Source organism: Pseudomonas umsongensis, assembly GCF_012647205.1.
Lineage (GTDB): Bacteria > Pseudomonadota > Gammaproteobacteria > Pseudomonadales > Pseudomonadaceae > Aquipseudomonas > Aquipseudomonas umsongensis.
Genome location: NZ_CP051487.1, coordinates 242,501 through 357,843, shown reverse-complemented (window position 1 = coordinate 357,843; position 115,343 = coordinate 242,501). Strand labels below are relative to the sequence as shown.

Here is a 115,343-nt window from a genome sequence, read left to right as displayed (position 1 = left end):
GTGGCGCGGTGTCGATTGCCCGCCGCCTGCAGGATCCGCTGGCCGAGCTGGTGAAGATCGATCCGAAATCCATCGGAGTCGGCCAATACCAGCATGACGTGTCGCAGTTGAAACTGGCGCGGGGCCTGGATGCCGTGGTCGAAGACTGCGTGAACGCCGTGGGCGTCGACGTCAACACCGCCTCCGTGGCATTGCTGGCGCGGATCTCCGGCCTCAACGCGACCCTGGCGCAGAATATCGTCAGCCATCGCGACGAACACGGTGCGTTCAAGACTCGCGCTGCGCTGAAGAAAGTCGCGCGCCTTGGCGAAAAAACCTTCGAGCAGGCAGCAGGTTTCCTGCGCGTCATGAACGGCGAGAACCCACTGGATTCGTCGGCAGTGCACCCGGAAGCCTATCCGCTGGTACAGCGAATTGCCGCCGAGACCGACCGCGATATCCGTTCGCTGATTGGCGATGCCGCGTTCCTCAAGCGCCTCGACCCGAAGAAGTTCACCGACGAAACTTTCGGTCTGCCAACGGTCACCGACATCCTGCAAGAGCTTGAAAAACCCGGCCGCGACCCGCGCCCCGAATTCAAGACCGCAGAGTTCCAGGAAGGTGTCGAAGACCTCAAGGACTTGGAATTGGGCATGATCCTCGAAGGCGTCGTGACCAACGTGACCAACTTCGGAGCATTCGTCGATATCGGCGTGCATCAGGATGGTTTGGTGCACATCTCCGCACTTTCGGAGAAATTCATCAAGGATCCACGGGAAGCGGTGAAGGCCGGTGACGTGGTGAAAGTGAAGGTCATGGAAGTCGACATCCCGCGTAAGCGCGTGGGCCTGTCGATGCGCATGAGCGACACCCCGGGCGAGAAAGTCGACGGTGCTCGTGGTGCGCGTCCGGGTTCGGCGCCACGCCAATCCCAGAACACCGCACCGCGCAAGGAAACCACCGCTGCAGCGCCGAGCAACAACGCCATGGCGTCACTGTTTGCCAACGCCAAACAGCTGAAGAAGCGCTGATGGACATCCCTGCCGGGTACACCGAAAGCGCATTTTTCAAGCTGTTGGGTTGCCGTTTGCACAGCCTGGAAACCGGGGTGGCGCAAGTCGCCCTGGCGCTTGAGCCACAACTGCGCAATCGCGCCAACAAGCTGCACGGCGGGGCCTTGTTCAGCCTGGTGGACATTGCCATGGGGCTGGCCTGCTCCAGCACCCACGGCTTTGACCAGCAAAGCGCGACCATCGAGTGCAAGATCAACTACATCCGCGCCGTCGCCGACGGCGAGGTGATGTGCACGGCGCGGGTTATCCACCCGGGCCGCCGCACGCTGGTGGTCGAAGCCGACGTGATGCAAGGCGACAAACTGGTCGCAAAAGCACAAGGCACGTTCGCTGTCCTGTAGCTAGATGTCATCGATTTGAGTTAATTTCGACGCTGTGACCGCAGCGCCGGAGTTTCCTGTGGGAGCGAGCCTGCTCGCGAAGGTGGTGTATCAGGCGACTTCAATGTCGATTGACACTCCCTCTTCGCGAGCAGGCTCGCTCCCACAGGGGATTGCGACGATCAGAACGTGCACGGCGACAAAAACCAGGCGAAAACGCCAGTTTTAACTTCACCCTTGTAGACCGTCTTGCCCACCCCCATATTGGGGCGACTGACGCGTGAAGGAATCCAACTTGAGCGAACTTCTCAACCGCCGCCTGGCCCTGCTCGGCGAGCGCGCTAACCTCTCTCTGCTCGAACAGTGCCTTCACGGCATCGAACGTGAATGCCTGCGCGTGACCGATGAAGGTCGCCTTGCGCAAACGCCGCACCCGGAAGAATTGGGTTCCGCGCTGACCAACGAACAGATCACCACCGACTATTCCGAGTCGCTGCTGGAGTTCATCACCCCAGCCCTGCCCGACCCGGCGGATACGCTGGCGAGCCTGGACAGCATTCACCGTTTTGCCTACAGCAAGCTCGGCAACGAGTACCTGTGGAGCCCCTCGATGCCGTGTCCGTTGCCGGCCGAGGAAGACATCCCGATTGCCTACTACGGTACGTCCAATATCGGGCAGCTCAAGTACGTCTACCGCAAAGGCCTCGCCCTGCGCTACGGCAAGACCATGCAATGCATTGCCGGCATTCACTACAACTTTTCCCTGCCGGAAAAACTCTGGCCGCTGCTCAAGCAGGCCGAAGGCTTTGTCGGCACCGACCGCGATTTCCAGTCGTCGTCCTATATCGCACTGATCCGCAACTTCCGGCGCTACAGCTGGCTGCTGATGTACCTGTTCGGTGCTTCACCAGCACTGGACGCTGGCTTCTTGCGTGGTCGTTCGCACCAGCTGGAACAGCTGGACCCGGACACCCTCTATTTGCCGTACGCCACCAGCCTGCGCATGAGTGACCTGGGTTACCAGAGCAACGCCCAAGCGGGCCTGACACCGTGCTACAACGATCTGAACAGCTATACCGATAGCCTGCGCAAAGCGGTGGCGACACCCTATGCGCCGTATGTCGAAGTCGGTACCCACCAGGACGGTGAGTGGGTCCAGCTCAATACCAACATCCTGCAGATCGAAAACGAGTACTACTCCAACATCCGCCCCAAACGCGTAACCTATACCGGCGAGCGGCCGATCCAGGCGCTGATGGCCCGCGGCATCCAGTACGTCGAAGTGCGCTGCCTGGATATCAACCCGTTCCTGCCAATGGGCATCGATCTCACCGAATCGCGCTTCCTCGACGCCTTCCTGCTGTACTGCGCGCTGAACGACAGCCCGTTGTTGACCAACACCAGTTGCTCGAATGCGACCTCCAACTTCCTCAGTGTGGTCAAGGAAGGTCGTCGCCCAGGCCTGCAATTGCAGCGCAACGGGCAACCGGTCGACCTGAAAGAGTGGGCGGGCCAATTGCTGGAGCAGATTGCCCCACTGGCCGCACTGCTTGACCAGAGCCATGGCGGCGACGCCCATAGCAAAGCACTGGACGCGCAGATGGCCAAGGTCCAGAACCCTTCCCTGACGCCATCGGCCCAGGTGCTGGCGGCAATGGCCGAGCACAAGGAAAGCTTTGCTCAATTTTCCCTGCGTCAGAGCCGGGCACACGCCGAGTTTTTCCGCAGCGAGCCGTTGCCGGCAGAGCAACAGGCCAGGTTTGAAGAGCTGGCGCGTTCATCGCTGGCCCAACAAGCCGAGCTTGAGCAGAACGAAGTGGGTGATTTCGATGTGTTCGTTGGTGCGTACCAGGCGAGTATTCTGGCGATCAGCAACTAGCGCACTGATCGTTCCCACGCTCTGCGTGGGAATGCAGCCCGGGACGCTCTGCGTCCCAAAGCCGAACGCGCAGCGTCCATGGAGGCGATCTTTCGCTGCGCGTGGGAACGATCAGCTACGCTCCGGCTTAGAATTTTCCGCTCATAAGCTCATTCGAAAAAGTTATTTATTTTCGAATTCTTATATCATTTAGTCTCCTTTCACGCCGACTCTCAGTCGCCTGACAAGGAGCTTCCCGATGAAACTGAATTTCCCCCTTCGCCTCCTGGCGGCCGCCTCTCTGGCGGCGGCGAGCTTTCTGGCCCAGGCAGCCGACGTGACTGTCGCTTACCAGACCACCGTCGACCCGGCAAAAGTCGCACAGGCCGACGGCGCGTATGAAAAAGCCACCAAGGCCGACATCAACTGGCGCAAATTCGATAACGGTGCCGACATCATCGCCGCGATCGCCTCGGGTGACGTGCAGATCGGTTACCTCGGTTCCAGTCCGCTGACAGCAGCGATCACCCGCAAAGTACCAGTGGAAACCTTCCTCATCGCGACCCAGATCGGCGCCGCCGAAGCGCTGGTGGCCCGCGAAGGTTCCGGGATCAAGACTCCCCAAGACCTGATCGGAAAGAAAATCGCCGTACCCTTCGTTTCCACCGGCCACTACAGCCTGCTGGCTGCGCTCAAGCACTGGAACATCGACCCATCGAAAGTCACGGTGCTGAACCTGGCGCCGCCAGCGATCATTGCCGCCTGGAAACGCGGTGACATAGACGCCACCTACGTGTGGGACCCGGCCCTGGGTGTGGCCAAGGAAAACGGCAAAGTCCTGATCACCTCCGGTGAACTGGCCAAGTTCGGTGCGCCTACCTTCGATGCCTGGATCGTGCGCAAGGACTTCGCCGAGAAGCACCCGGAAATCGTCACCGCGTTTGCCAAAGTGACCCTGGATGCCTACGCCGATTACCGCAAAGACCCGCAAGCCTGGCTCGCCAATCAAGGCAACGTCGACAAGCTGGTAAAACTGTCCGGCGCCAAGGCCAGCGACATTCCGCTGCTGCTGCAAGGCAACGTTTACCCGCTGGCGGCTGATCAAGTGGTCACCCTCGGCGCGCCGACCACCAAGGCGATCACCGACACCGCCGTGTTCCTCAAGGAACAAGGCAAGGTTGATGCTGTATTGCCGGACTACGCGCCGTACGTCAGCGCCAAGTTCATCACGGATTGATCAGGAGTTAATGGCGATGGCTTTGCTACAGCTGGAGCGCATCAGCGCACAGTACCCCGGCAGCCCGGAACCTGTGCTGGCGGATATTTCCCTGACCCTCGGGCCCCAGCAGTTGCTGGTTGCCCTCGGCCCGTCCGGCAGTGGCAAGACCTCGCTGTTGAACCTGATTGCCGGTTTCGTCGAGCCCAGTGCCGGGCGTATTACCCTCGATGGCGTACCGGTCAAAGGCCCGAGTGCCGAGCGCGGCGTGGTGTTCCAGGATGACGCCCTGCTGCCCTGGCAGGACGTGCTGGCCAACGTAGGCTTCGGCCTGGAACTGGCCGGCATTGCTCGGGGCAAACGCGAAATCCGCGCAAGGGAAATGCTGGCGCTGGTGGACCTCGCCGGTTTTGAAAGCCGCCGGATCTGGCAACTCTCTGGCGGCCAGAAACAGCGTGTCGGCCTGGCCCGCGCGCTCGCTGCCGATCCGCGTGTATTGCTGATGGACGAACCCTTCGGGGCCCTGGATGCCTTCACCCGCGAACAGATGCAAGAGCTGCTGCTGCAAGTCTGGCGGCGCACCGCCAAACCTGTCTTCCTGATTACCCACGACATCGAAGAAGCGGTGTTTCTCGCCACGGATCTGATTCTACTGGCACCCAATCCCGGGCAGATCGTCGAGCGCCTGCATCTGGATTTCGGTCAACGTTACGCCGCGGGTGAATCGGCACGGTCGATCAAGTCCGATCCGCGCTTTATCGAAACCCGCGAGCACGTGCTTGCCAAAGTGTTCTCCCAACGCAGCGCCGCCCAGCGGCAGGAGCGCGCATGAGCAGCTACGAAATTCCCGCCTCAGCGGTTAAACCAGGTACTACAGCCATTGCGCTGCGCCGTAGCTTGAGTACTCGCTGGATCAGTGTGCTGACATTGATCGCGCTGATATTCATTTGGTGGGCTGTCACCGCCACAGGAATGATCGAGCCACTGTTTCTGCCGCCACCGTCCGCCGTGCTGCAAAAAGGCTGGCTGCTGGTCACCAGTGGCTACATGGATTCGACGTTATGGCAGCACTTGGGCGCGAGCCTCAGCCGCATCGGCCTGGGCCTTGGCTTTGCGGTGCTGACGGCCGTGCCAGTCGGTATCGCTATCGGACATAACCGCATTGCACGCGGCATTCTCGATCCAGTGATCGAGTTCTACCGCCCTATTCCACCGCTGGCTTACCTGCCGCTGATCGTGATCTGGTGCGGTATTGGCGAATTGTCGAAAGTGCTGCTGATCTACCTGGCCATTTTCGCCCCGATTGCCATCGCTACCGCCACTGGCGTGCGCACCGTCGACCCGGCCAAATTGCGCGCCGCGCAGTCACTGGGCGCGACCCGTGCACAATTGATCCGCCATGTGATCCTGCCGAGCGCCTTGCCGGACATATTGACCGGGGTGCGCATTGGCTTGGGCGTGGGGTGGTCGACGCTGGTGGCCGCCGAACTGATTGCCGCCACCAGCGGCCTGGGTTTCATGGTGCAGTCCGCTGCGCAGTTCCTGGTCACCGATGTGGTGGTGCTGGGGATTCTGGTGATCGCGCTGATTGCCTTCGCGATGGAGATGGGCCTGCGTGCCCTGCAACGCAAGCTGGTGCCATGGCACGGCCAGGCTCACTAATGCCTCCTGTTTTTGTTCGATACCCGGATTGAAGAGAACCACCATGAGCAACCTGACCATCGTCCCTCTAAGCTCGGCCCTCGGCGCACAGATCAGCGGCGTCGACGTCAGCCAGCCGCTGAACCTGGAACAACGCGACGCCATCGAGCAGGCGCTGCTCAAGCACCAGGTGCTGTTCTTCCGTGACCAACCGATCACCCCGCAGCAGCAGGCACGATTCGCCGCCAATTTCGGCGACCTGCACATCCATCCGATCTACCCGAACGTGCCGGAGCAACCGGAGGTGCTGGTCCTCGACACCGCCGTCACCGACGTGCGTGACAACGCGATCTGGCACACCGACGTGACCTTCCTCCCGACCCCGGCCATGGGCGCGGTCCTCAGCGCCAAGCTGCTGCCGGAGTTTGGCGGCGATACCCTGTGGGCCAGCGGCATTGCGGCGTATGAAGCCTTATCGGCGCCCATGAAAAACCTGCTCGAAGGGCTGACCGCCACCCACGATTTCACCCGTTCGTTTCCACTGGAGCGCTATGGCAACACACCTGAAGCACTGGCCCAATGGGAAGAGACTCGGCGCAAGAATCCGCCGCTGTCTCACCCGGTGATCCGCACGCATCCGGTGAGCGGGCGCCGTTCATTGTTCGTCAACGAGGGCTTCACCTCGAAAATCAACGAATTATCGGAAACCGAGAGCGAGGCGATCTTGAAGTTCCTGTTCGCTCATACCACCCGCCCGGAATTCACCATTCGCTGGCGCTGGCAGAAAGACGACATCGCGTTCTGGGACAACCGCGTGACTCAGCATTACGCCGTGGATGATTACCGCCCAGCGCGCCGGGTGATGCAGCGGGCGACGGTGCTGGGGGATGTGCCGTTCTTTCGCTGATCCGCCAGTTTTGTACTGACTCTGATGGCCCCATCGCGGGCAAGCCCGCTCCCACAGGTTCAATAGTGTCCACAGACTTTGTGTACGACTCGGACACTGTGGGAGCGGGCTTGCCCGCGAAGAGGTCGGAACAGGCACCAGAAATCCAGTGCCGATCACTTACTCCGCGGTCGACGGCTTCTCCCAAAGATTGATCCCACCCTCCTGGGCAAATCGATCAATCTGCGCCAACTCTTCAACACTGAAGCTCAAATTCTTCAACGCCCCGACGTTCTCGATGATCTGCTCCGGTCGGCTCGCGCCAATCAACGCCGAAGTCACCCGCGGATCGCGCAGGGTCCAGGCTAGCGCCAGCTGCGCCAGGCTTTGACCGCGACGCTTGGCGATCTCATTGAGCGCACGCACATGGGCAATGTTGGCCTCGGACAAGTGCGAAGCCTGCAACGAATCACCGCCCGGACGGTTGACTCGCGCATCCGCCGGCACGCCGTTGAGGTATTTGTCCGTCAGCAGCCCCTGAGCCAGCGGCGTGAACGCAATCACCCCCGTACCGAGCTCATCGGTGGTGTCCAGCAAGTCCTTTTCGACCCAGCGATTGAGCAAGTTGTAGGCCGGTTGGTGAATCAACAGCGGGACTTTCCATTCTTTGAGCAGCGCCGCCATTTCGCGGGTTTTCACCCCGGAATAAGACGAGATACCGATGTACAACGCTTTACCTTGTTGTACGGCAGTAGCCAAGGCGCTGGCGGTTTCTTCCAGCGGGGTATCCGGATCGAAACGGTGGGAATAGAAAATGTCCACATAGTCGAGGCCCAGGCGTTGCAGGCTCTGGTCAAGGCTGGCGAGCACGTACTTGCGCGAACCGCCGCCCTGACCGTAAGGACCGGGCCACATGTCCCAACCGGCCTTGCTCGAAATGATCAACTCGTCACGGTACTGCTTGAAGTCTTCACGCAGCAAACGCCCGAAGTTGATCTCGGCACTGCCGTACGGCGGACCGTAGTTATTGGCCAGGTCGAAATGGTTGATGCCCAGGTCGAACGCCGTGCGCAACAACGCACGCTGGGTGTCGATCGGCGTGCTGTCGCCAAAGTTGTGCCACAGGCCCAGGGACAGCGCCGGCAGTACCAGCCCGCTACGGCCCACGCGGCGGTAAGGGATGGAGTCGTAGCGGTTTTCGGCAGCGGTGTAAGTCATCGAATCCTCTCTTGTCTGTCTTGAATCTGGTTGCCCAGCATACGCCCGGACAAACGTCAGAAAACCCTGGATTCGAAAAAAGCTGAAACGTTTCATGGCCGATAGTTCCCACGCTCTGCGTGGGAACGATCTTCAACCGGCATCCGCAAACACCTCCCCCAACCAATCCACAAACACCCGAACTCGTGGCGACATGTGCCGGTTGTGTGGATAAAGCACTGAAACCGGCATCGGTGGCGGCGGTGTTTCAATAAGGACTTCCTTTATCAGCCCTTGGGCGATCTGCGTTTCCATCCGGTAATGCGGGCACTGGATCAGGCCCAATCCGGCGATCGCCGAGGCCGCGTAGATCTCCGCGCCGAATACCGAAACGGCACCGTCGATGGGCACTTCCTTGAGCTCGCCATCGACCATGAATTCGAACGGGAACAACTTGGCCGTCGTGCGTGAGACGTAATTCACCGCGCGGTGATTTTTCAGGTCGTCGAGGCTTTTCGGTTCGCCGTATTTGCGCAGATAAGCGGGACTGGCGCAGGTGATCTGGCGCAGGCTGGCAACACGTTTGCCGATCAGAGCGGAGTCGCTCAACGTGCCGGCGCGCAGCACGCAGTCGACCCCTTCGGCGATCAAGTCAACCAGGCGGTCGGCCTCGCTGATGGAAAGTTCGATGTCCGGGTAGCGCACCATGAATTGCGGCAAGGCCGGGATCACGAAATGTTTGGCCAGGGTTCCGTGCAAGTCGACCCGCAGCCGTCCTTTTGGCGCCACGCCGCGAAACGCCAATTCGGCCTCTTCCAGCTCTGCCAGCAGTTGCACACAACGCAGGTAGTACGCCTCGCCGTCCAGCGTGGGGCGCACCTTGCGCGTGCTGCGCTCGAGCAAGCGTGTGCCCAGCCAGGCTTCGAATTGATTCAGCGTGTGGGTCAGGGTTGCGCGCGGCAAATTCAGGTCATTCGCAGCCAACGTAAAGCTGCTGCGCTCATAGATCCGCACGAACACCTTCATCGCTTTGACCTGATCCACGGCGATCCCCTTGATTGTTGGCGATTATTGAACAGTCAAGGCAACTCTGCTGCATTTATCGGCTTGGGTAAACATGTGAAATTGGCCCCCACACCCCATCAACAGGAGCATCGCATGATTACTCAAACTTCCAGGGTGGCCCTCGTGACTGGCGCCTCCCGCGGCATCGGTGCGGTCATTGCCAGGCAACTGGCCAGCGAAGGATTCGCGGTCGCCATCAACTACGCCAGCAGCGCCAGCGAAGCTTCAAGACTGGTTGTAGAGTTGCGTCAGGCCGGACATCAAGCCATAGCGATCAAGGCCGACGTGGCCAGTGCGGATGACGTGCGCCGGATGTTCGACGAGACCGAAGCCCAGTTGGGCAAGGTCGACGTATTGGTGAATAACGCCGGTATCCTCAAGGTCATGCCCCTGGCGCAGCACAGCGACGAATTGTTCGAACAGAACTTCAACATCCATGCGCGCGGCACCTTCAACACCCTGCGCGAAGCGGCCACACGCTTGAATAGCGGCGGGAAGATCATCAATTTTTCCAGCAGTACCGTCGGCCTGAATCTGCCGGGCTACGCCGTGTACATCGCCAGCAAGGCCGCGGTGGAATCTTTGACCCAGGTATTTTCCAAGGAGATGCGCGGGCGCAATATCACGGTCAATGCCGTGGCACCGGGGCCGGTGGCGACCGATTTGTTCCTGCATGGAAAGAGCGAAGAGCAGATCCAGAATTTCGCCAAAATGGCGCCGCTGGAGCGCCTAGGGCAACCAGAGGATATTGCCCGTGTCGTGACGTTCCTGGTCGGGCCGGAGGCGGCGTGGGTCAATGGGCAGATTCTGCGGGTGAATGGCGGGCTGGTTTAACTATGCTCACACTAAAACCGCAGCGACACCATTCGCGAGCAGGCTCGCTCCCACAGGGATCGCGGTGAATCTTGTGGCAGCACACACCTGAAGGGGGGCAAACACCATGCACACCACCATCATCATCACGTTCGGGCTGATCCTGCTTGCCTTGATGTTGTACATCGGCGAAAAAATCGGCTTCCCCCGCCAAGTGCTCGCCTACAGCTTTATCGTGCTGTGGCTGGCCCTGACGCTGATCAATGGCGCGGTGGGCATCGTGCATGCCCGCCAGCCATTAGGCACGGAGGTGATGGTTGGCAGCGCCGTGTTCGGTATCCCGGTGGCGGCGCTGGTGTTGTTCATGGTGTTGACCACCGAGACCTGAAGAGCCGCTCAACGCACCAGGTGCAAGAACTGCATGTGCCGCTCGTACTGATCGAGGATGTCGTTGATGATCTGCTCCTTGGTGTAGCCCACCAGATCGTAATTCTGGCTACCCTCGCTCAGATGCACTTCAGCCCGGTAATAGCGACGATTGTTGAGCTGCTTGGAGCCCATGCCGCCCCGGGCAAACGACGGCGTAAAGTAGCCGCGCATTTGTACCTGGTAGATGAACGGGTGTTCGTCGCCGTGACCGATTTCCAGGCTGACGCTGTCGTTGACCGGTTCGGGATGAGTCACGACGCTCAGGCCCTTTTCGATAAACACCGCCGACACCTCTTCGATGGCCGGGCGCACCGTCGAATCGAGGAAGCGATAGACCTCATCCCGCGACGGGAAATGCACCGCCTGGCTCAAGCGCTGCCGCCAGCCACCACGCCGCGAGCCGGACACCGGCGCCAGGGAATGCATTTGTGCAATCTGCTTCTGCGACTCCAGGTAAAACGCTTTATGCAGCCCCCACATCATCAACAGCAAAATCAGCGAGAACGGCAATGAAGTCAGGACCACGGCTGACTTCAATGCATCTATGCTGCCGGAGAACAGCAACGCGCTGGTCACCAGCGCGGTCATCGCGCCCCAGAACACCCGCAGCCATTTCGGTCCGTCTTCATCGGGGTTGCCGCCCTTGGCGGACAGCGTCGACAACACCACGGTGCCGGAATCGGCGGAGGTGACGAAGAACACGAAGCTGATGAACACCGTGACCGCAATCACGGTTTTGCTCCACGGGTAGGTTTCCAGCAGCAGGTAGAGGGTCATCGACGGGTTGTCGATGGCCGACATGCCCAACGCCGACATGCCGTGGTTGAGCACTTGGTCGATGGCACTGTTGCCGAAGATCGACATCCACGCCAGGGTGAAACCCAGCGGAATCAGCAATACACCGAAGACAAACTCACGGATGGTCCGGCCACGGGAGATCCGCGCAATGAACAGGCCCACGAACGGCGACCACGCGATCCACCAAGCCCAGTAGAACACCGTCCAGCCACCCAACCAGTCGCTGGGCTTGTCGTAGGCGTAGAGATCAAAACTCTTCATCGGCAAGGCGCCAAGGTAATCGCCAATGTTCTGGATCAGGGTATTGAGCAAGTGCTGGGTCGGCCCGGCGAACAACACGAACAGCAGCAGCGCGCAGGCCAGCAGCATGTTGATGTCGGACATCACTCGCACACCCTTGTCGACACCGGACACCGCCACGATGATCGCCGCGCCCATCATCAGCGTGATCAGCCCGACCTGAATCCACTGCGTGTGAGCGATGCCAAACAGGTAGTCCAGACCCGAATTGAGGTGCAACACGCCAAAGCCCATGTCGGCGCCGAGACCGAAGACTGTGGCGATAATGCCGAAGCCGTCCACCGCGTAGCCAATGGGGCCATTGATGCGCTTGCCGATCAGCGGGTACAGCGCCGAGCGCAAGGCCAGCGGCAGGTTATGTCGGTAGGCGAAGTAGGCCAGCGCCATGCCGACAAAGGCGAACACGCCCCAGCCATGCAGGCCCCAGTGCAGAAACAGGATCTGCATCGCCTGCCGCGCCGCATCCGCGGTGCCCGCCTCGCCCTGAGGCGGTTGCAGCATATGGGTCAGGGGCTCGGACACGCAGAAGAAAAACAGCGTGATGCTGATTCCGGCAGCGAACAGCATGCCGGCCCAGGACAGATAACTGAATTCGGGCTCGTCGTGGTCGGCACCGAGTTTGATCTTGCCGTAGCCCGATAACGCGGTGACCACCACGAAGACCAGATACAGGGTCATCGCCAGCATGTAGTACCAGCCAACGGTGTTGGCTGCCCAGTTTTGCGCCGCCAGCAACCAGGCGCCGGCCTGTTCGGGCATGGCCATGACCACGACACCGAACAACAGAATGAAGGTCGCCGCGAAGTAGAAAACCGGCGGATTCATGCGGACCAGGCCGCTTGGGGGAATGGACGATGCACTCATTGAAGGTGCACCTCGAAGGGGTTGGACGTGGCTGTAGAAATCGGACTCAGCAAAGGCAAGCCTCCTGTTGTGAGCGGGCAGCGAACCACCGGTTTAACTTGAATGAACGTTCAAGTTAAACATGAATAGGGTGCTAAGGACTAATCGCAAGGTTCGGCGGTCGTGGTTGAACACTAGCTCAAGGAGGTGTATTACGCGGATTTTGGAGGATTGGCCCACCGCAAAATTGCTGGACGCCATTACCAGGGTTCGCCTTGAAACCATTCGCGAGCAAGCCCGCTCCCACATTAGACCGAGTTGCCAGGCAGGTACGCATCTAATGTGGAAGCGGGCTTGCTCGCGAAGGCGGCATATCGAGCAGCGGAGGTCTCAGGACTTACTTCTGCGCCCCGTCATCAAGCTGCAAATTCGCCTGGGTCAGGTTACTGCCTGCCGGTACGCTGCGGGTCAGCCAGACATTACCGCCAATGGTCGAGCCCTTGCCGATGGTGATCCGCCCCAGAATCGTCGCGCCGGCGTAAATCACCACGTCATCCTCGACGATCGGATGCCGTGCCTGGCCCTTCTGCAACTGGCCGTCTTCGTCCGCGGGAAAACGCTTGGCCCCCAAGGTCACCGCCTGATAGATCCGCACCCGCTCGCCGATGATCGCGGTCTCGCCGATCACCACGCCGGTTCCATGGTCGATAAAGAAACTGCGGCCGATCTGCGCGCCCGGGTGAATGTCGATGCCGGTGGCCGAGTGGGCGATTTCCGCGCTGATCCGTGCCAGCAACGGCAGCCCGGCGCGATACAGATGGTGCGCGAGGCGATGGTGAATCACCGCCAGAATACCGGGATAGCACAGCAACACTTCGTCGACGCTACGCGCCGCCGGGTCGCCGTGATAGGCCGCCAGGACGTCGGTGTCCAACAGACTGCGCAGCCCCGGCAACGCGAGGGCGAAGTCCTGGATGATCTGGATGGTTTTAGCCTCGACCTCAGTGTCGACCTTGGCGCTGTGCCGTGCGGCGTAGCGCAATTCAAGCCGCGCCTGGGCCAGCAACGCATTTAACGCCACATCAAGGGTGTGGCCGACGTAGAAATCTTCACTCTCTTCGCGCAAGTCCACCGGCCCCAGGCGCATCGGGAACAGCGCACCGCAGAGCGCTTCGAGAATATCCGCCATGGCCGCCCGTGACGGCAATTCGCGACCACCCTGCTCACCGCTGGCGCGGCCGTTTTGTGCACGCCACTGCTCACGTGCCGTGCGCAGTTGGCTGACGATGGTTTGCAATTGCCAATGGCTGGAACGTTCACTCACGGTAAAAACTCCTCACGGGCGGCCGGACTGTCTGGCCGCACTAACGGCGATTACTTTACGGCAAGGCCCGCAAGCCAAATTAAGAACCAATTGTGCTGTGATAAGCACAAACGGCTATAAGCGATTGGCGGTTGCCCCGACAAAGTGGCGTGCCTATAGTCCAGAGACCTTCCACCGCCAGTACGGACCCATGATCAAACAACAGCTTGCCCGCTTTAATCGTCTCGACCTGCTCGGTCAGCCCACCGCCCTGGAAAAACTCGAACGCCTGTCGGCCTGGCTGGGTCGCGACATCTATGTCAAACGCGATGACCTGACGCCACTGGCGATGGGCGGCAACAAGTTGCGCAAACTTGAATTCCTGGCAGCCGACGCCTTGGCCCAAGGCGCCGATACATTGATCACTGCCGGGGCTCTGCAGTCCAACCATGTGCGCCAGACCGCGGCCATTGCCGCCAAGCTGGGCCTGGGTTGCGTGGCCCTGTTGGAAAACCCGCTGGGCACCGACGACGCCAACTACGTCGGCAACGGCAATCGGCTGTTGCTGGACCTGTTCGATGCCAAGGTTGAGTTGGTAGAGAACCTGGATAACGCCGATGAGCAACTGCAAGCCTTGGCCAACCGTCTGCGCAGCAACGGCAAGAAGCCGTACCTGGTGCCGATCGGTGGCTCGAATGCGCTGGGTGCCTTGGGGTATGTACGAGCCGGGCTGGAACTGGCCGAGCAGATCAAGGACACCGGGTTGAATTTCGCCGCCGTCGTCCTGGCCTCGGGCAGTGCCGGGACACACAGTGGCCTGGCACTGGCGTTGAGTGAAGCGTTGCCGGATTTGCCAGTCATCGGCGTCACCGTTTCTCGCAGCGATGAAGATCAGCGGCCAAAAGTCCAGGGCCTGGCCGAGCGTACCGCCGAGTTGCTGGAGATGCCATTGCCGGCGAGCTTCAAGGTTGAGTTGTGGGATGAATACTTCGCACCGCGCTATGGCGAGCCCAATGCCGGGACGTTGGCAGCGGTGAAGCTGGTGGCTGGTCAGGAAGGCCTGCTGCTGGACCCGGTCTACACGGGCAAGGCCATGGCGGGGTTGTTGGACGGGATCGGGCACCAGCGTTTCAATGAAGGGCCGATCATCTTCCTGCACACTGGTGGAGCGCCAGCGTTGTTCGCCTATACAAGCTTTCTGTAAAGAGCCAAGATCAAAGATCGCAGCCTCTGTAGGTGCTGCCGAAGGCTGCGATCTTCCCGGGCAACACATATTCCCTTAAGAAATAATAAAAATAGAATTTATTATTTTCTAATCTAAAAGCGCCATCATATAGTCACGCCCCAGGCGAATTTGTAACGAGACGCGTGCGCTGCTTTAAGGCAGGATATCGCAGTCGTCCAAATCCCGATTTTGCCAACTTTCCTTAAGCGTCTTCCATAAGAAAACACAGGGGCTTGTCATGAATTTTTCCGCACTACGTCGAAATCTGCTGGTGGGTTCGCTAGGTCTGGCGCTGAGCGCCGGCCTGATCGGCCAGGCATGGGCCGGTGAGCAACTGAAACAGATCAAGGATAAAGGCGTGATCAACGTCGGCCTGGAAGGTACTTATCCTCCGTTCAGCTTCGTCGATGAAAACGGCAAGCTTTCGGGTTTCGAGGTCGAGCTCTCCGAAGCCCTGGCCCAGAAGCTGGGCGTCAAGGCCAAGATTCAGCCAACCAAGTGGGACGGCATTCTCGCCGCTCTCGAATCCAAGCGCTTGGACATAGTGGTCAACCAGGTGACCATCTCCGACGAACGCAAGAAGAAGTATGACTTCTCCGAGCCATACACCGTTTCCGGTATCCAGGCGTTGGTGCTGAAGGACAAGGAAGCCGCGCTGAACATCAAGAGCGCCGCTGACCTGTCCGGCAAGAAAGTCGGCGTGGGCCTTGGCACCAACTACGAACAGTGGGTAAGAGCCAACGTACCAGGCGCCGACGTGCGCACCTACGACGATGATCCGACCAAGTTCGCCGACCTCAACAACGGTCGTACAGACGCCATCCTGATTGACCGCCTCGCCGCGCTTGAATACGCCAAGAAAGCACCGAAAACCGTCGCTGCCGGCCAGGCGTTCTCCCGCCAGGAAGCCGGTATTGCCCTGCGCAAAGGCGAGCCGGAACTGCTGGCTGCCGTGAACAAGGCTCTCGACGAGTTGCGTGCCGACGGTACCCTGGCCAAGATCTCGGAAAAGTACTTCCAAGCTGACGTCACCAAATAATGGAAGCTGCTTTCCAACTCGCACTGGATTCCGCGCCCTTTCTGCTCAAGGGCGCGTATTACACGGTCATCCTCAGCCTGGGCGGAATGTTCTTCGGCCTGGTGATGGGGTTCGGTCTGGCGTTAATGCGCCTGTCGCGCTTCAAATCGGTCAACTGGCTGGCCCGCATCTACGTGTCGTTCTTTCGCGGCACGCCGTTGCTGGTGCAACTGTTCGTGATCTATTACGGCTTGCCGCAATTGGGCATGGAGCTCGATCCACTGCCCGCGGCCCTGATCGGCTTCTCGCTGAACATGGCGGCCTACGCCTGCGAAATCCTGCGCGCCGCGATCGGTTCGATTGAACGCGGGCAGTGGGAAGCCGCTGCCAGTATCGGCATGACCCGTGCGCAAACATTGCGCCGGGCCATCCTGCCGCAAGCGATGCGTACCGCATTGCCGCCACTGGGCAACAGCTTTATCTCGCTGGTCAAGGACACCGCGCTGGCCGCTACCATCCAAGTGCCGGAGCTGTTCCGCCAGGCGCAGCTGATTACCGCACGCACCTTCGAAGTGTTCACCATGTACCTTGCCGCCGCGCTGATCTACTGGGTCCTGGCCACGGTGCTATCGCACCTGCAGAACCAGTTGGAAGCACGGGTCAATCGGCACGACCAGGAGTCCTGACCCCATGATTGTCGTGGAAAAACTGACAAAGCAGTTCAAGGGTCAAGTCGTGCTCAACGGCATCGATCTGCAAGTGAAGGAAGGTGAGGTGGTGGCAATCATCGGGCCAAGCGGCTCGGGCAAGACCACCTTCCTGCGTTGCCTGAACTTCCTCGAAGCACCCACCAGCGGCCGGATCAAGGTCGGCGACATCGAAGTCGATACCAGCCGCCCATTGAACCAGCAACAGAGCCTGGTGCGCCGTTTGCGCCAGCACGTGGGCTTCGTGTTTCAGAACTTCAACCTGTTCCCCCACCGCACAGCCCTGGAAAACGTTATCGAAGGCCCGATCATCGTCAAGAAGATCCCGCACGCCGACGCCGTTGCCCTGGGTAAAAAGCTGTTGGCCAAGGTCGGCCTGGCAGGCAAGGAGGACGCCTACCCGCGCCGCCTTTCCGGTGGTCAGCAACAGCGCGTGGCGATTGCCCGCGCGCTGGCGATGGAACCGGAAGTGATTCTGTTCGACGAACCGACCTCGGCACTCGACCCGGAGCTTGTGGGTGAAGTGCTGGCGACCATCCGCGGCCTGGCCGACGAGAACCGCACCATGGTCATCGTCACCCACGAAATGGCTTTCGCCCGTGACGTGGCCAATCGCGTGGTGTTTTTTGACAAGGGTGTGATCGTCGAACAAGGCGAGGCCAAGGCATTGTTTGCCAACCCCAAGGAAGAGCGCACGAAACAGTTTCTCAGCAAGTTCCTGAACAACGCACACCATTAAATCCCTCGTAACACTTGTCAACTTCCATGGATGGAAGTTACACCTTCCTGCCACAAAACCCAATCCTTAGAATATTTATATACCTGTGCGCGACAAGCATATTTTGTCAGTGCACTCGATACATATATGTATAGCGCAACAGTTTAATGACTGATTCTCGACCACCGCCCAAGCAACACCAACCCTCAAAAGATGGCGCCCTTGGCAAGTATATTCGACGTATCTGGACAGTTTATTAACTTCAAAGCGTAGGATAATTCTGAATAACGCCAGACATCCCTTTTAACCAACCCACTCTATTGACACTTACTCTAGCTAACTCTTATCTAGTCTCTTTCCAGCGGCACCGCTCGCGCCCAGTCATTATTTAAACTCAAAGTAATGAACGGTTTTGCTGTTCGAATTCACGTTTTGTTTTCCCCAAACGGACTTCATTGCAAAACATCAAGGAGACTTCCATGAAAAGCACCTCAACTAAAACCGGACTTGCCGCCCCGACTCTCGCGCAATCGCACAAGGTAGGGATCAACCTCGCCTCGGCGACGCACTTGCTGATCGAGGTGCCGCCCTACCCCGCGATGGACGAAGGCGACCTGATCGAACTGTTCTGGGACAACTGCTTCGTCGCTTCCAGGGTCCTGACGGCCAACGAGATTGGCCAACCCGTCCAGCTACGGGTACCCGAGAGTTTTATCGCTAGCGGCTCTTCATACGTCCACTATCGAATCATGCAGATAGGACAAGCACCGATCGTATCCCCCGCCCAGCGCGTGCAGTCCAAACTCGAGTGTCCGGGCGGGCAGGTATCTGCGTTCAGTGGTGACGAAAATCAGAGCCTGGCCCCGGTAAACATTCCCGGGACAATTCGACGCCAGGGAGTGAACCCTAACCAGATCAAGCGTGGCGTGCCGGTGACCATCGAGCCCTATGTGAACATGGCCGCCGATGACGAAATTACCTTGCGATGGGGCGATGCCCGCATGGATTTGCCCCCACTCAAGGAACGCGATGTGGGCCAGCCGGTTCAGGTCTGGGTGCCTCCGGCGATCATTCTGGAAGCCGGCGAAGACCTGCGACTTGAAGTGACTTACTGCATCCTCGATCGCGTAGGCAACAATTCTCGCTGGGCACCCGCACGGACATTGAAGATTGGTTGTGCCAATCCCTACCTCAAGGAGCCGAAGAGCGATCACCTCCAGGCCGCGGAACATCGCTAGCGATGGCTGCGATCTTGGGACCTTCTATGCATATTCCTAAAAGTTAGTTTTAAAAATATTTATACAAGATTAGGGTATATACACCGGACCACCGGACATTCTTGTTTTCGTTCGCCGCACCCCGCGGCGTTTTCATGAGATGTGAGGTAGGTATGGTCCGGAACACAATCACCCCAGTGCAGATCGCCAGGGCATTGCGTGTAGCCAAGGAGTGGCACTGATGTCCAGTCTGGCTGATGCAATCGTCCAGAGTGACCTGGACATCGCCCCATTGTTGTTGCCCGCGCAAGTGCTGCGCAACGACGCCCAAGCCATCAAGGCCGCCCATGAACTGGCGCAAGTCGCTCTCTTGCAGGCGGCCAGGCGCGACCAGCAACGCAAGTTGCCGTGGTCGGAAATCGAACAATTCACTCGAAGCGGCCTGGGCAGCATTGCCATTCCCCGCGAGTACGGTGGTCCAGAGGTTTCCTTCGTCACCCTCGCCGAGGTGTTCGCGATCATTTCCGCGGCGGACCCGGCCTTGGGGCAGATTCCGCAGAACCAGTTCGGCATCCTGAACCTGATACTCGGCAGCGCTACCGAAGCGCAGAAAAAACAGCTGTTCAAAAGCGTGCTCGAAGGCTGGCGCATTGGTAATGCCGGACCGGAACGTGGCGCTAAAAACACCCTTGAACTCAAGGCGCGCATCACTGCCGATGGCGACGGTTTTGTCCTCAACGGCCAGAAGTTTTATTCCACCGGCGCGCTGTTCGCGCACTGGGTCGCGGTCAAGGCGCTCAATGACGACGGCAAGCAAGTGCTGGCCTTCGTTCGTCGCGGTACGCCGGGGTTGCGCATCGTCGATGACTGGTCCGGTTTTGGCCAGCGCACCACCGCCAGCGGCACCATTTTGCTCAACAACGTGCGAGTCGACGCCGAGCTGGTGGTGGATAACTGGAAGATCAATGAAAAGCCCAATACTCAGGGCGCGGTTTCGCAACTGATCCAGGCGGCCATCGATGCCGGCATCGCCCGGGGCGCGATTGATGACGCCATCAAGTTCGTGAAAACCCGCGCCCGGCCATGGGTTGACGCCAACGTTGAACGGGCCTGCGATGACCTGTACGTCATCGCCGATATCGGCAAGCTGAAAATCGAACTGCACGCCGCCGAAGCGCTGCTGCGCAAGGCCGGGCAGGTGCTCGACCAGGTGAGCGCCGCACCGCTCACCGCTGAGTCCGCTGCCCGCGCTTCGATTGCCGTCGCCGAAGCCAAAGTGTTGACCACCGAAATCTCGTTGCTGGCCAGTGAAAAGCTGTTCGAGCTGGCCGGCAGCCGCGCCACCCTTGCCGAGTTCAACCTCGACCGCCATTGGCGCAACGCCCGGGTGCACACCCTGCATGACCCGGTGCGCTGGAAATACCACGCGGTTGGCGCCTATTACCTGAACGGCACGTTGCCGGCTCGGCATTCCTGGATTTGACGGCCAGACACTTTTTTACCAGAGCTCTGGAGAAACACATGACCCTTTCTCAACACGTCGCAGTCATCACCAGCGATGAGCAAGCCCTGATCGTCGCCAGCGATCTGGCCGAAGATTTCAAACGCGACAGCGCCCTGCGCGACCGTGAACGTCGCTTGCCACACCCCGAGCTGGAGGTGTTCTCCCGCTCGGGCCTGTGGGGCATCAGCGTGCCGAAGGCGTATGGCGGCGCGGGCGTTTCCAACGTCAGCCTGGCCAAGGTCATCGCACTGATCGCCCAAGCGGATGGTTCCCTCGGGCAAATCCCGCAGAACCACTTCTATGCGCTGGAAGTGCTACGCGTGAATGGCAGCGAAGCGCAGAAAAAGCGCCTGTACGCCGAAGTACTGGCCGGCCAGCGCTTTGGTAATGCACTGGCAGAGCTGGGGACAAAAACCGCCCATGATCGCGTCACCCGTCTGACACGCGATGGCGATGGCTATCGCATCAACGGTCGAAAGTTCTACGCCACCGGCGCGATCTACGCCCAGCGCATCCCGACCTCGGTGATCGATGAAAACGGCGTGCAGCAACTGGCTTTTGTCCCGCGCAACAGCAAGGGCCTGACGGTGATCGACGACTGGAGCGGCTTCGGCCAGCGCACCACCGGTAGCGGCTCGGTGGTGTTCGAAGAGGTCTTTGTGGCCGCCGAAGACGTGATCCCGTTCCAGACCGCCTTCGAGCGGCCGACACCGGTCGGCCCGCTGGCGCAGATTCTCCATGCCGCCATCGACACAGGCATCGCCCGCGCGGCCTATGAAGACGCGCTGCATTTCGTGCGCACCAAAACCCGGCCATGGATCGACGCCACCCATGAAAAAGCCAGCGACGACCCACTGACCCTCAAGAGTTTCGGCCATTTGAGCATTCGTCTGCACGCTGCCGAAGCCTTGCTTGAGCGCGCTGGTGAATTGCTCGACAAGGCCCAGGCCGATACTCATGCCGAGAGCGTCGCTGCCGCGTCGATTGCGGTCGCCGAGGCTCGCGCCATCAGCACTGAAATTTCCCTCGCCGCCGGCACCACCTTGTTCGAATTGGCCGGCAGCCAGGCCACCCTGATCGAGCACGGTCTGGATCGCCATTGGCGCAACGCCCGGGTGCATACCCTGCACGACCCGGTGCGCTGGAAATATCACGCAGTCGGCAACTACTACCTCAACGATGAAAACCCGCCACTGCGGGGGACCATCTGATGGCCGAGGCGAAAAAGAAGATCCTGCTCAACGCGTTCAACATGAACTGCATCGGGCACATCAACCATGGCTTGTGGACGCATCCACGGGACACCTCGACCCAGTACAAGACGATCGAATACTGGACCGAACTGGCACAGGTGCTGGAACGCGGGTTGTTCGACGGCTTATTCATCGCGGATATCGTCGGCGTCTATGACGTGTACCAGAACTCGGTGGACGTGCCGCTCAAAGAGTCGATCCAGCTGCCGGTCAACGACCCGTTGCTGCTGGTTTCGGCGATGGCTGCGGTGACGAAAAACCTTGGCTTCGGCCTCACCGCCAACCTCACCTACGAACCGCCGTACCTGTTCGCCCGGCGCATGTCGACGCTGGATCATCTGAGTCGCGGTCGAGTCGGTTGGAACATCGTCACCGGTTACCTCGACAGCGCGGCCAAGGCCATGGGCCTGAACGAACAAGTCGAGCATGACCGCCGCTACGACCAGGCCGATGAATACCTGGAGGTGCTCTACAAACTCTGGGAAGGCAGTTGGGAAAACGGCGCGGTACTCAACGATCCGCAGCAGCGCATCTACGCTGCGCCTGAAAAAGTACACAAGGTCGAACACAAGGGCGAGTTCTATCAGGTGGAGGGTTATCACCTGTGCGAGCCGTCACCGCAGCGCACCCCGGTGCTATTCCAGGCGGGTAGTTCCGATCGCGGTTTGCTGTTCGCCGGGCGCCACGCCGAGTGCGTGTTCATCAGCGGCCAGAACAAACCGTCGACCAAGGTCCAGGTGGACAAGGTTCGCGCCAGCGCCGTCGAGGCCGGGCGCAACCCTGAGGACATCAAAGTGTTCATGGGCTTGAACGTGATCGTCGGCGCAACTGAAGAACTCGCTTGGGCCAAGCACGCCGAATACCTGAGCTACGCCAGCGCCGAGGCCGGCGTGGCGCATTTTTCGGCCTCCACCGGCATCGATTTTTCCGAGTATGGCATCGACGAACCGATCCAGTACGTCAAGAGCAACGCGATCCAGTCGGCGACCAAAAACCTGCAGAACAACGACTGGACCCGGCGCAAATTGCTGGAGCAACACGCCCTGGGTGGCCGCTACATCACCGTGGTCGGCTCGCCCGGGCAAGTGGCCGATGAGCTGGAATCGTGGATCGCCGAAACCGGCCTGGACGGCTTCAACCTGACGCGCATCGTCACACCGGAAAGCTATGTGGATTTCATTGAGCTGGTGATCCCGGAGTTGCAACGGCGTGGGTCGTACAAGACCGCCTATGACGGTGGCTCGTTGCGCGAAAAGCTGTTTCACGAAGGGGCGCATTTGCCTGAGCAACACACCGGATCTCACTACCGACACTAACCCTTGTAACTGATCGTTCCCACGCTCTGCGTGGGAATGCAGCCAGTGACGCTCCGCGTCACAGCCGCAGGGACGCGGAGCGTCCCGAGAGGCGTTCCCACGCAGAGCGTGGGAACGATCGGCCAAATTTATGTACTGACTGGAATAACCAACATGACCAAGAAACTCCTGACCCACCCAGTCAAAGCACTGGCCCTGGCCCTCGGCCTGTTCAGCTCCGCGGTTTTCGCCGCCGATGCGCCGCTGAAAATCGGCACCACCGCCGCCTTCGCCATTCCTCTGGAAGCGGCCGTAGAAGAGGCCGGCAAACAAGGCCTGAAAGTTGAACTGGTGGAATTCACCGACTGGATCGCGCCCAACGTCAGCCTCGCCGCCGGCGACATCGACGTGAACTACTTCCAACACATCCCGTTCCTGGAAAACGCCAAGAATGCCTCAGGGTTTGACCTGGTGCCCTTTGCACCGGGGATCATCAACAATGTCGGTCTCTACTCGAAGAAGTACAAAAGCTTCGACGAGCTACCGCAAGGCGCCAGCGTGGCCATCGCCAACGACCCGATCAACAGCGGGCGTGGCTTGCAGCTGTTGGCCAAGGCCGGCTTGATCACGCTTAAACCGGGGGTCGGCTACAAGGCCACCGAAGAAGACATCATCGCCAACCCGAAGAACATCAAGATCCTGCAAGTCGAAGCCGTGCAACTGGTACGTGCCTACGACGACGCCGATCTCGTCCAGGGCTACCCGGCCTATATTCGCCTGGCTAAAACCTTCGACGCCGGTTCTGCCCTGCTGTTCGACGGCCTCGACCACAAGGAATACGTGATCCAGTTCGTGATCCAGCCGAAGAGCAAAACCGACCCGCGCCTGATCAAGTTCGTCGACATCTACCAGCACTCGCCAGCCGTTCGCGCAGCCTTGGATAAAGCCCACGGCAAGCTCTACCAAGCCGGTTGGGAGAGCTGAGCATGACAGCTGCGATCCAACGGCGACTGGATATTCCAGAGCCCCAGAAAGCTGAACAGACCGAACTGCACCCGGACCTGAACCGCGCTCACGTGCGCTTCATCGGCCTGGGTAAAACCTATGACGGCAAGCAAGGTCCGGTGGCCGCGTTGCAGGGCATCGACCTGGCGATCCAGCACGGTGAAGTGTTCGGCATCATCGGTCGTAGCGGCGCCGGCAAGTCGTCGCTGATCCGCACCATCAACCGCCTCGAACAACCGACGTCGGGGCGCGTGCTGATCGATCAAGTGGACATCGGCGAGTTCGATGAAGACCATCTGGTGGCGTTGCGTCGGCGCATCGGCATGATCTTCCAGCACTTCAACCTGATGTCCGCCAAGACGGTTTGGCAGAACGTCGAGCTGCCGCTGAAAGTCGCCGGCGTACCCAAGGAAAAGCGCGAGCAGAAGGTTCGTGAACTGCTGGAACTGGTGGGCTTGCAAGCCAAGCACAAGGCTTACCCGGCGCAACTGTCCGGCGGCCAGAAACAGCGCGTCGGCATCGCCCGCGCCCTGGTTCACGACCCGGCGATTCTGCTGTGCGACGAAGCCACTTCGGCACTGGACCCGGAGACCACGCAATCGATCCTCGGCCTGCTGCGCGAGATCAATCAGCGCCTGGGCCTGACGATCATTCTGATCACCCATGAAATGGCGGTGATCCGCGAGATCTGTGATCGCGTCGTGGTGCTGGAACACGGGCGCATCGTCGAACAAGGCCCGGTGTGGGAGGTCTTCGGCAACCCGCAGCATGAGGTCAGCAAGACCCTGCTCGCACCGTTGCAACACGCCCTGCCGCCAGAGCTGCAAAGCCGCTTGCATCCGCAACCGCAGTCCGCGGAAGACGCGGTGGTACTGCGCCTGCAGTTCACCGGAACGGCCCAGGCCGAACCGGACCTTGCCGCACTGTTCAGTGCACTCGGTGGCCGCGTGCGTTTGCTGCAGGGTGGCGTGGAACGGATTCAGGGGCATGCGCTCGGGCAACTGCTGCTGGCGGTGACAGGTTCGCCCCTCGGCGCCGAAGAACTGCGCGAACGCGCCGGCCATTGGGCGCAACAGGTAGAGGTATTGGGTTATGTGGTTTGATCGCTTGCTGCAGGGTTTCATCGACACGTTTCTGATGGTCGGCGTGTCGTCGTTGATTGCACTGATGGCGGGCATTCCGCTGGCAGTGATCCTGGTCACCAGTTCCAAGGGCGGCATCTACGAAGCCCCGGCGCTTAACCGCGCACTGGGTGCCTTCGTAAACCTGTTCCGCTCGATTCCGTTCCTGATCCTGATGGTGGCGTTGATTCCGTTCACTCGCTTGATCGTCGGTACCACGTACGGCGTTTGGGCAGCCGTGGTGCCATTGACCATCGCCGCTACGCCGTTCTTTGCGCGCATCGCTGAAGTCAGCTTGCGCGAAGTCGATCACGGCTTGATCGAAGCCGCACAGGCCATGGGCTGCCGACGTGAGCACATCGTCTGGCATGTGCTGTTGCCTGAGGCGCTGCCGGGGATTGTCGGGGGCTTCACCATCACCCTGGTGACGATGATCAACTCATCTGCCATGGCGGGGGCGATTGGTGCCGGTGGGTTGGGGGACATTGCCTATCGGTATGGGTATCAGCGCTTCGATAGCCAGATCATGCTGACGGTGATCGTGTTGCTGGTGGCGTTGGTGGCGGTGATTCAGTTGGGTGGGGATCGGTTGGCTCGGGGATTGAACAAACGTTAGATCAAGATCAAAAGATCGCAGCCTTCGGCAGCTCCTACAGGGTGGCGCCACAGGGAATGTGTACACCCTGTAGGAGCTGCCGAAGGCTGCGATCTTGGCGATATTTCGTACAAGAAAATCGGCAATTCTGAAGGCTCAATCCCTTTCCTTTGCAGGACGTTTCCTAGATTATTCCGCTCGCTTGCGCCTGCCAAACTCCGTGGTTAGTCTCGGTCCGTCACTGCTCATCAGTGATCGGGTTTAGTAGCCCGGAACAATAGGCGCATAGCAATTCCATGCTCATGTCCGGCACTTTGCCGCATGCAGAAAATGGTGGCTGTGCGTGGGGTACCTTCGGGTGCACCGGTTTCTCCTATTGACCGGCCTACTAACCTGCGTACAGCCGCCACCCAATCGTTTAGTAGGCGAAAAGTGTCGGCTCCCATGCAGCAATAGGAGCAACACATGGAAAGATCAGTACCCGACCCACCCCCCGAAAAAGACCCGCTCAGGGATCGATCAGCGCTCTACCGCGCCATTGATTTCTACCTCACCGGCGATCAACCCTCCCCGCCCGACGAACTGCGGTTCTACAACGTCAGCAAAGACGTGAGCTTCGAAGACACCCAACTCTACATCGCCGATCTGCTGCGCTGCGCCTCGGTCACAGCCTATCAATGTGGCGACCATCTAAAGGGCGCCGACCGTGCAATGGTGTTCTCGGTCTGGCATTTGCTGGAGATTGCCAAGGCGATGGTGGATCATTCCATTGAGTGCCTGGGGATGAAGAAGAGCTGAATCAAGATCAAAAGATCGCAGCCTTCGGCAGCTCCTACAGGGAGCTCCTCTGTAGGAGCTGCCGAAGGCTGCGATCTTTAAAGCGCGAAAGCGCTTATAGTTTGCGCATCTCCCTTTACCTGCGCAGCCGACCATGAAACAGACTCCCGCCGACCTCGAGCAGATCACGTCCACGACTCTGGGCCATTACAACTCGGTGGCCGAAAGTTTCCGCGAAGGCACCCGCGATCACGATGTCAGCCAGAACATCGACGCGCTGTTGCGGCATATTCAGGGCGAGCCGCCGTTCGACATTCTCGATTTTGGCTGTGGTCCCGGTCGCGACCTGCAGACCTTTACGCGCATGGGCCACACGGCGGTAGGCCTTGATGGCTCGCAGAAGTTTGCGCAAATGGCCCGGGAGGACAGCGGTTGCGAGGTCTGGCAGCAGGACTTCCTGAAGCTGGATTTGCCTCAGGAACGCTTCGATGGGATTTTTGCCAATGCGGTGTTGTTTCACATCCCGCGCCAGGAGCTGCCCCGGGTATTGAAAGAGCTGCGCACGGCATTGAAGGCAGGTGGTGTGTTGTTCAGTTCCAATCCCCGTGGCGACAACCAGGAAGGCTGGAACGGGCCACGCTATGGGTCGTATCACGACCTGAAGGCATGGCAGCAATTGCTGACCGAAGCGGGCTTTGTGGAGCTGGAGCATTACTACCGGCCAGCGGGGCTGCCGCGCGAGCAGCAGCCTTGGTTGGCGAGTGTATGGCGCAAGTCTTCGTAGTCAGTACTGACGCCATCGCGGGCTTGCCCGCGATGAGCGCGCAGCGCTCGTCTTAGCGCACTTCTTTCTTCGGCTCGCGAATCTTGTACCAGGCCACATACAAGGCCGGCAAAAACAGCAGCGTCAGCAAGGTGGCGACGATGATCCCGCCAATCATCGCGTAGGCCATCGGCCCCCAGAACACTTCCCGGGCAATCGGGATCATGCCCAGGCTCGCCGCCGCCGCGGTCAGCAGGATCGGTCGACGACGATGCTCGGTAGCTTCCACCACCGCATCCCAGGGTGACGAACCTTGTGCCACGAACTCATCGATCTGGGTCACCAGGATCACCGAGTTGCGGATGATGATACCGATCAGCGCCAGGATGCCGAGGATCGCCACGAAGCCCATCGGCGTTCCGGTCGGCACCAGCGCCAGCACCACGCCAATCAGCCCCAGCGGCGCGACGCTGGCCACCAGGAACATCTTCTGCACGCTGTGCAGCTGAATCATCAGGAAGGTGGCCATCAGGAACACCATCAACGGCACCACCTTGTTGATCGGCCCCTGGGCCTTGGCGCTTTCCTCCACCGTACCGCCCGTGGCGACCTTGTAGCCAGCCGGCAACGAGGCGGCGAATTTTTCGATATCCGGCTTGAGCTGTGTCACCAGATCGGTTGGCTGGATATCACCGATGACCGCCGTCTTGATGGTGATTGTCGGTTTGCGGTCGCGACGCCACACCAGCGGTTGCTCGAGTTCGTAGCGCACGGAGGCAAACGCCAGCAGTGGAATGGAGGTGCCGCCCGGTGTGAGGATCTGCAGGTTCTGCAGGGTATCCGGTGAGCCCCGCTCGGCGTCCACGGCGCGACCGACCACGTTGATCAGATAGATATCGTCGTCGACCTGGGTCACCGTCGAGCCGCTGACGATGCTGTTCATCAGGTTCGCCACGTCTTCGGACGACAAGCCGAGCTGGCGCGCCTTGTCCTGGGCGATGTCGATGCGCAGTACCTTGCCTGGCTCGTTCCAGTCGAAAATGATTTCACCGATGTGCGGGTTCTTGTCCAGTTGGCTGGCCAGATCGATGGCGTGCTTGCGCACCTGGTCAATGTCCGGGCCGCTGACGCGGTACTGGATCGGCCGCCCCACGGGTGGGCCCATTTCCAGGGCCTGGACGAAACTGCCGATGCCGACGAAGTCTTTGCGCAGGCGTTCGCGCAGGCGGTCACTGAGGGCTGCGCGCGTCTCGAAGTCTTTACTCACAATCACCAGCTGAGCGTAGTAAGGGTTCTGCAGTTGCTGGTCGAGGGGCAGGTAGAAACGAATCGCGCCCTGGCCGATGTAGGTACTCCAGCGCACGATGTCGGGGTCGCCCTTGAGGGTCGCTTCAAGTTTATCCACGGCTTTGCGGGTTTCATCAATCGAGGCATTTTGCGGCAGGTTCAGATCCACCAGGATTTCCGGGCGATCCGAGGCCGGGAAGAACTGGTTCTGCACAAAGCGCATGCCGACCACCGACAACCCGAACAGCAGCACCGTTATGCCGATCGCCCACCAGCGGTTACGCATGCTCCACAGCAGGCCGCCATTGAACGCCCGCCCGAGGCGCCCGGGCTCTGCCGAGTGCGGCTTCACATTGGTACTGAGGATGTGCACGCCAATCACCGGGGCGAACAACACCGCGACAACCCACGAGACCAACATGGCCACTGCAATGACCGCAAACAGGGTGAAGGTGTATTCACCGGCTGAGCTGCCATTGAGACCAATGGGGACGAAACCCGCCACTGTTACCAGCGTACCGGTGAGCATCGGGAAGGCGGTCGAAGTGTAGGCAAAGGTCGCGGCCTGTTCCTTGGTTTCGCCCAGTTCCAAACGCGAGACCATCATCTCGACGGTGATCATCGCGTCATCCACCAAAAGTCCGAGGGCGATAATCAATGCGCCGAGGGAAATCCGCTGCATGGTGATGCCGCTGTATTCCATGAACACGAAGACCATCGCCAGCACCAGCGGGATCGAGCACGCCACCACCAGCCCCGCGCGTACGCCGAGGCTGATGAAGCTGACCACCAACACGATCACCACGGCTTCGAACAACGCACTGGTGAACCCGCCTACGGCCGCTTCCACGACGACAGACTGATCGGACACGTTGTGCACACCGACGCCCACCGGCAGATTGGCCGTCAGCTCATTGATGCGCTGGTGCAGGGCCTTACCGAAGTCCTGGATGTTGCCGCCCGTTTGCATCGCAATGGCCAAACCGATGGCGGGTTGGCCATTGAAGCGAAATTCCGGGGTCGACGGGTCGACGTAACCACGGCGAATATCGGCGATATCGGCCAGGCGATAGAAACGGTCATTGAGCCGCAAGTTGACGTTGGCCAGATCCTTCTCGGAAATGAACTGCCCGGACGTGCGCACGGAAATCCGCTCCGGACCGGCTTCGATCACCCCGGACGGCGTCACGGCGTTCTGGGTCTGCAGGGCTTGTACGACTTGCTGCTCGTCGATGCCCAGCGCCGCCAGTTTGCGTGTCGAGAAATTCAGGTAGAGCACTTCGTCCTGCTGGCCGACCATCTCGATCTTGCCCAGCCCCGGCACACCGCGGATATCGGCGCGCGCCTGCTCGACGTAATCGCGCAACTGGCGCAACGACAGGCCATCGGCGGTGAAGGCGTAGATCGAACCAAACACGTCACCGAACTCGTCGTTGAACGACGGCCCCTGAATGCCCTGGGGAAACGAGTAGCGGATGTCGCCGATTTTCTTGCGCACCTGGTACCAGATTTCCGGGATGTCCTTGGCCTTGGTGGTATCGCGCAAGTACACGTAGACCGTGGATTCGCCAGGGCGGGTATAGCTTTTCACGTAGTCGAGGGAATCAAGCTCTTCGAGCTTTTTCTCGATACGGTCGGTGATCTGCTTGAGGGTTTCTTCCTGGGTTGCACCGGGCCAGCGGGTCTGGATCACCATGGTCTTGATGGTGAACGACGGGTCTTCCTCGCGACCCAGGTTCAGGTACGAGAAGACGCCCATCAGCAGAGAAACAAACATCAAATACCAGACGAACGACTGATGCTTGAGGGCCCATTCGGATAAGTTGAAACTCCCTTTCATTGTGGGTTGCCCTCATCGACTTTCACTTTCTGCCCCGGCTTGAGGCTGTTCACACCGGCACTGACGACTCGCTCGCCAGCCTTGATATCGTTGGCCAGCACCACCGTAGTTTGCGTACGGCTGACGATGCTGACATCCCTTGGAGAAACCGTTTGCGTCTGCGCATCAATGATCCAGACGCGGTTTTTGCCGTCGACCTCCTGCAAGGCACTCAGGGGGAGCTCGATGCGCGGCTTGATCGCGCTACTCAAGGTCACGCTGATCGCCGTGCCGAGGCGAAACGCCGGCGGTGTTTCGGTCAGCGTCAGGCGTGCGCGCCGGGTTCGGGTCGCACTTTCGGCCTGGGGTTCGATTTCACGCACAATGGCCGTGGTGGCAATGTTCGGGTTCAGTTGCGAGGCAACCTGGAACACCACGTCGGCGGGCAACTGGTCGATCAAGGTGTCGGGCAGGTCGATCACCGCTTCCTTGATGTCCGGCTGCGCCAAAGTGACCACCTGCTGGCCCGCGGTGACGACCTGCCCGGCTTCGGCACTCCACGCCGTGACCACGGCCTTGTGATCGGCGCGCAACTCGACATAGTTGAGCTGGTCCCTGGCTTGGCTGACCGCGGCCTTGGCCTGGTCGAGCGAGGCCTGGGTGGTTTTCAGGTCGGTGAGTGCGCTGTCGAGCTGCGCCTGGGAGCCCACCCCGCGATCAAACAATTGCTGCTGTCGCCGGGCGCTGGCCTGGGCGTTGATGAGTTGCGCCTGGACACTCGCCAGGTCGCCCTCGGCCGAACGCAACTGGTTCTGCTGGTCGGTGGGATCAAGCGTGGCGAGCAAGGCCCCTTTGTCGACTTCGGCACCGACATCGACGCTGCGACTGGCAATGCGCCCCGGTACTCGGAAACCGATATTGCTTTCATAACGGGCCTGGATGCTGCCCGCGAAACGCCCGAGATTCTGCTCATCCAGGGCCTGGACCGTGATCGACAACACTGGACGCACCATTTCCGGGGCGGGTTCTTCTTTCGAGCAGGCCAGCAGCATCATACCGGCGAGCACCACTAACAGACGCTTCATTGCGCAGTCCCCACAGACAAATCCTTGTAGGTGTCTTCGGCGATTTCCACCGTCACACCGGGGTGCAGTAACTGACCGCCCGCGACGACGACTTTTTCACCGCCGGTCAGTCCGGCGCTGATGATGACTTTACCGGTCAGGTAGCGGCCAACCTTGACGTTGTGCAATTGCGCCTTGCCCTCCCCATCCACCAGCCACACCGCCGGCTCGCTGACATTTTTGGTCAGCGCCGACCACGGAAGCTCCACGGCGGACTTGCCCCGGGTATTGGCGGTGGCACTCACCACCGAGCCCAATTGCATCCCTGGCGGCAAGCTGTCGAGGGTGACTTTGACCTGCACCGTACCCGTTTGCTCGGAGACGGCCGGAGTGACTTCCCGCACGGTCCCGGTGGTCTTGACCGCCGGATTATCCAGCAGACTGACCACCACCGCCCTGTCCGACGGTGGCTCGGCCAGTAGCGACTCGTAGACGTTGAACACCGCATCCCGATCCCCGTCCCGGGCCAGGCTGAAAATCGGCACCGTGGCCTGCACCACCTGGCCGACCTCGGCCTGCCGCGCCGTGATCACGCCCGGTGCGTCGGCGATCAACGCGGTGTAGCTCAATTGTTCACGGGCGTTGGCCAGTTGCGCCTCGGCAGCCGCCAGCGAACTTTGGGTGCTGCGCAAGGCCGCCTGGGCGGAATCGTATTCGCTCTGGCTCGTATAGCCCTTGGGCAACAACTTCTGCTGGCGTACGAAGGCCGCGGCGTTCTGCTTGACCTTGGCCTGCTCGGCGACAACCTGGGCCTGGGCCGAATCGACGTTGGTCTGCAGGTCCTTGGGATCGAGCCGGGCGAGCACTTGCCTGGCCGAGACCCGGTCACCGACATCCACCATACGCTGGATGATCTTGCCCCCGACGCGGAACGACAACTCGGTCTGCACCCGGGCCTGGACATCACCGGTCAACGTGATGTTGACGGCGTAGTCGGCCAGCTTGACCTCTTGCACGAAAACCCGGGGCCGGTTCTTTTCGACCGGTGCCTCTTCACTGCAGGCGCTCAGCAAGGCCAACAGGCTCAGGCCAAGCGCTATTTTCATTCCGGGACCAACCATGCAGACTCCTTTGCGTTTAACGGGCGCGATTCGCATGTGAGCTTAGAACAGGGATTAACCTTCGCCTACGCAATAATCGTCATTTCCTACACAGGAGCTGCGAAAGGCTGAGATCTTTTGCATTTAAATGATAAGAATCAAAAAAGATCGCAGTCTCCGGCAGCGCCTACAGAGAACGTCCTTCATGCTCAAGACCCTCGCGGTGGCCAATTACCGCTCGATCAACAAACTGGTCATTCCGCTGGGTCGGTTGAACCTGATTACTGGCCCCAACGGCAGTGGTAAATCCAATCTCTACCGCGCGCTGCGCCTATTGGCGGAAACGGCTCAGGGTGGCGTGGTCAATGCGTTGGCTCGCGAGGGTGGACTTCATTCGACCTTCTGGGCCGGCCCAGAAACCATCACCCGGCGCATGCGCAATGGCGAAGTGCCGGTAGAGACGACGGTGCGACAGGGCGTGAAGCGTTTGCGATTGGGATTTACCGGAGAAGAATTCGGATACTCGATCAGCCTGGGGCTGCCCGATTCGAATGGTCATTTCATGCTCCCTGGAAACCCTTTACCCATTCCGTCACGTTTCAGCCTCGACCCGCAAATCAAGCGCGAATGTCTGTGGGCCGGGACGTTCTATCGCCCAGCAAGCGTTTTGGTAGATCGTGACGGCCCGCTGATTCGCAGTCGGTCCAACCGCAGCTGGGACGTGCTGGCGCAACACACGCCGAATTTCGACAGCCTGTTCGATCAGGTCGGCAGCCTGCGTACTTCGCCGGAAGTCCTGGAGACCCGTGAGTTCATCCGCCGCTGGCGCTTCTACGATCACTTTCGCAGCGATGCCGACGCTCTGGTGCGTCAGCCACAACTGGGCACCCGCACCCCGGTATTGCACCACGACGGTCGGGACCTGGCGGCAGCATTGCAGACCATTATCGAAATCGGCGACCCCGAGGCATTGCGCAACGCGATCAGTGACGCATTTCCCGGTGCACGACTGCACATCGAACCGCTTCCCGGCGGACGCTTTGCTATCGAGTTCTATCAGGAAGGTTTGCTGCGGCCGTTGTCGGCGGCTGAGTTGTCGGACGGGACGTTGCGTTACTTGCTATTGGTGGCGGCACTGCTGACGCCCCGGCCGCCGACATTGATGGTGCTGAACGAACCGGAAACCAGTCTGCATCCGGATCTGCTGCCAGCGCTGGCGAGGCTGATTATCCGGGCGTCGGAGCAATGCCAGGTGTGGGTGGTGTCCCATGCGCGACGCCTGATTTCGGCACTGCAAGAGGACCCGCAGTGCAATTGCATCGTGCTGGAGAAAAACCTCGGGCAAACCGGGATTGTCGGGCAGCGGATGCTGGATGAGCCGGCGTGGTATTGGCCGGATTGAGGCACATGGATTGTTCCCACGCTCTGCGTGGGAACGATCACGCCGACGCTGTCTCAGCTGTCGGCGTTGGCAACCTGGAACGGGTTTACCTCGTGAATCAGAACGCTGGCAAAACCGCGCCGCTGTACTTCTTCTCGATGAAAGCTTTCACTTCCGGGCTGGTCAGGGCCTTGGCCAGTTTCTGGATGGCGACGCTGTCCTTGTTATCAGGACGAGCAACCAGGAAGTTGACGTAAGGCGAATCGGCACCTTCGATCACCAGTGCATCCTTGGCCGGGTTCAGGCCCGCTTCCAGCGCGTAGTTGGTGTTGATCATGTCCAGGTCAACCTGGTCCAGCACACGCGGCAGCATGGCGGACTCAAGCTCCTTGAACTTGAAGTTGTGCGGGTTCTTGGCGATGTCTTTCGGGGTGGCCAGGGCGTTCTTCGGGTCTTTCAACTCGATCAGGCCAGCCTTCTGCAACAGGATCAGGGCACGGCCGCTGTTGCTGCCTTCGTTAGGGATGGCAATGGTCGCGCCGTCTTTCAGCTCGGCCAGGGTTTTGACTTTCTTCGAGTAGCCACCGAACGGTTCGACGTGAACGCCGATCACGGTTTCCAGGTGAGTGCCTTTGCCTTCGTTGAAGCTCTTCAGGTACGGCAGGGTCTGGAAGTAGTTGGCGTCCAGACGCTTCTGGTCGACCTGCACGTTTGGCTGAACGTAGTCGGTGAAAACCTTGATTTCCAGGTCCACGCCTTCTTTGGCGAGGGTTGGCTTTATCAGTTCGAGAATCTCGGCGTGTGGAACCGGGGTCGCCGCAACCACCAGTTTCTCGCCAGCCTGTGCCAGGCCCGCAGTCAGGGCAGCCGCCAGTGCGGTGAACAACAGAACCTTTTTCATGCAGTGTCCTTATCGAAAATCACGGTCGCTTGTGGCGACGGCTAGATATTTAGGTGCCAGTGAAGTGCTATCGCTGGCGTGACGCGGACAATACCGGGATTTTTTATTCCCGAACAATATCTTTTATTCACTTTCATATTCCATTTTGTTCATACATCGCCACAACCCATGTAGGAGCTGCCGCAGGCTGCGATCTTTTGATTTTGCTCCTTTGTGACCTCAAGGCAGCTGAAAATCAAAAGATCGCAGCCTGCGGCAGCTCCTACAGGAGGCCGGCGTTTTGTAGAAGGCGTCTCAAGGCTTCTTTCTCAGTGGTGGAGCCGCTTCCGAGTATCCGCTTGAGCTGCTGTTCGATCTGCTTCAGCCCTTCATCAGGCAAATTCAAATGCTCCGGCAAAATCTCGTCGCCGGTACTCACCAACAGCGCAAAGTGAATGACGTTTTCCAGCTCACGGGTATTGCCCGGCCAGCTATGTCGCTCCAGCACCGCTTGCGCGGCCTCGCTGATCAACGGCACTGGCAGGTCCAGGCGCTGGCTGTAGATGCCGAGGAAGTATTCGGCCAACGACAGGATGTCGCCCACACGTTCGCGCAGTGCTGGTAGTTCGAGTTGACCTTCGCTGAGGTAATGGTAGAGCCGCTCGTGGAATTTCCCGGCGGCGACAGCCTGGGCCAGGTCGATACTGGTAGCGGCGACCAGGCGCACGTCCACCGGGCTCGGTTGATGCGCACCGACGCGGGTCACTTCGTGGTTTTCCAGGGCGGCGAGCAATTTGATTTGTATCGGCAGCGGCAGGTCGCCGATTTCATCCAGGTACAACGTGCCACCGTTGGCCGAACCGAACCAACCGGCGCGGCTGCTGGCAGAACCGCTGTAGCTGCCGGCGGCATAGCCGAACAATTCGGCGTCGGCATAGGTTGGGCTGATTGCTCCGCAATTGACCGAGACGAACAAACCGCCGCGATCACTGGCGCGGTGGATGTGCCGGGCCAGCAGTTCCTTGCCGCTGCCGGTTTCACCACGAATCAGTACCGAGATCGAGCGCGGTGCCAGCTGTTCCAGCTCCTGGCGTAATTGCCGCGAGCGCGGGTCGACGAATACCAGCGCCTTGGCGCGGATGCTCAGGGGACTTTTTTCAGCATCGGGAAAGGTCAGCAGTGGCTGACCAAAGGTTTCAAAGCTCATGGCAGACTCCCGCCCAAAACCGCCAGGGGACGGGGGCGTTGAAAAAAACAAAAGGTTCAGGCGCGGCGCAGGGCGTGGTGTTCCATGCGGTTTTGCAGACGATAGAGATAGGCAAAACCCTGCTCCCAACGCTGATGACCCGACTTCACATTGATGTGCCCGGCACCCGCCAGGATCCCCGCCTCCGCGCCCCAGTTACGCGCCAGCTCCAGAGCCCGCGGCGCGCTGACGGCGCTGTCGTTGTCAGAGCTGACAACCTGGCTGGGAAACGGCAAAAGATCGGTTGGAATCGGTGCAAAATTGCGCAGCGCCGGCGCGCAAGCCGGGCGTTCGACGTCCGCTGGCGCGACCAGCAAGGCACCACGTACCTGACGCAGAAACTGCACTGGCGCCGTAGCCGCCCAGTGCGCGACGGTGATGCAGCCAAGGCTGTGGGCGATCAGGATGACGGGAGTGCTGTCGGCTGCAATCGCCTCGGCCAGCGCCGCCACCCAGTCTTCACGACGCGGCGTCAGCCAGTCCGCCTGCTCCACCCGTGCGCTGTTCGGCAAACTGTTTTGCCAGTGGCTTTGCCAATGATCTTCTGGCGATCCTTGCCAGCCCGGCACAATCAGGTAGCGAATTGATTCGTTGCGCATGGGGCAAGCTCTCCTGCTGCGTGTCTGTTCCTGATCGAGTATAGGGATGGGATTTATATTCGTTAAGGAATAAGAAGCTATTTATTAAGTCCTTAATCGAATATAAGAACTGTGGGAGCTGGCTTGCCAGCGAAGGCGTCCCTCCAGTCAAAGAGCTACCGCCTGACAAACCGCTTTCGCTGGCAAGCCAGAGCCTACAGGTAAAAAAAGGGGCCGCACCCTGCCAAGGAGACGGCCCCAGGAAACTTGAAAAATTGTCAGCGCGTAGTGATCACCGACAACTTGATCAATAACGTCATGGTGAATTCCTCCTATAAACGTTTCGCGCTAAATAGGTGTCGGTTTAATGAATCTTGAAGTCGATGGGGATGCCCGAGGTCGAGCAAATTGCTACCCGATGGCTTAATCATCAAGCCAGACGCTTATCTCTTAAAGTAATTTTTAACGTTATAGATAGACCAAAAACGAATATTAACAATGTGTGATTTACTGCGGCCTTGCTCTGTAAGGGCTGCAGAGACCAGACATTGAGTGAGCCGCCATTTCAGCCGGATTGAGGTTGTCTGAAAAATCGCTATCGCTGGCAAGTCAGCGATGAGGCCATCAGACGCGCACGCCCTCTACGGTTTCACCCTGAGCTTCGTCCTTGCGCACAAACCGGTTCGCCCGCGCAAACGTCCCGAAATCATTGAACCGCACCCCCATCTCACGCATCACTTTATGCGCCACCGGCACGGTCATCTGGCGGATGTAGAACGGTTCCTTCACCACAAAGTGATGAATCCCGTGGCTGCTGCCGAAGTTGAAGCAGAACGCCTGCAACGGCCACAGCCACCAGGCGTTCAGCACCTGGCACTGCTGCATCACGTTCCCCGGCTCGATGTCGCCGTAGTAGTGCATGTTCGAACTGATGAAGTGCAGGCAAAAGGTGCGCAGCACATTCGGGCCGATGATCACCACCGCGGCGATATCAATCACGCTCATCACCGACACCATGGTCGCCGACCACTCGATCGGCGTGCCCATCAGGTAGGCGATGCCGTTCGCGGTGTGGAAACCGAGAAACACATACCACGCGCCCCAATGTATTAGCGCCAGCGGTGCATAGACCTTCAGGGTGCGCTGGATGATGCTGAGCTTCATCGCCCAGGTCTTGGCCCGCAGCATGCGGATGAACGACGACATGATGTTGTCGCCAATCATCAACAACCGCGCGAAACCCCAAGGCTCGCCGTTGGTGATGGCACGCTCTTCCATGTCGGTTTCGGAGCCGGATACCTTGTGGTGATTGAGGTGCAGGTGACGACGAATCCACGGATTGATCGTGCTCGGACGCGCCAACCAGACCAGGCCCATCATCACGTTGTGCGGCACCCGCTGTTTGCGAAAGTACATGCTGTGAATCAGGTCGTGCTCGAGTTCGTGGGTCAGGGACGCAAAAAAAGCATTGAGCAGCAAGCACACCCACCAAGCCATGTGACCCTGGATGTAGAGCGCCGCCGAGCCGATCATCCCGGCCAGCGCGAAGGCCAGGATGCCCGCGCCCAAGGCGTCCTGGTGCTTGAGAATCGGGTAGCGCTGGCGCAGTTCTACGCCCTTGGCCAGCACCACTTCACGAATATGTGCCGATCGCGCAGCTGCATTCAATCGCTGGGGACTTGCAGAAGTACCTTGCATGCTTCCATCCTCTGGTTATTGATGTTCGCATCCTGCCCGCTTCACACACCTGGAGCGGTAGCCGAGAACGCCAACCTGTTGACCGGAAGCGCCAATCAGCATGACTGAACCGACCTCCCTCGCCAGCTGGACCCGCGCCCTGCGCAAGCAACTCGACGCCCTGGGCCTCGACAGCACCGCCCTGTGCCAGCAGGCCGGGCTCGACCCGCAACTGATGGACGACCCGAATGCGCGCTATCCGTTGTCCGGCACCACGCGCCTGTGGGAAATCGCGGTACAGGTCAGCGGCGACCCGGCGATTGGCCTGCGCGTCTCGCGCTTCGTCAGCCCCACGACCTTCCACGCGCTAGGTTATGCACTGGTGGCCAGCGGCAGCTTGCGCGAAGTCTTCGAGCGCATCGTGCGCTATCACCAGGTGGTCAGCGACGCCCTGGAACTGGAGCTGACCCGCTGCGATGACCGCTACTGTTTCCATCTGAAAATCCCGCCAGGCAATCCAGCCCCGGCCTTCGAAGCCATCGACGCCTTCGTGGCGATTTATGTGCGCACTTGCCGCAATCGCCTGGGCCGCGACTATGCACCGCTGGCGGTGTACTTGCGTCGCCCTGAACCGGCGGACCCGCACCAATGGCACAAGGTATTTCGCTCACCGGTGTATTTCGCCACCGGCGAGGATCGGCTGGAATTCGCGCTGTCTGATTTCGACAGTCACCTGGACGATGCCAACCCGGAACTGGCCGAACACAACGAAACCGTGCTCAACCGTACCCTGGCGCAGCTCAAACCGCTGACGTGGGAACGCAAGGTCCGCGACGCCATTGAAGAGCAATTGCCGGAAGGCGAACCCAGCGCCGAACACATCGCCAAGGCTCTGCACCTGAGTCTGCGCAGCCTGCAACGGCACCTGGCGGATGAGGGTTGCCGGTTCGATACGCTGCTCAACGAAAGCCGCGAAAACCTGGCGTTGCTGCACCTGCGTGATCCGCAATGCTCATTGAGTGAGATCAGCTATTTGCTGGGATTTGCCGATACCAGCAGCTTCAGCCGTGCGTTCAAGCGCTGGACGGGGATGACACCGGGGCAGTTTCGGGATGGGTTGCGGTGATTGATCCAGGAGGTTGGTTGTCTCGTCTGGCCTCTTCGCGAGCGGGCTCGCTCCCACAGTTGAACGAGTTGTTCAGACTGACCCGGTCTAATGTGGGAGCGAGCCTGCTCGCGAAGAGGCCCGGACAGGCACCACAGAAACCACTCAGCGCCCCCGATCCCGCCGCAACAACTTGCGCACCCGCGCCACCAGCTCACTCACGGAAAACGGCTTGATCAGGTAATCATCCTCGTGCAACTCCAACCCACGCAGGCGATCCTCGATGCCGTCCTTGGTGGTGAGGAACAGCACAGGGGTTTCGCCGAGCTTGCGGATCTGTTGCAGCAACTGCCAACCGTTGAGCCCTGGCAGCATGACGTCGAGGATAATCAGCTCATATTCGCCATTCTCGATAAAGCGCCGGCCGTCCATACCATTGACCGCTACATCCACCACAAAGCTTGCCTCACTCAAGCCATTGGCCAGAAGTTTGGCGAGTCCTGGTTTGTCTTCTACTAGCAGTACACGCATGGCACACCTCGACTGTCGTTCTGACAGGCTAAGCGCGTTCACGGACAAAGCCCACCATTAAACAACAACCAACGCCCGCAACCGTTGCACATCGAGGATTTCGATTTCGCCATAACCGAGACGCAATATCCCCTGCCCCTGCAGATCCTTGAGGATCTGGTTGGTGGTCTGGCGTGACAGCGACAACATGGCAGCAAGCTGTTCTTGCGGCAGTTGCAGGACGCGACGCGGTTCGTCGAGCTGGCCGTAGCCTTCGGCGATCATCAGCAAGCGATGCGCCAGCCGGGCCGGGGCCGGCAACAGGCTCAACTGTTCGAGATTGATGAAGGTCATGCGCAGTTTCTGGCTCATCAGCAATGCCAGTTGCCGCCAATGCCCTGGCTGTTCGTCGAGCATCTTGAGCAGCACGGTTTGCGGGAGGTGCAGCAGCGTGCTCTGCCCCACGCCGAACGCATCATGGGTACGTGGCTGACCGTCGAACAGGCAGATCTCGCCGAACCAGTTAGGCGATTCCACCAGGCCCAGCAATGCCTCCTTGCCCTGCTCGTTGACGGCGCCGACGCGAACCGCACCTTCAAGCACCGCGTACAGCCCACAGGGCGGATCGCCACGCTGGAACAGGCGCTGACCCGCTGACAGGTGCCGCACCCGCGCAGCACCCAGCAGACTATCCTGTAGGGACACAGGCAGATGGCTGAACCACTGACCACGCATCAGGCGCGCACGCCAGACCTGCTTATCCATCAAAACTCCTAGAGATTGTCGTCTGGCTGACAGAGCGCGAAATGGCCCCAAGGCATGATCAGTCACCCTACAGGAGGAATAACAATGAAAAAAAGCCTCGTTGACCATATCAGTCAATACGCCGCCTACCACCGCGACCCGCGCAACATCGCCACCCACTTCGTCGGCATTCCATTGATCGTCGTGGCAGTGGCGGTCTTGTTGTCCCGCCCGCAATGGGCCGGGGGCTGGCTTTCGCCTGCGGTGCTGGTGTCACTGGCGTCGGCGTGGTTCTACCTGCGCCTGGAGTTGCGCCTCGGCGTGCTGATGACGGTGTTGCTGGGGCTGTGCGTTTGGGCCGGCCAGGCACTCGCGCAGCAAAGCACGCTGATCTGGTTGAGCAGTGGTGCGGCAATGTTTGTGATTGGCTGGGCGATTCAGTTTGTCGGGCATCACTACGAAGGTCGCAAGCCGGCGTTTGTCGATGATGTGACGGGGTTGATTGTCGGGCCGTTATTTGTGGTGGTTGAGTTGGCGTTCATGCTGGGGATGCGCCATGAACTCAAAGAGCAGATCGAGGCGCGGGCGGGGGGTGTGCGGGTTAATCCAAAGCGTGCTGCTATCTAGATCGCAATCGCGAGCAGGCTCGCTCCCACAGTGGATCTCGGTTGTTCACAGATTTTGTGTTCACTGATGATCAAAATGTGGGAGCGAGCCTGCTCGCGAAGCTTTTAGAGGTTGGCGACTTTCTGCCAGACCTTCGGCTTGAAGAACAGCGTCTCACCCTTCGCCAGGCCGATCAGGCTGTCGTGATCCTTCACCACTTCGGCCTCGATCAAATCACTCTGCCCTTCGACCTTCAGCGTCACGCGAGTGGTCGCGCCCAGCGGACGGATATCCCGCACTTCGGCCGCATGGTGATCTTCCAGTTCATGCCGCGACAGCGACACTTCGTGCGGACGGAACAGCACGTGATTGTCTTCTCCCAGATGCAGGCGGTTCGAATCGCCGAGGAAGTGATAGACGAAATCGCTGGCCGGATTTTCGTAGACATCACCCGGCGAGCCGATCTGTTCGATCACGCCCTTGTTCATCACTACGATGCGATCAGCGACTTCCATCGCCTCTTCCTGGTCGTGGGTCACGAAAACGGACGTCAGGTTGATGTCTTCATGCAGGCGCGCCAACCAACGCCGCAGCTCCTTGCGGACCTTGGCGTCGAGAGCGCCGAAGGGTTCGTCGAGCAGCAGCACTTTCGGCTCCACCGCCAAGGCGCGGGCAAGGGCGATACGCTGACGCTGACCGCCGGAGAGTTGTTCCGGGTAGCGATCAGCCAACCAATCCAACTGCACCATGTTCAGCAGTTCGTGAACCTTGGTTGCGATCTGGCTTTCGCTCGGGCGCTGGTTTTTCGGCTTCATGCGCAGGCCAAACGCGACGTTGTCGAACACCGTCATGTGGCGGAACAAGGCGTAGTGCTGGAACACGAAACCGACGTTGCGATCACGCACGTCGTGGCCGGAGACGTCTTCGCCGTGGAACACGATATTGCCCTGGTCCGGGGTTTCCAGGCCGGCGATGATCCGCAGCAACGTGGTCTTGCCGCAGCCGGACGGGCCAAGCAACGCCACCAGCTCACCGCTCTGGATGTCCAGGCTGATGTCATTCAGCGCCTTGAACGCATTGAAATTCTTGCTGACATTACGCACTTCGATCGACATGAAATCATTCCTCCGCGGCGCTGGCGCGCAGGCGGTTAATACGGTTTTCGCTCCACTGCTTGAGCAGCAGGATGAAGAGCGCCAGGATCAGCAACAGGCTCGCCACGGCGAACGCGGCCACGTGGTTGTATTCGTTGTAGAGGATCTCGACGTGCAGCGGCAAGGTGTTGGTCACCCCGCGAATGTGCCCGGAAACCACCGACACCGCACCGAATTCACCCATGGCCCGCGCGGTACAGAGCACCACGCCGTAGATCAGGCCCCATTTGATGTTGGGCACGGTGACGTGCCAGAACATCTGCCAGCCATTGGCCCCGAGCAAACGCGCGGCCTCCTCTTCCTGAGTGCCTTGTTCCTGCATCAGCGGGATCAGCTCACGGGCCACGAACGGCACTGTGACGAAAATCGTCGCCAGCACGATGCCCGGCAAGGCGAAGACGATCTGGATGTCGTGATCCTGCAGCCACGGGCCGAATAGCCCCTGGGCGCCGAACATCAGCACATAGACCAGACCGGCGATAACGGGCGATACCGAGAATGGCAGGTCGATCAGGGTCACCAGCATGCTTTTGCCGCGGAACGAGTACTTGCTCACGCACCATGCGGCGCTGACGCCGAACACCAGGTTCAACGGCACCGATATCAATACGGCAATCACCGTGAGTTTCAGCGCCGACAGTGCGTCGGGTTCGAAGATCGCGGTGAAGAACGCACCCAGGCCATTTTTCAAACCCTGGGACACCACGATAAACAGCGGCAGTAACAGGAACAGCGCAAAAATCAGCCAGCCAAGGCCGATCAGGATTCGCCGCGACGTTGCACTGCCACGGCGGGCAGCGTTGGCCGAAGAGGCGGCAGCAATAGACGATTGGGACATTGTTCGCGCCTCCTTATGGGGTTTCGATACGCCGCTGCAGCAAGTTGATCAGCAGCAACAGAATGAAGGAAACCACCAACATCAGTACACCAATGGAGGTAGCGCCGGTGTAATCGTATTGGTCGAGCTTGACCATGATCAGCAGCGGCAGGATCTCGGTTTTCATCGGCATGTTGCCGGCGATGAAAATCACCGAACCGTACTCGCCAACCCCACGGGCAAAGGCCAAGGCGAAACCGGTTAGCCAGGCCGGCAGCAATGCGGGCAGCAGGATATGACGGGCAACCTGCCAGGGTTTGGCACCCAGGCACGCCGCCGCTTCTTCCACTTCGCGGGGAATATCGGCCAACACCGGCTGTACCGTACGTACTACGAATGGAAGTGTCACAAAAGTGAGGGCCAGGGTGATGCCCAGGGGGGTGTAGGCAATCTTGAAACCCAGATCCGCTGCAAATTGACCTACCAGACCGGTGGGGGTGTACAGCGCGGTCAGTGCAATACCGGCCACGGCGGTAGGCAATGCGAAAGGCAAGTCGATCATTGCATCGATGACTTTGCGCCCAGGGAAGGTATAGCGCACCAGCACCCAGGCCAGCAGTGTGCCAATGATGCCGTTGATGATGGCGGCATAAAGGGCGGTGCCGAAACTCAGTTTCAACGCCGCCAATACCCGTGGCGCCGAGATAATTGCCCAGAACTGATCCCAGGTGAGTTGAGCGGCGTGCACGAACATCGCCGCCAGTGGTATGAGCACAATCAGGCTGAGGTACACCAAGGTGTAGCCCAGCGTCAGCCCGAAGCCGGGTATGACGGGGGAGATACGACGCGACATAAGAGTCCTTGGTTGAGAATGCACAAAGCCTCGAATCGCGATTCGAGGCTCCTTGATGGCTATTTAAGATTACTGCGCCTGGTAAATCTGGTCGAATACGCCGCCGTCGTTGAAGAATTTCGGCTGCGCGGTTTTCCAGCCGCCGAAGTCTTTGTCGATGGTCACCAGGTCCAGTTTCGGGAACTGCTGGACGTATTTGGCGGCCACATCCTTGTCACGTGGACGATAGAAGTTTTTCGCGGCAATTTCCTGGCCGGCAGGGCTGTACAGATGCTTGAGGTAGGCTTCGGCGATCTGCTCGTTGCCCTTTTTCTCGGCGTTCTTGTCGATCACGGCCACTGGCGGCTCGGCAAGGATCGATAGCGAAGGCACGACGATCTCGAACTTGTCGGCGCCGCCATCTTCTTTCAAGGCCAGGAAGGCTTCGTTTTCCCAGGCCAGCAACACGTCACCCTGACCGTTGTTGACGAAGGTAATGGTCGAACCGCGAGCACCGGTGTCCAGCACCGGCACGTGTTTGAACAGGGTTTGCACATATTCCTTGGCCTTGGCTTCGTCACCGCCGTTGGCTTTCAGGCCATAGGCCCAGGCAGCGAGGAAGTTCCAGCGTGCTCCACCGGAGGTTTTCGGGTTCGGGGTGATCACCGAGACGTCGTTCTTGACCAGGTCGCCCCAGTCCTTGATGCCTTTAGGGTTGCCCTTGCGCACCAGGAACACGATGGTCGAAGTGTACGGCGTGCTGGCTTCCGGCAGACGCTTCTGCCAGTCAACCGGCAGGGTCTTGCCGAGCTTGGCGATTTCGTCGATGTCACCGGCCAGGGCCAAGGTCACCACATCAGCGCGCAGGCCGTCGATCACCGCCCGGCCCTGCTTGCCCGAGCCACCGTGAGACTGCTGGATTTTAACGCTGTCACCGGGATTACTTTTCTTCCAGAAGCTGACGAATTCAGCGTTGTAATCCTGGTACAGCTCACGGGTCGGGTCGTATGACACGTTAAGCAGTTCGTAATCCTTGGCAACGGCGGAACCGGCAAACAAGGCGCTGGCCAGGGCGGCCAAGGCGAAATGGCGAATCGACGACATGGTGAAAGCTCCTGGAATTCTTAAATGTGTTGGCTTTTCTTATGATCTGGAATCGGGTTGCCTGCTCAAAGATCGCAGCCTTCGGCAGCTCCTACAGGGAATTGCGTGCCCCTGTAGGAGCTGCCGCAGGCTGCGATCTTTTGATCTTTCGCTTCAGCCCGGTTTATTGCCCGGTTGCTGCAAGCGGAATTTTTCCTTGCGTTCGATCTGGACCACCTGGGCGTTGTGCACGGTGATTTCCACCGCACCAAACCGCAGGTCGCGCAGGGCGCTCTGGATTTCGCGCAGGATGGTTGCTTCGTCCTGGCCGTCAACGCTACGTAGAGATGCGCTCATGGTGCTGCTCCTTCGACTGAGAGGTTGCCTGGCAGTGGCGGCACTGCTTACGGCGTGAGACCAATAGTAGAGAGGCGCTGATATTCTTAAAAAGACTATTTAAGAATGTTTATATAACCAGAAGAGATTATTCGACGGGACAACGGTTTGCAGCGCTGAAGATCAAAAGATCGTCCGAAGGCTCGGGCCGCGATCGGACGATCTTTAACGATCAACGAATGACTGGGATTCGAGTCCAATCCAATTGCCCGGCCGGCACTGGCCGCCCAAACCAGTACCCCTGCCCCAGATGACTGCCGTGTTCCAACAGGAACGCCGCTTGTTCGACCTGCTCGATGCCTTCGGCTTGCACCTGCATGCCCATGCTCTGCGCCAGGGCGATGATGACCCGCACAATGGCCGCGTCATCTTCATCGCATGGCAAACCGGCGACAAAGCCCTGATCGATCTTGAGTTTCTGCACCGGCAGGCGCTTGAGCCGCAGCAGCGACGAATAACCGGTGCCGAAATCATCGATGGCCAGTTGCACACCCAATTCCCGTAGGCGGTGCATTTGCTCAAGCGCAACTTCTGGATCTTCCATCACCGCACTCTCGGTGACTTCCAACTCCAGGCAGGCCGGGTCCAGGCCGGTTTCGCGCAGTACCTGCGCAACCTGTTGGTACAACTCACGGCCGGCGAACAGACGCGATGAAACATTCACCGCGACAAACGACAACGCCACGCCCGCCCGCAGCCACTGGCACATCTGCTCACAAGCCTGGCGCATCACCCAGGCGTCGATCCGGGCGATCAGGCCGGTGCGCTCGGCAATCGGAATGAATTGCGCAGGCGACACCAGGCCGCGTTGTGGATGCTCCCAGCGCACCAGTGCCTCGACGCCGATCAGGCGACAAGTCTTGAGATCGTGAACAGGCTGGTAATACACACGCAGTTCATTTTGCTCAAGGGCCCTGCGCAGCTCGGAGGCCGTCTCGACCCGCTGCTGGGCATGGGCGGTCAACTCTTCGGTGTACAGGGCATAGCCATCTCGCCCGCCACTCTTGGCCTTGAACAGCGCCGAGTCGGCATTGCGCAACAACTGTTCGGCACTCAAGGCGTCGCTGGGGAAGAGGCTGATACCGATGCTGACGTTGATGAACAATCGATGCCCGTGAATGTCGAATGGCTCCTTGAGACCCTCGATGATCCGCTCGGCCAGCGCTGCCGCCTGCATCAGTTGCGGGCAGCTTTCGGCCAGCACGGCGAACTCATCGCCACCCAGGCGCGCCAACGTGATTCCAGGGTCGAACATGGCACTCAAGCGATTGGCCACCGCCTTGAGCAATTGGTCACCCATCGTGTGCCCAAGGCTATCGTTGATCATCACGAAGTGATCCAGGTCGATCATCAGCAATGCACAGCCACGTTTGTGGATTTGCGCCGATGCCAGGGCTTGCGTGGCGCGGTCGGTGAACAGCAGGCGATTGGGCAGGCCGGTGAGCGGATCGTGATGAGCCAGGTGCCTCAACTCATGTTCCGAGTCCTTGATCGCGCTGATATCGGAAAACACCGCCACGAAATGACTGCAGCGCCCATGATCATCGTGAATGAGGCGGATGGTCTGCCATTGCGGATAGATTTCGCCGCTTTTGCGGCGGTTCCAGATTTCCCCGCTCCATTCTCCGACGCTGTTGAGCGTGGCGAACATCGCCTGATAGAACGCGGGGGGATGATGCCCCGACTTGAACAGACTGGGCTGGCGCCCCAGCACTTCTTCACGCTGATAGCCGGTGATAGCCATAAAGGCGCGGTTCACATGCACGATCAGCCCTTGATGATCGGTGACCAACACGCCTTCTCGGGTGCAATCGAACACGGCGGCCGCCTGGCGCAGGCGCTCGCGGTCTTCGCTTCGTCCCTGCCATGTCGCGCCGCCGCCCAGGCAACGCATCAGCCGCGACCGGGCGAGGAAGATCACGCCTGCGCTCAACACCACCCAAACGTGACCGTTGATCAGTTGCCAGCGAAGACGCTCGGCCGAGTTATCGAATAAGCTGCTCAATAAATAGCCACTGAGCTGCATCCAGATCACCGAAATCAGCAGGTAGAGCAGTGCTGCACGCACGGCATCGCGATAGCTGGCAGACATAAGGCTGTCCATGTCCCTACGGAAAAGTCGGGATTATAGATTAAAGACACATCCTGCCACTCATATCTGAAAGGGCGACTGGTTTTATCTGTCCGCTTAGTGATAATGCATCGGCTGTTTTTTTCTTTTTCGAGGGCCCTATAGCCTATGTGGTACGAAGGTTTTCTCGGCTTGTCGCCCTGGTCACTGGTGGCAGTCACCCTGCTGATGACCCATGTCACAATCATCGGCGTCACGGTCTATCTGCACCGCTACTCGGCCCATCGCTCGCTTGAGTTGAATGCTGGCCTGAAACATTTCTTCCGTTTCTGGCTGTGGTTGACCACGGCGCAGAACACCCGCGAGTGGACCGCTATCCATCGCAAGCATCACGCCAAGTGCGAAACCGTCGATGACCCGCACAGCCCGGTGATCAAGGGCCTCTCCACCGTTCTGCGCAAAGGCGCCGAACTGTATCGCGCCGAAGCGGAAAACCCCGAGACCTTGCGCATCTATGGCAAGAACTGCCCCGATGACTGGATCGAACGTAACGTCTACACCCGTTTCCCACTGTTGGGCGTGGCGATCATGGCCGTTATCGACCTGCTGCTGTTCGGCACCATCGGCATCACCATCTGGGCCGTCCAGATGATGTGGATCCCGGTGTGGGCCGCCGGCGTGGTCAATGGCCTTGGCCATGCCGTTGGTTACCGCAACTTCGAGTGCCGCGATGCGGCGACCAACCTGGTGCCTTGGGGCATTCTCATCGGTGGTGAAGAACTGCATAACAACCATCACACCTACCCTAACTCGGCAAAACTGTCGGTGAAGAAGTGGGAGTTCGATCTGGGTTGGGCCTGGATTCAAGTGTTCAGCTTCCTGCGCCTGGCCAAGGTCCAGCGGGTCGCGCCCATTGCCCACCGCGTCGAAGGCAAGGGCAACCTGGACATGGACACCGCCATGGCGATCCTCAACAACCGCTTCCAGATCATGGCCCAGTACCGCAAGCTGGTGATCGGGCCGCTGGTCAAGCAAGAGCTGGAAAAGGTCGATCACTCGGTCCGCCACCAGTTCCACCGCGCCAAGCGTCTGCTCTCGCGGGAAACCAGCTTGCTCGACGACAAGCACCACGTACGCATCCAGAACATGCTCGAACACAGCCAGGCGCTGAAGGTAATCTACGAGAAACGCCTGGCCTTGCAGCAGATCTGGGTCAAGACCAGCTCAAATGGTCACGACATGCTGGCTGCCATCAAGGACTGGGTACACGAAGCCGAAGCCAGCGGGATTCAATCGCTGCGTGACTTCGCCGATCAGTTGAAAACCTACTCCCTGCGCCCAAGCGCTGCCTGACGCCGTTGATCGGTGCGCCCATTGCCGGGGCGCACCCTTCGGAACTTCGCTGCAAATCCCTTATCTCAAAGACACTTCGCCATCCAGGCGGGCTTCGCTGTGGTCGCCTAGAACCTTGAGCGGTGCACGCCCCTTGAGATTTGTGACGATGGTCAATAACCAACAAGACTCATCCCTTGCGCAATGGCCCGAGGCCGCGCAAACCCTTATGGCGCTGATGCACGCCCAAGGCGAGGTGGCGCGCCTGAGCGAACGTGAACAGCTGCTGAGCACCTTGCTGGTGAGCGTCAACGCGGTGCTGTGGGCATTCAATTGGGAAACCCGCCAGGTGCTGTATGTCAGCCCCGCCTATGAACGGATTTTCGGCCGCAGCGCCGACCTGCTGCTGGCCGACTACAACCAGTGGCGCGACAGCATTTACCCTGACGATCTGGAGTACGCCGAGCGCAGCCTGGCAGACGTGCTGGTCAAAGGTGCCGTTGAAGACCGCGAGTACCGAATCATCACCGCTGACGGCCAACTGCGCTGGCTCAGCGACAAGTGCTTCATCAACCGGCAGGCCGAGCCTGGGCAGCCGGTGATCATTGTCGGCATCGCCGAAGACATCACCGACAAAAAGCAACTGGAGTCCGAACTGCAACGACTGGCGACCACCGACGCCCTGACCAGCAGCAGCAACCGCCGGCATTTCTTCGAAGGCGCTGAGCACGAATTCGAACAGGCGCGACAACAGGGCACGCCGCTATCGTTTCTCATGCTGGATATCGATGATTTCAAGGCCATCAACGACACCTACGGCCACCAGGAGGGCGATAACGTGCTGCAACGTATCGCCGACTGTGGCCGAGCCGCATTGCGTCGCGGTGACCTGTTCGGACGCATTGGTGGCGAGGAATTTGCCGCCGTCTTCCCCGGCTGCACGCCGGACATGGCCCTGCAAGTAGCCGAGCGCGTGCAACGGGAAATTCAGGCCTTGACCTTCAACCACGACGGCCAGACTTTCGGTATCACCGTCAGCCAGGGGCTGACCAGCCTTACTGCCGAGGATGAAAGCGTGGAAAGCCTGTTTGCCCGCGCGGATGCGGCGATGTACGAGGCCAAGCGCCAGGGCAAGAACCGGATCATCACGGCCTGACCCGTCCAACACATAACTCCTGTAGGAGCCGGCTTGCTGGCGAATCCAGACGACTCGGTGGGCCAGATACACCGCCATCGCTGGCAAGCCAGCTCCTACAGGGATCTGCGACAGCCTTATTTCTTGCGGATCCGCACCAACTCCGGCAAGCCGATCTTCAGTAATCGCGCCGCTCGACTATTGGCCAACACCTCAATGCCCTCATGCTCGTTCAGGCGCGCCAGTTGCGCCGCCATATTCATCACCAGCGCCTCACGGGAGTAAACCCCGCCACCAAGCTGGTAAGCCGCCGCAATCAGCTGCCGCAGCTCCAGTGGCAAACGCCAGCGGGTGCGCAACGCCGAACCGTAGGCGGCACCGAATTCGGCCAACGCCTCGCCCACTTGCTCCTGCTCGTCCAGTTCGCCACCGGCCTGTTTCCATTCCTGCAGACAACGCAGCAACGCCAGGTCGCCCAGGCGATGCAGCATGCCGGCGCAGTAACAACGGGCCTGATCCAGATCCAGCAAGCGCGCCAGCGTTCGCGCGTATTCGGCCGTGTGTAGCGATAAATCCCAGTAACGCTCGGCATAGTCCGCCAGCTGCGGATCGCTGAGCCGCGCACTGCGCTTGAGTGTTAGGCCCAGGATCAGGTTCATGCTCTGTCCGGTGCCCAATCGTTGCAGCGCCTGGGACAGCGTCTGCACGGCGGTGCCGTGGTGCTGGGCGGCGCTGTTGGCGGCGGCAATCAGCACGGCGGTGACCTGTGGATCGGTGCGGATCTCACCTTCCAGCACCGCCAAATCCAGACCATCAGGATTGAGGCTTCGCTTGACCGCCACTTGCACGTCAGTCATCAGCGGCGCGCCTTCCGCCAGTTCGCGACGGCGCTCAAGAAACACGGACAGCGTCATGCCCGGCGCCAGCGCTGGCACCTCGCACGATATCTCTTCCCCAGCGTTCAGCAGCAAAGCCTGCAGGCGCTGGGTCAGGCTTGCCATGTTCAGGGGCTTGGTCAGGTAGGCGGCGGGGGCCAGCGGCAGGGCCTCACGTACGCTCGCACTGTCGTTACGGCTGCTCATGAGAATGAAGGGCAACGGTGGGTTGCGCTTGCGCTGACGCACGCTGCGCAACACATTCAGACCATCGACGCCTGGCAACTCCCAGTCGGCGATGACCAGGTCGTACGGGTTAGACGCCAGCAACTCCAACGCCTGCTGGCCATCGGCACATAAATCCAGTCGCGCATCGCAGCGAACGTTCAACAATACTTCCTTGAGCAGATCGCGGGCCCACGGGTCGGCCTCGGCAATCAATACTCTCGGAATCGCGGGTAAAATGACAACTGTCATACAGCTCTCCCTGGCAATGCGTGAACCTTAGCCAAAGCCGGTCATCGGTTACAGCGCTAATACGCGGTTTTGCGGTTTAGAGGTCATGAAAAAACCCGCCGAAGCGGGTTTTTTGTGAAACAGGTCACACTCGCAGATCAGAGCTCGGAGAAGCACTCTTCGATGATCGCCAGGCCTTTGTCCAGTTGCTCGTCCGGCGAAGTCAGCGGTACCAGGACGCGCAGAACGTTACCGTAGGTGCCGCAGGACAGCAGGATCAGACCCTTGTCGCGAGCCTTGGCCACAACAGCTGCCACGGCGGTCGGGTTCGGCTTGTGGCTGTCGCCACCTTCGAACAGTTCGACCGCGATCATTGCGCCCAGGGCACGAACTTCGCCGATCACCGGATACTTGGCCTGGATAGCTTTCAGGCCAGTCACCAGACGCTCGCCAACAGCCTTGCAACGATCCAGCAGGTGCTCTTCTTCGAAGACTTCCATCACGGCCAGGGCCGCGGCGCAAGCGATCGGGCTACCGGCGTAGGTGCCGCCCAGGCCGCCTGGAGCGATGGCGTCCATGTATTCGGCCTTGCCACACACACCGGCCAACGGGAAGCCGCCAGCGATGGATTTGGCGAAGGTGGTCAGGTCGGCAGCAACGCCCATCTGTTCCATGGCGAAGAAAGTACCGGTACGGCCTGCGCCGGTTTGTACTTCGTCAGCGATCAGCAGGATGCCGTGCTGGTCGCACAAGGCACGCAGACGCTTCATGAACTCTTTAGGAGCGACGTAGAAACCACCTTCGCCCTGAACCGGCTCGATGATGATGGCTGCGATGTCACGCGGCTCAGCGTCGTTCTTGAAAATGCGCTCGATGGAAGCGATCGAATCGTCGATGCTCACGCCGTGCAGTTCGTTCGGGTACAGCGCGCGGAAGATGCCGCCTGGCATCAGGCCCATGCCGGCCGAGTAAGGCACGACTTTACCGGTCAGGCCCAGGGTCATCATGGTGCGACCGTGGTAAGCGCCGGTGAACGCGATCACGCCGGCACGGCCAGTGGCGGCACGGGCGATCTTGATGGAGTTTTCAACGGCTTCGGAACCGGTGGTCACCAGCAGGGTTTTCTTGGCGAAATCACCTGGCACCTTGGCGTTGATTTTTTCGCACACTTCTACGTACGGCTCGTAGGCCAGTACCTGGAAGCAGGTGTGGGTCAGCTTGTTCAGCTGTTCGGTCACGGCGGCGATGATTTTCGGGTGCACGTGGCCGGTGTTCAGCACGGCGATACCACCAGCGAAGTCGATGAACTCGCGACCTTCAACGTCGGTCACGGTCGCGTTCTTCGCGGACTCGGCGAAGATCGGGTGAATCTGGCCAACACCACGTGGAACTGCATTGGTACGGCGGGCCATCAAATCAGCGTTAGTCTTGCTCATTACATTCCTCATTCGCCGCTCATCGGTCGGCGTGGTTCAAGGATTAAGCGGCGGGGAACAACTGCGACAGCATGCGATGATCGACTGCCACAGCGTTCCCGGCCACCGAGAAAATTCCGTTTATTGCACGCAAAGGGGCAGCGCTCTCGTGCCCTTTGCGTTTGAAGCGATGCCTGTTCCCGGGATTAGATGCCCAGGCAGAGGTATTTGATTTCCAGGTAATCTTCGATGCCGTACTTGGAGCCTTCACGGCCCAGGCCGGAAGCCTTGATGCCGCCGAACGGCGCGACTTCGTTAGAGATCAGACCGGTGTTGACGCCGACCATGCCGTACTCCAGGGCTTCAGCCACACGGAACACACGACCCAGGTCGCGAGCATAGAAGTACGAGGCCAGTCCGAACTCGGTGTCGTTGGACATCGCGATCACGTCGGCTTCGTCTTTGAAGCGGAACAGCGGAGCCAATGGACCGAAGGTTTCTTCCTTGGCCACTGCAGCGTTGTTCGGAACGTTGGTCAGGATGGTTGGCTCGAAGAAGTTGCCTTCCATCGGCTTGCCACCGGCCAGTACGGTCGCGCCTTTGCTCAGTGCGTCGGCGATGTGCTCTTGCACCTTGGCCACGGCTTTTTCGTCGATCAGCGGGCCAGTGGTGGTGCCTGCTTCCAGACCGTTACCGATCTTCAGCTTGGCCACGGCCACTTTCAGCTTCTCGGCGAAGGCGTCGTAGACACCGTCTTGAATGTACAGGCGGTTGGCACAGACGCAGGTCTGGCCGTTGTTGCGGTATTTGGAAATGATCGCGCCTTCGACGGCCTTATCCAGGTCCGCGTCGTCGAACACGATGAACGGCGCGTTGCCGCCCAGTTCCAGGGACACTTTCTTGATGTCCTTGGCGCATTCCGACATCAGTTGACGACCGATTTCGGTCGAACCGGTGAAGGACAATTTGCGCACGATCGGGTTGCTGGTCAGCTCGCTGCCGATGTCGCCGGCGCTGCCGGAAACAACGCTGAACACACCGTTAGGGATACCGGCACGCTGGGCCAATTCAGCCAGGGCGAAGGCGGAGAACGGAGTTTGCGAAGCAGGCTTGAGCACCATGGTGCAACCGGCGGCCAGGGCCGGGCCGGCTTTACGGGTGATCATTGCCGCAGGGAAGTTCCACGGGGTGATGGCCGCGGTCACGCCGATTGGCTGCTTGATCACGATCAGGCGCTTGTCTGGCTGGTGGCCCGGAATCACGTCACCGTAGATGCGCTTGGCTTCTTCGGCGAACCACTCGATGAAGGAAGCGGCATAAACGATTTCACCCTTGGCTTCGGCCAGTGGCTTGCCTTGTTCCAGGGTCATCAGGCGAGCCAGGTCGTCCTGGTTCTCGATGATCAGCTCGAACCAGCGACGCAGTTTGTTCGCACGTTCTTTGGCGGTCAGTGCACGCCAGGCCGGCAGCGCTTTGTCAGCGGCTTCGATGGCACGGCGGGTTTCGGCAGCGCCCATTTTTGGCACGGTGCCCAGAATTTCGCCCGTTGCCGGGTTGTTGACCTTGATCGTCTGACCATTGTCCGCGTCTACCCAAGCGCCATCGATGAAGGCTTGCTGGCGGAACAACTGGGTGTCTTTAAGCTGCATGTCGGCTTTCCTTAACAGCACCGCGCACGCGCGGAGCAAATTATGATTGTAGAAAGGCGCCTCAGTAGGCTGCCGTCAGGGAAATCATTCACCGGGCTGAAGCACATAAATAGCGCACTGATTCAGATCGTGCGGTTCAGCACCCAGACAAGAGCGTTTGAAATCTCAAACGAATCCTAGGATCAAAGGGGGTAAAGGACAATAGCCTGTTCGAAAAAAAGAACGAAAACACCGCATTTGCTGCTATTTTCTGATCAACGTAGCAATCGCAGGTTACGCTTTGAAAAAACGCATGCGATTCAGCAGCATGGACGCCCGCATTGCATATGAGTATCATGGCGCCCGCTGCACCAGTAGCTCAGCTGGATAGAGTACTGCCCTCCGAAGGCAGGGGTCGTGGGTTCGAATCCCGCCTGGTGCACCATACGTAGAAACGAGAAAGCCTCAGGCCGTTGGGTCTGGGGCTTTTTTGTGGGTTAAAGAAACCGCCTAAGCAGTTTTTTCATTCCGTCGTCCAGTCAAACTCGTCGTACTCATCGTCCTAATCGTCCTCGAATGCTCCCTCTTCAAGAACGTCTTCCTCCTCAGCATCACCCTCTTCCTGCTGGTTCAGCAGAAAATCCTTACGACTCTCGGTAATTGCCCGTCGTAATTCCTCGCCCTTTTCCGGGCAGTTGAGCATTTGGGCGATGCGGTCGATTTTTTTTGTCACGGCATCCTCCAACGCATCGACTATGGCCCGATAGTGCGCGCTTTCGGGCCTTGATGCCAAATCGACGAGCGCTGTGCCGGTCAGTTTTTCTGCAGATCCTTGAGTCGGGCGCTGAGGTTTTCGTCGGGGAAGCGTGCGTGCAAATCGGCTAGCAGTTTATCGGCGGCTTGCTTGTGCCCGGCTTTTTGCAAGCGAAGCACTTCGCGAAGTTGCTCATCCAGGGATTTAACCGGGGCTGCGGTGCGTTTGCTGGTTTTGGCTTCGTCTGCCATGCCGGCACTGAAGGATTCTTCTTGCGCCGGGGCTGCCGATTCCGCCATGGGTGCGGCGGGTGCAGGTGCGGAGAGCGCACCAACCGGGGCCTTCAGGGAACGGGCCAGAGCTGGCGGCGCTGCTTCGCTTTCCTGTTTGGCAACCGGTGCCGAGGCTTTGGGTGCAGGCGCGAAGTCGTAACCAGGCACTTGCTCAGGCGTGCGCTGCACCAGCGAGAGCATCAGCGCGATGCCGACGAGGCTGGCGAATGCCACTTGCCAACGGGGTTGCTGGCAGGCGCGAATCCAGCGCTGCCACAGGCCTGGCTTTGGCGCGGGCACGGCGTTGCGCGCGGCGGCCAGGATCAACGCGTCGAGATGCGCCGGGGGTTCGCCAGTGGCCTGCTCGCGGTAATGTTCGAGCGCCTGGTGATCCGTGGTGTGCTTGGCGTCAGTCATGTCAGTACCTCCTCGGCCAGCAGCCGACGCAGTTTTTGCTGGGCGTAACGCAAGCGGCTCTTGACGGTTTCCAGCGGTGTTTCGGTGAGGGTGGCGATCTGTGGCAAATCGAGATCGCTGTAGGCGCGCAGCAGGAACACTTCGCGCTGGTCGGCGGGCAAGGCTTGCAGGGCGGCGTCAAGGCGCTGGCTGTCGCGGCTCAGGCTCAGCAACTGCTCAGGATCAGCCGTCTCATCGGCCAGCGCATGGGCCTGCTCGTCGTAGCTGTCGTGCAGCGGTTGATGGACGCCGTGCTTGCGCCAGTGATCGATCAAGCGGTTGCGGGCAATCTGGTAGAGCCAGGTACGAAAAGTCGCCCGACCTTGTGGCTGGCTGCCGCTGCGGATCAGGCTCAACCAGGTTTCCTGATAGACCTCCTCGGCGAGTTCAGCCCTGCCGCTCAACCCCAGCAGAAACCGGTACAAGCCCTGGCGATGGCGCGCGTACAGAATCTCGAACGCCGCTCCATCGCCCTCGCGATAACGGGCCAGCAGCGCTTCGTCACTGCTGGCATCCAGGCTGCTTGCGGGTGCAAACAACTGGCTGATGAACCCCTTCAATCGGCTCACTATTCAATCCGTCGTTCAGTGGCAGTTGGATTGGACGCCGTGGTGGTGCGCAAGCTCTGCGCCAGTTCCACTAATTGTACGAACTCACTGCGCAGGCCGAAGCGGTCATCGCCCCGGGCGCCACGGGCCAGCGCTTCGGTGTCCTTGAGGCTGAACTCGCCGGTGTAGCGTCCGTCCTTGAGCTGTTGGGAAAACGCCGCCACCGCCGCTGCAAAACGCAAGTCATCGCTGGGCTTGCCGGCCGGTTCGTTAGCGATCGGGCGTTCGATCAAGCGACTGTTCCCGCCTTCCGGTAACTGATAACGCACACGCAGCATCGCCAATTCGCCATTCTTTTCGGAAGCAGCGGCGGCCGTTTGAGCGTAGCGCAGCGGCTCCAACCAGCCCTTCTCGCCTTTGGGGACAATTTCGTACAACGCCGTCACCGTGTGTCCTGCACCGATTTCACCGGCATCGACCTTGTCATTGCTGAAATCCTCACGTTTCAACCCACGGTTTTCATAACCCAGCAGGCGATATTCGCTGACTTGCGCGGGGTTGAACTCCACTTGCAGCTTGACGTTTTTTGCCACGACGGCAAGGGTCGAGCCGAGTTGATCCACCAGCACCTTGCGCGCTTCACGCAGGTTGTCGATGTAGGCGTAATTGCCGTCGCCAGCATCGGCCAGTTGTTCCATCAGGTGTTCATTGTAGTTATCCACACCGAAACCCAGGGTGGTCAGGGATACGCCTGTCTTGCGTTTATCCACAGCCATTTGCTTGAGGCTGTCGAAGTCGCTGACGCCGACGTTGAAGTCGCCGTCAGTAGCCAGTAGAACGCGGTTGATGCCCTTGGGGATAAATGCCTGTTGCGCCTGTTGATAAGCCAGCTCGATACCCGAGGCTCCGGCAGTGGACCCCCCTGCGGTCAATTGGTCGATGGCTGTGCGGATCCTGGTTTTTTCCCGTCCGGAAGTGGGCTCCAGCACCACGCGCGATTCCCCGGCGTAGACCACCAACGACACCCGATCCTGGTCGCGTAGTTGATCGACCAGCAATTTCAGGGTGCTTTTGACCAGCGGCAGGCCCTCGCGGCGATCCATCGAGCCGGACACGTCCACCAGGAACACCAGGTTCGCCGGGGCCAGGTCCGAGACCGTGCGGTCCGAGGCCTTGATGCCGATGCGCAACAAACGCGTATGCGGGTTCCAGGGTGAAGCTGCCAGTTCCGTGGTCACGCCGAAGGGCGAGCCGTCGGTGGGCAAGGCGTAGTCGTAAGGAAAGTAATTGACCATCTCTTCCAGCCGCACCGCCCCTTGCGGTGGCAGTCGTCCCTGATTGAGCAAGCGGCGGACGTTGGCGTAAGCGCCGGTGTCGACGTCGGCACTGAAGGTCGATACCGGTGTTTCGGCGACACTGTGGATCGGGTTGTCTGCCAAGGCCTGGTATTGCTCTCGCTGTTCATCGCGATAGCCCTGTGGATAAGTTTCTGCGCCCGGCATCGGCGCGAAACGGGTCATGGGCGCCGCGCCTACGCTGCGTTTGGCCACCGCTGCATCAGCCATGACAGTTTCATGCTGCACCGCTTCGGTTTTCAGCTCCGCCTGAGCCGGTGGCGGTACCGCTGCGGACTCAGGTTTCGAAGAAACACCGCAACCGGCAATCGCCAGCAACAGCCCGGCGGTAAAACCCTGGGCGACCGGACGTAGAACATGCAGAGGGAGAGACATGGGGGCTGACCTCAGGAGGAAATTGATCCATTCATCCCGTGAGACGGACAGCCCGGACGGTTCGGGTTAACCCGTGCTAAAAAAATCTTCAGCGGTGGTAGCGCCGCACCACACTACTGTTTTTCAGCACATGACCTTTGATTTTTTCCAGCAGCTGGGTGCGCGTCAGGCCGGCTGGCAGGGCATCCGGGGCCAGGTCCAGGGCAAAGAGCTGGATGATGTAGTGATGTGCGCTGTCGCCAACCGGTGGGCAAGGCCCGACGTACCCCGTAGTGCCTTTGCTGTTGGTACCGCCGACGCCCTCGAGCGCGGATTTTGCGCCGACGCCCGCCGGGATCTGGTGAGTGCCGGCCTTGATGCCGTAATGCACCCAATGATCGATGCCCTGGCCTTTCTGGCCATCCGGGTCGTGCATGACGATGGCGTAGCTGAGCGTGCCTGCAGGGCCGGCGTTCCAGTTCAGCGCTGGCGAAACGTTGTGTCCGCTGCAACCCGGGGCGTCGCTGGCGGCAGCCGACGTGAACAGTCGATCATCCGAGACGCCTGGGATGTTCAGGGTAAAACGCTCCTGGGCCTGCGCCGGAAATTGCACGCAAAGGGCGACTGTGACAGCCGCTAGCCAAGGGGTCAGAGAGGTCAATCGGGTCATACCGGGAGTACCTGGTGCGGGTGGGGCCGAGGTCGGCGAGCAAACTATAACTGGACCGTTTGCGCGGTGGCAGTGGCAATTGGATGAACCTCGAGTTAAGCGCCAGACTCTTAATTTAAACGCCTGTCCGGAGAGCGATCATGACCCTGCATCGCGTTGCCCATCTCGCCGATATACCCGAAGACCGTGGCCTGGAAGTCAGCGTCCAGGACAGCAAGATCCTCCTGCTTAAAGTCGGCGATCACGTGCGCGCCTATCAAGGCGAATGCCCGCATGCCGGAGCGCCTCTAGTCGAAGGCGCGCTCTGCCATGGGCGGCTGACGTGCCCATGGCACAAGGGACAGTTTCGGATCGAGGACGGCGGATTGTGTGAACCGCCAGCCCTGGACAGCCTCAAGCGCTACCCGCTTGAAGTGCGCGGGGACGAAATCTGGGTCGACGATCAGCCACTGCAAGACGCTCACACGCCACCGGCCGATGACGAGCGCACTTTTGTAATAGTCGGTGCGGGAGCCGCGGGCACGGCGGCGGCTTCGGCCCTGCGCGAAAAAGGCTTTGGCGGTCGGGTGCTACTGATCGACCGCGAAGCCAACGCCGGGTACGACCGCACGGTACTGAGCAAATTCGTGATTGCCGGACAGACACCACTGGAAGAAATCCCGCCCCTGCGCGACGAAGACTTCTACCGGGAGCAAAGAATCGAGCGAATGAACGCTGAAGTGGCGAGCCTGGATGCCGCCAACAAAACGCTACAACTGGTCAACGGCCAATCGCTGAAGTACGACGCCGCCTTGCTGGCGACAGGCGGTATCCCCGTTCGACCGCAATTGCCCGGCGCGGACCTGCCGCAAGTGTTCGTCTTGCGCTCCAAGGCGGATGCGCAACAGATTCTGCACAGCGCCAAGGCCGGTCAGCGGGCGGTGATCATCGGCGACAGTTTCATCGCCATGGAATCCGCTTCCTCCCTGCGCCAATACGGCCTGGAGGTCACGGTGCTGGCCCGCCATCCGGTGCCTTTCGCCAAACAGTTCGGTGACAGCGTCGGCAAGGCGATTCTGGCGCTGCATCAGGCCAACGGCGTGGTGTACCGAACCGAGGGGCAGGCAGCGCAGATTGAAGGAGCGACGCGAGTCGAAGCGGTGCAACTGGATAATGGCCAGCGTCTGCCAGCGGACCTGGTGCTGGTCGGGATTGGCGTCACCCCCGCCACTGCGCCTTTTACCGATCTGCCGAAGGAAAATGACCAGTCGCTGCTGGTCGACGGCGGGATGCGCGTAGCCGATGGGCTCTGGGCGGCTGGCGATATCGCGACGTTCACACTTAACGGCCAGCCCCAGCGCATCGAACATTGGCGCCTGGCGCAACAACAGGCGCGGATCGCGGCGGCGAACATGCTCGGTGGCGATGAACATTACCTCGACGTGCCGTACTTCTGGACTTGGCACTTTGGCAAAAACTACGACTACCTTGGTTGCGCGCAAGCCTGGGACGAAGTCGAGTTCAAGGGTGATCCTGGCAACCCGCCTTTTATCGGGCTGTTTGGCAAAAATGGCGTGGTGACGGCGGCGGTCGCCTGTGATGAAGAGCGCACGATGGCGATGCTTGCCGAACGGATGAAGCAGCCGTTGTCTGTGGATGAGGCATGGCGGCTGATCCGCGGTTGAAAGGGACGCTGCGGTGTACCTTTTACACCGCGTTATCGTTCTTCGCCGGCAAGCCTGGCTCCTACAGGCAAACCGGACACCGAAGTTCGCCAGCCAGCCTGCTGGGGGTTACGGCTCCTGGACGACGGCAGGAGCGCTGAACTTGCTCATAAGGAAACCGACAAACTCCTCGACGGTCATTTTCTGGCCGTTGAATTCCACCTGGTTATTGGCGAAGTGCAGTTGGGTGACGACGTTGCTGCCATCCAGTTTCGCCAACTGCGAGCCGACCGCCATGCTGCTGAACATATCGGTGGTGGCAGTCGCCTGGTCGGCGATGAGCTTGGCGTCGGTCTGGCCGTCGATTTGCGACTGCACGCTGAGTATGTCGACGAGCATCGGCTTCGACACTTTCAGGTTGACGTCCAGTAACGCGATCATCTGGCGGATCAGCTGGTCAGCCGGCAGGTCGATCGATTGCGGCTTGGTCAGGTCAAGCACCAGGTTGGCGCGGCTTTCACCATTGGCGGTGTTGAACGACAGGTTCTCCAGGGCTACCTGTGGGCCGGCCGCCAGCAATTTTTCCAGGCCGGTTTTAAGCTGCGCTTCTTCTGCAGGGGTCAAGTTCAGCTCGGGGACCGGTTGACCGGCCTCGGCAGCCTCGGCGGCGGCCTGCTCATAAGGCTGCAATTTAGTCTGGTAGATCTGCATCAGCGACAACGTCGCCGGGATGTCGAGGTTCTTCAGGCTCATGGCAAGCTGGGCAGAACCCACAGCCTTGCCGTTCAGGGACACTTCACCGATCTTGTAGTCGGCACGCCCGGAAGCGCTGGTGCCTGACTCCTCGGTGTGGTTCTTCATTTCGAAACTCTTCAAGCCCAGCACCGACTGCTTGGGGCCAAAGGTGGTTTTACTGTTGCTCAATTCGACGGTGTTATCGCCGGTGTAATAACCGTAGGTGCTTTTGGTCAGGTTGCTGGCCAGGGTAAGACCACTCAACTCGACCAGCACGGGTGCCTGGTCTTCGGAAACAGTGGTCAGCTTGAGGCTGTCCATGTAGCCATCGGCCTTGACCTTCTGCGCCTGGGCGCTGGCCGAGACATCAACCTTCAGGCCGGAAAATTTCAGGCTGGACTTGTCATCCAGTGCAGTTTCCAGCGGCAGCAATTCAAGCGTGCCGTTGGTGGAATTGTCGTAGCCAATGTTGACCACGCCCTTGAGCGGCGAAGCGTCCTTGGTGGCGGCGAACCATTTTTCCGTGAGCGGGGTCTTTTCCAGTTCATAGTGACTGGTGGCCATGACCGGCAACCATTTCAGCGATACCAGGCGCGAGAACGGAAGCGGGCCGTGTTCGATGTGGTCGGTAAACAGCAATTCGACCGGTACCTCGCCGAACATTTCGCCTTCACCCTTGAGGCGGTAATGCGCAGTGCTACTGAATACATGACGTTCCAGGGACACCAGTTCCAGCGAGGCCGTGCCTTTGTAACCGACCATTGCAGCCTGCAATTGCTTGTTGGCATCCGCCAGGGAGCTGTTGAGCACACCTTCGATTTTGGTGCCGGTGAACCAGGCTCCGCCAGCGCTGATTCCACCAATCGCGACAACGATTCCCAGGAGCACGCCTGCTGATTTATTCATGAAAGACCCGTTCGATGTCCGTTGTTGAAAATGTGGTCGTCTTCCCTGAACCCATGAGGGGTTGCGGTCACGACTGCGCTGAAAGTGGGGTGCAGGTTAGCATCAGGCGTGCAAGGCAGCCCAATGGTTAACGGTGAAAAAGTGTCGCCTGAAAAAAGATCGCAGCCTGCGGCAGCTCCTACAGGGTGATACGAATCTCCTGTAGGAGCTGCCGCAGGCTGCGATCTTTTAGCAATCAGGAATACTGCACTTCAATCTCATCAAGCTGGTGATCAAAGGTTTTCAGCCGCGCCGTCCAGGTGTAGATCAACACTTCGAAATCCCGGTTGATCACCGCCCCGCCCGTCACTTCACTGCGCGGGTCGCAGTAGTCGAGCTGATAGCGCTCCCGGGCCATGGCGGTGGCGACGTCAGCCAGCTCGCGAGCATTGTTGAGCCAGTGCCGACCGTCGTCGGCCACTTGTTTGTCCAACTCAAGGCATTGTTTTTTCAAGGTTTCGAGGCTTTTTTCCAGGGGTGTGCCCGTGAGCTCGCCCATGACTTCCTGGAAGGTCCTGCCCGGCTGCCAGTAGCTGCCCCAGAAATACCGGTCGAAGACCGATTCGACACGCCGTAGCGCCACCTTGGTGTTCCAGATCATCACCAGGGTCTTGCCTTGTTCAAGCTGTCTTTTTTTGATTCGTTGCCCTTGGACCGACGCCCAGGCCACCACCGCAATGGACATCACGGCAATCAAGAGGGCGGCGCTGTCGAGGAACGTCAGCGCTTTGTCGATCTGGTTAGCCAGCATGATGCCGTAGAAATAGGTGCCTGTGAGCAGCACCAGCGCCACAACGGCGCACCAGAAGCCGAGAGCATAAGGGTTTTTCATTATTGGTTTCCCCATGACCTGCGCATGCCTTGTACGAATCCAGGGCGCTTTTGCACGAACGCCCTTTCAACACTTCAAAGCATAGCAACGGCCTCAGGGTTTGCCGGAGTTCGATGCTTGCGTTCGTCCGCTTTCCCAACCACCGCCCAAGGCGAGGAACAAATCGATCTGGCTGATGGCAACTTGGGTGTTGGCAGCGGCCAGTTGCGCGGTGACGTCGATGTAGGTGCGGGTCGCCTGCAAGTCCGCCAGGAACGATGCACGACCGGCCTGGAAGAAACGATGGGTCTGGTCGGCGGCCAGCTTCGCCGACTGCTCGGCGTCCGCCAGCGCCTCACGGCGTTGCAGCAAGGCGGAGTACTGGGCCAGGCCGGTCTGGGTTTCACGAATAGCGTTGAGTACCACTCCATCGAAATGCGCCAGCGTCGCCTGGGTCACCGCTTCAGCTTCGCGAATTCGTGCCCTGGCGCCGTTGGTCGGCACATTCCAGGTCAGCGATGGGCCAAAGCCCCAACGGTTGGCAGAGGGTTCGCCGAGGTTTTCCAGGAGACCGACCGTGCCGATGGTCGCGCCGATGCGAATGTCCGGGTAAAGCTCACCGGTAGCAATGCCGATACCCGCGGTCGCGGCCGCCAGTCGACGTTCGGCCTGGCGGATGTCGGGGCGGCGCTTGAGCAGCGATGCGCCGTCGCCCACGGGTACCAATTGTGTGATTTTTGGCAGTTCGTCGCAGCTGGCGGTGCCGGCCGGTAGTTGATCCACCGGCTTGGCCAGCAGCATCGACAAGCGGAACAGCCCGGCCTGACGTGCCGCCTCATAGCGCGGCATGTCGGCGCGCAAGGATTTGAATTGGGTTTGCGAACGGGTGACCTGGGTTTCGTCGCCACGCCCGGCATCGCGCAAACGCTGGATCAGCGTGGTGCTCTGGGCTTGCAGGTCGAGGGAATGCTGGGCGATTTCCCGTTCCTCGTTGGCTGCGCACACCTGGGTGTAAGCCCGGACCACATCGGCCACCAGAGTGATGCGCGCCGTATCGGCGGCAGCCTGGGTCGCATCGGCATTGGCCTTGGCCGCTTCGATGCCGCGCTGCAAGGTGCCGAACAGGTCAAATTGGTAGGACGCGCTGATGCCGATATCGCCGATGTTGGCCACCGGCACCTTTTCCGGCAGCAAGAACGCTTCACCGGATTCCTGCAAGCGCTGGGCGCCCATCTTCACCCCACCGCTCCAGCCGCCCGCCGCCTCGGCCTCGTCCACCTGAGCGCGAGCGCGCAGCAGGCTGGCGGCCGCTACACGCAAATCAGTGTTGGACGCCATGGCCTGCTGTACCAGTTGGTCCAGCCGCGGGTCCTGATACAAGCGCCACCAATCGGCAGGCACCGGCGCCGAAACCACCGGCTTGCCGTCCACTGCCAGTTCGCCCTGCAGGTCTTCACGGTGGATCGCGGCTTCGTCCGGCAGGTGATAATCCGGACCGACCATCTGACACGCCGACAGCAGCAAGCCTAATCCGGCGATCGCCAAACCCGAGGCCTTGCTCATTGCACGGGCTCCCGGTTCTGGTCGTCGATGATCGATACCGTGGCGGTGCGCCCGGCGATCATGCGGAAATCCTCAGGGACCTCATCGAAGGCGATACGCACGGGAATCCGCTGGGCCAACCGCACCCAGCTGAAGGCCGGATTGACGTTGGGCAGCAAGTTGTTGCCACTGGTGCGGTCGCGGTCTTCGATACCGGCCACGATGCTTTCCACATGGCCGCGTAGGCGCGCATTGTCGCCAATGACCCGGATGTCGACGCTTTGGCCGATGTGGATGCCGTTGAGTTTGGTTTCTTCGAAATAGCCGTCGATATGGAAAGAATTGCTGTCCACGACAGACAACACTGGCCGCCCGGCACTGACGAACTCCTGGGTTCGCGGCGCGCGGTCGTTGACGTAACCGTCCACGGGACTTCTGATCACCGAACGGTCGAGGTTCAGTTGCGCGCTGTCTACCGCTACCTGGGCTTCCATCAACGCCACTTGTGCGCGGGCCACCCGGGACTGGCTTTCTTCCAGTTGTTCGCCCGGCACCAGATTGCCAAGACCTTTGTTACGCTTGGCTTCACGCTGGGCCTGGGCCAAGGTTTCCTCGCGGTCTGCGACCGCCGCTTTCGCCTGGCGCAAGGCCAGTTTGAAACGGTCCTGGTCGATGCTGAACATTACTTGGCCGCGCTTTACCAACTGGTTGTCGCGCACTTGCACTTGCTGGATCAGCCCGGATACGTCCGGCGCGATCTGCACGATGTCGGCCCGGATGTGCCCGTCACGGGTCCAGGGCGCGAACATGTAGTACATCACCATGCGCCAGACCACGACCACGGCGAAAGTTACGATCAACAGGGTCAGGACCACGCGACCAAGGGTTAAAAACGGCTTTTTCATGTCATCAGGTATCGACTGAGTGAATCCACGGCGCCAAGCAGCAAGGCGTAGAGAGCCACGTTAAACAATGCCCGGTGCCAGACCAGACGGTAAAAGTGCAGGCGCGTCAGCACCCCGTGCACCAACAGGTACAACACATAGGTAATGCCCATCAGCACCAGCAGCGTAGGCAAAAACACCCCGCTGATATCCAGATCACCGATCATAAAGGCGCTCCATCGATGCCATGGGGAAGCGGTTCTTCGGGCTCGGCAGATCCGACGAATTCGACGCCGGGCAACAACGCCAGGCGCAAGCCGCTCAAGGCGTGCAGCAGGTGCAAGCGGGTTTCCTCATCACCCGCGCCGCCCAACGCTCGGCGCGTTCGGTCGAGGGTCATCAGCAACGGACTCGGCGCCGGCAGGCGTTCGCCGGCCTTAAGGCAGGCCTTGAAGTATTCGCCGACCTCGGCCACTACCTGACGCAGCAATGCCTGCGGAACGCCGTGAACCCGCGGCGTATAAGCCAGCAGGTCAAGCAGGTTCAGCGCCACACGAACTTCGCGCAAGGCGATGCCGGTGTCCTGGCCGGTCACCGCCAGCCGCGGTAGATGCTGCATCAGTCGATCCAGGACCTGCACGCCCAGGCGTCGATGGTCGGCCAGCGTGGCCGGCTCAGTGAGGCTGACAATGTCGCGCCAGGCGAAACGGGTCAGGCGTTTGGCCGCAAGCTCCGCACCGAACGGCCGGGCGATCAGGGTCCAGACGAACGCGAACAGCAAACCCACCGGTCCAGCCAGGTTGGAGTTGGCGAAACTGAGGAAGTCCGCGTCGTAGGCGCCCTGAATACTGATGAACGACGAGGTATTGACCAGCGTCAGCAACATGCCCAGGTAAAACTGCGGCTTGACCGTCAGTGTGCCGATGCAGATGAACGGTACGGCGAAGGCCAGCACCAGCATCGGGAAATCATGCAGATTGGGCAGGACGAGAAACAGGTAAAGGCTGGCGAATACCACCGACATCGCCGTCCAGAAAAAGAATCGGTAGATCTGCGGTGCCGGGTCATCCATCGAGGCAAAGAAGCTGCACGCCACTGCCGCCAGGATCACTGCACTGCCGCCATCGGTCCAGCCCAGCAGAATCCACAGCACGGAGGCGACAATGATCGCCGCGACGGTGGAAGCGGCGGAATAGAGCATCAGCCCACGATCCAGAAAGGGGGTCAGGCGCCCCAGGCGCCAATGCCGATAGACCGCACGCCAACTGTCCTGGCTTTCGCACTGGATCGCGTGTTGCAGGCTGCGACAGTCCTGCCACAAATCGACCCACTCGCCGAGGCGATAAATGGCGTTGGAGAACAGCAGTTGCTTGCGATCATCCAGCACTGCGGTGCTGGGCTGCAGCGCTTCGAGTTGGTCTTTGAGCGCTTGCCAACGCTCGGGATCAGCATTCTTGTGATCGAGCCATTCAGTGGCAGCGGCCAGCAATGGCGCGAACTTGTCCACCAGCTCAGGGGTGCGCCTTTCCAGCGCGTAGAGCGCATCGTCGAGGGCATCGATCACTGGCAACAGGTGAATCATCCGTCCGCGCAACTCCTTGGTGTTGCGCACTGTTTGCGGACGCGCGCCTTCGTGGGGCAACTGACCGATCATCAGTTCCAGGGTATTGAACGTGGCGACCATTGAGGCGCGCAAGGCGCTGACCTCCTCGGGCTGCACGTTGCGGGCGAGAAAGCGCGTGCTGTAATTCGACGCGTCGGCAAACCACTTGCTCACCGAATCGTTGAACACCGGCGCCAGCCGTCGCGGCCAGAACATCGCACCGACCACCGCAGCGACGGCGATGCCGAGGAAAATTTCTTCTGTGCGCGCTTCGGCCACGTCCCACACTGCCAACGGGTTATTCACTACCGGCAGGGCGATCAAAGGCAAGGTGTAGCCGGCCAGCATCAGGGCGTAATTGTTCGCGGTGCGCAAATGCATGGACAGGAACAACAAAATCCCGGTCCACAGTGCGATGACCAGCACCAGCACATAAGGACTCTGCACGAACATCGGCACGAACAGGACCGCCGCAGCGGCGCCCAGAAAAGTGCCGACTGCGCGGTACAAAGCCTTGGAACTGGTGGGGCCGACAAACGGGCTGGAAACGATATACACCGTGGCCATCGCCCAATAAGGACGCGGCATTTGCATGAGCAAGGCGATATACAGCGCGATCATCGAGGCCGCGAAGGTGCGTACTCCGTAGAACCAGTCCCGGGCCGGGGGCATACCGGAAAAGAAACCGTTCAAGGGCTGGTTACCGGCAAATGACTGGCCGACTCGAAGGCCTTCAATACGCGCAGCGTCGCTTCAAGATCTGCCGGATCGATGCCTTCGAGGACTTCATGACGCAAACGCACCAACTCAACCTCGACGGCTTGCACCAGGGTCCGACCGGTAGCGGTCAGGCTCAGGCATTTGGCGCGCCGGTCCTGGGCGTCTGCGGTGCGGCAGACGTAACCGCCATGGCACAACTGATCGAGCAAACGTACCAGGGACGAGCTTTCCATCCCCGCCGCCTGCGCCACCGTCACCTGCCGCACGCCCTCGCCTAGACGCCCGATCATCAGTAACGGGACGGCACAAGCTTCGGAAATTCCATAGTTGGCCAGGGTGGACTGGCAGATTTTGCGCCAGTGCCGGGCGGCCACCACCATGGTGCTGCTGATGTTCATTTGCAGAGCGTCGAGGTTATTCGGCACGAGGGAAAACACACTGTTAGTTTGCTAACTATCAATATGGCATTGGAAGGGATTTTCAGTCAAGTTTTGAAACAAATCTTCGGCTTTTTACATTCCCCTCCCCTTCCTCAACATCACATCCAGCTGATCCACCACCTCCGCCCAATCGGCGTCTTCCAGAATTTCATTGCGCAACAGATCCGCCTGGCTCGGGTTCCAGAAAAAAGCATCCGCCAGGTGCAGGTCCGGTTTGAGCGGTGAGTGGGTGGTGATGAATTTGTCGATGCTCTCGGCGTCGTCAGGCAGGCCGAGTTGCTTGAACAGGGAGGGAAGATTGTGGGTTGGGTTTTCCATGTCGGGCTCCAGTAAAACTGATAAAGGGACCGCTGCGCGGTCAATCGCGAGCAGGCTCGCTCCCACAGGGAAGGCGTTCACCTTGTGGGAGCGAGCCCGCTCGTGAAGACGACAGCATTGACGAAACGATCCTCAATGACTCAACTCCCGCACCTCTGCATGGGGCACCATTTTCAGGAATTGCGGCATGTCCATGTGCAGCAGGTTGATGTGATTGCCGGCTTCCAGATAGATGTCTTTCTGTCGAGTCAGCAGCGGGTCGATGACAACGTCAAGTCCATAGGCTTCGCCCAGTGCCGGCACGGCCCCGCGTTCGCAGTCTTCAAACAGATGCGGAAGGTTGCTCTCGCGGGAAACCTGCCATTCACCGGTGCTGCGCACTTTGCTCAAGTCCAGGTGACGGCTGGCGGGAAGCACGGCCATCAGGTAATGCCCGTGGTGGTCGTCAAGAATGACCGACTTGGCCACCCGTTCTGCAGGTATACCCGCCACCCGTGCGGTTTCGAGGCTGCTGGCCGAGTGGGGATGGGTGACGATGTCATATTCGCATTGAGCCTGCTCCAGGCTTTTCTGCACGGTTCTTGCCATACGCATGATGCACCTCGGTGTCCGCAGAAACGCCTGGCGGACGATGGTTAACACTTTTGTACGTAGTAAAAGTCTAGGCCCGCTGGGGCAAACCAGCGGGAATTCCGCCCATCGGACAGGTCGACAACTGAGCAAAATTCATACAACCAGCGCCTCAACTAGACTGTATACAGAACCACCTGCGACTCTCCTGGAGGGTCACGTGAACACTCGTTGTTGTGCGCTTGCGTTGCTGTTGGCATTGAGCGGAGTCGCCATCGCTGCGGACACCGCCGAACTGCCCGGTTCCAATCCCGCGGGGATCTGGCTGATCACTTTCGGTATCGCTTTTTTAATCGCCGAGGCGGCGCTGCCCAACTATGGCGTGATCGGTCTGGGCGGAATCGTGATGTTCGTGATCGGCGCAGTGATCCTGACCAATGCCGAACTGCCCGTGCCGTTGATGATCGGCCTGGGACTGCTCAGCGCGCTGCTCTTGATATTCCTGTTGATCCGCGCCCTCAAGACCCGACCGCGCCACACCGTCAGCGGTGACGCCGGCCTGTTGGGCAGCGTGACCCCGGTGCTGTCTTTGCAGGCCGGCGATGCGTGCCTGGGCTGGGTGCATCTACAGGGCGAACACTGGCAGGTATCGAGCGCCCAGCCATTGCAGGTCGGGCAAAAGGTCCGGGTGGTGGCGCGCAAGGGATTGTTGCTGGAAGTGGCCGCGGCTGACGCGGTAACGGTTGGAGGTTAGCCATGGGTCTGCAAATCGGTTTTGTCGCGCTGCTGCTACTGCTGATCGCACTGGCGGGGGCGACGTTCCGCATCCTGCGCGAGTACGAGCGTGGGGTGGTGTTCCAGCTCGGACGCTTCTGGCAGGTCAAGGGCCCCGGCCTGATCCTGCTGATTCCGGTGATCCAGCAAATGGTCCGGGTCGACTTGCGCACCATCGTCCTCGACGTCCCGCCGCAAGATGTGATCACCCGCGATAACGTCTCGGTCAAAGTCAATGCAGTCCTGTACTTCCGAGTACTTGATCCACAGAAGGCAATCATTCAGGTCGAAGATTTTCTCATGGCCACCAGCCAGCTGGCGCAAACCACCTTGCGTGCGGTGCTCGGTAAACACGAACTTGATGAACTGTTGGCTGAGCGAGAACGGCTGAACATCGACATCCAGCAAGTACTCGACGCCCAGACCGACGCCTGGGGCATCAAGGTTGCCAATGTCGAAATCAAACACGTGGACCTCAACGAATCGATGATCCGCGCCATCGCCAGACAAGCAGAAGCGGAACGCGAACGCCGGGCCAAGGTGATCCACGCGGAAGGCGAATTGCAGGCGTCGGAAAAACTCATGCAAGCCGCCGAAATGCTCGGCCGCCAACCCGGCGCCATGCAGCTGCGTTATATGCAGACGCTGAGTTCGATCGCCGGGGACAAGAGTTCGACCATTGTCTTCCCGTTGCCGATCGAATTGCTCAAGGGCATGGCGGATCTGTCGGCTAAACCTTGAGTCAGCGTTGCGCCGCCAGCGGATAAACCGACTCCCATCCGCCACCCAGTGCCTTGTACAACCCGACTGCTGCCAGCGACACGCCGGTGGAACTCTCCACCCATTGCTCCTGGGTCGCCAGCAATGCGCCTTGCACGGTAAGGACGTTGACGAAGTCCACCACGCCCTCGACATATTGCTGTTGCGCGGTTTGCAGGGCGATACGGTTCTGGCGTACCGCTTCGGCGAGGCTGTCGCGGCGCAGTTGGCTGGCGTTGTAAGCGCTCAATTGGTCGTCGATTTCATGCCAGGCGCGCAATACGGTTTGCTGATAGGCGATGGCCGCTTCCTGTTGCTGGGCCTCGCGCAGGTTCAGCACGCCGCGCAGGCGGCCGCCGTCGAACAGCGGCAGGCTGAATTGCGGGCCGATGCCGAACATGCGTGAACCCCAGGAACCGAAATCGCTCAGTTGCATGGCTTGCGAACCGACGCTGCCTGACAGGGTAATCCGTGGATAAAAATCCCCCTTGGCCACGCCGATGCTCGCGGTCGCGGCATGCAGGCGGGCTTCGGCCTGGCGAATGTCCGGGCGGCGCTCGGCCAGTTGCGAAGGCAGGCCGATGGCAACCTGGCGCGGCGTTTGCGGCACCGGCGCGTCAGTGGATAACTCGGCAGCCAGCGCCTGGGGAGGTTCCCCCATCAACAGGCTCAAGGCGTTGATCAGTTGGGCCTGGCGCTGCTCCAGTGCTGGCAGGCGCGACTCGATGGCCGCGACCTGGGCGGCGGCTTCGGCGACATCAAGGTCCGTTGCGACACCATCAGCCAGGCGCAGCTGCGAAAGTTTCAGGCTGTGCCGAGCGACCTCGAGGTTCTGTTCGGTAACGGCACGGGTGTTCTGCACTCCGCGCAGTTGAATGTAGTCCTGAGCGGTTTCCGACAGCACCGACAACAGCACACCACGACGGTCGTTTTCGGCGACTTCCACGGTGGCATTGGCGGCCTCGGTTTCGCGGCGCACGCGACCCCAGAAATCCAGCTCCCAAGAGGCGGAGAAGCCGGCATCCCAGAGACTGAATGCAGAATTGCCGTTGTGCCCCGACGGATCGCTCAGGCCTTCGCCGCTGTTGCGTTTACGGGCGTAACTACCCGTGGCGGCGGTATTCGGATAGCGGTCGGCGGTGATCACCTGGCGTAAAGCACGGCTTTGTTGCAAGCGGCTGCTGGCGAGTTTCAGGTCAAGGTTGTCGCTCAGGGCACGTTGAGTGAGGGCCGAGAGTTGCGGATCGTTGAACACTTGCCACCAGCGTTCGTTCATCGTCTCCTCACTGGCCTGGCTGGCGGCGGCCTTGGATGGTTTCGCCCACTCGGTGACTTGCTGTGCCTGAGGTTTTTGGAAGTCCGGGCCTACGGTGCAGGCTGACAGGCTCATCACGAGCAAGGCACAAAGGGTGAGTCGAGACGGATGGCCTCTTCGCGAGCAGGCTCGCTCCCACAGGGGATCGCAATCAACGAAGATACTCATCGCTGCGCAACCTCATTGGCCTTCGCACCAGCCGTATCGATACTCGCCTCCACCGACATCCCCACCCGCAACCGTTCGGCTAACGGCTGACCCGGTTCCAGCACGATCTTCACCGGAATCCGCTGCACCACCTTGGTGAAGTTGCCCGTCGCGTTATCCGGCTTGATTGAAGCAAAGGTCACGCCGGTGGCCGGTGCGATGCTCTCGACCCGGCCGTTCAGCGCTGCGCCGCCAAAGGTGTCGACACGCACCTGCACGTCCTGCCCTGGCTGCACATTCGTCAGTTGGGTTTCCTGGAAGTTGGCCACCACATAGGCTTGCGCCAGCGGTACCACGGCGAGCAGTTTGCTGCCCGGCGTGACATAGGCCCCGACACGCAACGCGCGCTCACCGACCATGCCATCCTGCGGCGCGGTAATACGTGTGTAAGACAGTTCGTAACTGGCGATTTCCAGCTTTGCCTGCGCCCGTTTCAACCCACCTTCTGCTCCGTCACGCTGGGCCGTAAGGATATCCACCTGCTTGCGCTCCGCCGCCAGCACCGCCGTGACATTGGCCAACCGGGCAGTAGCCTGATCGATGCGCGTGCGCGCTTGCTGAGCATTCTGCACCGTGCCGGCACCGACCCCGGCCAGGTGGTCGTATCGGTTCAGTTCATGTTGAGCGAAGGCTATTTCAGCCTTGGCGGACACTACCTGTGCCTGTGCCTGGGCGATCACCGAGGCCTGACGCTCAAGCGTCGCCCGGGCATTTTGCAGTTGCGCCTGAGCCACCACGGCTTCGGCGGCGGCCGCTTCGGCGGCGGCGCGCAGGTCGCGATCATCGATCAGCGCCAGCAGTTGCCCGGCCTTGACCTGCTGGTTGTCTTCCACCAGCACTTGCTTGATGAACCCGGCAACGCGCGGCACCACCAGTGTGTAGTCAGCCGAGACATAGGCATCATTGGTGCTCTGCTCTGTGCGCTGGCCAAACAGGCCGGGCGCCAGCAGATAAATCAGTACGCCCGTCGCGATCACGACGGCGACGCCAACAGCTACTTTTTGCTTGGATTGAGTCGTCATGAAAACCTTCTGTTTCAGTGATGCGTTCAAGTCGGCGCACGGGGCGGATAGATCCGCGTCGGCAGCCAGAAAATCAGCAGGATCAGCGCCAATGCGACGCCGGCCATGCACAGGTAAAGGTCTGAGGCGGCCAGCACCACGGCCTGCTCATGCAGCCGGTGGGCAAGGCCCGGGGCGTCGCTGTCGACCAGGGGAGAGTTTCCGAGACGGTCCACCAGCATGGTCGAGTGAAAATGCAGGCGCTGCGTGGTCAGGGTTTCCAGCACGCCGGTGGCGACCACTGCTGCCAGGCCTTTCACGGTGTTGAACCAGGACGACGCAAACGGCCCGTCCATGGGGTTGATGCTGCCAGTCGAGAGCATCAGCAGCGGCAGGACCGCCATGGGTTGACCGAAGATCTGCAGCAGTTGCAGGACATAGAACTCGTCGCGAATCCACGCCGAGGTCAACTGCGAACCGCCGATGCAGGACAACACCAGCATGCTCAGGCCGATCCCCAATACCCAGCGGCAATCGACCCAGCGCAGGTTGCACAGCGCTGCCACCAACGGCAGCGCTATCAATTGCGGGAGCGCCGCCAGCAGGGTGATGGGTGCAGTTTGTACCGGGCGATACCCCTGAACCTGCGCCAGATAGCTGGAAGGAATTACTACCACCGCCAGCAACACCACCAGCACGCCGGCCAGGGTGACCAGCGCGAACGACAGATTGCGGATGCCGAGCATCTGCATCTTGAAAAACGGAATCGGCTGCGACCACTCGTTGATTAAAAACAGCACCAGCAACAGCGTACCGCCCACCAGCAATCCAACAATCAGGCTCGACTCGAACCAATCCAGCCGATTGCCCTGCAAGATGCCAATCACCAGCATGCAGATCGCCGGAAAACCCAACAGCAAACCACGCCAGTTGAACTGTTTGAAACGCTCCAGCCGCAGCGGGTCCTGGGGTATGCCGTAGGCAACCGCGACCAGGGCAATCAAGCAGGGTACGACCACTTGCCAGAAGGTCCACTGCCAGCCCACATACTCGGTCCAGAGGCCTGCCAGTGGCGTGCCCAGGCCCGGGCCGAAAGTGGCCGTCAGGGCATAACCAGCCAATCCGTAGAGCTTTACGTTGGCTGGCAGAAAACGCAGGGCAACGGTCATCAGCATCGGCGGCAACGCGCCACCGGCCAGCCCCTGCAACGTGCGCAGGACCAGCAGGCTTTCATAGTTCGGCGCCAGCGGGCACAACACCCCCAACAGCGTGAAGGCACTGATGGCGTAAAGGGTGAAGCGCCGCAGCGAGAACGTGACGGCACACCAAGGCGCAAACGCCATGGCAGCCACCGAGGTCGCGGCATAGCAAGCGACTAGCCAGGTGCCTTCGTCGTAACCGATGGCCAACCCGCCACGGATATCGGCCAGGGCAACCTTGGTCACCATCTCGTTCAGGCCCGACACCAGCACTGCCAGCAACACGCCAACCAGGCCGATGATGATCCGCGGGCCGAAAACCGGTGGTGTGGCGGCCGTCGGGATGGTCGCGGCGAGAGGTGCCGTGACCGTGAGGGAAGTCATTGTTGCGAGCTCCGGGATTTGAAGTCCGAAACATTCTATGAAGCGTGTGACCTGACGAAAACTGACTTATCGACAGGTTATAAGTGCGTTACACGCAATGCTGCAGAACCTGTGGGAGCGAGCCTGCTCGCGAAATGGTTGTAACATTCACCATCACCGTTGACTGACACCCCGCTATCGCGAGCAGGCTCGCTCCCACAGGTTCATTCGTTCAACTCACCACCGGTTGCGCTGCCAACCACGTCTCGTCACAGCAAGCTTTCAGCGTTTCACGCAGCCAGCGGTGAGCGGGGTCATTGTCGAAGCGCGGGTGCCAGGCCTGGTTAAGCACGATGGTCGGCAATGGAATGGGCAAGGTGAACGAGCGTAATTTCAGCCCCAGTCGACGCACGCTCAACAGCGTCTCCCTGGGCACCGGCAGAATCAGGTCGGAATCGGGCAAGGCAAACATCGCCGCGTGGAAACTTGGCGCAATCACCGCCACTCGCCGCTCCAGGCCCAGGGCGTTGAGCGCCGCATCGATCGGCCCGCGAGCGATCCCGCGACGGGACATGCTGATATGGGAATAGCCAGCAAAACGCTCTGCGGTGATTTCTTGATCGAGCAAGGGGTGATCCTCGCGCACCAGGCCGACAAACTGTGTGGAAAACAGATTCTGCACCTTCACTTCAGGCATCAGCGGCCGGTTGTTGCTGACGCTCAGATCGATGCGACCCTCACGCAAGGCCTCATCATCGCCATCGCCCTCTGGCGCAAAACGTAATTCGCAGTGCGGGGCCTGACGCTCCATGGTGTCGAACAGCTTGCCGCCATAGATACCGATGAAAAAATCATTGGCCCGGATACTGAAGCGCCGACGCAGGCTGCCCAGGTCCACAACCCTGGCCGAGTGGAACAAGTGCGCGGCCTGCTCTACTACGTCGCGTACCTGCTCGCGTAATTCAAGTGCCTTTGGCGTCGGCACCAGACCACGGCCGGCTCGCACCAGGATCGGATCACCGATGGCTTCGCGGATACGCGTCAGGGTGCGGCTCATGGCCGCCGGGCTGAGATTCATTCGCCGCGCGGCGCCCACCACACTGCCCTCGTCGAGCAAGGCGTCGAGGGCGACCAACAGGTTCATATCTGGTAGTTGCATGGAGAGCACGCGTGCCTTATCAGGATTGATTCAGGCACAATGCTAGCAAATCATTGACAGGTCGACTCAACGGATCAGCGCTGCATCCCCCACCGCTTCACCGTCACCCGCTCCAACGTATCAAACACCAGATTCTCAACCAGCAACCCAATCAGAATCACCACCGCCAACCCGGCAAACACCTTGTCCGTGTACAGCTCATTGCGGTTCTGGAAGATGTACCACCCCAGCCCAACCTTGCCACTGGTCGCGCCAAACACCAGTTCGGCAGCGATCAACGTGCGCCAGGCAAAGGCCCAGCCGATTTTCAAGCCGGCGAGGATCGATGGCAGCGCCGCCGGGATCAGGATGAACAGCACCAGGCGCAGGCCCTTGAGGCCGTAGTTGCGCCCGGCCATGCGCAGGGTTTCCGAGACGCCGAGAAAGCCTGCGTAGGTATTGAGCGCCAGGGCCCAGAGCACCGAATGCACCAGTACGAAGATCAGGCTGTTCTGCCCCAGACCGAACCACAGCAGCGCCAGAGGCAGCAGCGCAATCGCCGGCAACGGGTTGAACATCGAGGTCAGGGTGCTAAGCAGGTCGCGGCCCAATTGGGTCGACACCGCCAAGGTGGTCAGGGCGAAGGCCAGGACGATGCCGATCAGGTAGCCCTTGAGCAGCACCACCAGGGAAATCCACACTTTACCCAGCAATTCGCCGCTGAGCAGGCCGTCGTACAGCGCATGCGTGGTCTGCACAAAACTTGGCAGCAGCAGATCGTTGTTCTGATAACGGGCAACGGCTTCCCAGAGTACGGCGAGCAAAATCAGGATCAGGCTTTTGCGCAGCCAACCCTGTTGCCACAGGCGCTGGCCAAGCGGCAGCTCGCGTTCCAGCGGTACGCTGGTGAGTGGCTGCAAAACCGTTTCGAACTCTTCACGCGGGGATGATAAATGGCTCATCGGGCCCTCCTCTCAAACTGGCTCAATAAGCAATGCGGATGTCGGCGAAATCCAGCTCGCGCTCGGTTCCCGGCGACTGGCCTTCATCGAATAACAAGCGATGGATGCGCCGCGCCGACTCCTGGAATGCCACGCCGCCCAGGCTGTGCAAGTCGTACTGATGGCTGTGGACTTCGGCACGCACGCGCCCCGGATGCGGCGACAGCAGCAGGATGCGATTGCCCACCACCAACGCCTCCTCGATGGAGTGCGTGACGAACAGCAATGTGAAGCGCACTTCCTCCCAGAGCAGCAGCAATTCTTCCTGCATTTTGCGTCGGGTCAGGGCGTCGAGCGCGGCGAAGGGTTCGTCCATCAAGAGGATTTTCGGCTGCATTGCCAAGGCCCGGGCGATGGCAACCCGCGCCTTCATGCCGCCTGACAGGGTGTGCGGATAGGCATCGGCAAACGCCGCCAGACCGACCTTGTCCAGGTAGTGCAACGCCCGTTCTTCGGCTTCCTTGCGCTTGAGGGTTTTAGAAGCCAGCAGCGGGAACATCACGTTCTGCTTGACGGTTTTCCACGGTGGTAGTTGATCGAATTCCTGGAACACCACGATCCGGTCAGGTCCTGGCGCATGGACGCGCTGGCCTTGCAGACGGATCTCGCCTTCGACTGGCTGGATGAATCCCGCGGCAGCCTTGAGCAATGTCGATTTGCCGCACCCGGACGGCCCAAGAAGCACAAAGCGATCCGCAGGATCGATCTCGAAGCTGACCTGATGCGTGGCACGCACCACCCGCTGGGGCGTGCGGTATTCCAGGCTGACGTTATCCACCGACAACAGCGCTTGGGCGCAGGCGTTCGGCTTGCTGACCGTGTGGCCTTGCAAAGGGGCGTTCATGTCGGTCAGCTCCCTTGCAGCGGTTTGGCGTCCTGGAAGAAGTAGTCCTTCCACGAATCCGGCTTGTTTTTGATCGCGCCCACGCGGTAGAGGAACTCGGCCAGGGGGTAGGTATTTTTCGGCGTGACGCTGAATTCGAACTGCGGGTTGTCAATGATTTTCAGCAGCTCGGCGCGGTCGATCTTGGCCTTGGTGACGCGAAGGTAGGTGTCCGCTGCCGCGCCCTTATCGTTCTGGGCAAAGGTCGCCGCTTCAGTCAGCGCGTCGATGAAGGCTTTGTAGGTTTTCGGGTTTTCATTGCGGAATTTTTCGGTGGCGAACAACACAGTCGGTGAGTTCGGGCCCAGCAAATCATAGGTGTTGAGCACCACATGCACGTTTGGATTGGCCAGCGCCTGATCCTGGAATGGCGGGTTGGAGAAGTGCCCGCTCAGCTCGGTACCGCCGGCGATCAACGCTGCCGTGGCATCCGGGTGCGGCACGGCGATGGTGTACTTGTCGAGGCGGTTGAATTCCTTGTCGCCCCACTGCTTGGCGGCGGCATATTGCAGGAAGCGCGACTGCACCGACACGCCCACCGCCGGTACCGCGATACGGTCCTTCTCGGTGAAGTCGGCAATGGTCTTGACCTTGGGATTGTTGCTGACCAGGTAGTACGGGAAGTTGCCCAGGGAGGCCACGGCCTTGACGTTCTGCTTGCCGTGGGTGCGGTCCCAGATAGTCAGCAGCGGGCCGACGCCGGCACCCGCGATATCGATGGAGCCGGAGAGCAGCGCATCGTTGACCGCGGCACCACCGGAGAGCTGCGTCCAGTCGACCTTGATGTCGATGCCTTGCTGCTTGCCGTACTTCTCGATCAGGTTCTGATCGCGCACCACGTTGAGCAGCAGGTAAACGATGCCGAACTGTTCGGCGATGCGTATTTCACCTTCGGCCTGGGCCACGGTCGGTGCGACCAGGCTGCCGGCGATCAGGCTGAACCCCAGGCCGATTGCTGCGGCCAGCGGTGCAAAGGGTAGACGTTTGGACATGGTCAAATCTCCGACAAATCAGAATGGCGCGTCGCCCTGGATGGTGGTGCGATACAGCTTGCGGCGCAGATGGCTGGGGCATCCGGCGGCGAGGTGGATCAGCGATCGGTTGTCCCAGAACACCAGGTCATGGGGCTGCCACTGGTGGCGGTAGATGTTTTGCGGCAACACGCTGTGGGCGTAGAGCTCGTCGAGCAAATGCTTGCTCTCGTCTTCCGGCAAGCCAACGATACGGGTGGTAAAACCCTCGCTGACGAACAGCGCCTTGCGGCCGTTTTCCGGGTGGGTACGCACCACCGGGTGAATGACTTCGGCAACCTGGGCCAGTTGTTCCGGGGTCAAGGTCGGGCGCCAGTTGCCTTCGAATTTGGTCTCGCTGTAGCGCGCCGTATAGGAGTGCGCCGCCGAGCGACCTTCAACGGCTTTGCGTAATGCCTCGGGCAGGCTGTCCCAGGCTTTGTGCATGTCGGCGAATAGCGTGTCGCCGCCTTCGGACGGCAGTTCCTGAGCATGCAGCATCGAGCCCAGGCTTGGCAGTTCTTTATAGGAAAGGTCGGAGTGCCAGAACTTGCCGGCGTCCCCCAGGCCGACGGATTGGCCGTTTTCGATAATGTTGGAAACGATGAGGATTTCCGGGTGCCCGGCCAGCAGGAATTGCTTGAGCACATGGATCTGCAGCACACCGAAACGGCGGCTGAAATCGATTTGCTGTTCGGGGGTAATGCGTTGGTCGCGGAACACCACCACGTGATGATTCAGGTGCGCGCGGTGAATGCGCGCGAAATCCTGGTCATTGACCGGGCGGGACAAATCGAGGCCGATGATTTCGGCGCCCACCGCACCGCTGAACGGGCGGATGTCGAAAGATTGTGGCGCGATGCTTGGCGATGGTGAAGCTGCAGACATAAATCACTCCCACGCACGGCGCGCTCAAAGGCGCGCGCGTCGATCAGAAACTCACGGAGGTCCCGTGTTGGTTCGTGTCGTGCGGCGCGCCGATTGGTCGGCAGGTACGCAGGAGAGTGACTTTATAGATATAAGAATTGAAATTTAAATACCGTTAACGAATAACGATATGGCTTTTGAGATGCCGCTCCTTTGTAGGAGCCGGCTTGCCGGCAAAGGCGGTCTTGAATCTTGTAATAGCCTTGCGGCCCCTTCGCTGGCAAGCCAGCTCCTACAAGGGACCGCGTGATCCGGTGGGAGCTGGCTTGCCAGCGAAGAGGCCAATCAGCCGTACCAACGAATCACCGCTCGTGCAATGCCTCGGCGCGAGCCCGGATGATCGGTTTGAGCAGGTAACTCAGAACGGTCTTCTTGCCTGTGATGATATCCACCGACGCCACCATGCCCGGAATGATCAACAGGGGCTTTTCATCCGTCCCCAGGTGGCTGCGCTCCGTGCGCAGCTTGATGACGTAGTAGGTGGTCTTCTTGTCTTCGTCGGTGATGGTGTCCGCGCCGATCTGCTCGAGCCTGGCCTTGAGCCCACCGTAGATGGTGTAGTCATAGGCGGTGAATTTCACTGTCGCCTCCTGACCAGGGTGCAGGAAGGCGATATCTTGTGGGCGGATCTTGGCTTCCACCAGCAAGGTATCGTCCAGCGGAACGATTTCCACCAGGTCACTGCCTGGCTGAATCACACCCCCGATGGTGTTCACCAGAAGCTTGTTGACGATGCCGCGCATCGGCGATGTGACCATTGTCCGGCTCACGCGATCCTCCAGCGCCTTGCCGGTGGCCTGGGCCTTGTTCAGGTCAGTGCGCGCTTCATTGAGCTGGGTCAGTGCCTCGCTGCGGAATTTTCCACGGGTCTCTTCGATCTTGCGCGCCACTTCCTTGATCGCCGACTCCGCACGCGGGATCGCCAGGGTGGTGGCATCCAGTTGCCCGCGGGTTTCAACCTCGGCGCGCTTGAGTCGCAGTACTTCCACGGGCGAAACGGCACCCTGGGCCACCAGCGGCTCGGACATGTTGATTTCCTGGCGCTGCAACCCCAGCGCAGTGCGGTACTGGGACTGTTTGGAGGTAAATTCGCGCAGTTCTTGCTGACGCTGGATCAACTGCTCCTGCAAACCGCCGATTTCATCCTGCAGTTGCTGGCGACGGCTGATGTACAGGGATTCTTCGCTCGCGGCCTGACCGGGAACCGCTTTCAAGACGTCAGACGGAAAATTCAGCGGACGGTCATCGACTTCAGCACTCAAGCGTTCCACCCGAAGCAACATCGATAGCCGGTCGGCTTCGGTTTCGCCGACGTTAGAGGCGAACCGCGTATCGTCCAGGCGGATCAGTGGCGCGCCGGCCTCGACGATCTGCCCCTCACTGACGAACAACTCGGCGACGATACCGCCCTCAAGGTTCTGGATCTTTTGAATCTTGGAGGAAGGAATCGCCTTGCCGTCGCCCTTGGTCACTTCGTCAATGACCGCAAAGTTGGCCCAGAGCATCAGGAAGACGAAGAAGGCGATAATTGTCCAGATGGTCAGCCGCACCACGCGCGGGGCGTCTTCGATAAGCGCCTTGTTGACCTCGGGCAGAGGCTGGTCCCTAAGCGAGTCGGAACCTTTGAAGTAACGGCGGATGGAGCCTTTGAGGCCGGACTTAAGCAACACTGATCTGCCCCTTCTTCAACGCTTCCATCACGACGGCTTTCGGGCCATCGGCGAGTATCTGCCCACGGTCGATGACGATCAGGCGATCGACCAGCGACAGCAGCGAAGCACGGTGCGTCACCAGCACCACGGTCTTGTTTTCAACCACCGCGGCGAGCCGTTGCTTGAGGCGTTCTTCGCCGGTGTTGTCCATGGCGCTGGTTGGCTCATCGAGCAGCAGGACCGGCGGGTTGAGCAGCAATGCACGGGCCAGGGCCACGTTCTGGCGCTGACCGCCGGACAGGTTCTGCCCTCGCTCACCGACTTGCAGTTCGTAGCCCTGCGGGTGCAAGCGGGCGAACTCATGAACGCCTGCCAGTTCAGCGGCTTGCAGCACCATTTCGTCTTCTACATAGCGTGCACCCGAGACCAGGTTGTCGCGCAGCGTACCGGCGAGTAGCTGGATATCCTGAGGCACGTAGCCAATGTTGTGGCGCAGTTCGCTGACGTCGATCTGACGGATGTCCACACCGTCAACCAACAGCGCACCTTCATCGGGCTGATAAAGGCCCACGACCAGCTTGGCCAGGGAGCTCTTGCCCGAGCCGCTGCGACCGATGATGCCGATCTTCTCGCCCGGCTTGATCGTGAGATTGATGTTTTTCAGCGCCGGGTTTTGCTGGTCCGGGTAGGTGAAATTCAGCTGGCGGCATTCGATGGCACCTTGCAGCACCTTGCGGCTCAAGGGGCGTTCTTCGAAATTACGCTCCTGGGGCAATTCCATCATCTGGTCGACCGAGGTCATGGTGACACGCGCCTGCTGGTAGCGTGTCAGCAGGCCGGACAACGACGCCAGCGGGCTGAGTGCGCGACCGCTGAGCATGTAGCAGGCAATCAGGCCACCCATGCTCAGGTTGCCGGCGATGATCTGGTACACACCAAAGACGATCATGATCACGCCGGCCAGTTGCTGGATCAGCAAGGTGATATTCATCGCCAGGCCAGACAGCATTTTCACCCGCAACTCAAGGCGACTGAGGGTACCGATGGTTTGCTCCCACTGATACTGGCGCTCGCTCTCAGCGTTGTTGACCTTCACCGCGTCAAGCCCTGCAAGGGTCTCGATCAGGCTCGACTGCCGCTCGGCGCCGAGCGCCATGGTGCGCTCCATGGTGGCCACCAGGGGTTTCTGCAAGGCATAGCCGATCAGCAAGGCAATCGGGAACGCCAACACCGGAATCCACACCAGGTGTCCGCCCAGAATGGCGATGACCAGGAAGATCAGCAGCGTAAAAGGCAGGTCGATCAGGCTGGTCAGGGTCAGCGACGCAAGAAAATCGCGCAGGCTCTGGAACTCATGGATGTTCTGGGCAAAGCTGCCGACGCGCGCCGGACGGTACTTCATGGCCATGCCGACGATGCGCTCGAATAACGTCGCCGAGATGATCAGGTCGGTTTTCTTGCCCGCCAGGTCCAGGCAGAGGCTGCGCAGGCTCTTGAGGATCAGGTCGAATATGTAGGCCCCGGTGATGCCGATGGCCAGTACCCACAGGGTCGATTCGGCCTGGTTCGGCACCACGCGATCGTAGACGTTCATCACGAACAATGGCGCGGCCATGGCGATGATGTTGATCAGGAAGCTGGCGGCGATGGCATCGGCGTAAAGCCAGCGCGAACGCATGAGGGTGTCGCGAAACCATGAGCGCGCCCGGGGAATCAGGGTGCCGTGATTAACGTCGAATTTATGCTGGGGTTGAGCAAAGAACACCTTGCCGCTGTAGTCGTCGTTCAGCAGCTCGCGACTGACCAGGCTCTCGCCGCCGTCACTTTCACTGAGCAACAGCCGGGCCAGGTCGTCGCCTTGCCAGCCAAGCAGCACGGCACTGCGACCGTCCTTGAGCAGCAACAGTGCCGGCATCGCGATCGCCGGGATCTGGTCCAGCTTGCGCACCAGCACCCGCCCTTGCAAACCGGCGCGCGCCGCTGCGCGTGGCAACAATTCGACGCTCAGGCGTTGCTTGGGTAACGGCAGGCCCGTGGTCAACATCGCCGCGCTGGCGGGCTTTTGATGCAACGTACAAAGGCTCAGCAAGCCGTCCAGCAAAGGATCGTCATGCAACGCGCGTGGGTCATGAATGAGATGAACTCGACTGGCTTCTGATTCCACGCTCGGCACTCTTGGCTAACGGATGAACAATAAGATCCTGCTCAGTTCATACCGGGCAGCTGGACCTTTGGCTTTACATCGTTCTGCACGACGGATGCCAACGGTGCGACCACTCCCTGGCTCTTGAGCAACTCGCCCATGGTCGCCTTGATTCGATACTGAGTAAATAACTGAATGTTCTTGATCTCGGCCAAACGGCGCGAAGCGTTGAACAACTCGTTTTCACTGTCGAGCAAGTCCAGCAGGGTTCGCTCACCGAGGCTGAACTGGCGCTGATAGGCCGTGCGCACGCTGGTGCTATGGTCCACGTATTGCTGGGCGATGGGCACCTGGGCATTGGCGTTGTTCTGCGCGTTCCACGCCAGGCCCAGCTCTTCGTTCAATTGACGCAACGCGTTGTTGCGAATATCCAGCGCCTGGTTCGACAGGTAGGACTTCGATTCCATGTCGGCCTTGTTGCTGCCCCCGGCATACAGGTTGAAACGCATGCGCAGCATGGCCTGCCATTCGTTGTTGTGGCCGTTCTGGCCATCGATGTCATTGTCGGCGGAACGACCGAGCTCAGCATCGAAACGTGGATAGAAGCTCGACTTGGCGGCTTCATACTGTTTTTCCGCTGCCGCGATATCGGACTCGGCGGAGCGCAGGATCGGGCTGTTTTCCAGCATCTGCGCACGGGCTTCGTTCAGGCTGGCCGGCAACAGCGCCAGGAACGGGGCGGGACGTTCCAGCTGGTCTGGCATCTGCCCGACAGCACTGAGGAAGTTGGTCTCGGCATCAGCCAGATTGGTTTGTTCGGTAATCAGGTTGTTGCGCGCCTGAGCCATGCGCGCCTCAGCCTGGTCCAGGTCCGCACCGCTGCCGACACCGCGCTGGGTGCGCAACTGGATCTGGTCGTAAATCCGTTGATGGCTCTTGAGGTTCTCTTCAGCCAGGCGCACGAATTCGCGCCGCGTCAGCACATCCAGGTACACCTGTGCCACGGTGAGAGCGGTTCGCTCCGAAGTGCCCAACAGGGAGTAGGCGCGAGCATTCACGGTGGCTTGTTGACGCCCCACTTCGCTGGACGTTGCATAACCGTCAAACACCATTTGCGAGAGGCGCAAGTTCGACTCGCTGCGGTTCAAGGTTTCCCAGTGGTTGTTGCTGCCAGCACCTCGAGTGGCGACGCTGTCAGTGCCTTCACGACCATAACCGCCCAGCAGGTCGACCCGCGGCAGGTATCCCCCCTGGGCCGCTTTTAACTGATAATCCGCAGCCAATCGACTGTTAACACCTGCCTGGATCTCCGGATGGACTTCCAGCGCCTGTTGCATGGCCTGCGGAAGGGTCTGAGCCTGAACAAAACTGGCGACAACGACGAAGGGTAAAGCCTTGAACAGGTGCAAACGCATAGTTGGAATTTCCCGGGGAATGCTTGTCTTGAATCACTGCAGAAAGCGGCGCTGCATCGGATGATGGCAACCGGAATGGCCGTATGTCGGAAAGTCAAAATTCAGAATTGGGTCACATCCTGTGAGGCAGTCATCGCGTGAATATCAATGTGACATTACTGGGACGATTGTTTAGGATGCCCACAGGAAGGTCAATAGTTTGGCATAAAGTTAATAGCGAAAGAATATAGTCAATAAATTGACCTTCCATCGCGTCAATATTTCATTCAAGTAGTTTTAAAAGCACGGCCAGACTGATCAGGCGATTGTCTCTCAGGTCATGGAAGTCAACTGAACGTGTCACCGGAGAGTCTTCAATGAGCAGCGTTGTGGCCATCGTCAAAAACATTGTTGGTCAAGTTTTCGTGGTGTCCCCGGAGGGCATCCGTCGTGTGCTCGTTGAAGGCGACCGCCTGTATGTCGGCGACCAGGTAGACACGGGCGCGGCCGGGGCCGTTACGCTCGAGTTGGCGGATGGCCGGACTTTGGATCTGGGCCGCGATACTCAGTGGAGCGGCAGCGCTCCGGACTCCAGCACCGACCTGGCAGCAGCCACAGCACAGGCCGCGCCCTCCGTTGAAGAACTGCAGCAAGCCATCGCTGCTGGCGCCGACCCGACCAAGGATCTTGAACCGACCGCGGCCGGCCCAGCGGCGGCAGGCACTGGCGGCGCGGCTGGCGGTGGCCATAGTTTCGTGATGCTGGACGCCACCGCTGGCCGTGTAGACCCAACCATTGGTTTCCCGACTGAAGGCCTCGATTCCGCGGCGCAGGTCACCCTGGAGACCCCGGGCGGCCAGTCGACCAACAACAATGCGAATGCCAATGACCCGCTCCAGTCGACACTGAGCCTGAGCGCCACCCCGACAATCACCGAGGCCGGCGGCGTACTGGTCTACACCGCGACCCTGAGCCAGGCGCCCCTGACCGACCTGACCGTTACGCTGTCCAATGGTGCAGTGATCATCGTCGCCGCCGGTCAAATCACCGGCACCGTGAACGTTCCGCTCGCGCCGAACGACACCGTTTATAAAGATGCGACCCAGATCTCGGTCACTGTCACCGGCATCACCGGTGGCGCAATAGTGGTCATTCCTCCAACGGTTCCAGCCGTGACTCAGGTCACCGACACCGTCGACACCACCGGCCTGACGCTCACCGCGACCGGCGCTGTGGTCGAAGGTGGTTCGATCACCTACACCGCCACCTTGACCAACCCGGCCGGCACACCGGTGACCGTGACCTTGAGCAACGGCTCGGTCATTACCATCGAAGCGGGCAAGACCACGGGTACCGTGGTCGTCGAGACACCGGTCAATGATGTTTACGTGAATGGCAGCACGGTCAGCACCACGATTACTGGTGCTACTGGCGGCAACTTTGAGAACCTGGTGCCCAGCACCACGCCAGCCGTGACCACCATCACCGATTCGCCAGACACCACTGGGGTTTCGCTCACCGCGACCGGCGCTGTGGTCGAAGGTGGTTCGATCACCTACACCGCCACCTTGACCAACCCGGCCGGCACACCGGTGACCGTGACCTTGAGCAATGGCTCGGTCATTACCATCGAAGCGGGCAAGACTACGGGTACCGTGGTCGTTGAGACACCGGCCAATGATGTGTACGTGAATGGCAGCACGGTCAGCACCACGATTACTGGCGCTACCGGCGGTAATTTTGAGAACCTGGTGCCTAGCACCACGCCTGCCGTGACCACCATCACCGATTCGCCAGACACCACTGGGGTTTCGCTCACCGCGACCGGCGCCGTGGTCGAAGGTGGTTCGATCACCTACACCGCCACCTTGACCAACCCGGCCGGTACACCGGTGACCGTGACCTTGAGCAATGGCTCGGTCATTACCATCGAAGCGGGCAAGACCAGCGGCACTGTGGTCGTCGATACACCGGCCAATGATGTTTACGTGAATGGCAGTACGGTCAGCACCACGATTACTGGCGCTACCGGCGGCAATTTTGAAAACCTGGTGCCCAGCACCACGCCAGCCGTGACCACCATCACCGATTCGCCAGACACCACCGGCCTGACGCTCACCGCGACCGGCGCTGTGGTCGAAGGTGGTTCGATCACCTACACCGCGACCTTGACCAACCCGGCCGGTACACCGGTGACCGTGACCTTGAGCAATGGCTCGGTCATTACCATCGAAGCGGGCAAGACCAGCGGCACTGTGGTCGTCGATACACCGGCCAATGATGTTTACGTGAATGGCAGTACGGTCAGCACCACGATTACTGGCGCTACCGGCGGCAATTTTGAAAACCTGGTGCCCAGCACCACGCCAGCCGTGACCACCATCACCGATTCGCCAGACACCACCGGCCTGACGCTCACCGCGACCGGCGCTGTGGTCGAAGGTGGTTCGATCACCTACACCGCCACCTTGACCAACCCGGCCGGTACACCGGTGACCGTGACCTTGAGCAATGGCTCGGTCATTACCATCGAAGCGGGCAAGACCAGCGGCACTGTGGTCGTCGATACACCGGCCAATGATGTTTACGTGAATGGCAGTACGGTCAGCACCACGATTACTGGTGCTACTGGCGGCAACTTTGAGAACCTGGTGCCCAGCACCACGCCAGCCGTGACCACCATCACCGATTCGCCAGACACCACTGGGGTTTCGCTCACCGCGACCGGTGTTGTGGTCGAAGGTGGTTCGATCACCTACACCGCCACCTTGACCAACCCGGCCGGCACACCGGTGACCGTGACCTTGAGCAATGGCTCGGTCATTACCATCGAGGCGGGCAAGACTACGGGTACCGTGGTCGTTGAGACACCGGCCAATGATGTGTACGTGAATGGCAGCACGGTCAGCACCACGATTACTGGTGCTACCGGCGGTAATTTTGAGAACCTGGTGCCTAGCACCACGCCAGCCGTGACCACCATCACCGATTCGCCCGACACCACTGGGGTTTCGCTTACCGCGACCGGTGCTTTGGTCGAAGGTGGTTCGATCACCTACACCGCCACCTTGACCAACCCGGCCGGCACCCCGGTGACCGTGACCTTGAGCAACGGCTCGGTCATTACCATCGAGGCGGGCAAGACTACGGGTACCGTGGTCGTTGAGACACCGGCCAATGATGTGTACGTGAATGGCAGCACGGTCAGCACCACGATTACTGGTGCTACCGGCGGTAATTTTGAGAACCTGGTGCCCAGCACCACGCCTGCCGTGACCACCATCACCGATTCGCCAGATACTACCGGCCTGACGCTCACCGCGACCGGCGCCGTGGTCGAAGGTGGGTCGATCACCTACACCGCGACCTTGACCAACCCGGCCGGTACACCGGTGACCGTGACCTTGAGCAATGGCTCGGTCATTACCATCGAAGCGGGCAAGACCAGCGGCACTGTGGTCGTCGATACACCGGCCAATGATGTTTACGTGAATGGCAGTACGGTCAGCACCACGATTACTGGCGCTACCGGCGGCAATTTTGAAAACCTGGTGCCCAGCACCACGCCAGCCGTGACCACCATCACCGATTCGCCAGACACCACCGGCCTGACGCTCACCGCGACCGGCGCTGTGGTCGAAGGTGGTTCGATCACCTACACCGCCACCTTGACCAACCCGGCCGGTACACCGGTGACCGTGACCTTGAGCAATGGCTCGGTCATTACCATCGAAGCGGGCAAGACCAGCGGCACTGTGGTCGTCGATACACCGGCCAATGATGTTTACGTGAATGGCAGTACGGTCAGCACCACGATTACTGGTGCTACTGGCGGCAACTTTGAGAACCTGGTGCCCAGCACCACGCCAGCCGTGACCACCATCACCGATTCGCCAGACACCACTGGGGTTTCGCTCACCGCGACCGGTGTTGTGGTCGAAGGTGGTTCGATCACCTACACCGCCACCTTGACCAACCCGGCCGGCACACCGGTGACCGTGCCCTTGAGCAATGGCTCGGTCATTACCATCGAGGCGGGCAAGACTACGGGTACCGTGGTCGTTGAGACACCGGCCAATGATGTGTACGTGAATGGCAGTACGGTCAGCACCACGATTACTGGTGCTACCGGCGGTAACTTTGAAAACCTGGTGCCTAGCACCACGCCTGCCGTGACCACCATCACCGATTCGCCAGACACCACTGGGGTTTCGCTTACCGCGACCGGCGCCGTGGTCGAAGGTGGGTCGATCACCTACACCGCCACCTTGACCAACCCGGCCGGCACACCGGTGACCGTGACCTTGAGCAATGGCTCGGTCATCACCATCGAAGCGGGCAAGACTACGGGTACCGTGGTCGTTGAAACCCCGGCCAATGATGTGTACGTGAATGGCAGTACGGTCAGCACCACGATTACTGGCGCTACCGGCGGCAATTTTGAAAACCTGGTGCCCAGCACCACGCCAGCCGTGACCACCATCACCGATTCGCCAGACACCACCGGCCTGACGCTCACCGCGACCGGCGCTGTGGTCGAAGGTGGTTCGATCACCTACACCGCCACCTTGACCAACCCGGCCGGTACACCGGTGACCGTGACCTTGAGCAATGGCTCGGTCATTACCATCGAAGCGGGCAAGACCAGCGGCACTGTGGTCGTCGATACACCGGCCAATGATGTTTACGTGAATGGCAGTACGGTCAGCACCACGATTACTGGCGCTACCGGCGGCAATTTTGAAAACCTGGTGCCCAGCACCACGCCAGCCGTGACCACCATCACCGATTCGCCAGACACCACCGGCCTGACGCTCACCGCGACCGGCGCTGTGGTCGAAGGTGGTTCGATCACCTACACCGCGACCTTGACCAACCCGGCCGGTACACCGGTGACCGTGACCTTGAGCAATGGCTCGGTCATTACCATCGAAGCGGGCAAGACCAGCGGCACTGTGGTCGTCGATACACCGGCCAATGATGTTTACGTGAATGGCAGTACGGTCAGCACCACGATTACTGGCGCTACCGGCGGCAATTTTGAAAACCTGGTGCCCAGCACCACGCCAGCCGTGACCACCATCACCGATTCGCCAGACACCACCGGCCTGACGCTCACCGCGACCGGCGCTGTGGTCGAAGGTGGTTCGATCACCTACACCGCCACCTTGACCAACCCGGCCGGTACACCGGTGACCGTGACCTTGAGCAATGGCTCGGTCATTACCATCGAAGCGGGCAAGACCAGCGGCACTGTGGTCGTCGATACACCGGCCAATGATGTTTACGTGAATGGCAGTACGGTCAGCACCACGATTACTGGTGCTACTGGCGGCAACTTTGAGAACCTGGTGCCCAGCACCACGCCAGCCGTGACCACCATCACCGATTCGCCAGACACCACTGGGGTTTCGCTCACCGCGACCGGTGTTGTGGTCGAAGGTGGTTCGATCACCTACACCGCCACCTTGACCAACCCGGCCGGCACACCGGTGACCGTGACCTTGAGCAATGGCTCGGTCATTACCATCGAGGCGGGCAAGACTACGGGTACCGTGGTCGTTGAAACCCCGGCCAATGATGTGTACGTGAATGGCAGTACGGTCAGCACCACGATTACTGGCGCTACCGGCGGCAATTTTGAAAACCTGGTGCCCAGCACCACGCCAGCCGTGACCACCATCACCGATTCGCCAGACACCACCGGCCTGACGCTCACCGCGACCGGCGCTGTGGTCGAAGGTGGTTCGATCACCTACACCGCCACCTTGACCAACCCGGCCGGCACACCGGTGACCGTGACCTTGAGCAATGGCTCGGTCATTACCATCGAGGCGGGCAAGACTACGGGTACCGTGGTCGTTGAGACACCGGCCAATGATGTGTACGTGAATGGCAGTACGGTCAGCACCACGATTACTGGTGCTACCGGCGGTAACTTTGAGAACCTGGTGCCAAATCCCGAGCCCGCAGTCACCCAGATCAGTGACAGCGTTGACAAGGTCACCATAACCATCGAAAGCGCTGGCAATGTGCTAGAAAATGCCGCGCCGACCTTCATTATCAAAGTCGATCAGAAGCTCGATCATGATCTGACGGTGACTTTGAGCAACGGCCAATCCGTAACCATCGCGGCCGGCTCGACACAAACCACCTACGCCCTGCCGACTCAGGGTGATGATGTTTATAAAGATGGCGAGACCATCAAGCTGGGCATCACCACCGCCGCTGTGGACGGCCAGACGTTTGAAAACCTGGTGATTGGCAACGAAGCCGAAGTTAACATCGGCGACACTACCAGCGAAGTGATCGCCACCCTGACCGTCGACAAGTCGTCGGTCGTTGAAGGCGGTTTGGTCACCTATACCGTGACCCTGAGCAATGCAGCGGGCCTGCCAATCAACAACCACGGCGAGCTGACGTTCAAGCTTACCGACGGCACGACCATCACCGTTCCAGCGAACGGCACCACGGGTTCGGCCATCGTGGCCACGACCAATGACGTGTTCACCGGCGGCCAGCCCTCGCTGGTCAACAAGCTGGAAACCGTGACGGGTGGCGAGAAATTCGAACAGCTGACCCTGGATCAGAACACGCTGACCACGACCGTCACCGACCAGCCGGCTGGAGCGGGCGACGCAGTCACTGTCATCATCGAAAGTGCTGGCGACGTGTTGGAGAATGGCGCACCGACTTTCACCATCAAGGTTGACCAACAACTTGATCACGACCTGACCGTGACCTTGAGCAACGGCCAGACTGTGGTGATCGCCGCAGGTGCGTTGCAGACCACTTACGCCCTGCCAGCCCAGGGTGATGACGTCTATAAGGACGGCAGCACCGTCAACCTTGGCATCAGCGGTGCGACTGCCGATGGCAGGGTTCTGGAAAACCTGGTCGTTGGCAATCCGGCGTCTGTGGTCATCAGCGATACCATCAGCGAAGTCGTTGCGACACTCACCGCGGATAAAACGACTGTCGCGGAAGGCGGGCAGATCACCTACACCGTAACCCTGACCAACGCCGCAGGTCTGCCGATCAACAATCACGGCGAACTGACCTTCACCCTGACCGATGGCACACAGATCAAGGTGCCGGCCAACACGACTTCCGGTTCGTTCACCATCACCGCCCCGGATGACATCCTGGTCGGCGGCCAGCCTACCATCATCAACAAGCTGGAATCGGTGAGCGGTGCGGACAATTTCGAAAAACTGACCCTCGGGCAGAACGCGCTGGAAACCACTGTCACCGACGAGCCGGCCGGTCAAGACGACCAGGTCGGCATCTCCATCGTCGGCAATGGCTCGGTGGCGGAAAACCAGGATCCGAGCTTCACCATCAAGCTGGACAAGGCCCAGGATCACGCCCTGACCGTGACCCTGAGCAACGGCCAGACTGTGACCTTCGCCATTGGCGAAACCGAAAAGGTGCACACCCTTTCGGCTCAAGGCGATGACGTCTACAAGGATGGCAGCACCGTAACGCTCGGCGTCAACGGCGCCACTGCCGGTGGCACTGCGCTGGAAAATCTGGTCATTGGCAATCCGGCTTCGGTGCTCATCACCGACACCACCAACGACGTGGTGGCCAAGCTGACCGTGGACAGCACCAGCGTCAGCGAAGGTGGCCAGATCACCTACACCGTGACGTTGAGCAACGCCGATGGCCTGCCGGTGAATAATCACGGCGGCCTGAGCTTCACTTTGACCGATGGCACGGTGATCAACATTGCCGCCAACCAAACGTCTGGCAGCGCCAGCGTACCGGTCGCTGACAACCTCTACGTCGACCAGCCGGTGACCGTGGTTAACCAGCTGCAATCCGTCAGCGGCACTAACAACTACGAAAATCTGGTGCTCGGCAGCGACACCACCAGCGTGACCATCAGCGACGAGGCGAACGGTGCCGGCAACAAGGTCACCGTGGGCATTTCCGCTAACGGCGACGTAGTGGAAGGCAACGCGCCGACTTTCACCGTCAGCATCAACCGTGCCCTGGCCGATGACTTCACCGTCACCCTGAGCAACGGCAAATCGGTGGTGATCACGGCGGGTCAAACCAGCGCGATCTACACCGGCGACACCAATGCCGAAGACGTCTACCAAGACCCGACGTCCCAGACCCTGCACATCACTGGGGCGGAAGTCGCGGGCAAGTCTTTCGAAAACCTGGTCATCAGCGCTGCGGATGCAACCGTTAACACCACCGACACCACCAACGACGTAGTGGCCAAACTGACCGTGGACAGCACCAGCGTCAGCGAAGGCGGCCAGATCACCTACACCGTGACGTTGAGCAATGCCGATGGCCTGCCGGTGAATAACCACGGCGGTCTGAGCTTCACCTTGACCGATGGCACGGTGATCAACATCGCTGCCAATCAAACCAGCGGCAGCACCAGCGTACCAGTGGCAGACAACCTCTACGTCGACCAGCCGGTGACCGTGGTCAACCAGCTGCAATCCGTCAGCGGCAGCAACAACTACGAAAACCTGATGCTCGGCAGCGATAAAACCAGCGTCACCATCAGCGACGAAGCGAACGGCGCCGGCAACAAGGTCACCGTGGGCATCGCCGCCAACGGCGACGTCACCGAAGGCACTGCTCCGACCTTTACCGTGTCCATCAACCGCGCTTTGGCCGATGACTTCACCGTCACCCTGAGCAACGGGAAATCGGTGGTGATCACGGCGGGTCAAACCAGCGCGATCTACGCCGGCGACACCAACGCCGAAGACGTCTACCAAGACCCGACGTCACAGACCCTGCACATCACTGGCGCCTCCGTGGCCGGCAAGACCTTCGAGAACCTGGTCATCAGCGCTGCGGACGCAACCGTCAACACCACCGACACCACCAACGACGTGGTGGCCAAGCTGACCGTGGACAACTCCAGCGTCAGCGAAGGCGGGCAGATCACCTACACCGTGACCCTGAGCAATGCCGATGGCCTGCCGGTCAATAACCACGGTGGCCTGAGCTTTACCCTGACCGATGGCACCGTGATCAACATTGCCGCCAACCAGACGTCTGGCAGCACCAGCGTACCGGTCGCAGACAACCTCTACGTCGACCAGCCGGTGACCGTGGTCAACCAGCTGCAATCCGTCAGCGGCAGCAACAACTACGAAAACCTGGTGCTTGGCGGCGACACCACCAGCGTCACCATCAGCGACGACGCAAACAGCGCCGCCAACAAGATCACCGTGGGCATCGCCGCCAACGGCGACGTGGTGGAAGGCACCGCGCCGACCTTCACCATCAGCATCAACCGCGCTTTGGCCGATGACTTCACCGTCACCCTGAGCAATGGGAAATCGGTGGTGATCACGGCGGGTCAAACCAGCGCGATCTACGCTGGCGATACCAATGCCGAAGACGTCTACCAAGACCCGACGTCCCTGACCCTGCACATCACTGGGGCGGAAGTCGCGGGCAAGTCTTTCGAAAACCTGGTCATCAGCGCTGCGGATGCAACCGTTAACACCACCGACACCACCAACGACGTAGTGGCCAAACTGACCGTGGACAACTCCAGCGTCAGCGAAGGCGGGCAGATCACCTACACCGTGACCCTGAGCAATGCCGATGGCCTGCCGGTCAATAACCACGGTGGCCTGAGCTTCACTTTGACCGATGGCACGGTGATCAACATTGCCGCCAACCAGACGTCTGGCAGCACCAGCGTTCCGGTCGCTGACAACCTCTACGTCGACCAGCCGGTGACTGTGGTTAATCAGTTGACCGGTGTCAGCGGCAGCAACAACTACGAAAACCTGGTGCTTGGCGGCGACACCACCAGCGTCACCATCAGCGACGACGCAAACAGCGCCGGCAACAAGGTCACCGTGGGCATTACCGCCAACGGCGACGTCACCGAAGGCACTGCTCCGACCTTTACCGTGTCCATCAACCGCGCTTTGGCCGATGACTTCACCGTCACCCTGAGCAATGGGAAATCGGTGGTGATCACGGCGGGTCAAACCAGCGCGATCTACGCTGGCGATACCAATGCCGAAGACGTCTACCAAGACCCGACGTCCCAGACCCTGCACATCACTGGGGCGGAAGTCGCGGGCAAGTCTTTCGAAAACCTGGTCATCAGCGCTGCGGATGCAACCGTTAACACCACCGACACCACCAACGACGTGGTGGCCAAGCTGACCGTGGACAACTCCAGTGTCAGCGAAGGTGGCCAGATCACCTACACCGTGACCCTGAGCAACGCCGATGGCTTGCCGGTGAACAACCACGGCGGCCTGACTTTCACCCTGAAAGACGGCACCGTCATTAACGTCGCCGCCAACCAGACGTCTGGCAGCACCAGCGTTCCGGTGCCGGACAACCTCTACGTTGATCAACCTGTCGTTATCGACAATCAATTGACCGGTGTCACTGGCAGCAACAACTACGAAAACCTGGTGCTTGGCAGCGATAAAACCAGCGTCACCATCAGTGACGAAGCAAACGGTGCCGGCAACAAGGTCACCGTGGGCATTTCCGCTAACGGCGACGTAGTGGAAGGTCATGCTCCGACTTTCACCGTCAGCATCAACCGTGCCCTGGCCGATGACTTCACCGTCACCCTGAGCAACGGCAAATCGGTGGTGATCACGGCAGGTCAAACCAGCGCGATCTACACCGGCGACACCAACGCCGAAGACGTCTACCAAGACCCATCGTCCCTGACCTTGAACGTCACCGGCGCCTCCGTGGCCGGCAAGACCTTCGAGAACCTGGTGATCGACAACTCCGCGGCCACGGTGAACACCACCGACACCACCAACGACGTAGTGGCCAAACTGACCGTGGACAGCACCAGCGTCAGCGAAGGCGGCCAGATCACCTACACCGTGACGTTGAGCAATGCCGATGGCCTGCCGGTGAGCAACCACGGCGGCCTGAGCTTTACCCTGACCGATGGCACGGTGATCAACATCGCTGCCAACCAAACGTCTGGCAGCACCAGCGTACCGGTGCCGAACAACCTCTACGTTGATCAACCTGTCGTCATCGACAATCAATTGACCGGTGTCACTGGCAGCAACAATTACGAAAACCTGGTGCTCGGCAGCGACACCACCAGCGTGACCATCAGCGACGAGGCGAACGGTGCCGGCAACCAGGTCACCGTGGGCATTTCCGCCAACGGCGACGTCACCGAAGGCACCGCGCCGACCTTTACCGTGTCCATCAACCGCGTCCTGGCCGATGACTTCACCGTCACCTTGAGCAATGGCAAATCGGTGGTGATCACGGCGGGTCAAACCAGCGCGATCTACACCGGCGACACCAATGCCGAAGACGTCTACCGAGACCCATCGTCCCTGACCTTGAACGTCACCGGCGCCTCCGTGGCCGGCAAGACCTTCGAGAACCTGGTGATCGACAACTCCGCGGCCACGGTGAACACCACCGACACCACCAACGACGTAGTGGCCAAACTGACCGTGGACAGCACCAGCGTCAGCGAAGGCGGCCAGATCACCTACACCGTGACGTTGAGCAATGCCGATGGCCTGCCGGTGAGCAACCACGGCGGCCTGAGCTTTACCCTGACCGATGGCACGGTGATCAACATTGCTGCCAACCAGACGTCTGGCAGCACCAGTGTTCCGGTCGCTGACAACCTCTACGTTGATCAACCTGTCGTCATCGACAATCAATTGACCGGTGTCACTGGCAGCAACAACTACGAAAACCTGGTGCTTGGTAGCGATAAAACCAGCGTCACCATCAGCGACGAGGCGAACGGTGCCGGCAACCAGGTCACCGTGGGCATTTCCGCCAACGGCGACGTCACCGAAGGCACCGCGCCGACCTTTACCGTGTCCATCAACCGCGTCCTGGCCGATGACTTCACCGTCACCTTGAGCAATGGCAAATCGGTGGTGATCACGGCGGGTCAAACCAGCGCGATCTACACCGGCGACACCAATGCCGAAGACGTCTACCGAGACCCATCGTCCCTGACCTTGAACGTCACCGGCGCTTCCGTGGCTGGTAAAACCTTCGAGAACCTGGTGATCGACAACTCCACGGCCACGGTGAACACCACCGACACCACCAACGACGTAGTGGCCAAACTGACCGTGGACAGCACCAGCGTCAGCGAAGGCGGCCAGATCACCTACACCGTGACGTTGAGCAATGCCGATGGCCTGCCGGTGAGCAACCACGGCGGCCTGAGCTTTACCCTGACCGATGGCACGGTGATCAACATTGCTGCCAACCAGACGTCTGGCAGCACCAGTGTTCCGGTCGCTGACAACCTCTACGTTGATCAACCTGTCGTCATCGACAATCAATTGACCGGTGTCACTGGCAGCAACAACTACGAAAACCTGGTGCTTGGTAGCGATAAAACCAGCGTCACCATCAGCGACGAGGCGAACGGTGCCGGCAACCAGGTCACCGTGGGCATTTCCGCCAACGGCGACGTCACCGAAGGCACCGCGCCGACCTTTACCGTGTCCATCAACCGCGTCCTGGCCGATGACTTCACCGTCACCTTGAGCAATGGCAAATCGGTGGTGATCACGGCGGGTCAAACCAGCGCGATCTACACCGGCGACACCAATGCCGAAGACGTCTACCGAGACCCATCGTCCCTGACCTTGAACGTCACCGGCGCTTCCGTGGCTGGTAAAACCTTCGAGAACCTGGTGATCGACAACTCCACGGCCACGGTGAACACCACCGACACCACCAACGACGTAGTGGCCAAACTGACCGTGGACAGCACCAGCGTCAGCGAAGGCGGCCAGATCACCTACACCGTGACGTTGAGCAATGCCGATGGCCTGCCGGTGAGCAACCACGGCGGCCTGAGCTTTACCCTGACCGATGGCACGGTGATCAACATTGCTGCCAACCAGACGTCTGGCAGCACCAGTGTTCCGGTCGCTGACAACCTCTACGTTGATCAACCTGTCGTCATCGACAATCAATTGACCGGTGTCACTGGCAGCAACAACTACGAAAACCTGGTGCTTGGTAGCGATAAAACCAGCGTCACCATCAGCGACGAGGCGAACGGTGCCGGCAACCAGGTCACCGTGGGCATTTCCGCCAACGGCGACGTCACCGAAGGCACCGCGCCGACCTTTACCGTGTCCATCAACCGCGTCCTGGCCGATGACTTCACCGTCACCTTGAGCAATGGCAAATCGGTGGTGATCACGGCGGGTCAAACCAGCGCGATCTACACCGGCGACACCAATGCCGAAGACGTCTACCGAGACCCATCGTCCCTGACCTTGAACGTCACCGGCGCTTCCGTGGCTGGTAAAACCTTCGAGAACCTGGTGATCGACAACTCCACGGCCACGGTGAACACCACCGACACCACCAACGACGTAGTGGCCAAACTGACCGTGGACAGCACCAGCGTCAGCGAAGGCGGCCAGATCACCTACACCGTGACGTTGAGCAATGCCGATGGCCTGCCGGTGAATAACCACGGCGGTCTGAGCTTCACCTTGACCGATGGCACGGTGATCAACATCGCTGCCAATCAAACCAGCGGCAGCACCAGCGTACCAGTGGCAGACAACCTCTACGTCGACCAGCCGGTGACCGTGGTCAACCAGCTGCAATCCGTCAGCGGCAGCAACAACTACGAAAACCTGGTGCTTGGCGGCGACACCACCAGCGTCACCATCAGCGACGACGCAAACAGCGCCGCCAACAAGGTCACCGTGGGCATCGCCGCCAACGGCGACGTGGTGGAAGGCACCGCGCCGACCTTCACCGTCAGCATCAACCGTGCCCTGGCCGATGACTTCACCGTCACCCTGAGCAACGGTAAGACCGTCACCATTACCGCAGGTCAAACCAGCGCGATCTACGCTGGCGACACCAACGCCGAGGACGTCTACCAAGACCCGACGTCCCAGACCCTGCACATCACTGGGGCGGAAGTTGCGGGCAAGTCTTTCGAGAACCTGGTGATCGACAACACCGCGGCCACGGTCAACACCACCGACACCACCAACGACGTGGTGGCCAAACTGACCGTGGACAGCACCAGTGTCAGCGAAGGCGGCCAGATCACCTACACCGTGACCCTGAGCAACGCCGATGGCCTGCCGGTCAATAACCACGGCGGCCTGAGCTTTACCCTGACCGACGGCACGGTGATCAACGTCGCTGCCAATCAAACCAGCGGCAGCACCAGTGTTCCGGTGCCGGACAACCTGTACGTTGATCAACCTGTCGTCATCGACAATCAATTGACCGGTGTCACTGGCAGCAACAACTACGAAAACCTGGTGCTTGGCGGCGACACCACCAGCGTCACCATCAGCGACGACGCAAACAGCGCCGCCAACAAGGTCACCGTGGGCATCGCCGCCAACGGCGACGTGGTGGAAGGCACCGCGCCGACCTTCACCGTCAGCATCAACCGTGCCCTGGCCGATGACTTCACCGTCACCCTGAGCAACGGTAAGACCGTCACCATTACCGCAGGTCAAACCAGCGCGATCTACGCTGGCGACACCAACGCCGAGGACGTCTACCAAGACCCGACGTCCCAGACCCTGCACATCACTGGGGCGGAAGTTGCGGGCAAGTCTTTCGAGAACCTGGTGATCGACAACACCGCGGCCACGGTCAACACCACCGACACCACCAACGACGTGGTGGCCAAACTGACCGTGGACAGCACCAGTGTCAGCGAAGGCGGCCAGATCACCTACACCGTGACCCTGAGCAACGCCGATGGCCTGCCGGTCAATAACCACGGCGGCCTGAGCTTTACCCTGACCGACGGCACGGTGATCAACGTCGCTGCCAATCAAACCAGCGGCAGCACCAGTGTTCCGGTGCCGGACAACCTGTACGTTGATCAACCTGTCGTCATCGACAATCAATTGACCGGTGTCACTGGCAGCAACAACTACGAAAACCTGGTGCTCGGCAGCGACACCACCAGCGTGACCATCAGCGACGAGGCGAACGGTGCCGGCAACCAGGTCACCGTGGGCATCGCCGCCAACGGCGACGTGGTAGAAGGCACCGCACCGAGCTTCACCGTCAGCATCAACCGTGCCCTGGCCGATGACTTCACCGTCACCCTGAGCAACGGCAAATCGGTGGTGATCACGGCGGGTCAAACCAGCGCGATCTACAGCGGCGATACCAACGCCGAAGACGTCTACCAAGACCCGACGTCCCAGACCCTGCACATCACCGGCGCGAAAGTCGCGAGCAAGTCCTTCGAAAACCTGGTCATCAGCGCTGCGGATGCAACCGTCAACACCACCGACACCACGAATGACGTGGTGGCCAAACTGACGGTGGACAGCACCAGCGTCAGCGAAGGTGGCCAGATCACCTACACCGTGACCCTGAGCAACGCTGACGGCTTGCCGGTGAACAACCACGGCGGCCTGACTTTCACCCTGAAAGACGGCACGGTGATCAACATCACCGCCAACCAAACGTCTGGCAGCACCAGCGTACCGGTGCCGGACAACCTGTATGTTGATCAACCTGTCGTCATCGACAATCAGCTGCAATCCGTCAGCGGCACCAACAACTACGAAAACCTGGCGCTCGGCAGCGACACCACCAGCGTGACCATCAGCGACGACGCAAAAGGCGATGCCAACAAGGTCACCGTCGGCATCGTCGCCAACGGCGACGTCACCGAAGGCAGCGCGCCGAGCTTCACCGTCAGCATCAACCGTGCCCTGGCCGATGACTTCACCGTCACCCTGAGCAACGGAAAATCGGTGGTGATCACGGCGGGTCAAACCAGCGCGATCTACAGCGGCGATACCAACGCCGAAGACGTCTACCAAGACCCGACGTCCCAGACCCTGCACATCACTGGCGCCTCCGTGGCCGGCAAGACCTTCGAGAACCTGGTCATCAGCGCTGCGGACGCAACCGTCAACACCACCGACACCACCAACGACGTGGTGGCCAAACTGACGGTGGACAGCACCAGCGTCAACGAAGGTGGGCAGATCACCTACACCGTGACCCTGAGCAACGCCGACGGCCTGCCGGTCAATAACCACGGTGGCCTGAGCTTTACCCTGACCGATGGCACCGTGATCAACATTGCCGCCAACCAGACGTCTGGCAGCACCAGCGTTCCGGTCGCTGACAACCTCTACGTCGACCAGCCGGTGACTGTGGTTAATCAGTTGACCGGTGTCAGCGGCAGCAACAACTACGAAAACCTGGTGCTCGGCAGCGACACCACCAGCGTGACCATCAGCGACGACGCAAAAGGCGATGCCAACAAGGTCACCGTCGGCATCGTCGCCAACGGCGACGTCACCGAAGGCAGCGCGCCGAGCTTCACCGTCAGCATCAACCGTGCCCTGGCCGATGACTTCACCGTCACCCTGAGCAACGGAAAATCGGTGGTGATCACGGCGGGTCAAACCAGCGCGATCTACAGCGGCGATACCAACGCCGAAGACGTCTACCAAGACCCGACGTCCCAGACCCTGCACATCACCGGGGCGGAAGTCGCGGGCAAGACCTTCGAGAACCTGGTCATCAGCGCTGCGGATGCAACCGTCAACACCACCGACAGCACCAACGACGTGGTGGCCAAACTGACGGTGGACAGCACCAGCGTCAACGAAGGTGGGCAGATCACCTACACCGTGACCCTGAGCAACGCCGACGGCCTGCCGGTGAATAACCACGGCGGCCTGAGCTTTACCCTGACCGATGGCACGGTGATCAACATCGCCGCCAACCAAACGTCTGGCAGCACCAGCGTACCGGTCGCAGACAACCTCTACGTCGACCAGCCGGTGACTGTGGTTAATCAACTGCAATCCGTCAGCGGCACTAACAACTACGAAAACCTGGTGCTTGGCAGTGACACCACCAGCGTCACCATCAGCGACGAAGCAAACAGTGCCGGCAACAAGTTCACCGTGGGCATTTCCGCTAACGGCGACGTGGTGGAAGGCACCGCGCCGACTTTCACCGTCAGCATCAACCGTGCCCTGGCCGATGACTTCACCGTCACCTTGAGCAACGGTAAATCGGTGGTGATCACGGCGGGGCAAACCAGCGCGATCTACACCGGCGACACCAATGCCGAAGACGTCTACCAAGACCCGACGTCCCAGACCCTGCACATCACTGGGGCGGAAGTCGCGGGCAAGTCTTTCGAAAACCTGGTCATCAGCGCTGCGGATGCAACCGTTAACACCACCGACACCACCAACGACGTAGTGGCCAAACTGACCGTGGACAGCACCAGCGTCAGCGAAGGCGGCCAGATCACCTACACCGTGACCCTGAGCAACGCTGACGGCTTGCCGGTGAGCAACCACGGCGGCCTGACTTTCACCCTGAAAGACGGCACCGTGATCAACGTCGCTGCCAATCAAACCAGCGGCAGCACCAGCGTTCCGGTCCCAGACAACCTCTACGTCGACCAGCCGGTGACCGTGGTCAACCAGCTGCAATCCGTCAGCGGCACCAACAACTACGAAAACCTGGTGCTCGGCAGCGACAAGACCAGCGTGACCATCAGCGACGACGCAAAAGGCGATGCCAACAAGGTCACCGTCGGCATCGTCGCCAACGGCGACGTCACCGAAGGCCATGCACCGACCTTCACCGTGTCCATCAACCGCGTCCTCGCCGACAACTTGGTGGTGACCCTGAGCAACGGCAAGACCGTCACCATCACTGCGGGCCAGAAGACTGCGATCTACAGCGGCGATACCAACGCCGAAGACGTCTACCAAGACCCGATGTCCCAGACCCTGCACATCACCGGCGCCTCCGTGGCCGGCAAAACCTTCGAGAACCTGGTGATCGACAACACCACGGCCACGGTGAAAACCACCGACACTACCAACGACGTGGTGGCCAAACTGACCGTGGACAGCACCAGCGTCAGCGAAGGCGGCCAGATCACCTACACCGTGACCCTGAGCAACGCTGACGGCTTGCCGGTGAGCAACCACGGCGGCCTGACTTTCACCCTGAAAGACGGCACCGTGATCAACGTCGCTGCCAATCAAACCAGCGGCAGCACCAGCGTTCCGGTCCCAGACAACCTCTACGTCGACCAGCCGGTGACTGTGGTCAACCAGCTGCAATCCGTCAGCGGCACCAACAACTACGAAAACCTGGTGCTCGGCAGCGACAAGACCAGCGTGACCATCAGCGACGACGCAAAAGGCGATGCCAACAAGGTCACCGTCGGCATCGTCGCCAACGGCGACGTCACCGAAGGCCATGCACCGACCTTCACCGTGTCCATCAACCGCGTCCTCGCCGACAACTTGGTGGTGACCCTGAGCAACGGCAAGACCGTCACCATCACTGCGGGCCAGAAGACTGCGATCTACACCGGCGACACCAACGCCGAGGACGTCTACAAAGACCCATCGTCCCTGACCTTGAACGTCACCGGCGCCTCCGTGGCCGGCAAGACCTTCGAGAACCTGGTGATCGACAACTCCGCGGCCACGGTGAAAACAACTGACACCATCAGCGAAGTCACCGCCACGCTGACCGTCGACAAGACGTCCGTCGCGGAAGGCGGCGTGGTGACGTATACCGTAACCCTGACCAGCAAAGACAATATCCCGCTGGGTAACCACGGCGAGCTGAAGTTCACGCTCACCGACGGCACGGTTGTCACCGTTCCCGCGAATGTGGCGTCGGGCACTGCCACCATCATCGCCAAAGATGACGTGTACCTCGGCGGCCAACTGCCGATCACCAACAAATTGGTTAGTGTCACCGGCGGCGATAACTTCGAAAAACTGACGCTGGATCAAACGGTCCGGAACACCGCCGTCACCGACGAGTCAGGTTCCGGCACGAACACGCCGTCCAACAGCGGCGATAAAACCACCATCAGCATCACCGGCGACACGTCCGTGACTGAAGGCGATACGGCTCACTACACCATCGCCCTCTCCAACCCGGCCCACGGCGAAGTCACCGTAACGCTGTCCTACACCGGCACCGCGGCTAATGGCGCGGACTTCACGGGGGTGGCCACGATCACAATCCCGGCGAATGCCAGCAGCGTGCCGCTCAATATCGCGACCATCGATGACCGGTTCACCGAAGGGACCGAGAACTTCACAGTGAGAATCACTGGTGCCACCGGCGGAAATTTCGAAAACCTTGTGATCAGCGACACCACCAACAGTGTCACCACCTCGATCATCGACAACGACGCACCGCCGGTCATCGATCTGGATGCCAACAACTCCAGTGGCGCGACCGGGGCCAATTACAATGTGACCTTCACCGAAGGCACTACCAGCCCGGGCGTGTCGATCGGCGATATCGACCTGAGCATCACCGATCCGGACAGCACCATGCTGACCGGGGCAACCATCGTGCTGACCAACCGCCAGACCGGCGACAACCTGAACCTGGGCAATAGTGTCGATGGCATCATCATCAACACCAATCATCTGGATGGCTCGATCACACTGATCCTTTCCGGCACTGCGACGCTGGCCAATTACATTCAGCGCATCAAGAACATCACCTTCACCAACGACAGTGAAAACCCGAGCGCTGTCCCGCGAACCATCACCGTCACAGTGACCGATGGCAGCAACAACTCCAACGTCGCCACCACCACCGTTACCGTGGTCGGTGTGAATGACGCGCCGACGGCTGCACCAGCTAACGTCAGCGGACTTGAAGACCAACCGTTGGTGCTTGGTTGGTCGACTTTCGGGGTCAAGGACGTCGACAGCGCCGATGCCAACCTGGGTGTGAAAATCACCCAACTGCCCGGTGAGGGCAAGTTGCAGTACAGCAATGACGGCACCAACTGGATCGATGTGACGGTCAACCAGACCTTCACCAAAGCCCAGATCGATGCTGGCAAGCTGCGCTTCCAGCCAGACCTCAATGAGTCCGGCAGCGACGGTTATGCCAACGGCATGGGCAACAACAAGGCGGACTACGCACAACTGCAGTTCCAGCCAACCGACGGCCAGTTGTTGGGTAGCACCGCTACGGTCAAGATCGACATCACGCCAGTGGCCGACGCGCCAACGCTGAGTGTCGCCGGCAATGCGGTCACCTCTACCGGCTTGCTCAAGGAAGTCTGGACCAATCTGTCCGGGCTCGGCGCAGGCTATGACGGCACCGTCGGCAACGGTGTAGCAACCAATACCCTGAAGTCCGTGATTGACGCTGCCACGAATCCGAACAGCAGCAGCACCTCGACCAACGTCCAGTCCAGCGGTGACGTCGCCGCCAACACCGCATCGAAAACGTCTGGCCTGATCTACCTCGAAGCCGGCAAGACCTACACTTTCAGCGGCAGCGCCGACGACAGCCTGTTGGTGACCATCGGCGGCAACACGGTGGCCAGTGCCCTGTGGGGCAAAGGCGGGACAATCACGGGGACGGGCTTCACGCCAACCACCAGTGGCTACTACACCATCGACATCTACCACCATAACCAGAGTGGTCCCGGCAGCTATGACGTCAACCTGTCGATCAATGGCGCACCTGCCGTCGACCTGAGCAGCGCTGGCATACCGCTGTACACCGGCGTGGCCAATCTGGTCGCTTCCGGTGTAACGGTTTCCGCACTGCATGGCAGCAATGGCGAAGGCTATTATGAGGGCTACAAACTCAACGAAGGCGCGGAAAACGGCAGCGTCCACCTGTCGAAGATCACCACCGCGTTGACCGATACCGATGGCTCGGAAAGCCTGACCGTAAGCATCAGCGGCTTCCCCAAAGGCATGGTGCTGAGCGACGACGCCGGCCATAGCCTCACGGTGGGCACGGATGGCATCGCGCAGGTCAGCGGCTGGAACCTGGCCAACCTGACGATTACGCCACCGGCGTACTACAACGGCAAGTTCGACCTGACCGTGACCTCGACCTCCACCGAGCTCCTGGGTGACAAGGCATCGAGTACTGCAACGATTCCGGTCACCATTTACCCGGCTGTGTACAACGCCATCACCGCTACTTCGGCTGATGACACGGTCAGCGGTACCGACGGCAACGACATCATCGTGGCCGATATCGGCGGACTGACGGTCATTCCGGGCACCAACTACAACATTGCATTCATGGTCGACAGCTCGGGCAGTATGAGTGACGCCTCTGTCGTCGCGGCCAGGAACTCGCTGACCTCGGTGTTCAATACCCTCAAGCAAAGCATGGGCGGTAACTCGGGCACCGTGAACATTTTCCTGGTGGACTTCGACACCCAGATCAACAAGTCGGTATCGGTCAATCTGAACGACCCGAATGCGCTGAAACTGCTCACGGCTGTGTTGAACTCGATGGAGTCCGGTGGTGGCACCAACTACGAGGACGTGTTCAAGACGACGGCTAACTGGTTCCAGAGCGCTGATGCACTGGCCAACACCGGGGCGAAGAACATCACGTACTTCATCACCGATGGCAAGCCGACCTACTATCAAAGCGACGAGTCGCAGAACCCCAAACTGTACGGCAACGTCAGGCTGGATAGTGTGGTCACCACCAGCAATTACCAACTGGGCACTGCGACCACCCTGCAACCTGACAGCAGTCACCAGATCGAGATCTCCGCTGCGGGCTACGTGAGGGTCTGGACGAAGTCCGGCAACAGCTGGTCGTACGATAATGTTGGCACCCTGCATGCCCAGGGTGATGGCACCTACGAGTTCTCGTCCCGCGATGGCAGCGGCAGCAGCACAAGCTCAGACACCGTCGACAATGCCCAGGCCAGCTTCGCGCTGCTGCTCAAGGTTTCGCCAACGGTGGAGGCTATCGGCCTGAACAGCGACGTGACCCTCAGCGACCTCAAGCCATACGATTCGGACAAGGCCCCACAAACCAATATCGACCCGAACAACCTGGCCAACTCGATCATTGGTCACACAGAAGCGACATTGCCTGGCGCTGACACCGTCAACGGTGGGGATGGCAACGACATCCTGTTCGGCGATCTGGTCAGCTTCAGCGGCATTGCAGGCGAGGGTTACCAGGCCATGCAGGCGTTCGTTGCCAAGGAAACCGGCGTAGATGTCAGCAAAGTGACCACCAGCAACGTGCACCAGTACATTACAGAGCACACCGACGTGTTCGACGTGTCTGGCGCTCACGATGGCGACGACAGTCTGTTGGGTGGTGCCGGCAACGACATCATTTTCGGCCTGGGTGGCGACGACAAACTCTACGGCGGCAGCGGCAATGACCTCTTGCTCGGCGGTACCGGAAAAGACCTGCTTGATGGTGGCGACGGCAATGACACCCTCCTGGGTGGCAAGGGTGACGACACGCTGATTGGCGGCCTGGGTGGCGATACCTTCGTCTGGAAGGCTGGCGACACCGGCACCGACGTGATCAAGGACTTCAATGCCAGCCAGGGCGATCGCATCGACCTGCGTGATCTGTTGCAGGGTGAAAGTGGCAGCACCATCGACAACTATCTGAAGATCACCACGGTGGACGGTGTATCGTCCCTGCAGGTCAATTCCGCTGGCAACTTCAACAGTGCCAACGCTACAGCGGCCAAGCCGGACGTGACGATCAAACTCGAAGGTAACAACTGGTCCAGCGCCAACTTGCACAATCTGATTGCCGGTAGCGATCCGACGATCAAGATCGATCACAACAACAGCTGATGGCTGACTGACGGTCGCCCACAGCGGGCGGCCGTCACGTTTGCAATCAACAGCCCGGTGACGATTTCGTCATCACGCCGCATACTCGCCTGCAGTTGGCCTATGCTGCTGACAGCATGATGCTGGACCATTTCTGAGGGATGCCAAATGTTTTACGTGCAACGCGATGCGCAAGGCCAATTGGTTCGCGTGGAAGCTGCCGCCTATGCCGAAGCCACGGAAACGCTGCCGGCCGATCATCATGAAATCCAGGCCTGGTACGCCAACGAAACGATGGAGGTCAGCCTCAAGCAGCTCAAGCAAAGCGACCTGGAAATGATCCGCGTACTCGACGACCTGATCCAGGTGCTGACCAGCAAAGGCGTGATCCGTGTGACCGACCTGCCGCCGGCCGCACAGGCCAAGCTGATGGACCGGACCCAGGCTCGTGAGGCGTTGGGCGGATTAAGTCATTTGATCGATGATGATGAGGCAGGATTGATCTAGGCCTGCCGCCCTGCAGGTGTAGGAGCGAGCATGCTCCGGGCGGCGTTCCGACGAAAAACGTGAGGGCGCCGCGGGGCGTCAGGTGCCCCGCGTCATCGTTACCCCCCATCGCGAGCAAGCTCGCTCCTACACCAAGGCTTTGGTGCACCAAATAATTGCCCCTGAACCCCATAAAGCCCCATCTCGCGAATCACCGACAACTCCCCTTCTGTCTCGACCCGCTCGGCAATCAACGGCAGGTCAATGCTGTGCGCCGCCCGCTGGATGGCCTCGATGAACAAACGCTTGTCACTCTCGCGATCAATCGCCCGGAAGTAGCTGCCATCGACCTTCAGATACGCTAACCCTAGCCGTGCCAGGTTGCCGATCATGCTGAAACGTCCGCCGAAACGTTGCAGGCTCAATGAGAACCCCAACTCACGCAGGCGTCGCGTCAGCTCCTCGAGCACCGTTTGCTCCGGTAATTGTTCCTCACCGATCTCCAGCGTCAACCGCGGCCCCAGGTTGGAATGCGAACGCAATAGCTCAAAGACTTTATTCAGCGCCTGCGGGTCAGCCAGGGTAGCCGACGACAGGTTCAGCGCCAGCGACTCTTCATGGTCAGCCATCTGCTCAAGCACCAACTCCAGCATCAGGCGGTCCAGCCGCGCAGTCCAGCCAAAACGCTCCAGCCACGGCAGGAAGCGTCCGGCGGGAATGATCTGGCCCTCGGCATCAGTTAAGCGCGAAAGCACCTTGTAGTGCAGCACCAGCTGAGTGTCCTGGGCGGCAACCACCGGTTGGAAGAACAATTCGAAGCGCCGTTGAGTCATGGCCTGATCGAGCAGGTTGTGCCACGCATGATGGTCTTCAGCCACATGAGTCGATGCGCCATGGTCCAGGCACGCCCAGCTCGGCTCACCCTGGCTCTGCGCCTGGGCCAATGCCTGATCCGCTAACCCGAGCGCCGCCTGCGGCGAATCGCCATGGGTAAAGGGGGCCAGTCCGATTGAGGCCACCGGCGCAACGTCGGTGGCGCCAGTGGCGTGCAGGCTCGCCAAGGCACTGTCGAGGCTGCGTGCCAATTGCAACGCTTCTTCGCGTACCAGCCCTGGCGCCAAGACGGCAAACTCACCGCCTCGAATGCGCGTGACCAGGTTTTGTGTTTCCGGGTACTTGGCGCACTCGCGAGACAATTGCAGCCCGACTGCCTTCAACAACTCATCAGTCCGCTGACCACCCAGGCGCTGATTCAAACCCGCCAGATCGTTGACCCGCAGCAACAGCAGATAACCCGAGCTGGCCTGCTCGGTATTGCTCACCCGTGCGTTCAACTGCATCTCGAAATAACGACGGTTCGCCAGCCCTGTCAGGTTGTCCTGATAAGACTCGATCCGCAGTCTTTCACTGCGTTCGGCCTGTTCCTGAAACAGTGCCTTGAGCTTCTCGACCATCTGGTTCATTGCTTGAACGACGCGGCGCAATTCAGGGGTACGCGGCAAATCCGGCAGGCTGAGGAATTCCCGGCGGGCAATCGCGTGGGATTGCTTGACCATGTAATCCAGGGGTTTCAATTGTCGACGCAACAGCAATGCACCCAAGACGGCGCTCACCGCGCCACACAGCAGCAGCCAACCGAGACTGCCCAGCGCACTCTGCCAAAGCTTGGCCAAGGCAAACATCGGGTGGCTGACCACCTCGACCCGCGCGGCCTGCTCCCAACCGCGGCTGACGATCGCATCGCCACCGGCCGCTTCCAGGCCGATCAGCTTGATGAACCATTGCGGTACATTGTTGACCGCCGGCATACCGCTGCGCTCGACGATGACTTTGTCGTCGCTCAAATCGACCACGCGGATGCTGGCGTAATACCCGCTGTCGAATAGCGAGCTGACCAGCAACTCGACCATCGCCGGATCGTCGATGTTCGGCGTCAGGGACACCGCCAAAGCCGTCGCGCCATCCTGGGCGTGAGAACGCAACTGGTTGACGTACTGGGTGCGCGAACTTTCCAGGCTGACCATGAAGCTGCCGGTAAAGGCGACCACCAGGAACAGACAGATAGCGATCAACAGCTGTTTAAACAAAGACATCTGAGCGTGAGCTCCTAGTTAGTCGTTTCGACCGGAAAACCTTCGGCCTGCATTTTTTTCAGCACATCCTGCCAACGCGACAGGCGTTTGGTATCACCAACCTTCTTGTTACCTTTGGCGCCGGGCAAGTACAGGCCTTCTGCATTGAAGGAGTAGACCGGAAGCAGATCCGTTCGCTGACTGGCGGGCTGAATGGTGTCGATCAGGCTATCGAGGACCAACGGCATCGCCTCTGGACTCGAATAGTAGGTCAGCACCATGTGTGCCCGGTTCAGACGCAGGGCCTTGACGTAGGTAATGCGCAGTTTGTCACTGGAAACGCCAAGATGGCGCAGGCTGAAATACTTGGCGATGGCGTAATCTTCGCAGTCGCCGGCACCTTTCCACAGGGCTTCGATTGGCGTTTCCCAATAATCGACCTGCTGCCATAAATCGATGTCTTCGACGTAGCGCAACTGCTTGTTGACGAACCGGTTGACCACGTTCAACTGTTCAAGCTCGCCAAGCTGCTTCTGGCTGGCCAGCAAATGCTGCCAATCATCCATGCGTTGCTGGCCTGGACCCAAAGGTCCGTACAATGCCTGCGCCCGACGACTGATCAGAGAAAAATCCCAATCGGCATGCAGCCCGCCCAGCATCACGCCAGCCAGCAACAACGCGCAGGACAGCCAGCGCAGCATCCGTGGAATCGGGAAAAAACGTACCGCCAATGCGAGGCATCCAGGGTAGGCAGTTGGAAAGTCGGTTGATGGTGTAGGTTAGTACGGCAAAAAACAATGGCACCGTGAGATCAGCGATGGCGCGCTAAACTTGAAATAGGCAATTTGCTGATCGTTTGACAAGCTTTCAGGCAGTCACTAGTGTCAGTTGGATCCAAAAATAACTCAGTCAATCAGGGTGCGTTGTAGTGACACGAAAAGCCAACCCTCTCAGCAGCATCAAGGTCAACGGCCCCATTGCCGCTCACTTGGCGCGCTCGGTCATCGAGGAAACCTTGCGTTCGGCCATCCTGGACGGTCGGCTGCCGTGTGGCATCGCTCTGCGCCAGCAAGACCTGGCCGATCTCTTCGGTGTCAGCCGCATGCCTGTGCGCGAAGCGTTACGCCAACTCGAAGCCCAGTCATTGCTCAATGTGGTTGCCCACAAAGGTGCTGTGGTCGCCCCACTGGTCCAGGGCGATGCAGTGGAGACCTATGCACTGCGGATTTTACTGGAGTCCGAAGCCCTGCGCCTGTCGGTGCCATTGCTTGAGGCGGCGGATCTCGAACAGGCCGCGCTTTACATCGACCAGCTGGAGACGGAACAGGACTACACCGAAATCGGCCGGCTGAACCGCCTCTTTCATATGTCGCTCTACAGCAAGGCACCCAATCGCCGGTTGCTCAAACTGGTGGAGGACGGGTTGAACGAAGAAGAACGCTTCCTGCGCTTCAACCTTGAGGCCATGGGCCTGGGCAAGTTATCACAGGAAGATCACCGCGCCATGTGGCGGGCCGCCGAGGCGCGGGATGTCGAAGGATCGGTGAGGCTGCTGGTCAACCATCTCAATCGTGGGGTTGAGGTCATCACCCGGTACCTCAACAGTCCGGAAGCCAGGAACAGAAAAACCTCGTAGCAAAGGCAGCGGCAGGCCTGAGGGTGACTTCACTTGCCGCAACATTTCGTCGCTCATCATCCACGCATAATCTGCTTACAACATCCCCCGGCCCCGACTCCCAGCCCGCTATAACCATCCCCAGGCTCTTTTGCACGCCGATGCCGCGCGAGTCTGGGCGATGGTGGGTAGCTTTATCCGGCTTCCATCGATTCATCCCGGTGCTGTCTCACATTGAGTGACCGGCTACTCGATGAGCAATGTGCTGAAGCTCTTTTCGTAGGCCCAAAACGACAAAACCCCTGTCTGCGTGAGCAGACAGGGGTTTTGGAATTTAATCTTGACGATGACCTACTCTCACATGGGGAAACCCCACACTACCATCGGCGATGCATCGTTTCACTTCTGAGTTCGGGATGGGATCAGGTGGTTCCAACGCTCTATGGTCGTCAAGAAATTCTGTGTGCCGGTCCGTCCGTTAGGACGTGCCAGCGAATTCTTGATGTTTCTACTATAAAGACAAAACCCCTACCTGCATGCGCAGATAGGGGTTTTGGAATTTAATCTTGACGATGACCTACTCTCACATGGGGAAACCCCACACTACCATCGGCGATGCATCGTTTCACTTCTGAGTTCGGGATGGGATCAGGTGGTTCCAACGCTCTATGGTCGTCAAGAAATTCGGGTACTGAGTCGTGACCAGATGGCCTCGCTTCAGCAAATTGGGTATGTGATAGCTTCGGTGTTTTGTGAACTTCGAACTTTCGGTTCGTTGCGTCTTCACACACCGCAATCTGGTCTCTTTCGTCTTTTCAACTAGGAGCATCAAATTGCTTGGGTGTTATATGGTCAAGCCTCACGGGCAATTAGTATTGGTTAGCTCAACGCCTCACAGCGCTTACACACCCAACCTATCAACGTCGTAGTCTTCGACGGCCCTTCAGGGGACTCAAGGTCCCAGTGAGATCTCATCTTGAGGCTAGTTTCCCGCTTAGATGCTTTCAGCGGTTATCTATTCCGAACATAGCTACCCGGCAATGCCACTGGCGTGACAACCGGAACACCAGAGGTTCGTCCACTCCGGTCCTCTCGTACTAGGAGCAGCCCCTCTCAAATCTCAAACGTCCACGGCAGATAGGGACCGAACTGTCTCACGACGTTCTAAACCCAGCTCGCGTACCACTTTAAATGGCGAACAGCCATACCCTTGGGACCGGCTTCAGCCCCAGGATGTGATGAGCCGACATCGAGGTGCCAAACACCGCCGTCGATATGAACTCTTGGGCGGTATCAGCCTGTTATCCCCGGAGTACCTTTTATCCGTTGAGCGATGGCCCTTCCATACAGAACCACCGGATCACTAAGACCTACTTTCGTACCTGCTCGACGTGTCTGTCTCGCAGTCAAGCGCGCTTTTGCCTTTATACTCTACGACCGATTTCCGACCGGTCTGAGCGCACCTTCGTACTCCTCCGTTACTCTTTAGGAGGAGACCGCCCCAGTCAAACTACCCACCATACACTGTCCTCGATCCGGATAACGGACCTGAGTTAGAACCTCAAAGTTGCCAGGGTGGTATTTCAAGGATGGCTCCACGCGAACTGGCGTCCACGCTTCAAAGCCTCCCACCTATCCTACACAAGCAAATTCAAAGTCCAGTGCAAAGCTATAGTAAAGGTTCACGGGGTCTTTCCGTCTAGCCGCGGATACACTGCATCTTCACAGCGATTTCAATTTCACTGAGTCTCGGGTGGAGACAGCGCCGCCATCGTTACGCCATTCGTGCAGGTCGGAACTTACCCGACAAGGAATTTCGCTACCTTAGGACCGTTATAGTTACGGCCGCCGTTTACCGGGGCTTCGATCAAGAGCTTCGCGTTAGCTAACCCCATCAATTAACCTTCCGGCACCGGGCAGGCGTCACACCCTATACGTCCACTTTCGTGTTTGCAGAGTGCTGTGTTTTTAATAAACAGTCGCAGCGGCCTGGTATCTTCGACCGGCGTGGGCTTACGGAGCAAGTCCTTCACCCTCACCGGCGCACCTTCTCCCGAAGTTACGGTGCCATTTTGCCTAGTTCCTTCACCCGAGTTCTCTCAAGCGCCTTGGTATTCTCTACCCAACCACCTGTGTCGGTTTGGGGTACGGTTCCTGGTTATCTGAAGCTTAGAAGCTTTTCTTGGAAGCATGGCATCAACCACTTCGTCACCTGAAAGGTAACTCGTCATCAGCTCTCGGCCTTGGAATCCCGGATTTACCTAAGATTCCAGCCTACCACCTTAAACTTGGACAACCAACGCCAAGCTGGCCTAGCCTTCTCCGTCCCTCCATCGCAATAACCAGAAGTACAGGAATATTAACCTGTTTTCCATCGACTACGCTTTTCAGCCTCGCCTTAGGGACCGACTAACCCTGCGTCGATTAACGTTGCGCAGGAAACCTTGGTCTTTCGGCGTGGGTGTTTTTCACACCCATTGTCGTTACTCATGTCAGCATTCGCACTTCTGATACCTCCAGCAAGCTTCTCAACTCACCTTCACAGGCTTACAGAACGCTCCTCTACCGCATCACCCGAAGGTGATACCCGTAGCTTCGGTGTATGGTTTGAGCCCCGTTACATCTTCCGCGCAGGCCGACTCGACTAGTGAGCTATTACGCTTTCTTTAAAGGGTGGCTGCTTCTAAGCCAACCTCCTAGCTGTCTAAGCCTTCCCACATCGTTTCCCACTTAACCATAACTTTGGGACCTTAGCTGACGGTCTGGGTTGTTTCCCTTTTCACGACGGACGTTAGCACCCGCCGTGTGTCTCCCATGCTCGGCACTTGTAGGTATTCGGAGTTTGCATCGGTTTGGTAAGTCGGGATGACCCCCTAGCCGAAACAGTGCTCTACCCCCTACAGTGATACATGAGGCGCTACCTAAATAGCTTTCGAGGAGAACCAGCTATCTCCGAGCTTGATTAGCCTTTCACTCCGATCCACAGGTCATCCGCTAACTTTTCAACGGTAGTCGGTTCGGTCCTCCAGTCAGTGTTACCTAACCTTCAACCTGCCCATGGATAGATCGCCCGGTTTCGGGTCTATTCCCAGCGACTAGACGCCCTATTAAGACTCGCTTTCGCTACGCCTCCCCTATTCGGTTAAGCTCGCCACTGAAAATAAGTCGCTGACCCATTATACAAAAGGTACGCAGTCACCCAACAAAGTGGGCTCCCACTGCTTGTACGCATACGGTTTCAGGATCTATTTCACTCCCCTCTCCGGGGTTCTTTTCGCCTTTCCCTCACGGTACTAGTTCACTATCGGTCAGTCAGTAGTATTTAGCCTTGGAGGATGGTCCCCCCATATTCAGACAAAGTTTCTCGTGCTCCGTCCTACTCGATTTCATGACTAAGAGATTTTCGCGTACAGGGCTATCACCCACTATGGCCGCACTTTCCAGAGCGTTCCGCTAATCTCAAAGCCACTTAAGGGCTAGTCCCCGTTCGCTCGCCACTACTAAGGGAATCTCGGTTGATTTCTTTTCCTCAGGGTACTTAGATGTTTCAGTTCCCCTGGTTCGCCTCTTGCACCTATGTATTCAGTACAAGATAACCATCTTATGATGGCTGGGTTCCCCCATTCAGACATCTCCGGATCAAAGTCTGTTTGCCGACTCCCCGAAGCTTTTCGCAGGCTACCACGTCTTTCATCGCCTCTGACTGCCAAGGCATCCACCGTATGCGCTTCTTCACTTGACCATATAACCCCAAGCAATCTGGTTATACTGTGAAGACGACATTCGCCGAAAATTCGAATTTCTCAACTAAGAGAACTCACAAATTTTACCTTAGCCTGATCCGTTACCAGTGAAAGTAACGTTCAGTCTATCTTTCTATCACATACCCAAATTTTTAAAGAACGATCTAATCAAAAGACTAGAAATCAATATTCATCGCAGAATATTCATTTCTAAACTCTCAAACTTCGAAGCAGTTTATGGTGGAGCCAAGCGGGATCGAACCGCTGACCTCCTGCGTGCAAGGCAGGCGCTCTCCCAGCTGAGCTATGGCCCCATAACAAAATTGGTGGGTCTGGGCAGAT

Annotated in this window: 82 protein-coding genes, 3 tRNA genes, 3 rRNA genes and 1 pseudogene (2 of these 89 running past the window's edge); 35 read left to right on the top strand and 54 right to left on the bottom strand. The window is 59.7% G+C overall.

Going from position 1 to position 115,343, the window contains the following annotated elements; all coding sequences use genetic code 11:
• From HGP31_RS01585 to tauD, 7 genes are all read left to right on the top strand, one after another.
• On the top strand, positions 1-1,010 hold the end of the coding sequence (locus HGP31_RS01585) for a Tex family protein (RefSeq protein ID WP_020795795.1). It extends 1,315 nt beyond the left edge of the window; 1,010 of the gene's 2,325 nt are visible here — the last part of the coding sequence; its start codon lies off the left edge, out of view; its stop codon occupies positions 1,008-1,010.
• Entirely contained in the window at positions 1,010-1,393 is a 384-nt protein-coding gene (locus HGP31_RS01580; protein ID WP_020795796.1) for a PaaI family thioesterase, read from the top strand. Before HGP31_RS01585 ends, HGP31_RS01580 begins: the two co-directional genes overlap by 1 nt.
• A gap of 274 nt (positions 1,394-1,667) precedes the next feature.
• Positions 1,668-3,251: a glutamate--cysteine ligase gene (gene gshA / locus HGP31_RS01575; RefSeq protein WP_020795797.1), complete on the top strand. Its 1,584-nt coding sequence runs from the start codon at positions 1,668-1,670 to the stop codon at positions 3,249-3,251.
• 238 nt (positions 3,252-3,489) lie between these two features.
• Entirely contained in the window at positions 3,490-4,467 is a 978-nt protein-coding gene (tauA, locus tag HGP31_RS01570) for a taurine ABC transporter substrate-binding protein (protein WP_020795798.1), read from the top strand.
• Between the two features lie 16 nt (positions 4,468-4,483).
• Positions 4,484-5,278, top strand: coding sequence for a taurine ABC transporter ATP-binding subunit (gene tauB, locus HGP31_RS01565; protein WP_033043914.1), 795 nt, complete (start codon positions 4,484-4,486; stop codon positions 5,276-5,278).
• The gene (gene tauC, locus HGP31_RS01560) at positions 5,275-6,108 is read left to right on the top strand and encodes a taurine ABC transporter permease TauC (protein WP_020795800.1); all 834 of its coding nucleotides are present in this window, start codon (positions 5,275-5,277) and stop codon (positions 6,106-6,108) included. Before tauB ends, tauC begins: the two co-directional genes overlap by 4 nt.
• A gap of 43 nt (positions 6,109-6,151) precedes the next feature.
• Complete coding sequence (gene tauD, locus HGP31_RS01555; protein WP_020795801.1) at positions 6,152-6,994, top strand: taurine dioxygenase; 843 nt, start codon at positions 6,152-6,154, stop codon at positions 6,992-6,994.
• A 159-nt stretch (positions 6,995-7,153) separates the two neighbouring features.
• Here the strand turns inward: tauD and mgrA are convergent, their stop codons facing one another.
• Both mgrA and HGP31_RS01545 read right to left on the bottom strand, forming a co-directional pair.
• A complete protein-coding gene (gene mgrA / locus HGP31_RS01550; protein WP_033040852.1) occupies positions 7,154-8,191 on the bottom strand; it encodes an L-glyceraldehyde 3-phosphate reductase in 1,038 nt (345 codons plus the stop codon).
• Positions 8,192-8,323: 132 nt separating this feature from the next.
• Positions 8,324-9,214, bottom strand: a complete 891-nt coding sequence (locus HGP31_RS01545; protein ID WP_020795803.1) for a LysR family transcriptional regulator — start codon at positions 9,212-9,214, stop codon at positions 8,324-8,326.
• A 114-nt stretch (positions 9,215-9,328) separates the two neighbouring features.
• On the opposite strand from HGP31_RS01545, the gene HGP31_RS01540 reads away from it, so the two are divergent.
• Positions 9,329-10,069 carry an SDR family oxidoreductase gene (locus tag HGP31_RS01540; RefSeq protein ID WP_168757073.1) on the top strand — a complete coding sequence of 247 codons (741 nt, stop codon included), beginning with the start codon at positions 9,329-9,331 and terminating at the stop codon, positions 10,067-10,069.
• A gap of 106 nt (positions 10,070-10,175) precedes the next feature.
• Positions 10,176-10,436: a hypothetical protein gene (locus HGP31_RS01535; RefSeq protein WP_020795805.1), complete on the top strand. Its 261-nt coding sequence runs from the start codon at positions 10,176-10,178 to the stop codon at positions 10,434-10,436.
• A gap of 8 nt (positions 10,437-10,444) precedes the next feature.
• On the opposite strand, the gene betT is transcribed toward HGP31_RS01535, so the two are convergent.
• Both betT and epsC read right to left on the bottom strand, forming a co-directional pair.
• Positions 10,445-12,400, bottom strand: coding sequence for a choline transporter BetT (gene betT, locus HGP31_RS01530; protein WP_168759123.1), 1,956 nt, complete (start codon positions 12,398-12,400; stop codon positions 10,445-10,447).
• Positions 12,401-12,815: 415 nt separating this feature from the next.
• Positions 12,816-13,742: a serine O-acetyltransferase EpsC gene (gene epsC, locus HGP31_RS01525; protein ID WP_020795807.1), complete on the bottom strand. Its 927-nt coding sequence runs from the start codon at positions 13,740-13,742 to the stop codon at positions 12,816-12,818.
• Between the two features lie 190 nt (positions 13,743-13,932).
• Here epsC and HGP31_RS01520 point away from each other — a divergent pair, with 190 nt between their 5' ends.
• The 13 genes from HGP31_RS01520 (at position 13,933) to HGP31_RS01460 (ending at position 26,940) form a co-directional block, all read left to right on the top strand.
• A complete protein-coding gene (locus tag HGP31_RS01520; RefSeq protein ID WP_168757072.1) occupies positions 13,933-14,925 on the top strand; it encodes a D-cysteine desulfhydrase in 993 nt (330 codons plus the stop codon).
• Between the two features lie 259 nt (positions 14,926-15,184).
• Complete coding sequence (tcyJ, locus tag HGP31_RS01515; RefSeq protein WP_020795810.1) at positions 15,185-15,985, top strand: cystine ABC transporter substrate-binding protein; 801 nt, start codon at positions 15,185-15,187, stop codon at positions 15,983-15,985.
• A complete protein-coding gene (gene tcyL, locus HGP31_RS01510) occupies positions 15,985-16,650 on the top strand; it encodes a cystine ABC transporter permease (protein WP_020795811.1) in 666 nt (221 codons plus the stop codon). Before tcyJ ends, tcyL begins: the two co-directional genes overlap by 1 nt.
• A 4-nt stretch (positions 16,651-16,654) precedes the next feature.
• Positions 16,655-17,410, top strand: coding sequence for an L-cystine ABC transporter ATP-binding protein TcyN (gene tcyN, locus HGP31_RS01505; RefSeq protein ID WP_020795812.1), 756 nt, complete (start codon positions 16,655-16,657; stop codon positions 17,408-17,410).
• 458 nt (positions 17,411-17,868) lie between these two features.
• A complete protein-coding gene (locus tag HGP31_RS01500) occupies positions 17,869-18,627 on the top strand; it encodes a hypothetical protein (RefSeq protein ID WP_020795813.1) in 759 nt (252 codons plus the stop codon).
• A 220-nt stretch (positions 18,628-18,847) separates the two neighbouring features.
• Positions 18,848-20,089: an SfnB family sulfur acquisition oxidoreductase gene (locus tag HGP31_RS01495; protein WP_168757071.1), complete on the top strand. Its 1,242-nt coding sequence runs from the start codon at positions 18,848-18,850 to the stop codon at positions 20,087-20,089.
• 38 nt (positions 20,090-20,127) lie between these two features.
• A complete protein-coding gene (locus tag HGP31_RS01490) occupies positions 20,128-21,321 on the top strand; it encodes an SfnB family sulfur acquisition oxidoreductase (protein WP_168757070.1) in 1,194 nt (397 codons plus the stop codon).
• Positions 21,321-22,679 (top strand): LLM class flavin-dependent oxidoreductase, encoded by a 1,359-nt coding sequence (locus HGP31_RS01485; RefSeq protein WP_151143825.1) that lies wholly within the window; start codon positions 21,321-21,323, stop codon positions 22,677-22,679. Before HGP31_RS01490 ends, HGP31_RS01485 begins: the two co-directional genes overlap by 1 nt.
• Before the next feature lie 153 nt (positions 22,680-22,832).
• Positions 22,833-23,642 carry a MetQ/NlpA family ABC transporter substrate-binding protein gene (locus HGP31_RS01480; protein WP_020795818.1) on the top strand — a complete coding sequence of 270 codons (810 nt, stop codon included), beginning with the start codon at positions 22,833-22,835 and terminating at the stop codon, positions 23,640-23,642.
• Between the two features lie 2 nt (positions 23,643-23,644).
• The gene (locus HGP31_RS01475) at positions 23,645-24,766 is read left to right on the top strand and encodes a methionine ABC transporter ATP-binding protein (RefSeq protein WP_151143823.1); all 1,122 of its coding nucleotides are present in this window, start codon (positions 23,645-23,647) and stop codon (positions 24,764-24,766) included.
• Positions 24,756-25,400, top strand: coding sequence for a methionine ABC transporter permease (locus HGP31_RS01470; protein ID WP_168757069.1), 645 nt, complete (start codon positions 24,756-24,758; stop codon positions 25,398-25,400). The genes HGP31_RS01475 and HGP31_RS01470 overlap by 11 nt, the downstream gene beginning before the upstream one ends.
• A 444-nt stretch (positions 25,401-25,844) precedes the next feature.
• A complete protein-coding gene (locus HGP31_RS01465) occupies positions 25,845-26,177 on the top strand; it encodes a DUF6124 family protein (protein ID WP_020795821.1) in 333 nt (110 codons plus the stop codon).
• A 133-nt stretch (positions 26,178-26,310) separates the two neighbouring features.
• Positions 26,311-26,940: a class I SAM-dependent methyltransferase gene (locus tag HGP31_RS01460; protein ID WP_168757068.1), complete on the top strand. Its 630-nt coding sequence runs from the start codon at positions 26,311-26,313 to the stop codon at positions 26,938-26,940.
• 52 nt (positions 26,941-26,992) lie between these two features.
• On the opposite strand, the gene HGP31_RS01455 is transcribed toward HGP31_RS01460, so the two are convergent.
• The 3 genes from HGP31_RS01455 to HGP31_RS01445 are packed head-to-tail and all read right to left on the bottom strand — an operon-like array spanning position 26,993 to position 32,210.
• On the bottom strand, positions 26,993-30,046 hold the full coding sequence (locus HGP31_RS01455; protein ID WP_168757067.1) for an efflux RND transporter permease subunit: 3,054 nt from the start codon (positions 30,044-30,046) through the stop codon (positions 26,993-26,995).
• A complete protein-coding gene (locus tag HGP31_RS01450) occupies positions 30,043-31,110 on the bottom strand; it encodes an efflux RND transporter periplasmic adaptor subunit (protein ID WP_033045259.1) in 1,068 nt (355 codons plus the stop codon). Before HGP31_RS01450 ends, HGP31_RS01455 begins: the two co-directional genes overlap by 4 nt.
• Entirely contained in the window at positions 31,107-32,210 is a 1,104-nt protein-coding gene (locus HGP31_RS01445; protein ID WP_033045258.1) for an efflux RND transporter periplasmic adaptor subunit, read from the bottom strand. Before HGP31_RS01445 ends, HGP31_RS01450 begins: the two co-directional genes overlap by 4 nt.
• A 184-nt stretch (positions 32,211-32,394) precedes the next feature.
• Here HGP31_RS01445 and HGP31_RS01440 point away from each other — a divergent pair, with 184 nt between their 5' ends.
• A complete protein-coding gene (locus HGP31_RS01440) occupies positions 32,395-33,591 on the top strand; it encodes an AAA family ATPase (protein ID WP_020795826.1) in 1,197 nt (398 codons plus the stop codon).
• A 97-nt stretch (positions 33,592-33,688) separates the two neighbouring features.
• On the opposite strand, the gene HGP31_RS01435 is transcribed toward HGP31_RS01440, so the two are convergent.
• From HGP31_RS01435 to HGP31_RS01420, 4 genes are all read right to left on the bottom strand, one after another.
• A complete protein-coding gene (locus HGP31_RS01435) occupies positions 33,689-34,471 on the bottom strand; it encodes a MetQ/NlpA family ABC transporter substrate-binding protein (RefSeq protein ID WP_007972924.1) in 783 nt (260 codons plus the stop codon).
• Between the two features lie 262 nt (positions 34,472-34,733).
• Entirely contained in the window at positions 34,734-35,657 is a 924-nt protein-coding gene (locus HGP31_RS01430; RefSeq protein ID WP_168757066.1) for a sigma 54-interacting transcriptional regulator, read from the bottom strand.
• A gap of 56 nt (positions 35,658-35,713) precedes the next feature.
• Positions 35,714-36,295 (bottom strand): alpha/beta hydrolase, encoded by a 582-nt coding sequence (locus HGP31_RS01425; protein WP_007972928.1) that lies wholly within the window; start codon positions 36,293-36,295, stop codon positions 35,714-35,716.
• Positions 36,296-36,898: 603 nt separating this feature from the next.
• Positions 36,899-37,972, bottom strand: coding sequence for a fatty acid desaturase (locus HGP31_RS01420; RefSeq protein WP_168757065.1), 1,074 nt, complete (start codon positions 37,970-37,972; stop codon positions 36,899-36,901).
• 100 nt (positions 37,973-38,072) lie between these two features.
• On the opposite strand from HGP31_RS01420, the gene HGP31_RS01415 reads away from it, so the two are divergent.
• On the top strand, positions 38,073-39,077 hold the full coding sequence (locus HGP31_RS01415) for an AraC family transcriptional regulator (RefSeq protein WP_020795829.1): 1,005 nt from the start codon (positions 38,073-38,075) through the stop codon (positions 39,075-39,077).
• Positions 39,078-39,221: 144 nt separating this feature from the next.
• Here HGP31_RS01415 and HGP31_RS01410 read toward each other — a convergent pair whose 3' ends face one another.
• Positions 39,222-39,587, bottom strand: coding sequence for a response regulator (locus tag HGP31_RS01410; protein WP_168757064.1), 366 nt, complete (start codon positions 39,585-39,587; stop codon positions 39,222-39,224).
• 57 nt (positions 39,588-39,644) lie between these two features.
• On the bottom strand, positions 39,645-40,331 hold the full coding sequence (locus HGP31_RS01405) for a Crp/Fnr family transcriptional regulator (RefSeq protein ID WP_020795831.1): 687 nt from the start codon (positions 40,329-40,331) through the stop codon (positions 39,645-39,647).
• A gap of 84 nt (positions 40,332-40,415) precedes the next feature.
• Here HGP31_RS01405 and HGP31_RS01400 point away from each other — a divergent pair, with 84 nt between their 5' ends.
• Positions 40,416-40,937: an Mpo1 family 2-hydroxy fatty acid dioxygenase gene (locus tag HGP31_RS01400; protein ID WP_168757063.1), complete on the top strand. Its 522-nt coding sequence runs from the start codon at positions 40,416-40,418 to the stop codon at positions 40,935-40,937.
• Positions 40,938-41,041: 104 nt separating this feature from the next.
• On the opposite strand, the gene HGP31_RS01395 is transcribed toward HGP31_RS01400, so the two are convergent.
• The 6 genes from HGP31_RS01395 to dibA all read right to left on the bottom strand — a co-directional run bounded on the left by HGP31_RS01395 (position 41,042) and on the right by dibA (position 47,290).
• Entirely contained in the window at positions 41,042-42,031 is a 990-nt protein-coding gene (locus HGP31_RS01395) for a sulfate/molybdate ABC transporter ATP-binding protein (RefSeq protein WP_020795833.1), read from the bottom strand.
• Between the two features lie 4 nt (positions 42,032-42,035).
• Positions 42,036-42,908: a sulfate ABC transporter permease subunit CysW gene (gene cysW / locus HGP31_RS01390; RefSeq protein ID WP_008055400.1), complete on the bottom strand. Its 873-nt coding sequence runs from the start codon at positions 42,906-42,908 to the stop codon at positions 42,036-42,038.
• Positions 42,909-42,921: 13 nt separating this feature from the next.
• On the bottom strand, positions 42,922-43,740 hold the full coding sequence (cysT, locus tag HGP31_RS01385; RefSeq protein WP_008055402.1) for a sulfate ABC transporter permease subunit CysT: 819 nt from the start codon (positions 43,738-43,740) through the stop codon (positions 42,922-42,924).
• Positions 43,741-43,809: 69 nt separating this feature from the next.
• Positions 43,810-44,823 (bottom strand): sulfate ABC transporter substrate-binding protein, encoded by a 1,014-nt coding sequence (locus HGP31_RS01380; protein WP_168757062.1) that lies wholly within the window; start codon positions 44,821-44,823, stop codon positions 43,810-43,812.
• Positions 44,824-44,976: 153 nt separating this feature from the next.
• Positions 44,977-45,159, bottom strand: coding sequence for a sulfur starvation response protein OscA (gene oscA / locus HGP31_RS01375; protein ID WP_007975618.1), 183 nt, complete (start codon positions 45,157-45,159; stop codon positions 44,977-44,979).
• A 211-nt stretch (positions 45,160-45,370) separates the two neighbouring features.
• Positions 45,371-47,290 carry a phosphodiesterase DibA gene (dibA, locus tag HGP31_RS01370; RefSeq protein WP_168757061.1) on the bottom strand — a complete coding sequence of 640 codons (1,920 nt, stop codon included), beginning with the start codon at positions 47,288-47,290 and terminating at the stop codon, positions 45,371-45,373.
• 147 nt (positions 47,291-47,437) lie between these two features.
• Here dibA and desA point away from each other — a divergent pair, with 147 nt between their 5' ends.
• On the top strand, positions 47,438-48,622 hold the full coding sequence (desA, locus tag HGP31_RS01365) for a delta-9 fatty acid desaturase DesA (protein WP_033039302.1): 1,185 nt from the start codon (positions 47,438-47,440) through the stop codon (positions 48,620-48,622).
• Positions 48,623-48,770: 148 nt separating this feature from the next.
• Positions 48,771-49,757, top strand: coding sequence for a GGDEF domain-containing protein (locus HGP31_RS01360; RefSeq protein ID WP_168757060.1), 987 nt, complete (start codon positions 48,771-48,773; stop codon positions 49,755-49,757).
• Between the two features lie 116 nt (positions 49,758-49,873).
• Here the strand turns inward: HGP31_RS01360 and HGP31_RS01355 are convergent, their stop codons facing one another.
• From HGP31_RS01355 to gabD, 3 genes are all read right to left on the bottom strand, one after another.
• Positions 49,874-51,088: a response regulator gene (locus HGP31_RS01355; RefSeq protein ID WP_168757059.1), complete on the bottom strand. Its 1,215-nt coding sequence runs from the start codon at positions 51,086-51,088 to the stop codon at positions 49,874-49,876.
• Between the two features lie 137 nt (positions 51,089-51,225).
• A complete protein-coding gene (gene gabT, locus HGP31_RS01350) occupies positions 51,226-52,503 on the bottom strand; it encodes a 4-aminobutyrate--2-oxoglutarate transaminase (protein ID WP_020795839.1) in 1,278 nt (425 codons plus the stop codon).
• A gap of 185 nt (positions 52,504-52,688) precedes the next feature.
• Complete coding sequence (gene gabD, locus HGP31_RS01345) at positions 52,689-54,131, bottom strand: NADP-dependent succinate-semialdehyde dehydrogenase (RefSeq protein WP_020795840.1); 1,443 nt, start codon at positions 54,129-54,131, stop codon at positions 52,689-52,691.
• A 347-nt stretch (positions 54,132-54,478) separates the two neighbouring features.
• On the opposite strand from gabD, the gene HGP31_RS01340 reads away from it, so the two are divergent.
• Positions 54,479-54,555, top strand: a tRNA-Arg gene (locus HGP31_RS01340).
• 117 nt (positions 54,556-54,672) lie between these two features.
• On the opposite strand, the gene HGP31_RS01335 is transcribed toward HGP31_RS01340, so the two are convergent.
• The 5 genes from HGP31_RS01335 to HGP31_RS01315 all read right to left on the bottom strand — a co-directional run bounded on the left by HGP31_RS01335 (position 54,673) and on the right by HGP31_RS01315 (position 58,519).
• Complete coding sequence (locus HGP31_RS01335) at positions 54,673-54,843, bottom strand: hypothetical protein (protein ID WP_168757058.1); 171 nt, start codon at positions 54,841-54,843, stop codon at positions 54,673-54,675.
• Between the two features lie 80 nt (positions 54,844-54,923).
• The gene (locus HGP31_RS01330; RefSeq protein ID WP_168757057.1) at positions 54,924-55,553 is read right to left on the bottom strand and encodes a hypothetical protein; all 630 of its coding nucleotides are present in this window, start codon (positions 55,551-55,553) and stop codon (positions 54,924-54,926) included.
• Positions 55,550-56,131: an RNA polymerase sigma factor gene (locus HGP31_RS01325; protein WP_223194248.1), complete on the bottom strand. Its 582-nt coding sequence runs from the start codon at positions 56,129-56,131 to the stop codon at positions 55,550-55,552. The genes HGP31_RS01330 and HGP31_RS01325 overlap by 4 nt, the downstream gene beginning before the upstream one ends.
• Before the next feature lie 29 nt (positions 56,132-56,160).
• Complete coding sequence (locus HGP31_RS01320) at positions 56,161-57,870, bottom strand: vWA domain-containing protein (RefSeq protein ID WP_168757056.1); 1,710 nt, start codon at positions 57,868-57,870, stop codon at positions 56,161-56,163.
• Between the two features lie 88 nt (positions 57,871-57,958).
• Entirely contained in the window at positions 57,959-58,519 is a 561-nt protein-coding gene (locus tag HGP31_RS01315) for a YbhB/YbcL family Raf kinase inhibitor-like protein (RefSeq protein WP_168757055.1), read from the bottom strand.
• Between the two features lie 140 nt (positions 58,520-58,659).
• Between HGP31_RS01315 and HGP31_RS01310 the strand changes: the two genes are divergently transcribed.
• Positions 58,660-60,183 carry an FAD-dependent oxidoreductase gene (locus HGP31_RS01310; protein ID WP_168757054.1) on the top strand — a complete coding sequence of 508 codons (1,524 nt, stop codon included), beginning with the start codon at positions 58,660-58,662 and terminating at the stop codon, positions 60,181-60,183.
• 108 nt (positions 60,184-60,291) lie between these two features.
• On the opposite strand, the gene HGP31_RS01305 is transcribed toward HGP31_RS01310, so the two are convergent.
• The 9 genes from HGP31_RS01305 to HGP31_RS01265 form a co-directional block, all read right to left on the bottom strand.
• Complete coding sequence (locus tag HGP31_RS01305) at positions 60,292-61,803, bottom strand: YdgA family protein (protein ID WP_168757053.1); 1,512 nt, start codon at positions 61,801-61,803, stop codon at positions 60,292-60,294.
• Positions 61,804-62,038: 235 nt separating this feature from the next.
• Positions 62,039-62,674: a hypothetical protein gene (locus HGP31_RS01300; protein WP_020795858.1), complete on the bottom strand. Its 636-nt coding sequence runs from the start codon at positions 62,672-62,674 to the stop codon at positions 62,039-62,041.
• 93 nt (positions 62,675-62,767) lie between these two features.
• Entirely contained in the window at positions 62,768-64,216 is a 1,449-nt protein-coding gene (locus tag HGP31_RS01295; protein ID WP_033042760.1) for an efflux transporter outer membrane subunit, read from the bottom strand.
• A complete protein-coding gene (locus tag HGP31_RS01290) occupies positions 64,213-65,100 on the bottom strand; it encodes an efflux RND transporter periplasmic adaptor subunit (protein ID WP_168757052.1) in 888 nt (295 codons plus the stop codon). The genes HGP31_RS01295 and HGP31_RS01290 overlap by 4 nt, the downstream gene beginning before the upstream one ends.
• Positions 65,097-65,306, bottom strand: coding sequence for a DUF1656 domain-containing protein (locus HGP31_RS01285; RefSeq protein ID WP_008059581.1), 210 nt, complete (start codon positions 65,304-65,306; stop codon positions 65,097-65,099). Before HGP31_RS01285 ends, HGP31_RS01290 begins: the two co-directional genes overlap by 4 nt.
• Positions 65,303-67,375, bottom strand: a complete 2,073-nt coding sequence (locus HGP31_RS01280) for an FUSC family protein (RefSeq protein WP_168757051.1) — start codon at positions 67,373-67,375, stop codon at positions 65,303-65,305. Before HGP31_RS01280 ends, HGP31_RS01285 begins: the two co-directional genes overlap by 4 nt.
• Positions 67,372-67,800 (bottom strand): MarR family winged helix-turn-helix transcriptional regulator, encoded by a 429-nt coding sequence (locus HGP31_RS01275; RefSeq protein WP_168757050.1) that lies wholly within the window; start codon positions 67,798-67,800, stop codon positions 67,372-67,374. Before HGP31_RS01275 ends, HGP31_RS01280 begins: the two co-directional genes overlap by 4 nt.
• Positions 67,801-67,914: 114 nt before the next feature.
• Positions 67,915-68,160 (bottom strand): DUF2789 domain-containing protein, encoded by a 246-nt coding sequence (locus tag HGP31_RS01270; RefSeq protein WP_020795863.1) that lies wholly within the window; start codon positions 68,158-68,160, stop codon positions 67,915-67,917.
• A 132-nt stretch (positions 68,161-68,292) separates the two neighbouring features.
• A complete protein-coding gene (locus tag HGP31_RS01265) occupies positions 68,293-68,754 on the bottom strand; it encodes an aminoacyl-tRNA deacylase (RefSeq protein ID WP_033042421.1) in 462 nt (153 codons plus the stop codon).
• A gap of 196 nt (positions 68,755-68,950) precedes the next feature.
• Between HGP31_RS01265 and HGP31_RS01260 the strand changes: the two genes are divergently transcribed.
• Positions 68,951-69,484 (top strand): NfeD family protein, encoded by a 534-nt coding sequence (locus HGP31_RS01260; RefSeq protein ID WP_083349974.1) that lies wholly within the window; start codon positions 68,951-68,953, stop codon positions 69,482-69,484.
• A 2-nt stretch (positions 69,485-69,486) separates the two neighbouring features.
• Positions 69,487-70,245, top strand: a complete 759-nt coding sequence (locus HGP31_RS01255; protein ID WP_033042424.1) for a slipin family protein — start codon at positions 69,487-69,489, stop codon at positions 70,243-70,245.
• A gap of 1 nt (position 70,246) precedes the next feature.
• Here HGP31_RS01255 and HGP31_RS01250 read toward each other — a convergent pair whose 3' ends face one another.
• The 11 genes from HGP31_RS01250 to HGP31_RS01200 all read right to left on the bottom strand — a co-directional run bounded on the left by HGP31_RS01250 (position 70,247) and on the right by HGP31_RS01200 (position 84,517).
• The gene (locus tag HGP31_RS01250) at positions 70,247-71,746 is read right to left on the bottom strand and encodes an efflux transporter outer membrane subunit (RefSeq protein WP_168757049.1); all 1,500 of its coding nucleotides are present in this window, start codon (positions 71,744-71,746) and stop codon (positions 70,247-70,249) included.
• The gene (locus HGP31_RS01245) at positions 71,743-72,807 is read right to left on the bottom strand and encodes an HlyD family secretion protein (protein ID WP_020795868.1); all 1,065 of its coding nucleotides are present in this window, start codon (positions 72,805-72,807) and stop codon (positions 71,743-71,745) included. Before HGP31_RS01245 ends, HGP31_RS01250 begins: the two co-directional genes overlap by 4 nt.
• A gap of 26 nt (positions 72,808-72,833) precedes the next feature.
• Entirely contained in the window at positions 72,834-74,369 is a 1,536-nt protein-coding gene (locus HGP31_RS01240; protein WP_168757048.1) for an MFS transporter, read from the bottom strand.
• 211 nt (positions 74,370-74,580) lie between these two features.
• Positions 74,581-75,507 (bottom strand): LysR family transcriptional regulator, encoded by a 927-nt coding sequence (locus tag HGP31_RS01235; RefSeq protein ID WP_020795870.1) that lies wholly within the window; start codon positions 75,505-75,507, stop codon positions 74,581-74,583.
• Between the two features lie 74 nt (positions 75,508-75,581).
• Positions 75,582-76,448, bottom strand: a complete 867-nt coding sequence (locus HGP31_RS01230) for an ABC transporter permease (protein ID WP_168757047.1) — start codon at positions 76,446-76,448, stop codon at positions 75,582-75,584.
• A gap of 22 nt (positions 76,449-76,470) precedes the next feature.
• Entirely contained in the window at positions 76,471-77,331 is an 861-nt protein-coding gene (locus tag HGP31_RS01225; protein ID WP_168757046.1) for an ABC transporter ATP-binding protein, read from the bottom strand.
• Between the two features lie 5 nt (positions 77,332-77,336).
• A complete protein-coding gene (locus HGP31_RS01220; RefSeq protein WP_168757045.1) occupies positions 77,337-78,362 on the bottom strand; it encodes an ABC transporter substrate-binding protein in 1,026 nt (341 codons plus the stop codon).
• An 18-nt stretch (positions 78,363-78,380) separates the two neighbouring features.
• Positions 78,381-79,268: a TauD/TfdA dioxygenase family protein gene (locus HGP31_RS01215; RefSeq protein ID WP_168757044.1), complete on the bottom strand. Its 888-nt coding sequence runs from the start codon at positions 79,266-79,268 to the stop codon at positions 78,381-78,383.
• 341 nt (positions 79,269-79,609) lie between these two features.
• Positions 79,610-80,977, bottom strand: a complete 1,368-nt coding sequence (locus tag HGP31_RS01210; RefSeq protein ID WP_020795875.1) for an HlyD family type I secretion periplasmic adaptor subunit — start codon at positions 80,975-80,977, stop codon at positions 79,610-79,612.
• Positions 80,967-83,123 (bottom strand): type I secretion system permease/ATPase, encoded by a 2,157-nt coding sequence (locus HGP31_RS01205; RefSeq protein ID WP_168757043.1) that lies wholly within the window; start codon positions 83,121-83,123, stop codon positions 80,967-80,969. Before HGP31_RS01205 ends, HGP31_RS01210 begins: the two co-directional genes overlap by 11 nt.
• A 41-nt stretch (positions 83,124-83,164) precedes the next feature.
• Entirely contained in the window at positions 83,165-84,517 is a 1,353-nt protein-coding gene (locus HGP31_RS01200) for a TolC family outer membrane protein (RefSeq protein WP_168757042.1), read from the bottom strand.
• A 356-nt stretch (positions 84,518-84,873) separates the two neighbouring features.
• Here HGP31_RS01200 and HGP31_RS01195 point away from each other — a divergent pair.
• The 3 genes and pseudogenes from HGP31_RS01195 to HGP31_RS01190 all read left to right on the top strand — a co-directional run.
• Positions 84,874-101,043 (top strand): annotated as a pseudogene (locus tag HGP31_RS01195) (immunoglobulin-like domain-containing protein); the annotation flags it as partial.
• Between the two features lie 24 nt (positions 101,044-101,067).
• Positions 101,068-107,106 (top strand): immunoglobulin-like domain-containing protein, encoded by a 6,039-nt coding sequence (locus HGP31_RS31090; RefSeq protein WP_476748417.1) that lies wholly within the window; start codon positions 101,068-101,070, stop codon positions 107,104-107,106.
• A gap of 147 nt (positions 107,107-107,253) precedes the next feature.
• On the top strand, positions 107,254-107,592 hold the full coding sequence (locus HGP31_RS01190; RefSeq protein WP_008064081.1) for a hypothetical protein: 339 nt from the start codon (positions 107,254-107,256) through the stop codon (positions 107,590-107,592).
• A 98-nt stretch (positions 107,593-107,690) separates the two neighbouring features.
• On the opposite strand, the gene lapD is transcribed toward HGP31_RS01190, so the two are convergent.
• Entirely contained in the window at positions 107,691-109,664 is a 1,974-nt protein-coding gene (lapD, locus tag HGP31_RS01185) for a cyclic di-GMP receptor LapD (RefSeq protein WP_033043569.1), read from the bottom strand.
• Between the two features lie 14 nt (positions 109,665-109,678).
• On the bottom strand, positions 109,679-110,374 hold the full coding sequence (lapG, locus tag HGP31_RS01180; RefSeq protein ID WP_033043568.1) for a cysteine protease LapG: 696 nt from the start codon (positions 110,372-110,374) through the stop codon (positions 109,679-109,681).
• 197 nt (positions 110,375-110,571) lie between these two features.
• Between lapG and HGP31_RS01175 the strand changes: the two genes are divergently transcribed.
• Entirely contained in the window at positions 110,572-111,279 is a 708-nt protein-coding gene (locus HGP31_RS01175) for a GntR family transcriptional regulator (protein WP_020801050.1), read from the top strand.
• Between the two features lie 317 nt (positions 111,280-111,596).
• On the opposite strand, the gene rrf (HGP31_RS01170) is transcribed toward HGP31_RS01175, so the two are convergent.
• The 5 genes from rrf (HGP31_RS01170) to HGP31_RS01150 form a co-directional block, all read right to left on the bottom strand.
• Positions 111,597-111,712, bottom strand: a 5S ribosomal RNA gene (rrf, locus tag HGP31_RS01170).
• A gap of 110 nt (positions 111,713-111,822) precedes the next feature.
• A 5S ribosomal RNA gene (rrf, locus tag HGP31_RS01165) occupies positions 111,823-111,938 on the bottom strand.
• A 168-nt stretch (positions 111,939-112,106) separates the two neighbouring features.
• Positions 112,107-115,000: ribosomal RNA gene (locus HGP31_RS01160) — 23S ribosomal RNA — on the bottom strand.
• A 239-nt stretch (positions 115,001-115,239) separates the two neighbouring features.
• Positions 115,240-115,315 (bottom strand) — tRNA-Ala (locus tag HGP31_RS01155).
• A gap of 10 nt (positions 115,316-115,325) precedes the next feature.
• Positions 115,326-115,343 (bottom strand) — tRNA-Ile (locus HGP31_RS01150); it runs 59 nt beyond the window's last position.

What these genes read in the sequence shown, in the direction of transcription:
- HGP31_RS01580 (WP_020795796.1), top strand. Translation starts at nt 1,010, where the DNA reads ATGGACATCCCTGCCGGGTACACCGAAAGCGCATTTTTCAAGCTGTTG.
- tauA (WP_020795798.1), top strand. Translation starts at nt 3,490, where the DNA reads ATGAAACTGAATTTCCCCCTTCGCCTCCTGGCGGCCGCCTCTCTGGCG.
- tauB (WP_033043914.1), top strand. Translation starts at nt 4,484, where the DNA reads ATGGCTTTGCTACAGCTGGAGCGCATCAGCGCACAGTACCCCGGCAGC.
- tauC (WP_020795800.1), top strand. Translation starts at nt 5,275, where the DNA reads ATGAGCAGCTACGAAATTCCCGCCTCAGCGGTTAAACCAGGTACTACA.
- tauD (WP_020795801.1), top strand. Translation starts at nt 6,152, where the DNA reads ATGAGCAACCTGACCATCGTCCCTCTAAGCTCGGCCCTCGGCGCACAG.
- mgrA (WP_033040852.1), bottom strand. Translation starts at nt 8,191, where the DNA reads ATGACTTACACCGCTGCCGAAAACCGCTACGACTCCATCCCTTACCGC.
- HGP31_RS01540 (WP_168757073.1), top strand. Translation starts at nt 9,329, where the DNA reads ATGATTACTCAAACTTCCAGGGTGGCCCTCGTGACTGGCGCCTCCCGC.
- HGP31_RS01535 (WP_020795805.1), top strand. Translation starts at nt 10,176, where the DNA reads ATGCACACCACCATCATCATCACGTTCGGGCTGATCCTGCTTGCCTTG.
- betT (WP_168759123.1), bottom strand. Translation starts at nt 12,400, where the DNA reads ATGAATCCGCCGGTTTTCTACTTCGCGGCGACCTTCATTCTGTTGTTC.
- HGP31_RS01520 (WP_168757072.1), top strand. Translation starts at nt 13,933, where the DNA reads ATGATCAAACAACAGCTTGCCCGCTTTAATCGTCTCGACCTGCTCGGT.
- tcyJ (WP_020795810.1), top strand. Translation starts at nt 15,185, where the DNA reads ATGAATTTTTCCGCACTACGTCGAAATCTGCTGGTGGGTTCGCTAGGT.
- tcyL (WP_020795811.1), top strand. Translation starts at nt 15,985, where the DNA reads ATGGAAGCTGCTTTCCAACTCGCACTGGATTCCGCGCCCTTTCTGCTC.
- tcyN (WP_020795812.1), top strand. Translation starts at nt 16,655, where the DNA reads ATGATTGTCGTGGAAAAACTGACAAAGCAGTTCAAGGGTCAAGTCGTG.
- HGP31_RS01500 (WP_020795813.1), top strand. Translation starts at nt 17,869, where the DNA reads ATGAAAAGCACCTCAACTAAAACCGGACTTGCCGCCCCGACTCTCGCG.
- HGP31_RS01495 (WP_168757071.1), top strand. Translation starts at nt 18,848, where the DNA reads ATGTCCAGTCTGGCTGATGCAATCGTCCAGAGTGACCTGGACATCGCC.
- HGP31_RS01490 (WP_168757070.1), top strand. Translation starts at nt 20,128, where the DNA reads ATGACCCTTTCTCAACACGTCGCAGTCATCACCAGCGATGAGCAAGCC.
- HGP31_RS01485 (WP_151143825.1), top strand. Translation starts at nt 21,321, where the DNA reads ATGGCCGAGGCGAAAAAGAAGATCCTGCTCAACGCGTTCAACATGAAC.
- HGP31_RS01480 (WP_020795818.1), top strand. Translation starts at nt 22,833, where the DNA reads ATGACCAAGAAACTCCTGACCCACCCAGTCAAAGCACTGGCCCTGGCC.
- HGP31_RS01475 (WP_151143823.1), top strand. Translation starts at nt 23,645, where the DNA reads ATGACAGCTGCGATCCAACGGCGACTGGATATTCCAGAGCCCCAGAAA.
- HGP31_RS01470 (WP_168757069.1), top strand. Translation starts at nt 24,756, where the DNA reads ATGTGGTTTGATCGCTTGCTGCAGGGTTTCATCGACACGTTTCTGATG.
- HGP31_RS01465 (WP_020795821.1), top strand. Translation starts at nt 25,845, where the DNA reads ATGGAAAGATCAGTACCCGACCCACCCCCCGAAAAAGACCCGCTCAGG.
- HGP31_RS01460 (WP_168757068.1), top strand. Translation starts at nt 26,311, where the DNA reads ATGAAACAGACTCCCGCCGACCTCGAGCAGATCACGTCCACGACTCTG.
- HGP31_RS01455 (WP_168757067.1), bottom strand. Translation starts at nt 30,046, where the DNA reads ATGAAAGGGAGTTTCAACTTATCCGAATGGGCCCTCAAGCATCAGTCG.
- HGP31_RS01450 (WP_033045259.1), bottom strand. Translation starts at nt 31,110, where the DNA reads ATGAAGCGTCTGTTAGTGGTGCTCGCCGGTATGATGCTGCTGGCCTGC.
- HGP31_RS01445 (WP_033045258.1), bottom strand. Translation starts at nt 32,210, where the DNA reads ATGGTTGGTCCCGGAATGAAAATAGCGCTTGGCCTGAGCCTGTTGGCC.
- HGP31_RS01440 (WP_020795826.1), top strand. Translation starts at nt 32,395, where the DNA reads ATGCTCAAGACCCTCGCGGTGGCCAATTACCGCTCGATCAACAAACTG.
- HGP31_RS01435 (WP_007972924.1), bottom strand. Translation starts at nt 34,471, where the DNA reads ATGAAAAAGGTTCTGTTGTTCACCGCACTGGCGGCTGCCCTGACTGCG.
- HGP31_RS01430 (WP_168757066.1), bottom strand. Translation starts at nt 35,657, where the DNA reads ATGAGCTTTGAAACCTTTGGTCAGCCACTGCTGACCTTTCCCGATGCT.
- HGP31_RS01425 (WP_007972928.1), bottom strand. Translation starts at nt 36,295, where the DNA reads ATGCGCAACGAATCAATTCGCTACCTGATTGTGCCGGGCTGGCAAGGA.
- HGP31_RS01420 (WP_168757065.1), bottom strand. Translation starts at nt 37,972, where the DNA reads ATGCAAGGTACTTCTGCAAGTCCCCAGCGATTGAATGCAGCTGCGCGA.
- HGP31_RS01415 (WP_020795829.1), top strand. Translation starts at nt 38,073, where the DNA reads ATGACTGAACCGACCTCCCTCGCCAGCTGGACCCGCGCCCTGCGCAAG.
- HGP31_RS01410 (WP_168757064.1), bottom strand. Translation starts at nt 39,587, where the DNA reads ATGCGTGTACTGCTAGTAGAAGACAAACCAGGACTCGCCAAACTTCTG.
- HGP31_RS01405 (WP_020795831.1), bottom strand. Translation starts at nt 40,331, where the DNA reads ATGGATAAGCAGGTCTGGCGTGCGCGCCTGATGCGTGGTCAGTGGTTC.
- HGP31_RS01400 (WP_168757063.1), top strand. Translation starts at nt 40,416, where the DNA reads ATGAAAAAAAGCCTCGTTGACCATATCAGTCAATACGCCGCCTACCAC.
- HGP31_RS01395 (WP_020795833.1), bottom strand. Translation starts at nt 42,031, where the DNA reads ATGTCGATCGAAGTGCGTAATGTCAGCAAGAATTTCAATGCGTTCAAG.
- cysW (WP_008055400.1), bottom strand. Translation starts at nt 42,908, where the DNA reads ATGTCCCAATCGTCTATTGCTGCCGCCTCTTCGGCCAACGCTGCCCGC.
- cysT (WP_008055402.1), bottom strand. Translation starts at nt 43,740, where the DNA reads ATGTCGCGTCGTATCTCCCCCGTCATACCCGGCTTCGGGCTGACGCTG.
- HGP31_RS01380 (WP_168757062.1), bottom strand. Translation starts at nt 44,823, where the DNA reads ATGTCGTCGATTCGCCATTTCGCCTTGGCCGCCCTGGCCAGCGCCTTG.
- oscA (WP_007975618.1), bottom strand. Translation starts at nt 45,159, where the DNA reads ATGAGCGCATCTCTACGTAGCGTTGACGGCCAGGACGAAGCAACCATC.
- dibA (WP_168757061.1), bottom strand. Translation starts at nt 47,290, where the DNA reads ATGTCTGCCAGCTATCGCGATGCCGTGCGTGCAGCACTGCTCTACCTG.
- desA (WP_033039302.1), top strand. Translation starts at nt 47,438, where the DNA reads ATGTGGTACGAAGGTTTTCTCGGCTTGTCGCCCTGGTCACTGGTGGCA.
- HGP31_RS01360 (WP_168757060.1), top strand. Translation starts at nt 48,771, where the DNA reads ATGGTCAATAACCAACAAGACTCATCCCTTGCGCAATGGCCCGAGGCC.
- HGP31_RS01355 (WP_168757059.1), bottom strand. Translation starts at nt 51,088, where the DNA reads ATGACAGTTGTCATTTTACCCGCGATTCCGAGAGTATTGATTGCCGAG.
- gabT (WP_020795839.1), bottom strand. Translation starts at nt 52,503, where the DNA reads ATGAGCAAGACTAACGCTGATTTGATGGCCCGCCGTACCAATGCAGTT.
- gabD (WP_020795840.1), bottom strand. Translation starts at nt 54,131, where the DNA reads ATGCAGCTTAAAGACACCCAGTTGTTCCGCCAGCAAGCCTTCATCGAT.
- HGP31_RS01330 (WP_168757057.1), bottom strand. Translation starts at nt 55,553, where the DNA reads ATGACTGACGCCAAGCACACCACGGATCACCAGGCGCTCGAACATTAC.
- HGP31_RS01320 (WP_168757056.1), bottom strand. Translation starts at nt 57,870, where the DNA reads ATGTCTCTCCCTCTGCATGTTCTACGTCCGGTCGCCCAGGGTTTTACC.
- HGP31_RS01315 (WP_168757055.1), bottom strand. Translation starts at nt 58,519, where the DNA reads ATGACCCGATTGACCTCTCTGACCCCTTGGCTAGCGGCTGTCACAGTC.
- HGP31_RS01310 (WP_168757054.1), top strand. Translation starts at nt 58,660, where the DNA reads ATGACCCTGCATCGCGTTGCCCATCTCGCCGATATACCCGAAGACCGT.
- HGP31_RS01305 (WP_168757053.1), bottom strand. Translation starts at nt 61,803, where the DNA reads ATGAATAAATCAGCAGGCGTGCTCCTGGGAATCGTTGTCGCGATTGGT.
- HGP31_RS01300 (WP_020795858.1), bottom strand. Translation starts at nt 62,674, where the DNA reads ATGAAAAACCCTTATGCTCTCGGCTTCTGGTGCGCCGTTGTGGCGCTG.
- HGP31_RS01295 (WP_033042760.1), bottom strand. Translation starts at nt 64,216, where the DNA reads ATGAGCAAGGCCTCGGGTTTGGCGATCGCCGGATTAGGCTTGCTGCTG.
- HGP31_RS01290 (WP_168757052.1), bottom strand. Translation starts at nt 65,100, where the DNA reads ATGAAAAAGCCGTTTTTAACCCTTGGTCGCGTGGTCCTGACCCTGTTG.
- HGP31_RS01285 (WP_008059581.1), bottom strand. Translation starts at nt 65,306, where the DNA reads ATGATCGGTGATCTGGATATCAGCGGGGTGTTTTTGCCTACGCTGCTG.
- HGP31_RS01275 (WP_168757050.1), bottom strand. Translation starts at nt 67,800, where the DNA reads ATGAACATCAGCAGCACCATGGTGGTGGCCGCCCGGCACTGGCGCAAA.
- HGP31_RS01270 (WP_020795863.1), bottom strand. Translation starts at nt 68,160, where the DNA reads ATGGAAAACCCAACCCACAATCTTCCCTCCCTGTTCAAGCAACTCGGC.
- HGP31_RS01265 (WP_033042421.1), bottom strand. Translation starts at nt 68,754, where the DNA reads ATGCGTATGGCAAGAACCGTGCAGAAAAGCCTGGAGCAGGCTCAATGC.
- HGP31_RS01255 (WP_033042424.1), top strand. Translation starts at nt 69,487, where the DNA reads ATGGGTCTGCAAATCGGTTTTGTCGCGCTGCTGCTACTGCTGATCGCA.
- HGP31_RS01250 (WP_168757049.1), bottom strand. Translation starts at nt 71,746, where the DNA reads ATGAGTATCTTCGTTGATTGCGATCCCCTGTGGGAGCGAGCCTGCTCG.
- HGP31_RS01245 (WP_020795868.1), bottom strand. Translation starts at nt 72,807, where the DNA reads ATGACGACTCAATCCAAGCAAAAAGTAGCTGTTGGCGTCGCCGTCGTG.
- HGP31_RS01240 (WP_168757048.1), bottom strand. Translation starts at nt 74,369, where the DNA reads ATGACTTCCCTCACGGTCACGGCACCTCTCGCCGCGACCATCCCGACG.
- HGP31_RS01235 (WP_020795870.1), bottom strand. Translation starts at nt 75,507, where the DNA reads ATGCAACTACCAGATATGAACCTGTTGGTCGCCCTCGACGCCTTGCTC.
- HGP31_RS01230 (WP_168757047.1), bottom strand. Translation starts at nt 76,448, where the DNA reads ATGAGCCATTTATCATCCCCGCGTGAAGAGTTCGAAACGGTTTTGCAG.
- HGP31_RS01225 (WP_168757046.1), bottom strand. Translation starts at nt 77,331, where the DNA reads ATGAACGCCCCTTTGCAAGGCCACACGGTCAGCAAGCCGAACGCCTGC.
- HGP31_RS01220 (WP_168757045.1), bottom strand. Translation starts at nt 78,362, where the DNA reads ATGTCCAAACGTCTACCCTTTGCACCGCTGGCCGCAGCAATCGGCCTG.
- HGP31_RS01215 (WP_168757044.1), bottom strand. Translation starts at nt 79,268, where the DNA reads ATGTCTGCAGCTTCACCATCGCCAAGCATCGCGCCACAATCTTTCGAC.
- HGP31_RS01200 (WP_168757042.1), bottom strand. Translation starts at nt 84,517, where the DNA reads ATGCGTTTGCACCTGTTCAAGGCTTTACCCTTCGTCGTTGTCGCCAGT.
- HGP31_RS01190 (WP_008064081.1), top strand. Translation starts at nt 107,254, where the DNA reads ATGTTTTACGTGCAACGCGATGCGCAAGGCCAATTGGTTCGCGTGGAA.
- lapD (WP_033043569.1), bottom strand. Translation starts at nt 109,664, where the DNA reads ATGTCTTTGTTTAAACAGCTGTTGATCGCTATCTGTCTGTTCCTGGTG.